105 protein-coding genes and 1 tRNA gene (2 of these 106 cut by a window edge) are annotated in these 114,342 nt (G+C 65.1%); 72 read left to right on the top strand and 34 right to left on the bottom strand.

What is annotated here, in order from left to right; translation table 11 throughout:
- From WHZ77_RS01100 to WHZ77_RS01065, 8 genes are all read left to right on the top strand, one after another.
- Positions 1-406 carry the 3' end of a substrate-binding domain-containing protein gene (locus tag WHZ77_RS01100; RefSeq protein WP_015689347.1) on the top strand. 779 nt of this gene lie to the left of the window's left edge, so only the last 406 of its 1,185 coding nucleotides appear in the window; the start codon falls outside the window, past its left edge; it ends in the stop codon at positions 404-406.
- 218 nt (positions 407-624) lie between these two features.
- Positions 625-1,401: an ABC transporter ATP-binding protein gene (locus WHZ77_RS01095; RefSeq protein WP_375312007.1), complete on the top strand. Its 777-nt coding sequence runs from the start codon at positions 625-627 to the stop codon at positions 1,399-1,401.
- Positions 1,398-2,120, top strand: a complete 723-nt coding sequence (locus tag WHZ77_RS01090; protein WP_375312006.1) for an ABC transporter ATP-binding protein — start codon at positions 1,398-1,400, stop codon at positions 2,118-2,120. The genes WHZ77_RS01095 and WHZ77_RS01090 overlap by 4 nt, the downstream gene beginning before the upstream one ends.
- On the top strand, positions 2,117-3,127 hold the full coding sequence (locus WHZ77_RS01085; RefSeq protein ID WP_375312005.1) for a branched-chain amino acid ABC transporter permease: 1,011 nt from the start codon (positions 2,117-2,119) through the stop codon (positions 3,125-3,127). Before WHZ77_RS01090 ends, WHZ77_RS01085 begins: the two co-directional genes overlap by 4 nt.
- Complete coding sequence (locus WHZ77_RS01080) at positions 3,124-4,209, top strand: branched-chain amino acid ABC transporter permease (protein WP_375312004.1); 1,086 nt, start codon at positions 3,124-3,126, stop codon at positions 4,207-4,209. The genes WHZ77_RS01085 and WHZ77_RS01080 overlap by 4 nt, the downstream gene beginning before the upstream one ends.
- 207 nt (positions 4,210-4,416) lie before the next feature.
- Positions 4,417-7,494, top strand: a complete 3,078-nt coding sequence (locus WHZ77_RS01075) for an EAL domain-containing protein (RefSeq protein WP_375312003.1) — start codon at positions 4,417-4,419, stop codon at positions 7,492-7,494.
- A 1-nt stretch (position 7,495) separates the two neighbouring features.
- Positions 7,496-8,563: a diguanylate cyclase gene (locus WHZ77_RS01070; protein WP_375312002.1), complete on the top strand. Its 1,068-nt coding sequence runs from the start codon at positions 7,496-7,498 to the stop codon at positions 8,561-8,563.
- A gap of 59 nt (positions 8,564-8,622) precedes the next feature.
- Positions 8,623-8,699 (top strand) — tRNA-Arg (locus tag WHZ77_RS01065).
- A 109-nt stretch (positions 8,700-8,808) separates the two neighbouring features.
- On the opposite strand, the gene WHZ77_RS01060 is transcribed toward WHZ77_RS01065, so the two are convergent.
- Positions 8,809-9,018, bottom strand: coding sequence for a hypothetical protein (locus tag WHZ77_RS01060; RefSeq protein ID WP_375312001.1), 210 nt, complete (start codon positions 9,016-9,018; stop codon positions 8,809-8,811).
- A gap of 140 nt (positions 9,019-9,158) precedes the next feature.
- On the opposite strand from WHZ77_RS01060, the gene dinB reads away from it, so the two are divergent.
- The gene (dinB, locus tag WHZ77_RS01055) at positions 9,159-10,259 is read left to right on the top strand and encodes a DNA polymerase IV (RefSeq protein ID WP_375312000.1); all 1,101 of its coding nucleotides are present in this window, start codon (positions 9,159-9,161) and stop codon (positions 10,257-10,259) included.
- Between the two features lie 73 nt (positions 10,260-10,332).
- Here the strand turns inward: dinB and WHZ77_RS01050 are convergent, their stop codons facing one another.
- The 3 genes from WHZ77_RS01050 to WHZ77_RS01040 all read right to left on the bottom strand — a co-directional run bounded on the left by WHZ77_RS01050 (position 10,333) and on the right by WHZ77_RS01040 (position 11,837).
- A complete protein-coding gene (locus tag WHZ77_RS01050) occupies positions 10,333-10,626 on the bottom strand; it encodes a hypothetical protein (RefSeq protein ID WP_375311999.1) in 294 nt (97 codons plus the stop codon).
- 202 nt (positions 10,627-10,828) lie between these two features.
- Complete coding sequence (locus tag WHZ77_RS01045; RefSeq protein WP_375311998.1) at positions 10,829-11,122, bottom strand: DUF1330 domain-containing protein; 294 nt, start codon at positions 11,120-11,122, stop codon at positions 10,829-10,831.
- Between the two features lie 28 nt (positions 11,123-11,150).
- On the bottom strand, positions 11,151-11,837 hold the full coding sequence (locus tag WHZ77_RS01040; protein WP_375311997.1) for a DNA-3-methyladenine glycosylase I: 687 nt from the start codon (positions 11,835-11,837) through the stop codon (positions 11,151-11,153).
- A 209-nt stretch (positions 11,838-12,046) separates the two neighbouring features.
- On the opposite strand from WHZ77_RS01040, the gene WHZ77_RS01035 reads away from it, so the two are divergent.
- Complete coding sequence (locus WHZ77_RS01035) at positions 12,047-12,874, top strand: metallophosphoesterase (protein ID WP_375311996.1); 828 nt, start codon at positions 12,047-12,049, stop codon at positions 12,872-12,874.
- Here WHZ77_RS01035 and WHZ77_RS01030 read toward each other — a convergent pair.
- The 5 genes from WHZ77_RS01030 to WHZ77_RS01010 all read right to left on the bottom strand — a co-directional run bounded on the left by WHZ77_RS01030 (position 12,813) and on the right by WHZ77_RS01010 (position 15,766).
- Positions 12,813-13,298, bottom strand: a complete 486-nt coding sequence (locus WHZ77_RS01030) for a Crp/Fnr family transcriptional regulator (RefSeq protein ID WP_375311995.1) — start codon at positions 13,296-13,298, stop codon at positions 12,813-12,815. The genes WHZ77_RS01035 and WHZ77_RS01030 overlap by 62 nt on opposite strands.
- Positions 13,299-13,354: 56 nt before the next feature.
- Complete coding sequence (locus tag WHZ77_RS01025; RefSeq protein ID WP_375311994.1) at positions 13,355-13,897, bottom strand: GNAT family N-acetyltransferase; 543 nt, start codon at positions 13,895-13,897, stop codon at positions 13,355-13,357.
- A 121-nt stretch (positions 13,898-14,018) separates the two neighbouring features.
- The gene (locus WHZ77_RS01020; RefSeq protein WP_375311993.1) at positions 14,019-14,759 is read right to left on the bottom strand and encodes a di-trans,poly-cis-decaprenylcistransferase; all 741 of its coding nucleotides are present in this window, start codon (positions 14,757-14,759) and stop codon (positions 14,019-14,021) included.
- Between the two features lie 28 nt (positions 14,760-14,787).
- Positions 14,788-15,162, bottom strand: a complete 375-nt coding sequence (locus WHZ77_RS01015; protein ID WP_375311992.1) for a transcriptional regulator — start codon at positions 15,160-15,162, stop codon at positions 14,788-14,790.
- Positions 15,149-15,766, bottom strand: coding sequence for a hypothetical protein (locus WHZ77_RS01010; protein ID WP_375311991.1), 618 nt, complete (start codon positions 15,764-15,766; stop codon positions 15,149-15,151). The genes WHZ77_RS01015 and WHZ77_RS01010 overlap by 14 nt, the downstream gene beginning before the upstream one ends.
- A 200-nt stretch (positions 15,767-15,966) precedes the next feature.
- Here WHZ77_RS01010 and WHZ77_RS01005 point away from each other — a divergent pair, with 200 nt between their 5' ends.
- Entirely contained in the window at positions 15,967-17,211 is a 1,245-nt protein-coding gene (locus WHZ77_RS01005; RefSeq protein ID WP_375311990.1) for a S1C family serine protease, read from the top strand.
- Positions 17,212-17,349: 138 nt separating this feature from the next.
- On the opposite strand, the gene WHZ77_RS01000 is transcribed toward WHZ77_RS01005, so the two are convergent.
- Together WHZ77_RS01000 and WHZ77_RS00995 are read right to left on the bottom strand one after the other, a co-directional pair.
- Positions 17,350-17,628, bottom strand: coding sequence for a DUF3551 domain-containing protein (locus WHZ77_RS01000; RefSeq protein ID WP_375311989.1), 279 nt, complete (start codon positions 17,626-17,628; stop codon positions 17,350-17,352).
- Positions 17,629-17,766: 138 nt separating this feature from the next.
- Complete coding sequence (locus tag WHZ77_RS00995) at positions 17,767-18,741, bottom strand: Bug family tripartite tricarboxylate transporter substrate binding protein (RefSeq protein WP_375311988.1); 975 nt, start codon at positions 18,739-18,741, stop codon at positions 17,767-17,769.
- 125 nt (positions 18,742-18,866) lie between these two features.
- On the opposite strand from WHZ77_RS00995, the gene WHZ77_RS00990 reads away from it, so the two are divergent.
- The gene (locus tag WHZ77_RS00990) at positions 18,867-19,277 is read left to right on the top strand and encodes a VOC family protein (protein WP_375311987.1); all 411 of its coding nucleotides are present in this window, start codon (positions 18,867-18,869) and stop codon (positions 19,275-19,277) included.
- Positions 19,278-19,420: 143 nt separating this feature from the next.
- Positions 19,421-21,001, top strand: coding sequence for an ATP-dependent acyl-CoA ligase (locus WHZ77_RS00985; protein ID WP_375311986.1), 1,581 nt, complete (start codon positions 19,421-19,423; stop codon positions 20,999-21,001).
- Here WHZ77_RS00985 and WHZ77_RS00980 read toward each other — a convergent pair whose 3' ends face one another.
- The 3 genes from WHZ77_RS00980 to WHZ77_RS00970 form a co-directional block, all read right to left on the bottom strand.
- Complete coding sequence (locus tag WHZ77_RS00980) at positions 21,002-22,096, bottom strand: HD-GYP domain-containing protein (protein ID WP_375311985.1); 1,095 nt, start codon at positions 22,094-22,096, stop codon at positions 21,002-21,004.
- A gap of 260 nt (positions 22,097-22,356) precedes the next feature.
- A complete protein-coding gene (locus WHZ77_RS00975; RefSeq protein ID WP_375311984.1) occupies positions 22,357-24,639 on the bottom strand; it encodes a molybdopterin cofactor-binding domain-containing protein in 2,283 nt (760 codons plus the stop codon).
- The gene (locus tag WHZ77_RS00970; RefSeq protein WP_375311983.1) at positions 24,636-25,127 is read right to left on the bottom strand and encodes a (2Fe-2S)-binding protein; all 492 of its coding nucleotides are present in this window, start codon (positions 25,125-25,127) and stop codon (positions 24,636-24,638) included. The genes WHZ77_RS00975 and WHZ77_RS00970 overlap by 4 nt, the downstream gene beginning before the upstream one ends.
- A 309-nt stretch (positions 25,128-25,436) precedes the next feature.
- Here WHZ77_RS00970 and WHZ77_RS00965 point away from each other — a divergent pair, with 309 nt between their 5' ends.
- From WHZ77_RS00965 to WHZ77_RS00955, 3 genes are all read left to right on the top strand, one after another.
- Positions 25,437-26,201, top strand: a complete 765-nt coding sequence (locus tag WHZ77_RS00965; RefSeq protein WP_375311982.1) for an alpha/beta fold hydrolase — start codon at positions 25,437-25,439, stop codon at positions 26,199-26,201.
- A 23-nt stretch (positions 26,202-26,224) separates the two neighbouring features.
- Complete coding sequence (locus WHZ77_RS00960; RefSeq protein WP_375311981.1) at positions 26,225-26,566, top strand: hypothetical protein; 342 nt, start codon at positions 26,225-26,227, stop codon at positions 26,564-26,566.
- 167 nt (positions 26,567-26,733) lie between these two features.
- Positions 26,734-27,405, top strand: coding sequence for a dienelactone hydrolase family protein (locus WHZ77_RS00955; protein WP_375311980.1), 672 nt, complete (start codon positions 26,734-26,736; stop codon positions 27,403-27,405).
- A 171-nt stretch (positions 27,406-27,576) separates the two neighbouring features.
- Here WHZ77_RS00955 and WHZ77_RS00950 read toward each other — a convergent pair whose 3' ends face one another.
- The 3 genes from WHZ77_RS00950 to WHZ77_RS00940 all read right to left on the bottom strand — a co-directional run bounded on the left by WHZ77_RS00950 (position 27,577) and on the right by WHZ77_RS00940 (position 29,733).
- Positions 27,577-28,326 (bottom strand): polysaccharide biosynthesis/export family protein, encoded by a 750-nt coding sequence (locus WHZ77_RS00950; protein WP_375311979.1) that lies wholly within the window; start codon positions 28,324-28,326, stop codon positions 27,577-27,579.
- Positions 28,327-28,590: 264 nt separating this feature from the next.
- Positions 28,591-29,253 (bottom strand): peptide-methionine (S)-S-oxide reductase MsrA, encoded by a 663-nt coding sequence (msrA, locus tag WHZ77_RS00945; RefSeq protein WP_375311978.1) that lies wholly within the window; start codon positions 29,251-29,253, stop codon positions 28,591-28,593.
- A 162-nt stretch (positions 29,254-29,415) separates the two neighbouring features.
- The gene (locus WHZ77_RS00940; protein ID WP_375311977.1) at positions 29,416-29,733 is read right to left on the bottom strand and encodes a hypothetical protein; all 318 of its coding nucleotides are present in this window, start codon (positions 29,731-29,733) and stop codon (positions 29,416-29,418) included.
- A gap of 403 nt (positions 29,734-30,136) precedes the next feature.
- On the opposite strand from WHZ77_RS00940, the gene rpsT reads away from it, so the two are divergent.
- The 12 genes from rpsT to WHZ77_RS00880 all read left to right on the top strand — a co-directional run bounded on the left by rpsT (position 30,137) and on the right by WHZ77_RS00880 (position 46,030).
- On the top strand, positions 30,137-30,403 hold the full coding sequence (gene rpsT / locus WHZ77_RS00935) for a 30S ribosomal protein S20 (protein ID WP_151645560.1): 267 nt from the start codon (positions 30,137-30,139) through the stop codon (positions 30,401-30,403).
- Between the two features lie 1,254 nt (positions 30,404-31,657).
- A complete protein-coding gene (gene dnaA, locus WHZ77_RS00930; protein WP_375311976.1) occupies positions 31,658-33,070 on the top strand; it encodes a chromosomal replication initiator protein DnaA in 1,413 nt (470 codons plus the stop codon).
- A 280-nt stretch (positions 33,071-33,350) separates the two neighbouring features.
- A complete protein-coding gene (dnaN, locus tag WHZ77_RS00925) occupies positions 33,351-34,469 on the top strand; it encodes a DNA polymerase III subunit beta (RefSeq protein WP_375311975.1) in 1,119 nt (372 codons plus the stop codon).
- A 57-nt stretch (positions 34,470-34,526) separates the two neighbouring features.
- A complete protein-coding gene (locus tag WHZ77_RS00920; protein ID WP_375311974.1) occupies positions 34,527-34,814 on the top strand; it encodes a GIY-YIG nuclease family protein in 288 nt (95 codons plus the stop codon).
- 46 nt (positions 34,815-34,860) lie between these two features.
- Positions 34,861-36,000 (top strand): DNA replication/repair protein RecF, encoded by a 1,140-nt coding sequence (gene recF, locus WHZ77_RS00915; RefSeq protein ID WP_375311973.1) that lies wholly within the window; start codon positions 34,861-34,863, stop codon positions 35,998-36,000.
- A 103-nt stretch (positions 36,001-36,103) separates the two neighbouring features.
- Complete coding sequence (locus WHZ77_RS00910) at positions 36,104-36,847, top strand: hypothetical protein (protein WP_375311972.1); 744 nt, start codon at positions 36,104-36,106, stop codon at positions 36,845-36,847.
- A 108-nt stretch (positions 36,848-36,955) separates the two neighbouring features.
- Positions 36,956-39,127 (top strand): hypothetical protein, encoded by a 2,172-nt coding sequence (locus WHZ77_RS00905; RefSeq protein ID WP_375311971.1) that lies wholly within the window; start codon positions 36,956-36,958, stop codon positions 39,125-39,127.
- Between the two features lie 281 nt (positions 39,128-39,408).
- Positions 39,409-41,844 carry a DNA topoisomerase (ATP-hydrolyzing) subunit B gene (gene gyrB, locus WHZ77_RS00900; RefSeq protein ID WP_375311970.1) on the top strand — a complete coding sequence of 812 codons (2,436 nt, stop codon included), beginning with the start codon at positions 39,409-39,411 and terminating at the stop codon, positions 41,842-41,844.
- Positions 41,845-42,117: 273 nt separating this feature from the next.
- Positions 42,118-43,413, top strand: coding sequence for a UDP-N-acetylglucosamine 1-carboxyvinyltransferase (gene murA, locus WHZ77_RS00895; protein WP_375311969.1), 1,296 nt, complete (start codon positions 42,118-42,120; stop codon positions 43,411-43,413).
- A gap of 90 nt (positions 43,414-43,503) precedes the next feature.
- Positions 43,504-44,898 carry an MATE family efflux transporter gene (locus WHZ77_RS00890; RefSeq protein ID WP_375311968.1) on the top strand — a complete coding sequence of 465 codons (1,395 nt, stop codon included), beginning with the start codon at positions 43,504-43,506 and terminating at the stop codon, positions 44,896-44,898.
- Positions 44,895-45,383, top strand: coding sequence for a DUF2867 domain-containing protein (locus WHZ77_RS00885; RefSeq protein WP_375311967.1), 489 nt, complete (start codon positions 44,895-44,897; stop codon positions 45,381-45,383). The genes WHZ77_RS00890 and WHZ77_RS00885 overlap by 4 nt, the downstream gene beginning before the upstream one ends.
- Positions 45,380-46,030 (top strand): 2-hydroxychromene-2-carboxylate isomerase, encoded by a 651-nt coding sequence (locus WHZ77_RS00880; protein ID WP_375311966.1) that lies wholly within the window; start codon positions 45,380-45,382, stop codon positions 46,028-46,030. The genes WHZ77_RS00885 and WHZ77_RS00880 overlap by 4 nt, the downstream gene beginning before the upstream one ends.
- Before the next feature lies 1 nt (position 46,031).
- Here WHZ77_RS00880 and WHZ77_RS00875 read toward each other — a convergent pair whose 3' ends face one another.
- Positions 46,032-47,147: an aromatic acid exporter family protein gene (locus WHZ77_RS00875; RefSeq protein WP_375311965.1), complete on the bottom strand. Its 1,116-nt coding sequence runs from the start codon at positions 47,145-47,147 to the stop codon at positions 46,032-46,034.
- A gap of 117 nt (positions 47,148-47,264) precedes the next feature.
- Between WHZ77_RS00875 and WHZ77_RS00870 the strand changes: the two genes are divergently transcribed.
- The gene (locus WHZ77_RS00870) at positions 47,265-48,635 is read left to right on the top strand and encodes an MmgE/PrpD family protein (protein ID WP_375311964.1); all 1,371 of its coding nucleotides are present in this window, start codon (positions 47,265-47,267) and stop codon (positions 48,633-48,635) included.
- Between the two features lie 60 nt (positions 48,636-48,695).
- Here the strand turns inward: WHZ77_RS00870 and WHZ77_RS00865 are convergent, their stop codons facing one another.
- Positions 48,696-50,126, bottom strand: a complete 1,431-nt coding sequence (locus tag WHZ77_RS00865) for a serine hydrolase domain-containing protein (protein WP_375311963.1) — start codon at positions 50,124-50,126, stop codon at positions 48,696-48,698.
- A gap of 145 nt (positions 50,127-50,271) precedes the next feature.
- Positions 50,272-51,333, bottom strand: coding sequence for a helix-turn-helix domain-containing protein (locus WHZ77_RS00860; RefSeq protein WP_375311962.1), 1,062 nt, complete (start codon positions 51,331-51,333; stop codon positions 50,272-50,274).
- A 224-nt stretch (positions 51,334-51,557) separates the two neighbouring features.
- On the opposite strand from WHZ77_RS00860, the gene WHZ77_RS00855 reads away from it, so the two are divergent.
- From WHZ77_RS00855 to WHZ77_RS00845, 3 genes are all read left to right on the top strand, one after another.
- Positions 51,558-52,475 carry a pirin family protein gene (locus WHZ77_RS00855; protein ID WP_375311961.1) on the top strand — a complete coding sequence of 306 codons (918 nt, stop codon included), beginning with the start codon at positions 51,558-51,560 and terminating at the stop codon, positions 52,473-52,475.
- 78 nt (positions 52,476-52,553) lie between these two features.
- Positions 52,554-53,468 carry a phosphoribosylaminoimidazolesuccinocarboxamide synthase gene (locus tag WHZ77_RS00850; protein ID WP_375311960.1) on the top strand — a complete coding sequence of 305 codons (915 nt, stop codon included), beginning with the start codon at positions 52,554-52,556 and terminating at the stop codon, positions 53,466-53,468.
- A 202-nt stretch (positions 53,469-53,670) separates the two neighbouring features.
- A complete protein-coding gene (locus WHZ77_RS00845) occupies positions 53,671-55,923 on the top strand; it encodes an SLC26A/SulP transporter family protein (RefSeq protein ID WP_375311959.1) in 2,253 nt (750 codons plus the stop codon).
- 21 nt (positions 55,924-55,944) lie between these two features.
- Here the strand turns inward: WHZ77_RS00845 and WHZ77_RS00840 are convergent, their stop codons facing one another.
- Together WHZ77_RS00840 and WHZ77_RS00835 are read right to left on the bottom strand one after the other, a co-directional pair.
- Positions 55,945-57,438, bottom strand: coding sequence for an NAD-dependent succinate-semialdehyde dehydrogenase (locus tag WHZ77_RS00840; RefSeq protein WP_375311958.1), 1,494 nt, complete (start codon positions 57,436-57,438; stop codon positions 55,945-55,947).
- Between the two features lie 110 nt (positions 57,439-57,548).
- Positions 57,549-57,869 (bottom strand): hypothetical protein, encoded by a 321-nt coding sequence (locus tag WHZ77_RS00835; RefSeq protein ID WP_014438668.1) that lies wholly within the window; start codon positions 57,867-57,869, stop codon positions 57,549-57,551.
- A gap of 338 nt (positions 57,870-58,207) precedes the next feature.
- On the opposite strand from WHZ77_RS00835, the gene WHZ77_RS00830 reads away from it, so the two are divergent.
- Positions 58,208-59,401: a serine hydrolase domain-containing protein gene (locus tag WHZ77_RS00830; RefSeq protein ID WP_375311957.1), complete on the top strand. Its 1,194-nt coding sequence runs from the start codon at positions 58,208-58,210 to the stop codon at positions 59,399-59,401.
- 149 nt (positions 59,402-59,550) lie between these two features.
- Here WHZ77_RS00830 and WHZ77_RS00825 read toward each other — a convergent pair whose 3' ends face one another.
- Positions 59,551-60,552: an adenosine kinase gene (locus tag WHZ77_RS00825; RefSeq protein WP_375311956.1), complete on the bottom strand. Its 1,002-nt coding sequence runs from the start codon at positions 60,550-60,552 to the stop codon at positions 59,551-59,553.
- A gap of 125 nt (positions 60,553-60,677) precedes the next feature.
- On the opposite strand from WHZ77_RS00825, the gene murJ reads away from it, so the two are divergent.
- The 16 genes from murJ to trmB all read left to right on the top strand — a co-directional run bounded on the left by murJ (position 60,678) and on the right by trmB (position 75,855).
- Positions 60,678-62,228: a murein biosynthesis integral membrane protein MurJ gene (gene murJ, locus WHZ77_RS00820; protein ID WP_375311955.1), complete on the top strand. Its 1,551-nt coding sequence runs from the start codon at positions 60,678-60,680 to the stop codon at positions 62,226-62,228.
- Positions 62,229-62,302: 74 nt separating this feature from the next.
- The gene (gene trpS, locus WHZ77_RS00815) at positions 62,303-63,355 is read left to right on the top strand and encodes a tryptophan--tRNA ligase (RefSeq protein ID WP_375311954.1); all 1,053 of its coding nucleotides are present in this window, start codon (positions 62,303-62,305) and stop codon (positions 63,353-63,355) included.
- A 107-nt stretch (positions 63,356-63,462) separates the two neighbouring features.
- Complete coding sequence (locus WHZ77_RS00810) at positions 63,463-63,957, top strand: universal stress protein (RefSeq protein ID WP_375311953.1); 495 nt, start codon at positions 63,463-63,465, stop codon at positions 63,955-63,957.
- A 170-nt stretch (positions 63,958-64,127) separates the two neighbouring features.
- On the top strand, positions 64,128-64,697 hold the full coding sequence (locus tag WHZ77_RS00805) for a NifU family protein (RefSeq protein ID WP_375311952.1): 570 nt from the start codon (positions 64,128-64,130) through the stop codon (positions 64,695-64,697).
- Positions 64,698-64,969: 272 nt separating this feature from the next.
- A complete protein-coding gene (gene tsaB, locus WHZ77_RS00800; protein ID WP_375311951.1) occupies positions 64,970-65,662 on the top strand; it encodes a tRNA (adenosine(37)-N6)-threonylcarbamoyltransferase complex dimerization subunit type 1 TsaB in 693 nt (230 codons plus the stop codon).
- The gene (gene rimI / locus WHZ77_RS00795) at positions 65,659-66,144 is read left to right on the top strand and encodes a ribosomal protein S18-alanine N-acetyltransferase (RefSeq protein WP_375311950.1); all 486 of its coding nucleotides are present in this window, start codon (positions 65,659-65,661) and stop codon (positions 66,142-66,144) included. The genes tsaB and rimI overlap by 4 nt, the downstream gene beginning before the upstream one ends.
- A 38-nt stretch (positions 66,145-66,182) precedes the next feature.
- Complete coding sequence (locus WHZ77_RS00790) at positions 66,183-66,638, top strand: Fur family transcriptional regulator (protein ID WP_375311949.1); 456 nt, start codon at positions 66,183-66,185, stop codon at positions 66,636-66,638.
- Positions 66,639-67,319, top strand: coding sequence for an HAD family hydrolase (locus WHZ77_RS00785; RefSeq protein ID WP_375311948.1), 681 nt, complete (start codon positions 66,639-66,641; stop codon positions 67,317-67,319).
- Positions 67,320-67,499: 180 nt separating this feature from the next.
- Positions 67,500-68,897: a tRNA (N6-isopentenyl adenosine(37)-C2)-methylthiotransferase MiaB gene (miaB, locus tag WHZ77_RS00780; RefSeq protein ID WP_375311947.1), complete on the top strand. Its 1,398-nt coding sequence runs from the start codon at positions 67,500-67,502 to the stop codon at positions 68,895-68,897.
- A 64-nt stretch (positions 68,898-68,961) separates the two neighbouring features.
- Positions 68,962-69,957 (top strand): PhoH family protein, encoded by a 996-nt coding sequence (locus tag WHZ77_RS00775; RefSeq protein WP_014438680.1) that lies wholly within the window; start codon positions 68,962-68,964, stop codon positions 69,955-69,957.
- An 80-nt stretch (positions 69,958-70,037) separates the two neighbouring features.
- Positions 70,038-70,526 carry an rRNA maturation RNase YbeY gene (gene ybeY, locus WHZ77_RS00770; RefSeq protein WP_375311946.1) on the top strand — a complete coding sequence of 163 codons (489 nt, stop codon included), beginning with the start codon at positions 70,038-70,040 and terminating at the stop codon, positions 70,524-70,526.
- 1 nt (position 70,527) lies between these two features.
- On the top strand, positions 70,528-71,646 hold the full coding sequence (locus WHZ77_RS00765; RefSeq protein ID WP_375311945.1) for a hemolysin family protein: 1,119 nt from the start codon (positions 70,528-70,530) through the stop codon (positions 71,644-71,646).
- Positions 71,643-73,256: an apolipoprotein N-acyltransferase gene (lnt, locus tag WHZ77_RS00760; protein WP_375311944.1), complete on the top strand. Its 1,614-nt coding sequence runs from the start codon at positions 71,643-71,645 to the stop codon at positions 73,254-73,256. The genes WHZ77_RS00765 and lnt overlap by 4 nt, the downstream gene beginning before the upstream one ends.
- A 232-nt stretch (positions 73,257-73,488) precedes the next feature.
- Positions 73,489-73,902: a helix-turn-helix domain-containing protein gene (locus tag WHZ77_RS00755; RefSeq protein WP_014438684.1), complete on the top strand. Its 414-nt coding sequence runs from the start codon at positions 73,489-73,491 to the stop codon at positions 73,900-73,902.
- Positions 73,903-73,987: 85 nt separating this feature from the next.
- A complete protein-coding gene (locus tag WHZ77_RS00750; RefSeq protein ID WP_375311943.1) occupies positions 73,988-75,145 on the top strand; it encodes a M20 family metallopeptidase in 1,158 nt (385 codons plus the stop codon).
- Positions 75,142-75,855 carry a tRNA (guanosine(46)-N7)-methyltransferase TrmB gene (gene trmB, locus WHZ77_RS00745; protein ID WP_375311942.1) on the top strand — a complete coding sequence of 238 codons (714 nt, stop codon included), beginning with the start codon at positions 75,142-75,144 and terminating at the stop codon, positions 75,853-75,855. Before WHZ77_RS00750 ends, trmB begins: the two co-directional genes overlap by 4 nt.
- 68 nt (positions 75,856-75,923) lie before the next feature.
- Here the strand turns inward: trmB and WHZ77_RS00740 are convergent, their stop codons facing one another.
- Positions 75,924-77,006: a DUF2336 domain-containing protein gene (locus WHZ77_RS00740; protein ID WP_375311941.1), complete on the bottom strand. Its 1,083-nt coding sequence runs from the start codon at positions 77,004-77,006 to the stop codon at positions 75,924-75,926.
- A 358-nt stretch (positions 77,007-77,364) separates the two neighbouring features.
- On the opposite strand from WHZ77_RS00740, the gene rimP reads away from it, so the two are divergent.
- The 8 genes from rimP (at position 77,365) to pnp (ending at position 87,764) form a co-directional block, all read left to right on the top strand.
- Entirely contained in the window at positions 77,365-78,141 is a 777-nt protein-coding gene (gene rimP / locus WHZ77_RS00735) for a ribosome maturation factor RimP (RefSeq protein WP_375311940.1), read from the top strand.
- Between the two features lie 2 nt (positions 78,142-78,143).
- Complete coding sequence (gene nusA, locus WHZ77_RS00730) at positions 78,144-79,754, top strand: transcription termination factor NusA (RefSeq protein ID WP_375311939.1); 1,611 nt, start codon at positions 78,144-78,146, stop codon at positions 79,752-79,754.
- Positions 79,755-79,777: 23 nt separating this feature from the next.
- The gene (locus WHZ77_RS00725; RefSeq protein ID WP_375311938.1) at positions 79,778-80,461 is read left to right on the top strand and encodes an RNA-binding protein; all 684 of its coding nucleotides are present in this window, start codon (positions 79,778-79,780) and stop codon (positions 80,459-80,461) included.
- 70 nt (positions 80,462-80,531) lie between these two features.
- Positions 80,532-83,255 carry a translation initiation factor IF-2 gene (infB, locus tag WHZ77_RS00720; RefSeq protein ID WP_375311937.1) on the top strand — a complete coding sequence of 908 codons (2,724 nt, stop codon included), beginning with the start codon at positions 80,532-80,534 and terminating at the stop codon, positions 83,253-83,255.
- A 154-nt stretch (positions 83,256-83,409) separates the two neighbouring features.
- Positions 83,410-83,844, top strand: a complete 435-nt coding sequence (rbfA, locus tag WHZ77_RS00715) for a 30S ribosome-binding factor RbfA (RefSeq protein ID WP_041747943.1) — start codon at positions 83,410-83,412, stop codon at positions 83,842-83,844.
- Positions 83,841-84,959: a tRNA pseudouridine(55) synthase TruB gene (gene truB / locus WHZ77_RS00710; RefSeq protein ID WP_375311936.1), complete on the top strand. Its 1,119-nt coding sequence runs from the start codon at positions 83,841-83,843 to the stop codon at positions 84,957-84,959. The genes rbfA and truB overlap by 4 nt, the downstream gene beginning before the upstream one ends.
- 2 nt (positions 84,960-84,961) lie before the next feature.
- On the top strand, positions 84,962-85,231 hold the full coding sequence (gene rpsO / locus WHZ77_RS00705; RefSeq protein ID WP_008131787.1) for a 30S ribosomal protein S15: 270 nt from the start codon (positions 84,962-84,964) through the stop codon (positions 85,229-85,231).
- A 376-nt stretch (positions 85,232-85,607) separates the two neighbouring features.
- Complete coding sequence (pnp, locus tag WHZ77_RS00700) at positions 85,608-87,764, top strand: polyribonucleotide nucleotidyltransferase (protein WP_375311935.1); 2,157 nt, start codon at positions 85,608-85,610, stop codon at positions 87,762-87,764.
- Positions 87,765-87,871: 107 nt separating this feature from the next.
- Here pnp and katG read toward each other — a convergent pair whose 3' ends face one another.
- The gene (gene katG / locus WHZ77_RS00695; protein WP_375311934.1) at positions 87,872-90,040 is read right to left on the bottom strand and encodes a catalase/peroxidase HPI; all 2,169 of its coding nucleotides are present in this window, start codon (positions 90,038-90,040) and stop codon (positions 87,872-87,874) included.
- Positions 90,041-90,154: 114 nt separating this feature from the next.
- On the opposite strand from katG, the gene WHZ77_RS00690 reads away from it, so the two are divergent.
- The 4 genes from WHZ77_RS00690 to WHZ77_RS00675 all read left to right on the top strand — a co-directional run bounded on the left by WHZ77_RS00690 (position 90,155) and on the right by WHZ77_RS00675 (position 93,184).
- Positions 90,155-91,081, top strand: a complete 927-nt coding sequence (locus WHZ77_RS00690; RefSeq protein WP_375311933.1) for a LysR substrate-binding domain-containing protein — start codon at positions 90,155-90,157, stop codon at positions 91,079-91,081.
- 7 nt (positions 91,082-91,088) lie between these two features.
- Complete coding sequence (locus WHZ77_RS00685; RefSeq protein ID WP_375311932.1) at positions 91,089-91,544, top strand: GNAT family N-acetyltransferase; 456 nt, start codon at positions 91,089-91,091, stop codon at positions 91,542-91,544.
- Positions 91,526-92,455, top strand: coding sequence for a hypothetical protein (locus WHZ77_RS00680; protein ID WP_375311931.1), 930 nt, complete (start codon positions 91,526-91,528; stop codon positions 92,453-92,455). Before WHZ77_RS00685 ends, WHZ77_RS00680 begins: the two co-directional genes overlap by 19 nt.
- Before the next feature lie 132 nt (positions 92,456-92,587).
- Entirely contained in the window at positions 92,588-93,184 is a 597-nt protein-coding gene (locus tag WHZ77_RS00675) for a glutathione S-transferase family protein (protein ID WP_375311930.1), read from the top strand.
- Between the two features lie 53 nt (positions 93,185-93,237).
- Here the strand turns inward: WHZ77_RS00675 and fabI are convergent, their stop codons facing one another.
- The 3 genes from fabI to fabA all read right to left on the bottom strand — a co-directional run bounded on the left by fabI (position 93,238) and on the right by fabA (position 95,978).
- Positions 93,238-94,038, bottom strand: a complete 801-nt coding sequence (gene fabI, locus WHZ77_RS00670; RefSeq protein WP_375311929.1) for an enoyl-ACP reductase FabI — start codon at positions 94,036-94,038, stop codon at positions 93,238-93,240.
- Between the two features lie 154 nt (positions 94,039-94,192).
- On the bottom strand, positions 94,193-95,416 hold the full coding sequence (gene fabB / locus WHZ77_RS00665; protein ID WP_375311928.1) for a beta-ketoacyl-ACP synthase I: 1,224 nt from the start codon (positions 95,414-95,416) through the stop codon (positions 94,193-94,195).
- Between the two features lie 40 nt (positions 95,417-95,456).
- Entirely contained in the window at positions 95,457-95,978 is a 522-nt protein-coding gene (gene fabA / locus WHZ77_RS00660; RefSeq protein ID WP_375311927.1) for a bifunctional 3-hydroxydecanoyl-ACP dehydratase/trans-2-decenoyl-ACP isomerase, read from the bottom strand.
- Between the two features lie 352 nt (positions 95,979-96,330).
- Here fabA and irrA point away from each other — a divergent pair, with 352 nt between their 5' ends.
- Positions 96,331-96,822: an iron response transcriptional regulator IrrA gene (gene irrA / locus WHZ77_RS00655; RefSeq protein WP_375311926.1), complete on the top strand. Its 492-nt coding sequence runs from the start codon at positions 96,331-96,333 to the stop codon at positions 96,820-96,822.
- A 67-nt stretch (positions 96,823-96,889) separates the two neighbouring features.
- On the opposite strand, the gene WHZ77_RS00650 is transcribed toward irrA, so the two are convergent.
- Positions 96,890-97,420 (bottom strand): SH3 domain-containing protein, encoded by a 531-nt coding sequence (locus WHZ77_RS00650; RefSeq protein WP_375311925.1) that lies wholly within the window; start codon positions 97,418-97,420, stop codon positions 96,890-96,892.
- A 323-nt stretch (positions 97,421-97,743) separates the two neighbouring features.
- On the opposite strand from WHZ77_RS00650, the gene WHZ77_RS00645 reads away from it, so the two are divergent.
- Positions 97,744-98,745: a 2-hydroxyacid dehydrogenase gene (locus tag WHZ77_RS00645; protein WP_375311924.1), complete on the top strand. Its 1,002-nt coding sequence runs from the start codon at positions 97,744-97,746 to the stop codon at positions 98,743-98,745.
- A 140-nt stretch (positions 98,746-98,885) separates the two neighbouring features.
- On the opposite strand, the gene WHZ77_RS00640 is transcribed toward WHZ77_RS00645, so the two are convergent.
- Positions 98,886-99,797, bottom strand: a complete 912-nt coding sequence (locus WHZ77_RS00640) for a LysR family transcriptional regulator (protein WP_375311923.1) — start codon at positions 99,795-99,797, stop codon at positions 98,886-98,888.
- Between the two features lie 115 nt (positions 99,798-99,912).
- On the opposite strand from WHZ77_RS00640, the gene WHZ77_RS00635 reads away from it, so the two are divergent.
- Positions 99,913-100,920, top strand: a complete 1,008-nt coding sequence (locus WHZ77_RS00635; RefSeq protein ID WP_375311922.1) for an aldo/keto reductase — start codon at positions 99,913-99,915, stop codon at positions 100,918-100,920.
- Between the two features lie 9 nt (positions 100,921-100,929).
- Here the strand turns inward: WHZ77_RS00635 and WHZ77_RS00630 are convergent, their stop codons facing one another.
- Positions 100,930-101,733 carry a ThiF family adenylyltransferase gene (locus WHZ77_RS00630; protein ID WP_375311921.1) on the bottom strand — a complete coding sequence of 268 codons (804 nt, stop codon included), beginning with the start codon at positions 101,731-101,733 and terminating at the stop codon, positions 100,930-100,932.
- A gap of 217 nt (positions 101,734-101,950) precedes the next feature.
- Here WHZ77_RS00630 and WHZ77_RS00625 point away from each other — a divergent pair, with 217 nt between their 5' ends.
- Together WHZ77_RS00625 and WHZ77_RS00620 are read left to right on the top strand one after the other, a co-directional pair.
- Positions 101,951-103,312 (top strand): serine protease, encoded by a 1,362-nt coding sequence (locus WHZ77_RS00625; RefSeq protein ID WP_375311920.1) that lies wholly within the window; start codon positions 101,951-101,953, stop codon positions 103,310-103,312.
- Between the two features lies 1 nt (position 103,313).
- Entirely contained in the window at positions 103,314-103,826 is a 513-nt protein-coding gene (locus tag WHZ77_RS00620) for a hypothetical protein (RefSeq protein ID WP_375311919.1), read from the top strand.
- Positions 103,827-103,829: 3 nt separating this feature from the next.
- Here WHZ77_RS00620 and ggt read toward each other — a convergent pair whose 3' ends face one another.
- Positions 103,830-105,509 (bottom strand): gamma-glutamyltransferase, encoded by a 1,680-nt coding sequence (ggt, locus tag WHZ77_RS00615; RefSeq protein ID WP_375311918.1) that lies wholly within the window; start codon positions 105,507-105,509, stop codon positions 103,830-103,832.
- Positions 105,510-105,751: 242 nt separating this feature from the next.
- Between ggt and WHZ77_RS00610 the strand changes: the two genes are divergently transcribed.
- A complete protein-coding gene (locus tag WHZ77_RS00610) occupies positions 105,752-106,489 on the top strand; it encodes an AAA family ATPase (protein ID WP_375311917.1) in 738 nt (245 codons plus the stop codon).
- A 13-nt stretch (positions 106,490-106,502) separates the two neighbouring features.
- Here WHZ77_RS00610 and WHZ77_RS00605 read toward each other — a convergent pair whose 3' ends face one another.
- Together WHZ77_RS00605 and mutM are read right to left on the bottom strand one after the other, a co-directional pair.
- Entirely contained in the window at positions 106,503-106,628 is a 126-nt protein-coding gene (locus WHZ77_RS00605; RefSeq protein ID WP_375311916.1) for a hypothetical protein, read from the bottom strand.
- 120 nt (positions 106,629-106,748) lie between these two features.
- Positions 106,749-107,630: a bifunctional DNA-formamidopyrimidine glycosylase/DNA-(apurinic or apyrimidinic site) lyase gene (gene mutM / locus WHZ77_RS00600; RefSeq protein WP_375311915.1), complete on the bottom strand. Its 882-nt coding sequence runs from the start codon at positions 107,628-107,630 to the stop codon at positions 106,749-106,751.
- Between the two features lie 81 nt (positions 107,631-107,711).
- On the opposite strand from mutM, the gene ubiE reads away from it, so the two are divergent.
- The 5 genes from ubiE to WHZ77_RS00575 form a co-directional block, all read left to right on the top strand.
- Positions 107,712-108,473 carry a bifunctional demethylmenaquinone methyltransferase/2-methoxy-6-polyprenyl-1,4-benzoquinol methylase UbiE gene (ubiE, locus tag WHZ77_RS00595; protein ID WP_375311914.1) on the top strand — a complete coding sequence of 254 codons (762 nt, stop codon included), beginning with the start codon at positions 107,712-107,714 and terminating at the stop codon, positions 108,471-108,473.
- Positions 108,470-110,044 (top strand): 2-polyprenylphenol 6-hydroxylase, encoded by a 1,575-nt coding sequence (gene ubiB, locus WHZ77_RS00590; protein WP_375311913.1) that lies wholly within the window; start codon positions 108,470-108,472, stop codon positions 110,042-110,044. The genes ubiE and ubiB overlap by 4 nt, the downstream gene beginning before the upstream one ends.
- 56 nt (positions 110,045-110,100) lie before the next feature.
- Positions 110,101-111,540 carry a bifunctional phosphopantothenoylcysteine decarboxylase/phosphopantothenate--cysteine ligase CoaBC gene (gene coaBC / locus WHZ77_RS00585; protein WP_375311912.1) on the top strand — a complete coding sequence of 480 codons (1,440 nt, stop codon included), beginning with the start codon at positions 110,101-110,103 and terminating at the stop codon, positions 111,538-111,540.
- Entirely contained in the window at positions 111,537-111,995 is a 459-nt protein-coding gene (gene dut / locus WHZ77_RS00580) for a dUTP diphosphatase (RefSeq protein ID WP_375311911.1), read from the top strand. Before coaBC ends, dut begins: the two co-directional genes overlap by 4 nt.
- A 191-nt stretch (positions 111,996-112,186) precedes the next feature.
- Positions 112,187-114,342, top strand: the 5' portion of a protein-coding gene (locus tag WHZ77_RS00575) for an ATP-binding protein (RefSeq protein ID WP_375311910.1). It continues 349 nt past the right edge of the window; only the first 2,156 of its 2,505 coding nucleotides appear in the window; it begins with the start codon at positions 112,187-112,189; the stop codon falls past the right edge of the window.

Raw genomic sequence — 114,342 nt, 5'->3', positions numbered from 1 at the left:
GCTGGCGGCCTACAAGGGCCTGCCGGGCATGGAAGGCGCGACCTATTATTACTACGACATCCCGAAGAACCCGGTGAACGACTGGTTCGTCGCCGAGCACCAGAAGCGCTTCAACGCGCCGCCGGACTTCTTCACCGCCGGCGGCTTCGCCGCCGCGATGTCCGTCGTCGCCGCCGTCACTAAGGCGAAGTCGACCGACACCGAGAAGCTGATCACGGCGATGGAAGGTCTGGAGTTCGACACGCCGAAGGGCAAGATGGTGTTCCGCAAGGAGGACCATCAGGCGCTGCAGAGCATGTATCACTTCAAGGTCAAGGTCGATCCGAACGTCGCCTGGGCCGTGCTCGAGCCGGTCCGCGAGTTGAAGATCGAGGACATGGACGTTCCGGTCAAGAACAAGCGCTGAGTTGTTCTTCACCTCTCCCGCTTGCGGGAGAGGCCGGGAGAGGGTTCTCACCTCTTGGGGAGCCTTCGTCGTAGAAACACCCTTTCCCAGGCCGACCCTCAGCATCGGCGTTTCTTAAGAACAGCGGCCGAAGGCCGCCTATGCCTCCCCCGCAAGCGGGGGAGGGAGCGCAGCGTGATCGCGGATACATTTTCATCTCATCATTCACTAGATCGCCAATGACGCTGACTCTCGAAACCCGCGACCTCACCATCCGCTTCGGCGGGCATGTCGCGGTCAACAACGTCACCTGTACGTTCCGCCCCGGCGAGCTCACCGCCATCGTCGGGCCGAACGGCGCCGGCAAGACCACTTATTTCAACCTGATCTCGGGCCAGCTTCGCGCGAGCAGCGGCAGCATCCTGTTCGACGGCACCGACATCACCCAGCAGTCCGCGCCGATGCGCACGCGTGCCGGCCTTGGCCGCGCATTCCAGCTGACAAACCTCTTCCCGAACCTGACGGTAGGAGAGAACGTCCGCCTCGCGGTGCAGGCCGCCGACGGCACCCATTACGACATGCTGCGGCCCTGGATGGTCCGCCGCGATTTGATCGCCCGCGCCGACGCCATCCTCGACCAGGTCGCGCTCGGTGGCCGCCGCGGCGTCGCCGCGACCGCGCTGTCGCATGGCGACCAGCGCAAGCTCGAAGTCGCGCTGATGATCGCGCTGGAGCCGAAAGTGTTCATGTTCGACGAGCCGACCGCCGGCATGAGCATCGACGAGGTGCCGGTCGTGCTGAACCTGATCGCGCAGCTCAAGCAGGACCAGAGCAAGATCATCCTCCTCGTCGAGCACAAGATGGACGTGGTGCGCTCGCTCGCCGACCGCATCATCGTGCTGCACAACGGGCAGCTCGTTGCCGACGGCCCGCCGGCCGAGGTGATCGCCTCGCCGATCGTGCAGGAAGCCTATCTCGGCGTCGCACCCAAGAACGCTGCAGAGAGCGCCGCATGAGCGACCTTTTGAAACTCTCCGGCGTGCACACGCATATCGGCCGCTATCACATCCTCCAGGGCATCGACCTCACGGTGCCGCAGGGGCAGACCACGATGCTGCTCGGCCGCAACGGCGCCGGCAAGACCACGACGCTGCGCACCATCATGGGCCTGTGGCAGGCATCGAGCGGCGAGATCAGCCTCGCCGGCGAGCGCATCGAGAGCCGCGCCACGCCCGACATCGCCCGTCTCGGCGTCGGCTATGTGCCGGAGAGCATGGCGGTATTCTCCGACCTCACGGTGAAGGAAAACCTCGTGCTGGCGGCGCGCGACGGGCCGCTCGATGACAAGCAGCTGGAATGGATTTTCGGCTTCTTCCCGGCGCTGCGCCGGTTCTGGCTGTCGCGCGCGGGGAGCCTCTCGGGCGGGCAGAAGCAGATGCTGTCGATCGCACGCGCCATCATCGAGCCGCGCAAGCTGCTCTTGATCGACGAGCCGACCAAGGGATTGGCGCCGGCGATCATCGTGGCGCTGATCGAGTGCCTGAAGGAGATCAAGCGCAAGGGCGCGACGATCCTGCTGGTCGAACAGAATTTCTTTGCCGCCCGCGAGCTCGGCGACAACGTGCTGGTGATGGACAACGGCACCATCGTCCATCGCGGCGAGATGGCGGCGCTGGCGGCCGACGTGCCGCTGCAGGAGCGGCTGCTCGGCCTGAGCCTGGAGGCGCATCAGTGAGTGAACTTGCTGCAACCGATCCGCTGCCGAAGCCGAAGCGCGATCTCGCACCGGTCCTGCTGCCGATCGCGCTGGCGCTCGCGATGATTCCGCTGATCGGCTCGCCGAGCACATGGCTGACACTGACCGCGGCGAGCCTCGCGATGGGCATGATGATCTTCATCATGGCCTCCGGACTGACGCTGGTGTTCGGCCTGATGGACGTGCTCAATTTCGGCCACGGCGCCTTCATCGCGGTCGGCGCCTATGTCGCGACGCTGGTGCTGGCGCCGTTCGCGGCCTCCATTCAGGCCGACTCGCTCTGGATCAACCTCGCGGTGCTGGCGCCCGCGGCCCTGCTGTCGATGGCGGTGTCCGGCGCACTCGGCCTCGTCGTGGAGCGTGTGCTGATCCTTCCCGTCTATGGCCAGCATCTGAAGCAGATCCTGATGACGACCGGCGGGCTGATCGTCGCCGAGCAGACGCTCTATGCGCTGTGGGGGCCGCAGATCATCCCGATGCCGCTGCCCACCTCGCTGCGCGGCTCGTTCATCCTCGGCGACGTCGCGATCGCCAAATATCGCGTGCTGGCGACGCTGATCGGGCTCGCCGTCTTCATCGCGATCCAGCTCGTGCTCAACCGCACCAAGCTCGGCCTTCTGATCCGCGCCGGCGTCGAGAACCGCGAGATGGTCGAGGCCCTCGGCTACCGCATCCGCCGGCTGTTCCTCGGCGTGTTCATGACCGGATCGGCGCTCGCCGGCCTCGGCGGGGTGATGTGGGCGCTCTATCGCGAGCAGGTCCATGCCTCCATGAGCGACGAGCTCACCGTCCTGATTTTCGTCGTCGTCATCATCGGCGGCCTCGGGTCGATCGGCGGCTGCTTCATCGGCGCGATTCTGGTCGCGATGGTCGCCAATTACGGTGGCTTCCTGGTGCCGAAACTCGCCCTCGTCTCCAACATCCTGCTGATGGTCGCCATTCTGATGTGGCGGCCGCGCGGCCTCTATGCGGTGACCAGCCGATGATGATCCTGTCAGGCGATCCGCCCCGCAGCCGTGTTCTCACGCTCGTTCTCGTCGTCATCATTCTGGCACTGGCGCTAACGCCGTTCCTGTTCCCGGGCGCGAAAGCGCTGAACGTCGCCGCCAAGATCTGCGTCTTCGCCGCGCTGGTCGCGTCCTACGATTTGCTGCTCGGCTATACCGGCTCGGTGTCGTTCGCCCACACCATGTTCTACGGCATCGGCAGCTACGCCATCGCGATCGCGCTGTACGGGATGGGTCCGAACTGGGCCGCGGTCGCTACCGGCATCGTCGTCGGCCTGCCGCTGGCGGCCTTGCTCGCGCTCGCGATCGGCCTGTTCTCGCTGCGCGTCGCCGCGATCTTCTTTGCCATGATCACGCTCGCGGTCGCCTCCGCCTTCCAGGTGTTGGCCTCGCAGCTGTCCTGGCTGACCGGCGGCGAGGACGGGCGCAGCTTTCAGCTGCCCGAATTGCTCCGCCCCGGCACGGTGCTGATCTCCAGGAACCTGTTCGGCTTCGAGATCAACGGCCGCATCCTGACCTTCTACCTGGTGTTCGCGATCTCCGCCCTGATGATCCTCGCCCTGTTGCGCGTCGTGAACTCGCCGTTCGGGCGCGTGCTGCAGGCGATCCGCGAGAATCGCTTTCGCGCCGAGGCGCTCGGCTTTCGCACCGTGTTCCATCTCACCTACGCCAACTGCCTGGCCGCGCTGGTCGCCGCCGGCGCCGGCATCCTGAATGCGCTGTGGCTGCGCTATGCAGGCCCCGACACATCGCTCAGCTTCTCGATCATGCTCGACATCCTGCTGATGGTCGTGATCGGCGGCATGGGCACGATCTACGGCGCCATCATCGGCGCCACGATCTTCATCCTCGCCCAGAACTATCTGCAGTCGCTGATGGGCGTCGCATCCAAGGCGGCGTCGGAGGCCGGGCTGCCGCTGCTGCCTGGGCTTCTCCACCCCGACCGCTGGCTGCTGTGGCTCGGACTGCTGTTCATCGCCAGCGTCTACTTCTTCCCCACCGGCGTGGTTGGACGGCTGCGCAGCGGCGGTGGCGACAAGGGCGCGGGCGCCTCGCATTAAGCGGCAGTTAATGATGCAGCGCAGCGGTTGTTTCTGGCATCGCACAACCGTGAGGTGATTCCCGCTTTGCGGCATACGGGCCTGACCACGCAACCGGATTAATCCTTAGGTAACTGGCTTTGCTAAGGTTTGGGCCATTTGTGCGGTGTATTCGTGTTCCCTCAGGGAGGGGGAATGCGCCAGGTCTCTGCAAGGATCGCAGCCGGAATGTCTCTAGCCGCAAAGAGCGGCTGGGAGGCGGCGACGCGGCGCGGCCCGGTGCTCTGGCTCACCCTGTGCGGCGTGTTGCTGGTCGCGGGCATCTTCGCTGTGACCGCCATGGCCATCGGCGATTTTTGCGAGCGCACGCTGACCAACCGCGAGCGCGAGCTGGCAAACACCGTGCAGCTGATCGCGCGGCATTTCGATCAGCAGTTTGAGGATTCCGACGTCGTCGCCGCCGACCTGATCGAGCAGATGAACCTGCGGGAGATCACCTCGCCCACGATGTTCCGCGAACGAATGTCCGGACCTGCCACCAACCAGATGCTGCGCGGCAAGATCAGCGCGGTATCCTACCTCGGCGACATCGTGATCTACGACGCGGACGGCGACATCATCAACTGGTCGCGCGCCCAGCCGCTGCCCGCGATCAACGTCTCGTCGCGCACCTATTTCCAGACCTTCAAGTCAAATCCGGCATCGGAGCCGGTGCTGCTGGAATCCGTGCGAAGCTTCATCATCGGAAAATGGACGACCATCGTCGCACGCCGGCTCAACATGCCGGACGGCACCTTCCTCGGCGTCCTGGTGCGCCGGATCGATCCCGAGAGCTATCAACGCTATTTCGCCTCGGTCGCATTGGCCGAGGGCGCCGCCATCTCGCTGTTCGATCGCGAAGGCAAGATGCTGGCGCGTTACCCGCATGTCGAAGAGTTGATCGGCAGGAATTTCAAGGACGCGCCGCTGATGCGCAAGGTGCTGGCCGAAGGCGGCCGGCATACGCTGCGCGTCAAGGGCCCGATCGACGGCGAGGACCGCCTCGGCTCGGCGGCGTCGCTGTCGCATTTTCCGCTGGTCATCGTCGCGACCAACACCACGAGCGCCGCGCTTGCCGACTGGCGCCACCAGACCGGCTTCATGGTCACCGCGGCAACGGTTTCAGCCGCCGTGATCGCGCTGATCCTCTTCCTGATCATTCGCCAGATCAACCGGCAGAACCGGGGGGCTCAGGAGCGGATCGAAGCGGAGCGGCAGCGACTCGACACCGCCCTGAACAACATGTCGCAAGGGCTGATCCTGTACGACGCCGCCGGCTATATCGTCACCTGCAACCGCCGCTACGCCGACATGTTCGGCCTGTCCACGGACGTAATCAAGCCCGGCTGCCACATTCACGAAGCCATGTATCATCGCAAGGAGCGCGGCGCATTCCGTGGCGACGTCGAGGCGTTCTGCGCCGATGTCATGCGGGTGGTCGCCGAAGGCAAGGTCTCCACCAGGACCCATGAGCTGCCCAACGGCCGCGCTTTCCAGGTCATCAACACGCCGCTGGCTCAGGGCGGCTGGGTCGCCACGATCGAGGACATCACCGAGCGCCGCAATCTCGAGCAGGAGCGCGACCGCAACGACACGTTCCTGCGCGAGATCATCGATCACATCCCCTCCCAGATCACGGTGAAGGACGCCCGGACGCGGCAATACCTGCTGCTCAATTGCGTCGCCGAGCAGCTATTCGGCCAGTCTCGTCAGGACGTCGTGGGCAAGACCGCTTTCGACATCTTTCCCAAGGGGCCCGCCGACCGCATCACCGAAGACGACAGCAGTGCACTGAAATCGGCCGAGGGATTGTTCAAGGACGAACACGCCTGGCAGATGCCTGGCATGGGGCTACGCTACATCACCTCGACCCGGATCGGCCTTCGTGATGAAGCCGGCGAACCGCGATACCTCATCCATGTCATCGATGACGTCACCGAGCGGCGGCGCGCCGACGAGAAGATCGCGCACATGGCGCATTACGACGCGCTGACCGACCTGCCGAACCGCACGCTGTTCCGCGAGCAGATCGAGCGCGAGCTGGAGAAGGTCGCCGGCGGCGAGCAGTTCGCGCTGCTCTATATCGACGTCGACGAATTCAAGGGCATCAACGATTCGCTCGGCCATCACGTCGGCGACGATCTGCTGAAGGCGATCGCGACCCGGCTGCGCGGCTGCCTCAAGAAGAGCGACCTGATCGCGCGGCTCGGCGGCGACGAGTTCGCGGTGATCCAGACCGGAATCCAATCCTCTGCGGACGTGCTGTCGTTCGTGACGCGGATCTACGAGGCGATCCGCCAGCCCTATCATTGCCTCGGCCACCAGCTCTCCACCGACGCCAGCATCGGCATCGCGCTGGCGCCGCAGGACGGCGCCGACCTCGACCAGCTCATCAAGAACGCCGACCTCGCCATGTACGGCGCCAAGGGTTCGGGCCGCCGCACTCATCGCTTCTTCGAGCCGGCGATGGACGCGAGCGCCAAGGCACGCCTGACCATGGAGCAGGATCTGCGCCAGGCCCTGGTGAATGGCGGCTTCGAGATTCACTATCAGCCGCTGGTTGATCTGCGCACCAACGAGGTCTCGGGCTGTGAGGCGCTGCTGCGCTGGCGTCATCCCGAACGCGGCTGGGTCTCGCCGGCCGAGTTCATCCCGATCGCCGAGGACACCGGCCTGATCAACGAGCTCGGCGACTGGGTGCTGCGCATGGCCTGCAACGAGGCCGCGACCTGGCCGGCGCATGTGCGGATCGCGGTCAACGTCTCGCCTGTGCAGCTCAAATGCGACACGCTGGCGCTGCGGATCGCCGGCGCTCTCGCCGCCTCCGGGCTCGACCCGCGCCGGCTCGAGCTCGAGATCACCGAGGCCGTGCTGATCCGCGACGACGAGGCCGCGCTCTCGATCCTGCATCAGCTCCGCTCGATCGGCGTGCGCATCGCGCTCGACGATTTCGGGACCGGCTATTCCTCGCTGAGTTATCTGAAGCGCTTCCCGTTCGACAAGATCAAGATCGACCGCTGCTTCGTCGCCGACATCGCGGAAGCGAGCGGCGCGCCCGTGATCGTCCAGGCGGTGGTGAACATCGCCGCCGCCAGCAACATGACCACGGTGGCCGAAGGCGTCGAGACCGAGGCGCAGCGCGAGATGCTGCGCTCGCTCGGTTGCACCGAGATGCAGGGCTATCTGTTCAGCAAGCCGAAGCCGGCGGCCGACGTGCGCAAGCTGTTCAGCCCGGGCGATGCCCGGCCCATCGCGGCGGTGGCCTGAGATGGCGAAGCCGCGCAAGACCGCGAGCAGGACTCCCGCCAGCCCTGTCGACGTCGCCGATTCCTATGCCGTGCGGCTGATGCAGCACCTGGTGGTGCCGACCTTCGTGATCGATCCCAGGCGCCGCGTCGTGATCTGGAACAGGGCCTGCGAGCGGCTGACCGGCGTCGCCGCCTCCGAGGTGATCGGCACCACGAAACACTGGCAGGCCTTCTACGAGACCAAGCGTCCCTGCCTCGCCGACCTCGTGGCGCTCGACCGGCCCGAGCAGCTGCCGGAGTTCTATTCGGAATATGCCGCGCGCGGCCATAACGGCCTCGGCTTCAGCGCCGAGAACTGGTGCGTGATGCCGAAGCTCGGCAGCCAGCTCTATCTCGCCATCGACGCCGGCCCGATCCACGACGAGGCCGGCCATCTGATCGCGGTGGTGGAGACGCTGCGCGACCTCACCGACCAGAAGCGCGCCGAAAGCGCGCTGAAGGAGCTCGCCACCAAGGACGGCCTGACCGGCCTGTCGAACCGCCGCTCCTTCGACCAGATGCTGCAGGCGGAATGGGCCCGCGCCCAGCGGACGCAGAAGCCGATGGCGCTGCTGTTCGTCGACGTCGATCATTTCAAGCAGTTCAACGACCGCCACGGCCACCAGAGCGGCGACGAATGCCTGCGCGCGGTCGCCGCCGTCGTCAGCCGCCATGCCGTGCGCCCGCTCGACCTCGCCAGCCGCTATGGCGGCGAGGAGTTCGCGCTGATCCTGCCGGACATGGATTGCGATGCCGCCTGCGCGATCGCCGACGAGATCCGCCGCGCTGTGATGGCCCTGGCGATCGTCCATGGTGCCGAGGGCGCCGGCGACCACGTCACCCTCAGCGTCGGCGTCGCCAGCCGGCTTCCCGGCGAGGCCGACGCCAGCCCCGACCGGCTGCTGGGCTTAGCCGACGAGGCGCTCTATGCGGCCAAACGGCTCGGCCGCAACCGCGTCATCTGCGCCGAGCGGCTGCTCGCCGAGTTTGCCGGCCTCGGCCGGGACAGCGAGCCGGTTCCTGGCCGTCTGGGGCGCAAATCAGCCTGATCGATGCGGCGGGAAGCGGTTGCCCGCCCCTCGCCAATCGGCTAAATGAGGCTCGACTAGCACCCGTAGCTCAGCTGGATAGAGCGTTGCCCTCCGAAGGCAAAGGTCACACGTTCGAATCGTGTCGGGTGCGCCATCTCGTGGCGCGGTCTTCCCAATCAAACCCCCGCCCGTCGCGCGACCGCTAGCGGTCTATGCCTCGCGCCGCTCGGATTCCTGCCGTCTGCTCAACCCAAAGGAAGCGCTTACGTCAGCACCGAGATGATTTGCTGGATCTGGCCCAAGGCGGACGTCACCAGTCCGTCATACGATGTCTGGCCGTGTGCGGCAGCCCTCAGGATGCATTCGGCTACGGCGGCTTTCAGACCGAACACCGATTGATCGGCTGGCACACTCGCCATCACGGTCTCAAGTGCCTGGCGCACGGTCTGAATGAGCTCGGAGCTGTATTGCATCGGCTGTCCTCCGCACCGCCATATAGGATCGCGCGGCCGGGCCTGCCACTCACAAGCCTGAGATTGCCGACCGCGGCGAAGGGTCCAATTGAAGCATCCGTCACCTCGCGCTTCGCGTTGCGCGATTGTATCATCTTCCCATGAGCGAATCCGGCACGGTGACTGGCGCGGCCTCGCCCGTCCGCAAGATCATCCATATCGACATGGATGCGTTCTATGCGTCCGTGGAACAGCGCGACAATCCGGAGCTGCGCGGCAAGCCGGTCGCGGTGGGAGGCTCCGCCGAACGCGGCGTCGTTGCGGCCGCCAGCTACGAGGCCCGCAAGTTCGGCGTTCGCTCTGCGATGCCATCCGTGACCGCGAAGCGACAATGTCCCGATCTGATCTTCGTCAAGCCGCGCTTCGAGATCTACAAGGCGATCAGCAGGCAGATCCGCGACATCTTCGCCGAGCACACGCCGGTCATCGAACCGCTATCGCTCGACGAAGCCTATCTCGACGTGACGGAGAATTTGCAGGGCATCCCGCTGGCGCGCGACGTCGCGCTGCGGATCCGCGAGAAGATCAAAGCCGAGACGGACCTCAATGCTTCAGCGGGCATCTCCTACAACAAGTTCCTCGCAAAACTCGCCTCCGATCATCGCAAGCCGAACGGTCAGTTCGTGATCTCGCCGGAGATGGGGCCCGCCTTCGTCGAGACGCTGCCCGTCGGCAAATTCCATGGGATAGGCCCGGCGACGAGCGCCAAGATGAACGCGCTCGGCCTGTTCACCGGCCTCGACATCCGCAACCAGTCGCTGGAATTCATGAATGCGAATTTCGGCAAGTCAGGCGCTTATTACTATTGGATCTCGCGCGGCGTCGACGAACGGCCGGTCCGGGCCAACCGGGTCCGCAAGTCCATCGGCGCGGAGACCACGTTCCAGGCCGACCTCGACGCATTCGGCGCGCTGGTCATCGAACTCAAGCCTCTCGTCGACAAGGTCTGGCGCCATTGCGAGGCGACCGGCAACCGCGGCCGAACCGTCACCCTGAAGATCAAATTCGCCGACTTCGAGATCATCACGCGCAGCAGGTCACTTCCGGCGCCCGTTTCAGGCCGCGACGATCTGGAGCGGCTGGCCTGCGGCCTGCTCGAGATCGAGATGCCGCTGCCCAAGCGCGTCCGGCTGCTGGGGGTCTCGCTGTCTTCCCTCCAGGACGGGGATGATGCGGAGCCGCAGCTGACGTTCGGAATCTGAACCGAACCGGCAACGTCAGTGACGAGATTTTTCCAACCCGCCACCGACCCCAATGTCGACCCGCTCGGCCCAATCAATGCCGCACATGCTCGAACACCACGATCACGCCCGTCGGCTCCGGCTCGTGCGCCATCAGGCGCGTCAGCTCGGCATCGCTCCAGTCGGCGAGGCTGACGACCTCGCCGGTCTGGCGCTCCGCACCCAATGACTGCGTGGGCTCAAGAACCTTGAGACCCGTCTCGTCGACGAAGAAGGTGTGCTCGCCAAACATGTTGTTGAGCTGCGGCATGGCGGGATGCTCGTCGGGCAGCACCTGTGCGCCGAGCTGGTTGACGGTCTGCTTCACTTGTTCGGTCGTGAGCTTCATGCGCTGCTCCGTTCTGTTATCGGTTTCATCGAGCCGGGCGAGACACGGGCGCTCCCTGCGCCTGTGCCGCCTGGCTCAAACTCCCGAACGGGTGCTGCGCATGAATGTTCCGGAAAAATGTTTTTCGTGATCGCGCGTTCCCCCTGCCGCGCCCGCGGCAAGACATCGCCACACGATGTCCACGATCCCGTGGCCGGCGGCGCTAATCGACGGCTTCGACGATCCGGATGTCGCGATCCGCGCCGTCGCCGAGCAGATCGTGCGCGGCCTTGTAGGCCGGGCTTTCATACGCCGCCCTGGCGCTCGCGACGCTGTCGAACTCGATGAGGACGACGCGTTCCATCTGCCCGTGCTCGAATGCCGCGGCCGGCATCCCGCGCGCGAGCACGCGACCGCCGGCGGCCTCGATCGCAGGGCGCGACAGCTTGGCGTAGGCCGCCATGGCGTCGGGGTTCTTGATCGCGCGGTAGGTGGCAACCCAATAGGCCCTTGCCATTTCGTTTCTCCTTGTTTCTCGTGACCCGCTACTCGCCGCGGTTCTCGCCAATCGAGAGCGCGCAGATGCGTGACAGATATGTGTAAGGCAGGCCGGTCTCCTCGGCCCAGGCATTGAATTGCGCCTGCACTTTTGCGAGATCGCCCTTGGACTTGACCTCTTCGGCGATATCGAGGCCGGCATCGCGCAAGGACGCGACAACGTCCTTCGAGGTGACAAAGCCGTCCCAGCCAACGAAACGCAGCAGCATCTGCCCGGTGTTGCCCCCTAACCGGCTGCCGCGCTTGGCGAGGAGATCGAGCAGGCCGATCTCGTTGGACGGCGGCCATTTCGCCAGAAACTTGCCGAAGCTGCCGTGCTCCCTCGCAATCTCCTGCACGAAGGCGGCGTTGTCGCGCACCGACATGATCTTGGCGCCGTTGCGCACGATGCGCGTATCGCGCAACAGGCCCTCCCAATACTCCTCGGGCTGGAAGCTGAGCTTGGCCGGCTGGAAGTGCAGGAAAGCCTCTTCAAAGCCGTCCCATTTCGAATCGATCACGCTCCAGGCAAAACCGGCGCAGAACACCCGTCTGGTCATCTCGGCAAGGATGCGGTCGTCGCCGAGCTTCGCCAGACGCTTGAGGTCGGGTTTCTCGGGCATCAGCTTCTCGAGCGCCTTGGGCCCGCCCTTGCGTTTCTCGGCGCGGGCGCGAATGGTCTTGAACGAGGTCATGCGGACACCCGCGTTGGAATGCAGGCAAGACACCAGAAATCGACGGCCCGGTCCAGCCCTGCGACGCACCAGCACTTGCGCCCGCGGCGCTGCCGCAGCATGCTTGCCACATTGGACGACCCCGAGCAGAGCGCCATGCTGGTCTGCTTCTTGCTTTATGCCGTTTTGGAATTCCCAGACATTTTCAATCTCTTGCGGACGGATTTTCAATGCGTTGCCTGGTCGTGGCCGACCTGCACTACTCGCTGCCGCAGCTCGACTGGCTCGTGAGCGCGGCGCCGCAATTCGACCTCCTGATCTTCGCCGGCGATGCGCTCGACATCGGCTCGATGGTGGATTTTCGCGCGCAGATCGTGGTGGTGAAGAAGTACCTCGCGCTGCTTGCCGAAAGAACGCGCGTGATCGTCTGCTCCGGCAATCACGACCTCGACGAACGCAATACCGAGGGCGAGAAGATCTCGCGCTGGATTTCGGAGGTGCGCGAACTGGGGATTGCCTGTGACGGCGACAGCCTCACCATCGGCGACACCCTGTTCACCGTATGCCCGTGGTGGGACGGGCCACTGGTCAAGCAGCGCATCGTCGAGCAGCTCCGCGATGCCGCAGTCAATCGGCCGCAGCGGTGGATCTGGGCGCACCATGCACCGCCGGCGAATTCACCGACGAGCTGGGGCGGCAAGCGCTTCTTCGGCGATGTCGAGCTGGTGCAATGGATCATGCAGTATCAGCCGTCGATGGTGATCTCGGGTCATGTGCATCAGTCACCCTTCATCACGGACGGATCGTGGTTCGACCGGCTGGGCCAGACCTGGGTGTTCAATGCCGGCCTGCAATCGGGCCGGCCGCCGACGCATATCGTGCTGGATCTCGATGCGAACAAGGCGTTCTGGCTGGCGGCAGGCGAAGCGCAATGGATCGATCTCGACGCGCCGCTGATGCGGCCGGGCAAGTACATCGAGGAGCCGCCGGACTGGCTTACATCCTTGGGTCGGATTGCCGATCCGAGCCTGGCGAGACCTCAAGCGGCGGCAGGTTGATCATGCTCTGGAGCACTTCGCCGACCATGGCCAGATGCGTGCCGTGGCCGGCATATTGCCGCTTGAGATCGGCAAGGTAGGTGTTGGCGACGTTCAGCCGCTGCGCCAGCATTTGCGCAATCAGCAGCGCCACCCCCGGCTCCTGCTTGAGGAACGACGCCGCATCCTCGAACTCGTAGACGACCGCGTCCGAGCAGGCCCGCACGGTCGCGGTGTGCGGCTGTCCCAGCAGCACCGACATCTCACCGAGCACCGCGCCGGGCTCGGTGACGGTGGCGACGATCATCTCGCCCTTGAGCACTTCGAGCTTGCCCTGCATCAGCACGTAGAGATGACCGGTGGTGCTGCCCTCGGTGACGACGACCGTGCCGGCCGTAATCCGCCGTTCCGTCCCGCCGGTGCAATAGTTCAACACTGCGCGCATCGCCGAAAGCTCCCGTGACGGGAGATAATAGAGCATGATCCGTGCCACCCGGCAAATTAGCGAGATGACGACTGACGCGACAGACTCTTCGCGAGATGGACCGACTGCCAGTCGCCGAGCCCGGTATCCGCAAACCCCGCCTTCTTCGCAAGACCGCGCATCTCCGCATTCACCCGGGCCGTCTCGGCGGCAATTATCCTGTGACCGAGATCGCTCGCGCGCATCTCCATCGCTGTCATCATCTGCAAGCCGAGGCCCCTGCGCTGAAAAACGTCGGCGACGGAGATGGCGAATTCGCCTTGCCGTGCGACCGCGTCGTAGACGTAGAGCGTCTCACCGATGATCGTGCCCTGCCCCTCCTGCCTGAGCTCGGCGAGCAAGGTGAAATGATCGGGATGGCCGGCCCTGGCGACGCATTCGGCCGCGACAACGGCGACGTCCGCCCTCGCGCCCATGAAGCGCTTGTTGCGCGTCGTCGTGGAAAGGCCCGTGAAATAGATCGAGAGACTCTCGACGTCGGAGGCATCGGCGGCCCTGATGCAGATCGTGCCCTTCGCCTGGTCCGACTCGATAACCGCATCCGGAAACAACTGTGACATGCGCGACGCCCTCGACAGGTTGCGTTGAACGCACACCTAGCCGAGGCCGCGCGGAAGCCGCTTGGACATTGCCGCCAATCACGCGGCTGAAAACGAACAGCCGATCGCTCCGTGCTCTGCGTCACACACGGGAGAGTGAAGGCACCTCCTCCGGCATGATCGCCTGAAGGCCGCCGAAGCGGCGCTCGCGGCCGTGGAAGGAGGCCAAAGCGGCGGCAAGATCGGCCGCGTCGAATTCGGGCCACATCCGCTCGGTGAAATGCAACTCGGCATAAGCGCCTTCCCAGAGCAGGAAGTCCGACAGCCGCTTCTCGCCCGAGGTGCGGATGATGAGATCGACGTCGCGAAGGCCGGCCTCGCCGGTGACAAGTTGCGAGAAAGCTTCTCGCGTGAGGCTCGTCAGTGCCGCCGCCTTTGCGGCCGCGTTGAGGATGGCGTCACGCGCGGAGTAGTCGACGGCAATACGCAGATGAAGCGTGCTGCCGCCGGCTGTGGCATCTTCGGCGCGCGCGATCGCATTGGCGATGCCGTCGGGCAGGCGGTCGCGGCGGCCGATCACGGTGAGGCGCACGCCGTTCTTGACCAGACTCTGCACCTCGTTGGCGAGATAGAAGCGCAGAAGCGTCATCAGCGCGGCGACCTCGGCTTTCGGCCGGCGCCAATTGTCGGTGGAGAAGGCATAAAGCGTCAGCGTGCCGATGCCCTGCCTGGGCGCGGCCTCGACGATGCGCCTGATCGCCTCGACACCGGCCTCGTGGCCGCGCAGGCGGGACAGGCCGCGCCGCGTCGCCCAGCGTCCGTTGCCGTCCATGATGATGCCGACGTGAAGCTTGTCGTCGCGAGGCGCAAGGTCGCTTTGCATTGCAAAGTCTCCGGTCAAAAAAGGGGGATCAGGTCGAGACGATGCCGAGACGGCCGAGCGGCGGCGCCTCACGGCCGGCCGCCCTGGCGGCGTCGCGCACCAGGCGCTCCAGCACGGTGAGATAGTCGAGGAAGCGGCGGCGGCCGGCCTTGGTCAGGCGGCAGGTGGTGTGCGGGCGATTGCCCTCATAGCCCTTGGTCACCTCGACGAGCCCGGCTTCCTGGAGCACGGCGAGATGCCGGCTGAGATTGCCATCGGTGAGGCCGCAGAGCTGCTTGAGATCGGCGAACGCCAGACCCTTGGGATGCGCCATCAGCGAGGTCAGAAGCCCGAGCCTCGCCTTCTCGTGGATCACGCGGTCGAGCCCTTCATAGGAGAACGGCGCGCTGTCAGTCTTCGGCATCATGGTCTCCGGACGCGAAATACAGAATGCCCGCCATGACCGACTGCCCGATCACGAAGGGCAGTCCCATGGTCCAGGGCGAGAGCGTGTGGGTCCGGCTCGCGAGCAGAACGACCGCGAAGCCGGACATGAAATACCAGGCTCCCGCGAGCGCGACGCTGCGCGGCAGCGAGCGGACGGAGGCGAAGATGCCGAGCGACACCAGGATCTGCCACAGGCCGGGCAAGAGCCACAGCGTCTCGCTGGCGAACTTCCACATCACCACCGCGAGCAGCACGCCGGCGACGCCGGCGGGAAGGAATTGCTCGACCGCCTGGTGGATCATGGCGTCGGCGAGACCGGAATGATGGCGGCGCGACCGCGCACGCATCTCGATGCCGATCATCAGGCCGGAGAGCGCGGCCGCCATGAACCAACCCAGGAAGAAGCCGAGCGGCTCGCCGGTGGGATCACCGAGCAGCCAGAATTGCAGGATCGCGGTGAGAAGCGCGACGGCGCCGGTCGCAGCTATCGTCGCCGGGCCGTAGCCGCGGAACGCCGTACCCGCCGCAATCTGGCTGCGGATCGCCACGATATCGGCCAGCGCCTTGTCGAGATCGCGCATCGGCAATGCCAAAACCTCGCCCCACCCTAGAAGTCCGGGACAAGCCCGTTACTTACTTTGTATTACAAAGTATATAGCAATGCAAAGTAAAGGGCAAGCCGGAAAGTCATCGCGAGGCGCCCCCGACGGGATGAACAACTGGTGGTTGCGCCGCCACTCTCCCCGCGGATAAGATAGTCCAAAAGCGTTGGGGGGAAGCTATGTGGTTGAAGTCATGTGTCGTTGCGTTGCTATTGCAGACGAGTGTCGTCGGAGCGGCGTATGCGAAGGGCCCGTTCGGCAGCGTCAATGTCGGCAACTGGATCGGCGGCGCCTTCAGCAATGACGAGACGGGCGCCTTCTCGCATTGCGCGGCGACGACGCCTTATGCGAACGGCGTCATCCTCGTCGTGAGCCAAAATGCCGCCGGCATATGGTCGCTCGCCTTTGCGAGTCCCGGCTACCGCTTCAACAAGGGCGAGAACGCCGCAATCGACGTGACCTTTGACGGGCAGGAGCGAGCCAGGCTGTACGCTACGGCGTATCAATCGAACATGCTCACGGCCGTCATGCCGCTCAATGTCGTGCGTACGTTTCAGAAGGCGAGCCTGATGGTGGCGACAGCCGGCCGCGCCGTCCTGAATTTCGATCTGACCTCGACCGGGCCGGTGATCGCCGCATTGGCCAATTGCGTGACCAAGGTGAAAGCCGACGGGCTCGACAAAGCCGGCGACTTCACCAAGATCGCCGCCAAGCCGCAGCCCGCGCCGGACAAGCAGACGCCACCGGCCGGCAGCAAAGCTGCCCGGGCCAGGACCGGCACCGGCTTCGTGGTCAGCGCCACCGGGCACGTCGTCACCAACAATCATGTGATCGACGGCTGTGTCGGCGACATCAAGGGTAACCTCACCGGCGAGGCCGCGATGGTGCTGCGCGTCGTGTCGAGCGACGCGAACAACGATCTCGCTCTGTTGCAGGCGCCATCGACGACGACATTCAAGGACTTTGCGCGGATTCGCGACCGCTCGATCCGCTCCGGCGATTCCGTCATCGTAATCGGCTTTCCCTTCCATGGCTTGCTCACGTCGGACTTCACCGTGACGACCGGTATCGCGAGCTCGCTCAGCGGCATGCGCAACGACACGCGTTTCCTGCAAATCAGCGCGCCGGTGCAACCCGGCAATAGCGGCGGCCCGCTGTTCGACACCACCGGGCAGATCGTGGGCGTGGTCACCGCAAAGATCCCCGCACTGCGCATCGCCGCTGCGACCGGCACCATTCCGGAGAACATCAACTTTGCCATCAAGACCGGCATGCTGCGCGACTTCCTCGACAATTCCGTGGTGCCCTACCAGACCGCGGAACCGAAGGGCGAGCTCAAGACCACCGACATCGCCGGCAACGCGCGGCCTTATACGATGCTGATCTCGTGCAACGGCACGGAGCAGGTCGACGCGAAGCGGTAGCTGCAGCGTCAATCTCCGCCGTCATTCCCCGCGAAGCCGGGCAATCCAGTACACCCGCGGCATCTCAGTCAATCACATACGTCTCAGAGTATTGGATCGCCCGGTCGAGCCGGGCGATGGCGGCTGTGTATGCCGCAACTAATACGGAGCGACCGGCCGCGTGCGGCGCTGCATGCGCGGTTGCGGCCTGGGCGCCTGCCCGTAGGCAAATAGCGGATTGGGCCCGCAGAACAGCAGCCGCCCGGACACACTGGCCTGGCATTGCTCGTAGGTGCTGTAGGCGCATTCGCCGGGATAATCATACTCACCGCCCTGGGCGCACCAGGGATAGTCGCGCGCCGCGGCGGGCGTCGCGGTGACGAAACCGGCAAGGACCGTCGCGCCCAGGGTCAGCAACGCCAAATGCGTCTTGCGCATGATCCCAACTCCTCTGTTCACGGCGCCATCTATCATCAGGTTTCGCGGCGCCGTTTTATTCCGGATCGACGCCCCAGACCACCCAAGAAAAAAGCCCTGCCGGACGGCAGGGCTCCATTCCTCACGATCACAAGACCGCTACTCGACCTTCAGGCCGGCGAACTCGACGACCTTCTTCCACTTCGCGGTCTCGGCTTCGACTTCCTTGCCGAACGCCTCCGGCGTCAGCACCAGCGGATCGCCGCCGAGCTCCACAAGGCGCTTGGTCATGTCGGGCTCCTTCATGAGCGTGTTGATCTCAGTGTTGAGCTTGGCGATCATGTCCTTTGGCATGTTCTTCGGCCCGCCGATGCCGAACAGCGCGCTTGCCTCGTAGTCCTTCACGGTCTCGCTGATCGCGGGCACGTCGGGCAGCTGCGGCGAGCGTTGCGCCGTGGTGACGCCGAGCGCGCGCAAGCTGCCGGAGCGGATGTGCTGGATGATCGAGGGCATGTTGTCGAAGATCACCTGCACCTGGCCGCCGAGCATGTCGGTGATGGCGGGCGCGGCACCGCGATAGGGCACGTGCTGCATCTTGCAGCCGGTCATCGCCATGAACATCTCGCCGGACAGATGCACCGAGGTGCCGTTACCGGACGAGGCCATGTTCACCTTGCCCGGATTGGCCTTCACGTACTCGATGAACTCGGCAACGGTCTTGGCCGGCACGTCCTTGTTGACGGTCATCACGTTCGGCACGCGTTGGAGCCCGGCGACCGGCGCGATGTCGCGCACGAAGTTGAACTTGAGGTTCGCGTACAGCGTGGCGTTGATGTAGTTGGCCGGATTGACCAGCAGGATGGTGTAGCCGTCGGGCTCGGCATTGATGACGGATTCAGTGGCGATATTGTTGCCGGCGCCCGGCTTGTTCTCGACCACGAATTGCTGACCGAGCCGTTCCGACAGCCGCTGGCCGATCAGGCGCGCGAGAATGTCGGTGGCGCCGCCCGGCGGGTAGCCGACCACGAACTTCACCGGCCGGGACGGATAATCGGCAGCGAAGGCTTTCGACAGCGGGCTGGCTGCAAGAGGCGAGGCGGCAAGCAGGCCCAGCGCGGAACGGCGAGTGATCATATGGAGGGTTCTCCCAACGTGTTGTTCTTGAAGCCGGATAACTTGAAAGTGTCGTCGGCGCGGTTGTAACAAAGCTTGCCGCAGGCGGAAAGTGCGCGAGGCGCATCACGACGAAAGGATAAGGCATGCCGGTCAAGGTCGAAGCCCTCGATCATCTCGTGATTAACGTCGCCGACGTCGCGGTGTCTGCCGAGTGGTATCGCGAGATTCTCGGCATGGAAGTCAAGGTGTTCGACCCCGGTGGCGGCAAAGCGCCGCGGACTTCTCTCCAATTCGGTAACCAGAAGATCAACATCCGGCCGCGCGATGCCGATAAGGTGGAATGGTTCACAGCCGATCACCAGACCGCCGGCAGCGAGGACCTGTGCTTCCTCACGTCCGCCACGCCCGACGAGGTGGTGGCGCATTTACAGGCACATGGCGTCGCGATCGAGGAAGGCCCGGTTCCCAAGCAGGGCGCGCGCGGCACGCTGCGCTCGGTCTATTGCCGGGACCCGGATGGGAGCTTGATCGAGATTTCGTCGTACGAGGATTGAGGCCGGCTGCCTTAACCACTCGCAATGACGGGGAGCGGGCGTTACCGCTGTCCCCCGATTTGCTCCCCGCGTCATCCGGTGGCAGGAAGACGCAATAATCAAAAGGCGGCCGCCCACAAGATACAGGCTGCACGGGAGGAAACATGCCACTTCAACAGAGTTCAGCCGGAATCGTGGGCCCGTTCGACGGGCTCGACGTGCCCTGGCTGCTGAAGATGCGCGCCGAGGTGCGCAGCTCGCATCCGTTCCTGATCTGGGCGCCGTTCGACGCCCCGGCGCGGCGCTGGAGCTATGGCGAGTTTCACGAGCGGGTCGGCGCGCTCGCGGCGGGGCTCGCCAAGCGCGGCGTGAAGCCCGGCGAGTATGTGCTGATCCATCTCGACAATTGCATCGAGGCGCTGCTGGCCTGGTTTGCCTGCGTCGAGTGCGGGGCCATCGCGGTCACCACCAACACCCGCTCGGCGCCGGCCGAGATCGAATATTTCGCCGATCATTGCGGCGCCGTCGCGGCGATCACGCAGCCGGCCTATGCGGAGATCGTCGCGCAGAACTGCCGCAGCATTCGCTGGATGGCGGTGACGTCGCACGATGCCGGCGCTGCGCCTGCACAATCCGTCCCACGCGGCGACAGCTTTGAATCGCTGTTCGCCGACAGCCCGGACCGGCCGCAGCGGGCGACCGATCCGCTCGCGCCGTGCAGCGTGCAGTACACGTCAGGCACGACGTCGCGCCCGAAGGCGGTGCTCTGGACCCATGCCAACGCGCTGTGGGGCGCCAAGATCAACGCCGCGCATGAGGATTTGCACGCCGGCGACGTGCACCAGACCTATCTGCCGCTGTTCCACACCAATGCGCTGGCCTATTCCATGCTGGCGACGCTGTGGGTCGGCGCCACCTGCGTGATCCAGCCGCGCTTCTCGGCGAGCCGGTTTTGGGGTGTCGCGCGCGAGCACGGCTCGACCTGGACCTCGACCATTCCGTTCTGCATGAAGGCGCTGCTCGAGCAGGAGATTCCGAGGGATCACAAATTCCGCCTGTGGGGCACCGCCATCAACGAGCCGCCGGCCTTCGCCGCGTTCGGCGTCAAGATGATCGGCTGGTGGGGCATGACCGAGACCATCACCCACGGCATCATCGGCGAGGTCGACCAGCCCAACATCCCGATGTCGATCGGCCGCGCCGCGGGCGAATATCAAATCCGCATCACCGACGACGACGGGCGGCCGACCGAGGTCGGCGACACCGGCAATCTCTCGATCAAGGGCATCCCCGGCCTGTCGCTGTTCGCCGAATATCTCCACAACGAGAAGGCGACGCGCGAGAGTTTCGACGAGCACGGCTTCTTCCTCACCGGCGACCGCGTCGAGCGTCTGACGAATGGCTTCATCAGGTTCGGGGATCGCGCCAAGGACATGCTGAAGGTCGGCGGCGAGAACGTCGCGGCCTCCGAGATCGAGCAGGTGATCGCGGTTGTGCCCGGCGTGCGCGAGGCCGCGGTGGTGGCGAAGAAGCATCCGATGCTGGACGAGGTGCCGGTCGTCTTCATCATCCCGCATGGCGGCGTCGCGGGCGCTGCGCCCGATCTTCATGACAGCGTGATGGCCGCCTGCCGCAAGGGCCTTGCCGACTTCAAGGTGCCGCGCGAGGTGAGATTCGTCGACGACATGCCGCGTTCGACGCTGGAGAAGGTGGCGAAGGCGGAGCTGAGGAAGATGGTGGGGTGATCAGAACGATCCCAGCGCCACGGGCCTGAATGCCTGCAACAGCTGCTGGTCCAGCTTGCCGCCCATGCCTTCCATCATCGTGAAGGCGCGGGAGTGGGTGAAGGGCATGCGGTAGGCGCGCTTCTCCACCAAAGCGGCGTAGATGTCGACGATCGTCGTCACCCGCACGATGTCGCTGATCTGGTTCGACGACAGATTGTTCGGATAGCCCGAGCCGTCGAGGAATTCGTGGTGATGCAGGATGACATCCAGCATCTCCGGCGGGAAGCCGCCTTGCTCGGCGAGCGCGTCGTAGCCGCGGCGCGGATGCTGACGCACCTCGTCCATCTCCTCGTCGGTGAGCTTGCCGGGCTTGTCGAGCAGCGCCGCGGGAATGAACGCCTTGCCGACGTCGTGCAGCAGGGCAGCGCGGGTCAGCCGACGCTGGTCGTCCTCGCGCATGCCGAGATGCTGCGCGAAGGCGACCGCGAAGCCGGTGACGAACAGGCAATGCCGATAGCTGCCGACATGATGGCAGCCGACGGTGGTGAGCCATTCGCGCAGCGAGGAATGCTTGATCGCCTTCAGGATCTTGCTCTCGGCGGCGATGACGTCGTCGAAGCTCAGCGGCACGCCGAGCGGCAGCTTCTCGAACATCTTCGCCAGCACCGCGTGCGCCGCTTCGACGCCGCGGTTGAGCGTCTTGCCGCGGTCGGTCGCGTCGTAGGTGGCGGTGTCGGGGAACGCGGCGCGGATGCGCTGCAGGATCGCATCGGGCTGCAGCGGCCGCGAGATCGTGTCGGTGGCCCCTAACGCCCAGGCCTGCATGGTGCCGTGATGCAGGGCATCGGCAAGCACGAACAGCCGCGGCATCGAATGATAGGCATCGCCGCGCAGCTTGTTGCGCACCCGTTGCACGCTGTCGGGCGAGCGCAGGTTGATATCGACGACGAGACCGGACAGATCGCGCGAGGGCCGGTCGGGAATCTGCTGCGTGGTCACCGTCGAGACCTCGCCGACCGCCTTCAGGATGCTGGCAAGCTCGCTGCTCGCATCGCTCCGGTCGGAGGCGAGCAGAAGCCGGCGTTTGGCGGCGGATTTGGCTGGCGCGTTCATGACTTCCCCAACAGCACGGGAGTGTATTTGGCGAAAGCCTAAGCCGGATCAGGTTCTCCGGGCCTTAAGAGGCGTGCTCAAGGGAGCCTTGCGGAATTGGGGGTAATTTTAGGTATCGGCTCCCGCGCGTCCGGTCAGAACGGCAAAAACAACCCCATGCACAGTAGACCGGCCATTGTAAATATTGAGTTTTCCGGGACGAAAAATCCGCCGGAGGCTGCCCTCCGGCGGACCGTCTGAAGTCACGATCGCAACCAGTTCTACGCCTTCATCGCGCCCTTCACGGCTTCGGCCGTAATCGGCAGCGCCCGGATGCGGGCGCCGCTGGCGTTGAAGATGGCATTGCCGATGGCGGGGGCGACCACCGTGACGGCGGGCTCGCCGACGCCGGTGGCCTTTTCGCCGTTGGCGATCACGGCGACCGCGACCTCTGGCATCTGGCTCATGCGCAAGGGCGTGTAGCTGTCGAAATTGGTCTGTTCGATGCCGCCGTCCTTGAGCGTTGCCTTCTCGTACATCGCCAGCGACAGACCCCACAGCGCCGCACCCTCGACCTGGGCGCGGATGTTGTCGGGATGCACCTGGGTGCCGACGTCGGTTGCGACAGTGAGCTTCTTCACCGTCACCTCGCCCGACGGCGCCACCGCGACGTGGGCGACGCAAGCCGTCCAGCTCGCGGTCGCGCGCTCCTGCGACGACACGCAGGCGACGCCCATGCCCTCGCCTTTCGGCAATTGCCTGGTGCCGTAGCCGGAGAGCCCCATCGCGGCGAGCAGCGTGTTGCGCAGCCGCTGTGCGCCGCCGTCGTTCTTGCCCTTGCCGTCGAGCAGCGCGATGCGGAACTGCGCCGGATCCTGGTTGGTCGCAGCCGCGATCTCGTCGATCATGCTTTCGACTGCCCAGAAGGTCCAACCCGGCGCCACCGAGCGGAGCTGACCCGACGGGGTGGCGTTGTGCGCGAGCTCGTTCTTGATCGCGCGCACATAGTGATTGGGCACGGTGTAGAAGAAGTCGGCGCCGTTCACCGTGAAGGAATCGAGTGGACCTTTCTTGTCGACCGAGGGCGTGAGGAAATCGGGGATCCCCCAGCGCGCGGTGGGCCAGGCCGACACCACGTCGTGGCTGAGCGCGACGAGCTTGCCGTCACCATCCACGCCGGCCTTGACCTTTTGGTAGGTGAGCGGACGCGAGAAATCCATCGTCATGTCGTTCTCGCGCGTATAGATCACCTTCACCGGCTTGCCGACCGCCTTCGCCGCCTGCACGGCGGGGATCATCATGTCGGCATCGAGCCTGCGGCCGAAGCCGCCGCCAAGCCACATCTGGTGCATGACCACGAACTTCGGATCGATCCCGGCAGCGCCCGCCGCGATCGCACCTGAGCGCGTCGCGAACTGGTTGCCGGAATAGACGTGCAGGATGTCGCCCTTGAACTCCGCGGTGGCGTTCATCGGCTCCATCGGCGCGTGGATGTTGATGCTGGTGGTGTACTCCGCCTCCACCACCTTGGCCGCCGAGCCGAATGCGGCTGCGGGATCGCCGTCCTTGACGAAGAACTGGCCGGAATCCTCCAGCTTCTGAAGCCGCTTGGCCTCATCGAGCAGCGACTGGCTCGACACCTTCGCATTCGGACCGGCGTCATAGGCGATCTTCAGCGCCTGCGCCGCTTTCTTGGCATTGGCGTAGGTGCTGGCCACCGCGACCACCCAGCCCGACGTCGTCTGGGTCTTGTCGTCGAGGGTGACGGCCTTGATGAAGCCCGGCACCTTCTTCGCAGCCGAGTCGTCGACCGATTTCACTGTGGCGCCGAAGCGCACCGGCGGCGTAACCACCGCGCCATAGGCCATGCCCGGCAGCATCACGTCGATGCCGTATTTGGCCGTGCCGTTGGTCTTGGAGGGAATGTCGAGCTGCGGCACCGATACGCCGATCATGGTGTATTGATCGGGGGTCTTCAGCTTGATCGCCTTCAGCTCGTCCGGCGTGAAGGTCTTCGTCGCCTTGCCGCTCTTGACGACATCGGCGAACGACATCTGCTTCTTCGACTTCGCGTGCACGATCATGGAATCGCGCACTGCGAGTTCCGAGGCCGGCACGCCCATCGCGGCGGCAGCGCCCTCGGTCAGCGCCATGCGTCCGGCCGCACCCGCCCGGCTCATCGCGTCGAAGTTCATCATGGTCGACCAGCTGCCGCCGGTGATCTGGGCACCCAGCACGGGGTCGTTGAACTTCGGATCGTTGGAGGCGAGATTGACCCGCATGTCGCTCCACTTTGCACCGAGCTCCTCGGCCACGATCTGTGCCATGGTGGAGGCGATGTGCTGGCCCATGTCGGCCTTGCCGCACGTGACGGTGACGAGACCGTCGGGCGCAATCGCATACCAGACGCTCGGCTCGAAGTTCGAAGGCGCGGCGAGCGCTTCACCGATGCCGGGCACGCCGGCATAGCCGAGGACGAGGCCGGTTGCGGCGGTGCCAACAAGGAAGGAGCGACGGCTGAGGTCGGCCGCCTCGGGGGTGACGTTCTTCACGTGCTTGTTCATGTGGGCCTCCGCTCGTTGCCGGAAGCGGATGCGGTGCGCATCTCGGTGGCGGCGCGCATGATTGCCTTCTGGATCCGCGAATAGGTCATGCAACGGCAGAGATTGCCGTCCATATGCGCCACGACCTCGTCCTTGGTCGGATTGGGATTCTTGGCGAGCAGCGATGCCGCCTGCATGATCTGCCCGGACTGGCAGTAGCCGCATTGCGGCACCTGCTCGGCGATCCATGCCTTCTGCAGGGGATGATCGCCCTTGGCGGCGAGGCCTTCGATGGTGGTGATCTTCTTGCCGGCGACATCGCCGACCAGGGTCTGGCACGAACGCACGGCTTCGCCGTTGACGTGCACGGTGCAGGCACCGCACAGCCCGGCACCGCAGCCGAACTTGGTGCCGGTCATCTGCAATTGTTCGCGGATAGCCCAAAGGAGCGGCGTGTCGTTTGCCGCATCCACGGACAGACTCCGCCCGTTGATGGTGAGCGTTGGCATAGGCGTCTTCCCCCGCCGGTGCATGAAGCCGCTTACGGCGGCAACTTGTCTTGGCGGACACCCACCGGGCCGGCGCTCGCCTTGATCGCAAGAATGATAGCGTTCAGGCGTTGAGGCAAATGCAATCTGGAATCGATCGAGACAATCTCGACAGCTCAGTGTTGTGCGCTGCGAGAACGACGAGTGCGCAGCGGCTGGACGCAACAGACATCACGCCAGTCATGCGTGCCGTCGCGACCGCGGCGGTTTCCTCCGAGTAACTGCGCGGGCTAGGATGAGCGACGAACCAGAACAATAAGGGTGGGCGAAATGCCGAAGATCGATCGGGACGGCGTCGGGATCTACTACGAGGTTCACGGCGAGGGTCCGCCGCTGCTGCTGACCCACGGCTATTCCTCGACCTCGGCGATGTGGCATGGGCAGGTCGATGCGCTGGCCAGGGACCACAGGCTGATCTTGTGGGACATGCGCGGCCACGGCCAGTCCGACTATCCCGACAACCCCAAGGCCTACAGCGAAGCGCTGACCGTTGGTGACATGGCGGCAATCCTCGATACGATCGGCGCGGAGCGCGCCATCATCGGCGGCCTTTCGCTCGGGGGCTACATGTCGCTCGCCTTCTATCGCGCGCATCCGCAAGCCGCCCGCGCGCTGCTGATCATCGACACCGGCCCCGGCTTCAAGAAGGACGACGCGCGCGAGGCCTGGAACGCGCGGGCGCTGGGCACCGCCGACAGGCTGGATCGCGAAGGCCTCGACATGCTGAAATCGGCGACGCGCGAGCGCGCCTCCGCGAGTCATCGCAACGCCAGCGGATTGGCGCTCGCCGCGCGCGGCATGCTGACCCAGCGCGACACCCGCGTGATCGAGCTATTGCCCGACATCAAGGTGCCCAGTCTGATCGTGGTCGGCGCCGACGACACACCATTCCTCGCCGCGTCCGATTACATGGCCGCGAAAATCCCCGGCGCGCAAAAGGTCGTGATCCCCGCGGCCGGACACGCCGTCAACATCGATCAGCCCAAGGCTTTTGTTGACGCGGTGCTGCCTTTCCTGAAGAACTTGCCGGGATAGAAGGTCGGACGGGAACACAGGCAATGAAGCGGGCGATGTTGGCTGCGGGCGCGATGTGGCTAGCGATGTCTGCGTCCGCGCAGGCCGAGGCCTTCGGCACGATTCCGTCGCGCCGGCCCTTCGCCGAGACCTTGTCGAACAACACGCCGCTCGCCTTCGGCATGGATGCCGGGCAGGCCGCGCGCGTGCTCGGGCAGAAGCTGCAATATGTGCGGGGCCGGCCCGGCAACGAGATCTACCTCGCCCTGCGCAACATCGGTGGCAGCGGCCTGATCCCCTATCGCCACCGTCTGTTCCTGCAATTCCGTCATGGACGCCTGGCGGGATGGAAAGAGGACTATGGCGAGAACTGGATGTGGGAGTAGGCCTGTCCCCTCATGGTGAGGAGCGCGGAACGCGCGTCTCGAACCATGCAGGCCCCCGCTGCCACCTCTCGGCCTGCATCCTTCGAGACGCTTGCTGCGCAAGCTCCTCAGGATGAGGGGCGAGAGCGGAGTTCGTGATCGACGACCAACCAAGAAGGACAACCCGCGTGGGACAAGACATCAAGCTCACCGCCTCCGACAATTTCCAGCTCGGCGCCTATCGCGCTGATCCCGCAGGCAGCCCGAAGGGCGCCGTGGTGGTGATCCAGGAAATTTTTGGGGTCAATCGTCACATCCGTTCGGTCTGCGATCGCCTAGCTGGGGAAGGCTATGTCGCGATCGCGCCGTCGATCTTCGACCGCACCTCGCCGAACTTCCAGTCGGGCTATACTCCCGACGAGATCGCCGAAGCGCGCAAGTTCGTCGCCAGTCCCGACTGGGAGGCGATGCTGCGCGACACGCAGGCCGCGATCGATGCGGTGAAGAGCGTCGGCCCGGTCGGCATCATCGGCTTTTGCCTCGGCGGCAGCGTCGCCTTTGTCGCGGCGACGCGATTGAGCGGCCTGAAGGCCGCGATCGGCTATTACGGCGGCGCCGTCGTGCGCTTCGCCGACGAGACGCCGAAGGTGCCGACGCAGCTGCATTTCGGCGAGAAGGATTCCGGCATTCCCCTGACCGATGTCGAGACCGTCAAGGCGAAGCGGCCGGACGTCGAGGTCTTCATCTATCCCGGCGCCCAGCACGGCTTCCATTGCGACGAGCGACCGAGCTACGACAAGGCGAGTGCCGACATCGCGTGGCCACGCAGCATGGAATTTTTCGCGAAGCATCTGGTGTAGCCAGCTCTCACCGCCGTCATTCCGGGATGCGCCGCGAAGCGGTGCAGGCCCGGAATCCATCGGGCATCAACGACGGTGGATCAATGGATTCTCAGGTGCGCAATTGCGCACCATAGCTCGCGCTTCGCGCGCCCCGGAATGACGAGAAGAGAGAGTCGGGCTGAAGCCAGCCTAGAACCAGCGCTCGCCGACGAACACGGTGTCGCCCGGGCTCAGGGGCGTGCCGAGCGGCACCACGGCGCGCATGGAGCCGCCGGCTTCGGTGTGGGTGACGGTGACCACGTCGCGCTTGGCGCGGGGCGAGAAGCCGCCGGCGATGGCGACGGCGCTTTCGACCGTCATGTTCGGCACGTAGGGATATTGGCCGGGCGCGGAGACTTCACCGAGAATGAAGAACGGCCGATAGGACTCGACCTCGACGGCGACCGAGGGCTCACGGATGTAGCCGTTGCGCAGTCGCGCGGCGATTTCACCGGCGAGTCCTGCCGGGGTGCGGCCACGTGCCGGCACTCCGCCGATCAGCGGCATCGTGATCGAACCACCGGCGTCGATGGCGTAGCTGTTGGTGAGGCCTTCCTGGCCGTAGACCACGACGCGCAGCTTGTCGCCGGCGTCGAGATGGTAGGAGGCATCATAGCGCACCGGCGCCCCCATCGGCGCGGCGTAGCCGACCGGCATGGGCGCGGGCGAAGAGGCAAAGGAATTGGTCAGCGCGCTGATCGCGCCGCCGCCGTTGTTGGCAACGACGACCGGCTGCGGCGCGCCGTAGGGCTGACCGTAGACCATGGTGTCGAGATCGGCGCGCGGCTGCACCATCGCGACGGGGCCAGCGGTCTGCATGCAGCCGCCAAGGGTCAGCGCGGCGGACGCTGCCAGGAACGCTGCCGAGATCGACCATCGAAACGCGCGTGCAACCGGCACCGGACCTATTCCTCGGAACGAGACAGCCTCAGTGATGCACCGGTTATGGTTAATAAAGCGTTGAGGGGAGTGCGGTGATGCTGCTCTTACCCTCCCCTGGAAAGAGAGGGTCGATCGCGCGAGCAGGGTGGGGTGATCTCTCCGCTCGGGCAGTGTTCGATGTGGAGAGACCGTCACCCCACCCCGCTACGCATTTCGCTTCGCTGCATGCGTAGCGACCCTCCCCCTCCAGGGGAGGGTCAGCAAGAAGCACGACCCGGTGCTTTATACTGACGCGCTCACGCCCGCGCCGATCGGACAGGACACGCCGGTGCCGCCGAGCCCGCAATAGCCGGCGGGATTCTTCGCCAGATATTGCTGGTGGTAATCCTCGGCGAAATAGAATTCACCGGCGGGCGCGATCTCGGTGGTGATGGCGGCGAGACCCTTGGCGGCAAGCGCCTTCTGATAAAGCGCCCTGGATTCGTCGGCCGCCTTCTTCTGCGCATCGGAATGCGTGTAGATCGCGCTTCGGTATTGCGTGCCGACGTCGTTGCCCTGGCGCATGCCCTGCGTCGGGTTGTGGCTCTCCCAGAACGTCTTCAGCAATCTCTCGTAGGAGATCTTCTTCGGATCGAACACGACCAGCACCACTTCGGTGTGGCCGGTGCGCCCCGAGCAGGTCTCTTCATAGGTCGGGTTCGGCGTATGGCCGCCGGCATAGCCAACGGCGGTCGTGTAGATGCCATCGCCGAGTTCCCAGAACTTGCGCTCGGCGCCCCAGAAGCAGCCGAGCCCGAACACGGCCTGCTCGAGGCCGGCGGGATAAGGCGGCTGCAACTTGCTGCCGTTGACGAAATGGGTGGTCGCGGTCGGAATGGCTTGTGCACGGCCGGGCAGCGCCTCAGTTGCGCTCGGCAATGCGGTGGTCTTGCGCATGAACAGCATGATTGGGCCTCCGCAACGAGCTGTTCGTCGCTTGAGCCAATTCAAGAAGAAGGACTCAGACGGCGTGCTCGCGATCAAGTGGGAATATAGGTCTTTACGCGCGAAGGGGCAGCCCTGTTACGCCGCCGCCAGCGCGAAAGCTCAGTCGCGGGAATTGAAAGATCAATCCCGGGAATAGCCGATCAGCGGCTTGCGCGGACGGAACAGGATCATCAGGAGGATGCCCAGAATGCCAAGGACGGCGAAGACCGGCTGATCCAGCACCAGGCGGATCACCGAGGTCCAGAGCCAGGGCGCCTTGGCCTCGACCCAGGTGCGGAACGCCGTCTGGCTGGCCTGATTGATGTCGTTCCAGAACTGGCCAAACCGGGTGAACCGCAGGGTCTGGTCGGCCACCCAGCGGGCGCCGTCATAGACCATGAAGATGAAACCGCCGGCGAGCAGCAGCAGCCCAACCAGTCGGAAAAAGCCGCGGATCATGCCTCACCCCACATGGTCGTCCGATCGGACGACCCGTCAAACTCCGCCAGCCAATAGCGGGGAGACGGCAGAAATTCAACCTCTTCAGGGCGTTACGGCACGCCTCTCGGCGCTCAAGGCCCGTTTCCAGGCCGGGAAGGCGTTGACGGTGCCGCAGACCCTCTCTATAAGGGCGCCAACTGGCGGCGGGCGCAATCCTGCCGCCGCTGTTCTTTGAGCAGTTGCAGGCGCCTTGAGCTTTTAATGGCTCTTTGGAGCCTCAGAGACGGCCCGCAAGGCTGTCGCTCATGCTCCGGGAACAGCCCAGCAATCGAACACCCTAAATCCGAGCGTCGATCAAGCGGTCAAGCAGCCGGCGCTACCCGAACAAGACGCGACCGGTACCGCAAAGGATATAGAGACCATGGCCAATACCACCTCCGCCAAGAAAGCGACGCGCAAGATCGCCCGCCGCACTGCCGTCAACAAGTCGCGCCGCACCCAGATGCGCGGCGTCGTGCGCACTGTCGAAGAAGCCATCAAGACCGGCGATCGCGCCGCCGCGACGCAGGCGCTGGCGAATGCCGAGCCTGCCCTGATGCGCGCCGCGCAACGCAACATCATTCACAAGAACAACGCCAGCCGCAAGGTCTCGCGCCTCACCGCGCAGATCGCCAAGCTCGCGAAGTAACGTCGAGCAAGCTGGTCGGGTCATCCGATCGGTTGAGCCCATCGAGCATCGCGCTCGTCAATCAGCCCGGCTTCACGCCGGGCTTTTTGTTGTCTGCCGCAATTCGCGCTCGCAGTCGTCGGGCGACCCATCTTTCGTTGGAAGACTCTCGTCGTCCTCGCTATGCGGCGCCCGTAATTTTACCTGTCGATGTTTTTGCCACAGCGGAAACTCTCACTGCATTGCGAAAAGCCCTGCGGGACGGGCACAAATGCAATTGCTGCGCAAGCTAGTTCTTCACACCGTAGATTCACCGTAGCGCGTTTCGCGGTGGAGTTACCCTTCGGAACGAGACTCAAAAAACGATGCTCAGATAATCACTTATCCACATAGTGACGCCAAGCATTTGGAAAATGAGGTCCCGCGGCACTCGCGTGACGCTTTTGTAAAATATTTTTGGTCGCCGCCCGGGAATTGTCACACGACGCGTCGCTCTCTCGATTCTCTACGCTGATTCAAAACCTTGGTCTCAACCCTGTGAACAACTCGCGCGCCGCGTTAACGCAGATCAAGTTTTTTAACGCCTCTACTGTGAATCAATTTCGTTGCGAGTCTTTCCGCTTGGTGTATTCCTTAAGTCGTCCGCAGCGCCCACGATCTTGAGACCAGCGCGGTTTTAGAAACGGGGCGAGCGTGCAAATCGGCGGCGGTGTGCACGTAGGCGGCGCTTCAACAAGCGATTGTCGGTTCAAAACCTACAGCAATGTGGGAATGGTAGTTCTTTGTCTGAATGTCTCCAAGCGAGATTTCTCGATCTCGCTCGCGCCAGCGCAAATGAGAGATGTCACGAAGCTACCCCGACACGACTGATGGCGTAGCCGGGCGGGCGAACAGGACAGACGGGCAGGACATAAGCGACTTTGGTCGTGGTTGTCTTCAGGACACGCAGGACCTTGCCGTGAGCAATCACGGCAGGACGGGGAGGTATCATGTCTTACGGACTCAACGCGGTATTGAAACAAGTCTCAAATTCCAACGATGCCGTTCTAAATCCGTCGGACACCCAGCCTCCCGCCTGTGACGGAGCGCCGAGTACGCGCTGACCTCGCGACCCTCCATCTCTGACATCGCTGATCGGACGCGGCGTTTTCGCCGAACGGTCGAGCCATGCCTGACGATGGACTCGCTTTGAGGTCGCGCCGTTTCGGGGATCCCGGCAGGGACCCTGCATGGCGCTCACAACGCAACTTTATCTCTCAATAGAAGTTTCAAACGATGAACACATCGGAACAGGATCGCTGGTCACGCGTGAAGAGCCGGCTGCGCTCGAACGTTGGCGAAGACGTCTATACGAGCTGGTTTGCCCGCATGGATCTGGAAGGCGTGCAGGAGGAGAGCGTGCGGCTCTCGGTTCCCACGCGCTTCCTGAAGAGCTGGATTCAGGCTCATTATGCCGAGCGCGTGCTGTCGTGCTGGCAGGCCGAGATGCCCGAGGTGCATCGCATCGATCTCACCGTTCGCACGGCCGTGCGCCCGGTCGCACAGCCGAAGGAAGCGCCCCCGCCGGTCGAGACGCGCCGCGCACCCGCCGCCGAGCTGCGCTCAACCGCGACCGCACCGGTCTCCGCCAATCATGACGCGCTCGGCGGCTCGCCGCTCGATCCGCGCCTGACCTTTGCGAGCTTCGTCGTCGGCCGCTCCAACACGCTGGCACATGCGGCGGCACGCCAGGTCGCCGAGGGCCGTCGCGGCGACCCGGTCATGTTCAACCCGCTCTACATCCATGCCGGCGTCGGCCTCGGCAAGACGCATCTGCTTCAGGCGGTGACCTGGGCCGGCAATTCCGGCAACGAACGCAAGGTGCTGTACCTGACCGCGGAAAAATTCATGTACGGCTTCGTCGCCGCGCTGAAGACGCAGACGGCGCTCGCCTTCAAGGAGGCGCTGCGCGGCATCGACGTGCTCGTCATCGACGATCTGCAGTTCCTGCAGGGCAAGTCGACGCAGGCCGAGTTCTGTCACACGCTGAACGCGCTGATCGACGCCGGCCGCCAGGTCGTGATCGCGGCCGACCGTCCGCCGTCCGATCTCGAAAGCCTCGACGATCGCGTGCGCTCGCGACTGGCCGGCGGTCTCGTGGTCGAGATGGGCTCCCTCGGCGAAGAGCTGCGGCACGGCATTCTCAAGTCGCGCGTCGCGGCGGCTCGCGCCCATCATGCGACGTTCGAGGTGCCCGAGGAGGTGCTGACCTATCTGGCCCGCGCCATCACCCATAACGGCAGGGATCTGGAAGGCGCTATCAACCGCCTGCTGGCGCATTCGAAACTCAACAACCGGCCGGTGACGCTGGAGATGGCCGAGCACGAGGTGCGCGACCTGATCCGCCCGCAGGAGCCGAAGCGGATCAAGATCGAGGACATCCAGCGCGTGGTGGCGCGGCAGTATAATGTCAGCCGCTCCGACCTGTTGTCCTCGCGCCGCACCGCCAACGTGGTCCGTCCGCGCCAGGTGGCGATGTACCTCGCCAAGACGCTGACCCTGCGTTCGCTCCCCGAGATCGGCCGCCGCTTCGGCGGGCGCGACCACACCACGGTTCTGCACGCCGTGCGCAAGATCGAGGCACTGGTCTCCAAGGACACCGCGCTGTCAGACGAAGTCGAGGCGCTGAAGCGCCAGCTTCAGGAATAAACGCCTGGTGCTGCTGCCATTCTCCCGCCGCCCCGGCCATGCCTGGGCGGCGGTCTTCATTTCTGCCGGTAAATCGTGGGGAACTGCCCCGCAATCCCTTGAAACGGATGGCTTTCCGCGCCACCTTGCGCGACCCTGACGGCTTTGGTCATATCGACTGGATGACCCGGTCTGTCGGGGTCTTTCGGTGCCGTGGCGCGCGTCCCGCCGCCCGGCTTTTCCAACACTGGGTTTTCACCAGGTTTTCACTGGTTTTCTTGGGGATCGGGCGAGTAGTGCAATGAAAGTTACGGTCGAGCGCGCGCAACTCCTGAAGTCGCTGGGTCATGTCCACCGCGTGGTCGAGCGCCGGAACACGATCCCGATCCTCGGCAACGTGCTGGTCCGCGCCGAGAACACGAAACTGTCGCTGAAGGCGACCGACCTCGACCTCGAGGTGACGGAGACGCTGCCTGCGGAGACCGCGACCGCAGGTTCCACCACCGTGCCGGCGCACATGTTCTATGACATCGTGCGCAAGCTGCCTGATGGATCGCAGATCGTGCTGGAGGCCGACGGCGACCGCGCCGTGCTGGCGATCCGCGCCGGCCGCTCGCGCTTCACGCTGCAGACCCTGCCGGAGAATGACTTCCCGGATCTTGCCGCCGGCGACATGTCGCATTCGTTCAACCTCGCCGCCAAGGACGTCAAGCGGCTGATCGACCGCACCCAGTTCGCCATCTCGACGGAAGAGACGCGCTATTATCTCAACGGCATCTATCTGCACGCCGCCGGCACGCCGACCGCCGCCACCCTACGCGGCGTCGCCACCGACGGTCATCGCCTCGCCCAGCTCGACCTGGTCCAGCCCAAGGGCGCCGACGGCATGCCGGGTGTGATCGTGCCACGCAAGACCGTCGGCGAGGTGCAGCGCCTGATCGAGGATGCCGAGGCCGAGGTCACGATCGAGCTGTCGCAGGCCAAGATCCGCTTCACCATCGGCAATGTGGTGCTGACCTCGAAGCTGATCGACGGCACCTTCCCCGATTATGGCCGCGTCATCCCGCAGGGCAACGACAAGGAGCTCGTCGTCGACAAGAAGGACTTCGAGAACGCGGTCGACCGCGTTTCCACGATCTCCAGCGAGCGCGGGCGGGCGGTGAAGCTGTCGCTGTCGCCAGGCAAGCTGGTGCTGTCGGTGACCAACCCGGATTCCGGCAGCGCCACCGAAGAGCTCGAGGTCGAATACGCCTCCGACGCCCTCGATATCGGCTTCAACTCCCGCTACCTGCTCGACATCGCCGCCCAGATCGAAGGCGACGTCGCAACGCTGAGGCTCGCCGACCCCGGCTCGCCCACGCTGGTGCAGGACCGCGACGACAAGAGCGCGCTGTACGTGCTGATGCCGATGCGGGTGTGAGGGCTATTTCTCTCCTCTCGTCATGGCCGGGCTTGACCCGGCCATCCATCAAACAAGATGACCTATTGGGTGTACATCCTCGCCAGTAAGCCCGGAGGAACGCTGTATATCGGCGTGACCAACAATCTGATCAGACGCGTCTACGAACATCGCGAGGGTCTGGTAGATGGCTTTACCAAACGCGACGGGGTGAAGACGCTGGTCTATTTCGAGGCGCACGACACGATCGCCGCTGCCCTCCAGCGCGAAAAGAACATGAAACACTGGTCGCGCGAGTGGAAGATCGATCTGATCGTGAAGAGCAATCCCGCTTGGCAAGACCTATATGATGAAATTGCCCGCTGAGGCGGGCGATGGATTGCCGGGTCAAGCCCGGCAATGACAGAGTGATATGACCCCCTCCCGCATTCATCGCCTGACGCTGACGCATTTTCGCAATTATCGGGCGGCGGGGCTCGAGACGGCGGCTGACATGGTAGCGCTGGTCGGGCCGAACGGGGCGGGCAAGACCAATTGCATCGAGGCGATCTCGTTCCTGTCGCCGGGCCGCGGCCTGCGGCGCGCCACGCTGGAAGACGTCGCCGACAACCAGGGCGACGGCTCCTGGGCGCTCTCCGCGCAGATCGAAGGCGCATTGGGCCTGGCCACGCTCGGCACCGGTATCGATCCGCCGCGGGCAGATAGCGCGGTCAGCCGGCGCTGCCGCATCGACCGCGAGCCGGTCAATTCGGCCACCGCCTTCGGCGACCACATCCGCATGGTGTGGCTGACGCCGGCGATGGACGGGCTGTTCATGGGCGCCGGCTCCGAACGGCGGCGTTTCTTCGATCGCCTGGTGCTCGCCATCGACAGCGAGCATTCCAGCCGGATCTCTGCGCTCGACCGCTCCCTGCGCTCGCGCAACCGCCTGCTCGAGACGCGCAATTACGACGACCATTGGTGTGACGCGATCGAGCGCGAGACCGCCGAGCTCGCGGTCGCCGTCGCCGCGACGCGTGGCCAGACCGCGGCGCGGCTGACCGGCATGCTCAATGCGCGCGCGCAAGCTTCCGCGTTTCCGTCGGCGCAGATCGCGCTCGACGGCTGGATGGAGAACGCGCTGCTTCAGGAGACCGCGACGTCGGTCGAGGACCGCTACCGCCAGATCCTGCGCGACAACCGTCCGCGCGACGCGATCGCCGGCCGCACCACCGACGGCCCGCACCTCACCGACCTCCAGGTGATCTACGCACCCAAGAGCATGCCGGCGCGCGACGCCTCGACCGGCGAGCAGAAAGCGCTGCTGATCGGCCTGGTGCTGGCGCATGCGACACTGGTCGCGGAGATGACCGGCATCGTGCCGCTGCTGCTGCTCGACGAGGTCGTTGCCCATCTCGATCCGAACCGGCGCGCCGCGCTGTTCGACGAGCTGCGCAAGCTCGGCGCACAGGTGTGGCTGACCGGCGCGGATCCGGCCGCCTTCGCCGATATCGGCGCCGGAGGCGAGATCTTTGACGTCGAGAGCGGACGGGTCTCCAACCGCCGCCCTTGAACCTGCCCCATTCTCCTCACGACTAGTTGCCAGAGGCCGCGCCGACGGTGTCGCAGCCGCTGCAGTCGCGATGACATCACGCGCGATATCCCTGGAGAGTGAGATGCGGACGGTAACGCCCGGGGCGCAAGTCCCGGCACGATGGCTGGCGTTTGCGTGCGGCCTTGTCCTGCTCGCGAGCTGCATGCTCGCCGCAAGTGCCAGCGCCTGGGTGCCGCATCTGTCGGCGCTGTTTTCGGCCGGGCTCACGCCGGATCCCGACGCCAGGCTGCCCGCACCGACCCGTTACAGCTACCGAGGAATCCACACCACGGTGGCGAGCGGCTTCGAGGCGCCGCTGCGCACCAGGCTCGACGCCACCGTGCCCGCCAGGCTTGGCGACGTGCTCGCCTTCTACCGCACCGAACTCGGCAAGCTCGGTTGGCAGGAAAAGACCGATGGCGCAGTGATCACCGCCGATCACGCGCAGCTCGCCTTCGCCTCCCCGCTGGGACAGGCGACGCTGGAGCTGCACCGCAACGACAACAGCACATTGGTCAATCTCGTGCAGAAGAATACGGAGACGGCGACCAGGGCGAACGTCATGCCCGAGCCGGGCCAGGCCAAAGTGGTGTTCAGCAATATCGGCGAGACCGAAGCGGTGCTCACGATCCACGAGCGAACCATCCGGCGCGCGGGCGGCGCCAACGCGGTGGCGCTGGATCTGCCGCCCGGCAGATATTCCTATGAACTGAGCGTCCCGGGCCATGCAGTCACCACGAACATCCTCACCTTCGCCGCCGGCGACACCTGGGAGCTCACGGTCGGGCGCGGCGGCGAGGCATGGTCGCCGCTCCAGCTGTATTGAACCTCACGGGTTTCTGCCGCGACTTCTCGTTCGAGGCCGCGCCGACGGTGTCGCGGCCCGCAATTGCGCGAGGAATGATGACCCGCGCGAAATCCAGGAGCTTTGACGATGCCGATGATCCCGCGCGGGACGCAAGTCCCGGCACGCTGGCGGCTGCTTGTGTGCGGCCTCTTCCTGACGGCGAGCTGCTCGATCGCGGCGGCTGCCGACGGGGGCATCGTCGACGTCCACGCGCTGCCGCAGCTGGAAGGCGCGGTGGAAGACACCTCGCGTCCCGATCCTTACCGGGTCGAATATCGTGTGCCGACGCCGGCCGCAGTGACATTGCCCGCGGTCCGGAAACTCCTGAGCGCCAACGGATGGGTGCCCTATGTGATGCCGCTGGAGGAGACGAGCACTACGTTGAAATTGAAGAAGGGACGGCAGGGCCTCTCGGTTCATTTCACGCAGGCGCCCGGCCGGCCCGACCAGTCTGTCGTCAACTACACGACCGACCGCATCTATTCGAATGTGCCGTTTCCCGAAGGCGCCAGCGACATCGTGTTCGACGGCACCCGGCCCTATCTCGGCTGCATCGCCCCTGCGGCGCTCAATGCGACATCGGATTTCTACGCCAGCCAGATGAATGCGATCGGCTGGCGGAAACTCACGCCCGAGGCGGCCGCACGCTGGACCAATGCCGGCCTTGACGAGACTATTCCGAACGGCGTGCGCGCGTTCTACGACCATGCCGACGACGAGGTGACGGGCTTCTACAAGCAGAAGCCCGTCATGCTGACGCTGACGCGCCGCGACGACGGCCGGACCAATGTCGACATCCGGGTCGCGCCCTTCGCGCTTCCCGTCGATCTCAAGGCCGACAGCGATATCGCCGGCCTGCCCCGGCCGAGCTTCACCAGGCGGGCGGCGGGCGTGGGCAGCGCCAGCTCCAACAAGCACGAGATGACGGCCGCCGCGACGGCCGAGCTGCCCGCCGTACTCGCCTTTTATCATCGCGAACTCGCCGCGCGCGGCTGGCAGGAGGATGGAAACGCGCCGCTCGCGCCTGGCGACGAGGTGGCGATCAGGATCTCCACGGCAGAGGAAACCGGCTTGCTGCGGGTCGGCCGCAAATATGATTTCACCATGATCAGCCTGACCGCGCAGGTGAAGGAATCGGCGCTTGCGGCCCGCGCCAGGGCGAAGAAGGAAGCCGACGACAGATTCTTCAGCGACGCAACATCCGTCGCCAAGCAGATGATCGCCGCCGACGAAGCGAGGCGCAAGGTGCAGGCGGCCGCGCTGTCCGATACGCCGCTCAATCCGCTCGCCGACAGCAAGACGCCGCTGCCGCTGCCCGAAAACGCCGAGGGCGTGAAGTTCGAAGGCGACAACGGCCAGCTGGAATTCTCATCCACCTCGAGTGTGAAGGCGCTCACCGCGTTCTATCGCGCGGCGCTGGAGCCCGCAGGCTGGAAAGAGCAGCCCTCCGTCATCAACCAGCCCAACATGGCGATGATGGAGTTTTCCAGGAGCGGCAAGTCGATCTCGATGACCGTGATGCAGATGGGCCCGAAGGTGAATGTCCGCGCCAACGGTTCCGGCCTTATGGTGGCTGCCGCCAAGCCGGAGGCCACTCCGGAGGTGCAGGCCAGATCTTCCGAGGCGAAGTCCTCCGAGCCGCTCAAGCCCGACAGCGAATCCCAACTCCCCGTGCCGACACAGCGCTCGTCGACCTCGCTTGCCACCACGAAACTGCCAGGCAGCGAGATTCCGTTCCGCCGCGAGCTGGCAGCCAGCATCCCGGCCCCGCTCGGCGACGTCCTGGCGTTCTACCGCGCGGAGCTTTCCAGGCTCGGCTGGCAGGAAAAGGCCGACGGTGCGACCGTGTCCGCGGAGCGCGCGCAGATCGACTTCACCTCGCCGCAAGGCCCGGCCACGCTCAAGCTCGGCCGCGCCAAGGGCGAGACCACGGTCAGCCTGGTGCAGAAGAATCCGGATGCCGCGACCCAGGCGGACATCATGCCGAGGCCCGGCCAGGCCAGGCTGATGCTTGGCAATATCGGGCCAAAGGAAGCTGCGCTGACGATCAACAAGCAGACCATCAAGATCGCGGCCGGCGCCGGCGGTCCGCAATCGCCGAAGGGTCCGATGCTCGACCTGCCGCCCGGCACGTACCAATACGCGCTGCGAATGCCCGGACGCCCGGCCCGTACCGAGACCCTCACGGTCGCCGCCGGCGATGCCTGGGGCCTCATGGTGGGTCCGAGCGGAGACGTGCTGCCGCTTCAGATGTACTGAACCCGTCCGTCCTCCGAGGCGCTCCAGGCGCCTCGGAACCATCCGGCCGCCCCGCAAAATCCACGCCTTCGAGCGACCCGGAACAGCCCTGCGAATCGCGCTTTTCGCAGCGCCCAAAAACGGCCTCCAACCGCCTTGAAAACCGGCAAAAAACCCCTATTTGATCAAAGGGTTGCTGGAGGATACTTTGCGCTAGGCGCAAGCTGTCTTTCATGGCACAAATAGCCTGCAAATCAGCGCCTTTTGCGCGGCTGATTCGGGCGACATCTCGAAGGCCTCTCATGACAGAACCTGCTCGGCAGACGCCTGCCGAAAACGAGCCCTCAAATCCAAGCGATTACGGGGCGGAATCGATCCGCGTGCTCAAGGGTCTCGATGCTGTCCGCAAGCGCCCGGGCATGTATATCGGCGACACCGACGACGGCTCCGGCCTGCACCACATGGTCTACGAGGTCGTCGACAACGCGATCGACGAAGCGCTCGCGGGCCACGCCACGCGCGTCGACGTGATCCTCAATGCCGACAATTCCGTCACCGTGCGCGACGACGGCCGCGGCATTCCTGTCGACATCCACAAGGGCGAAGGCATCTCGGCCGCCGAGGTCATCATGACCCAGCTCCATGCCGGCGGAAAGTTCGACCAGAATTCCTACAAGGTCTCCGGCGGTCTGCACGGCGTCGGCGTCTCCGTCGTCAACGCGCTGTCGAGCAAGCTCGGCTTGCGCATCTGGCGCGACAACAAGGAGCACTACATCGAATTCGCCCATGGCGATGCGGTCGCACCGCTGGTGGTGGTCGGAGATGCGCCGGGCCGACGCGGCACCGAGGTGACGTTCCAGGCTTCGACCGAGACTTTCAAGAACATCGAATATGATTTCGCGACGCTGGAGCACCGGCTGCGCGAGCTCGCCTTCCTCAACTCCGGCGTCAACATCGCCCTCTCCGACATGCGTCACGCGGTCGAGAAGCGCGAGGAGATGCACTATTCGGGCGGCGTCGAGGAATTCGTCAAATATCTCGACCGCAACAAGAAGGCGATCGTGCCGGCACCGATCATGGTGCGCGCGGAAGCCAACGGCATCGGCGTCGAGGCCGCGTTGTGGTGGAACGACAGCTACCACGAAAACGTGCTGTGCTTCACCAACAACATCCCGCAACGCGACGGCGGCACTCATCTCGCCGGCTTCCGCGGCGCGCTGACGCGCCAGGTCAACGGCTATGCCGAGGCCCACGCCAAGAAGGAAAAGATCGCGCTGACCGGCGACGACTGCCGCGAAGGCCTCACCGCCGTGTTGTCGGTGAAGGTGCCCGATCCGAAATTCTCGTCGCAGACCAAGGACAAGCTGGTGTCCTCGGAAGTGCGTCCCGTGGTCGAGAACGTCCTCAACGAAGCGCTCCAGGCCTGGTTCGAGGAGCACCCGTCCGAGGCCAAGATGATCGTCGGCAAGGTGATCCAGGCCGCCGCTGCCCGCGAAGCCGCGCGCAAAGCGCGCGAGCTGACGCGCAAGAGCCCGCTCTCGGTCTCGTCGCTGCCCGGCAAGCTCGCCGACTGCCAGGAAAAAGATCCGGCCAAGTCTGAACTCTTCATCGTCGAGGGCGACTCGGCAGGCGGCAGTGCCAAGCAGGGCCGCAACCGTGAATTCCAGGCCGTGCTGCCGCTGCGCGGCAAGATCCTCAACGTGGAACGCGTGCGTCCCGACAAGATGCTGCACAGCGAGCAGATCGGCACGCTGATCACCGCGCTCGGCACCGGCATCAGCGACGAGTTCTCGATCGAGAAGCTGCGCTATCACAAGATCATCGTGATGACGGACGCCGACGTCGACGGCGCCCACATCCGCACGCTGCTGCTCACCTTCTTCTACCGCCAGATGCGCGAGATCATCGACGGCGGCTATCTCTATATCGCCCAGCCGCCGCTGTATAAGGTCAACCGCGGCAAGTCCGAGCAGTACCTCAAGGACGAGCGGGCGCTCGAGGATTATCTGATCGACACCGGACTCGACGACTGCGTCTATATTCCGGGCACCGGCGGCGATCGCACCGGCCGCGACCTGCGTTCGCTGATCGACGACGCCCGCGCCGTCCGCGGCATCCTGCGCAGCCTGCACACCCGCTACAATCGCAAGGTGATCGAGCAGGCCGCCATCACCGGCGTGCTCAACAAGGCAATCTACGGCGACCCGGAGAAGGCCGCAGCGGCCGCGCAATACATCGCCGCCCGGCTCGACACGCTCGCCGACGAGGTCGAGCGCGGCTGGGTCGGCCAATACGTTGAAGGCCAGGGCTTCCAGTTCGAGCGCACGGTGCGCGGCGTCAAGGAAGCCGCCCTCATCGACGACGCCTTCCTGGGTTCGGTCGAAGCCCGCAAGCTCGACGAGTACACGGTGAAGCTCCAGGACGTTTATGCCCGCCCGGGCAAGCTGCGCCGCAAGGACACCGAGCACATGGTCTACGGCCCGGTCGACCTGTTCGAAGCCGTCACCGACGCCGGCCGCAAGGGCGTCACCCTGCAGCGCTACAAAGGACTGGGCGAGATGAACCCGGAGCAGCTCTGGGAAACGACGCTGGACACCAATGCGCGCTCGCTGCTGCAGGTGAAGGTCAAGGAGGTCGACGAGGCCGACGACATCTTCACCAAGCTGATGGGCGACGTGGTCGAGCCGCGCCGCGATTTCATCCAGGAACATTCGCTGAGCGCGACGATCGATATCTAGGGCTTGCTGCGCCTCTCCCCGCTTGCGGGAGGGGCCGACCCGCCCCGGACGATGCGAAGCGTCGTCCCGCGCGCGCCGGATGAGGGTTTTCTCTTCGCCGGGATGCTCTGCGTAAATCTCGACAATCCCACCGCGGAAACACCCTCTCCCCGGCCCTCCCCCGCGAGCACCACCTTCCTGGTAGTCATCAAGCCCGAATTGCTACCCTGCTCGTTTCTCTGTATTTTCAGCTTCAAAGCAGCCCCGCCCACTCAACAGGACAGCGAGAACCCCGTGGCGCCCATCCAGTACATCGTCGAGGGCGGTCACCGGCTCTCGGGCTCGATCGAGCCGTCCGGCAACAAGAATTCGGCGCTGCCGATCATCGCCGCTGCCCTGCTCACCGAGCATCCGGTGACGCTGGAGAATGTGCCGCGGATCCGCGACACCGAGACGCTGGTCGAGCTGATCCGCTCGGTCGGCGCGGCGGCGGAATGGACCGCGCGCAATACGCTTCGGATTCACGCCAAGAGCATCCGCGCAGCCGACCTCGATCCCGAGCTGTGCGTGCGCATCCGTGCCTCGATCCTGCTGGCCGGCCCGCTGCTCGCCCGCTGCGGCGAGGTGATGCTGCCGCCGCCCGGCGGCGACGTCATCGGCCGCCGTCGCCTCGACACGCACGTGCTGGCGCTCGAACAGCTGGGGGCCAAGGTCACGGCGACCGACCGGCTCGAATTCCGCGCGGCAAGGCTCGCCGGCGCCGACGTGTTCCTGGACGAGCCGAGCGTCACCGCGACCGAGAATGCACTGGTCGCGGCGGTGGCCGCCGACGGCGTCACCTATTTGCGCAACGCCGCCTCCGAGCCGCATGTGCAGGATCTCGCCAATTTCCTGGTCGCGCTCGGCGCCAGGATCGAGGGCATCGGCACCAACACCATGATCGTGCACGGACCGGCGACGCTGGGCGGCACCACCTACCGGATCCAGCCCGACCATATCGAGGTCGGCTCGCTGATCGGGCTTGCCGCCGTGACGCGCTCGCCGCTTCGCATCACACGCGCCGGCGTCGAGCATCTGCGCTCGATCCGCATGGGCTTCGAGCGGCTCGGCATCGTCTGCCGCGTCGAGGGCGACGATCTCATCGTGCCCTCGAACCAGACGCTGAAGATCCAGGACGATTTCGGCGGCCACGTGCCGAAGCTGGAAGACCAGCCCTGGCCCGCCTTCCCGGCCGACCTCATGTCGATCGCGATCGTCACCGCCACGCAATGTGAGGGCGTGATCCTGATGTTCGAGAAGATGTTCGAATCGCGGATGTTCTTCGTCGACAAGCTGATCGCGATGGGCGCGCGAATCGTGCTGTGCGATCCGCACCGCGCCATCATCGCAGGCCCCAGCCGCCTGCGCGGCGCGCCGATGACCTCGCCCGACATCCGCGCCGGCATGGCGATGCTGCTCGCGGCGGTCTGCGCCGAGGGCACCTCCACGATCAACAACGCCGACCAGATCGAGCGCGGCTACGAGCGCATCGAGGAACGGCTGAATGCGCTGGGTGCCAAGATCAAGCGCGTGCCGGAACGAAAGAGCTGAGGCTTCTTTCTTCGCCTCTCCCGCAAGCGGGGCGAGGGAGAAGAAGCACGGGCCATGTTTTCGTCGCTCGGCCGTGCTAATGAGCCCGCCATGCTCGATACCGTCCAACATCAATCGCAGCCGCAAGCCGGCGCGCCGCCGAATCATCTCGCCGAAGAGTTCGTCGAGACGTTGCGGCTGGCCGTGCCGATGATGCTGACGCAGCTCGGGCAGATCGCGATGATCACGACCGACCTCGCGATGATCGGCAGGCTCGGTGAGGACGCGGTCGCCGCGGCCGCGCTGGCGCATACGGTCTATTTCGTCAGCTTCACCTTCGGGCTCGGGCTGGTGACCGCGGTATCGCCGCTGGCCGCACAGGCGTTCGGCGCGGGCGACGTCAAACGGCTTCGACACGCCTTGCGCGTCGGCCTGTGGGTCTCGTTCCTGATCTCGCTGCCGATGATGGCTTCGCCGCTCTACGGCGAAAAGATCCTGCTTGCGCTCGGCCAGGCGCCGCAGTCCGCCGCGCTCGCCCAGCGCTATCTGAACGGGCTGGCCTGGGGCATCGCGCCGGCGCTCGGCTTCATCGCGCTGCGCAGCATGATGAGCGCGGTGAACCGGCCGCAGGCGCCGCTGTGGATCACGCTCGCGGCGATCCCCGTCAATGCCGCGCTGGTCTATGCCCTGATCCATGGCCTGTTCGGCCTGCCGCAGCTCGGCCTGTTCGGCGCGGGGCTTGCGACCGCGCTGGTCAATCTCGGCACCTTTCTCGCTGCGCTGGCCATCGCCGCATGGCGAAAGCCGTTTGCCGATTACCAGCCGCTTGCGCGCCTGTGGCGGATCGACTGGCCCCTGATGCGGCGGCTCATTGCGATCGGTGCGCCGATCTCGTTTTCCCTGCTGCTGGAATACGGCCTGTTCTCATCGGCCGCACTGCTGATGGGATTGATCTCGACAGCGGCGCTCGCCGCGCACCAGATCGCGCTCCAGGTCACGGCTGTGCTGTTCATGGTCCCGCTCGGCATCGGCATGGCCGCGACGGTGCGGGTCGGCCACGCGTTCGGCCGCAACGACCCGGCCGCGGTGCGCCGCGCTGGCCTGGTTGCTTCCGTGCTCGGGATCGCGTTCGTCTCCGCGCTGACCGTCGCCATCATCCTCGGCCGCTACGAGCTCGGGCGGCTGTTTTTCGGCCACGGCGAGACCGGGGCGGCAACGGTCGAGCTGACCGCGACGCTGCTGCTGGTCGGCGCGACCTTCTTCATCGCCGATGCGCTCCAGACCATCATGGGCGGCGCCCTGCGCGGCATCAATGACACCAGGATGACGCTGGTGTTCGCGGCGATCGGCTATTGGTGCGTCGGCTTTCCCATCGCCTGGTGGCTTGCCTTCCACGCCCATCTCGGCGCGGTCGGCGTCTGGATCGGGCTGTCGATCGGATCGTTCGTCTATGCTGGCCTTCTGATCTTGCGCTTCCGGTTGCTGACGCGCAGATTGGCGGCATGAACGGGACAGTCCGCGAAATCACGCCTGAGGTCGATGCCGGTGCCGTGCTGGCGGGCGCGCAGTTCATCGACGCGTTTCGCGTCGAGATCGGCGCAGCGGCAGTGAATGCCCGCGAGGCCTGCACACGGATGGTGCTGCACGGACCGCGCTGGATCGATGCGCTGATACGCCTGCGCAACATCCTGGTGAGCCCGTTCGGATTGAAGACATCGGGCGAAGGCGCGCCGGCGCCGGGCGGGCTGATCGGCCTGTTTCCGGTGCTGAGCGAGACGCCGGAGCGGCTGGTCGCCGGCTTCGACGATTCCCACCTCGATTTCCGCATCGTGGTCGATGTCGCGGGCACGGCGGCGGACCGCAGGGTGACCTCGACCACGCTGGTGCGGACGCATAATCTGCTCGGACGCACCTATCTCACGCTCATCATGCCCTTCCACAAGCTCGTGGTCCGCGGCATGATGGGACGCATCGCGGAGCCGGCCCGATGACACTCTCTGTCGACCTCTTCTTCTCCTTCCGCAGCCCGTTCAGCTATCTGGCACTGCCGAAGACGCTGAAGCTCGTCGAAGATTATGACCTCGCGGTGAATCTGCGGCCGGTCTATCCGCTCGCGGTCCGCGTGCCCGGCTTCTTCAAGAAGGCCAGCCCGAACTTCATTCGCTATGTGGTACTCGACAGCACGCGCGTGGCGCAGCACGAGGGCATTCCGTTCCGCTTTCCGAGGCCCGATCCGATCGTCCAGGACAAGGTGACATTCGATGTCGCGGCCGAGCAGCCGTACATCCACCGCCTGACCCGGCTCGGCGCCATGGCGCAGCTCGAGGGCCGCTCGCTCGATTTCACAGCCGCGATCGCGCGCGTGCTCTGGGACGGCTCGGTGGCGGGATGGAACGAGGGCGATCATCTCGCGCGCGCCGCCGGAAAGGCCGGCTTCGACCTCGCCGCGATGGATGATGCGATCAAAGCTGACGCCGATCGCTACGAGCAGGTGATCGCGGAGAACGAAAAGGACCACGCGGCATCAGGCCATTGGGGCGTGCCGACTTTCGTATTCGAGAACGAGCCGTTCTTCGGCCAGGACCGCATCGACCTCCTGGTCTGGCGCATTCAGGGCAAGGGCCTGACGAAGCGGTAGTTCACACACCCTTGCGCACCGGCCGATCAACCGCCGCCTCCGACCATTCGCCGACGACGCGGTCGAGATCGCAGAGATTCTGGTGCATCTGCTCCAGCGAGAAACCGATCGCGAAGAAGCGTTCGGCGGTGTCGCCGGGCTGACCGCGGATCAGTCCGTCCTGACGCACGGCGGCGACCGCCTCGGCATAATGCTGGAGCGCGACGTGGACGGGATGGATCGGCGGCGCGCCAGTGCCCTCGCGCAAGGCCGCGGCGGCCGAACGCAGGAAGCGCGCGATCACGGTCGAGACTTCCGTCAAGGGAGCTGCGAGCCGCATCTGCACGTCGACAGGCAGCGGCACCACGGTGGCACGGCCGATCATCACGACGTCGTGGCGCAGGCGCAGGACCGTGCGCAACAGCGGGCCGGTATCGGGCCCGCCCGACAGACGCGCGGCGCGCTCGCGCTCGGCTTCGGCGCCGATCGCATTGAGCCCGACCATCGCCGTGCCGATGCCGTCCTGGATCCGGTGCAGCGCGTCGTTGTCGCGGCCGCGCGTGAGGCCGGCGAGCAGTTCGGCGAACGCATCGGCAATCAGTTCGAGCAGCTTTGCCGCGGCGGCGCGGATCTGCCGCACCGCGCGGGAGGGCAGCACCAGGAACGAAACCAGCAGCCCGGTGATGGCGCCGACCCCGACCTCGCTGACCCGGTCGATCGCCGAGGTCATGGGATCGGAGTGATGCATGGTCGGAACCAGCAGCACGATCACCGCCGTCACCGTGGCCGCGCTGAGGCTCGGATTGATCGCGGCGATGAAGGCCAGCGGGGCGACCGAGAGCACCAGCAGGCCGAGCAGGCCCGCTTCGCTCGAATAAGGGATCAGGATCGCGATGGCGCCGCCATAGATGGCGCCACCGATGGTGCCGAGCATGTAGTCGCGCGTCGCCTTCAGCGAGCGGCCGACGCTCATCTGGGTCACGATCAGCGAGGTCAGGACCGCCCAGAGCGGCAACAGCAGATGCAGCGCGGTGGCGATGGCATAGGCCGCGGTGGCCGCCACGGTGACCCGGATCGCCAGTCCCAATTGCGTCCGCCGCGACCGGATCCGGTCGAACAGCTTTCCCGCCAATGCCATGGTCAAACGTTCCGATCTCTCGAGCCAGGCAAAAGCATGGCTGATGCCCGCGGCCCCAAGGCCGCTTGAAAGGCCAAATCAGCCCGCCTAACTTGCGCGCCAAAACGAGGAAACACGATGGCCAACGAAACCGCAACGCTCGCCGCCTACGTCTTCAATCTGAAATTTGACGATATTCCAGCGGAGGTGCTGGATCGCGCCAAGGTGCTGACGCTGGACTTCCTCGGCAGCGCCATCCGGGCCCGCAGCGAGGCGGAATCGACCCCGTCGATCCTGAAGATGCTGGAGGCGCTCGCGCTCGACACCAAGGGCGAATCCACCGTGTTCGGCGACACCAAGACCTGGACCCCGGCGGTTGCGGCGCTGCTCAACGGCGCGCTCGGCCATTCGCTCGATTTCGACGACACTCACGCCGATTCCTCGCTGCATCCGAGCGCGCCGGTGGTCCCGGCCGCCTTCGCCGTCGGCGAGATGGTCGGCGCTTCCGGCCGCGACGTGCTGACCGCGATCGTGGCGGGCTATGAAGTCTGCTGCCGGCTCGGCAACGCGCTCGATCCGACCTCGCATTATGCGCGCGGCTTCCACCCGACCGCCACCGCCGGCACCTATGGCGCGGCCGCGGCGGCCGGCAAGCTGTTCGGCCTCTCCGAGCAACAGATCATCGCCGCCTTCGGCGTCTCCGGCAGCCAGGCCTCGGGCTCGTTGCAATTCCTGGTCAACGGCGCCTGGAACAAGCGCTACCAGGTCGGCGCCGCCGCGATGAACGGCGTGATCGCCGCGACACTGGCGCGCAACGATTTCGTCGGCTCGGCCGAATCGGTCGAAGGCAAGCACGGCCTGCTCGCCGGCTATACCGACGATCCGCATCCGGACAAGGCGGTCGCCGGGCTCGGCAACACCTACGAGACGATGAAGATCGGCGTGAAGCCGTATCCGAGCTGCCGCTACACCCACGCCGCGATCGACGCGCTGATCGCGATGCGGCGCGAGCACAATCTGACACCCGACCAGGTCAAGCGCGTCGAGATCGGCCTGCACCGCAACGGCATCACGCTGACCGGCGACGCCGCGACCAAGCGGCATCCCACCTCGATCGTCGGCGGCCAGTTCTCGATGTTCTTCACCGGCGCGCTCGCGCTCGACCAGGGCTCGTTCGGCTGGGACGATTACAACCGCCTCGGCGATGCCGCGATCGACGCGCTCGCCGACAAGTTCGACGTGGTGCAGGACGACCGGCTCGAGGTCGGCCGCACCCACCCCTTTGGTGCGCGCGTCAGCATCACGACCGATGACGGTGTGCACGAGCGCCTCTACGCCGATCCCTCCGGCGAGCCGACCTCGTTTCCAGACGCACAGGCGATGCAGCAGAAATTTCTGACACTGGCGCGCCCGGTGCTGAACGCGCGGGCGGAGAAGTTTGCCGATGCGATCATGACGCTGGAGCGGTTCGATCGCGTGGCGAAGGCGACCGAGCTGGGAAGGTCGTAGATTCGAATTCCCGCAGCGGCGCTCCCTCTGACCCTTCCTCAAGGGAGGGTAAGAGAGACCTCAATTCACCCCCGCAATCTTCCCCTTCTCGCGTGTTGCCGCAATCACGTCGCGCACGAGATCGAACACGCCATCCGCTTCCGGCGGCGGACCGTTCGGCGAGCGACCCAACCGCACGATCACCAGCCGCTCCGAGGGAATGATGATCGTGTACTGCCCGATCGTGCCCTTGGCGAAGAAGGCATCGCGTGGCCAACCGTGCTTGATGCGGAGGGTCGCGCCAAAACTGTCGCCCTGGTTGGTCCAGAAGCCGGCGCCGATGCCGACCCAGGCATTCGGCGTCGCTGAGGCCGAGTAGTTCACCCAGCCCTCGGGCAGGATGCGCCTGCCACCGGCAACGCCGTCATTGAGATAGAGCTGGCCGAAACGCGCCCAGTCGCGCGCGGGGGCCAGCATCCCGCTTGAGCCTTCGATCGTGCCGGCGCCGTCGAGCTGGAGCGTGACGCGGCGCATGCCGAGCGGGGCAAACAATTCGCGGCGTGCGAAGCGGAGCGCATCTGCGGGATTGCCGCCGGCAGCGTTGCGGATCAGATGCGCGAGCATGATGGTGTTGCCGTCGTGATAATTCCACACGGTGCCCGGCGCGGTCGCGAGCGGGATGCTCGCGGCATAGGCGGCCATGTCGTCTTCGGTGAATTTCATGCGATTGACCGGCTCGAAGGCGGAGCCGAGCGAGGCTTGCAACGAGCTTCCAAGCGCAAGGCCTGCGGTGTGGCGCAGCAGCTGATCGACGGTGATGGCGTGGCGCGGATCATTCTGGTCCTGCCAGGCCGCGACCGGCGCCGGCCCGTCGAGCTTCAACTTGCCCTGGCGCACCAGCACGCCGATCAAAGCCGAGATCACCGATTTCGTCATGGAGAAGCCGAGCAGCGGCGTCTCCGGTCCGACGCCATCCGCATAGCGCTCGGCGATGATGCGGCCTGACTTCATGACCACGATCGCGCGGGTCCGGCGATGGGGCGGTTGCGCAGGTTCAGTGAAAGCGCGGTCGAGCGCGGCTGACAGCTCCGGGCTCTGCGGCGGCACGATCGAAGGTCCGGCGATCTCGGGGAGCAACGCCGGCTGTTTGTCGTCTGGCGGCAACACGACGTCGGCGATATCAGCGCCATGATCGAGCGTGCAGCCGAGCCCCTCACGATAGACGGCATGGCTGCGGCCGATGCCGAACAGCGTCACCGTGACGTCCTTGCGGACGCGGTCGACCTGAAAGTCCATCGCCCAGGTGAGCAGACCGGTGCCCGGCATCGCATCGGTAGTCTCGGCGAGGTTACGCCTGACATCGAAGCCCGAGACGAAGGTTTCCGAGCAGAGGATATCGGCGATGAAGCCGGTGGCGACCTTGGGTACGTCGCGGGCCCGCGCCGCGCCGAGCGCGAGGCCTGCACAGGCAATGGTGGTGGCGAGGAGGATGATCTTGCTGCGGCGGGTCACGGGCTTTCTCCGGCTTCGGGGCGAGTGCCGGACAGGAAGCCGGAGCGCCGCGATGCGCGCTCGCCGGATTTGAAAAACGACCCTACTGAAACTGACCGGGGCTAGCCGATTCTGGAATTATTGCGTGATTTCAAATGGATAAATATCAGGCCGCTTCCGCCTTGAGCCGCCGGTACTCCGTTGGCGTCAGGCCCGTGATCGCCTTGAAGGCGCGGTTGAACGGCCCGAGCGATTGGAAGCCGGCGTCCATGGCGATGGTGATGACGGGAACCTCGGCCTGGGTGGGATCGGCGAGCGCGGCCTTGGCCTCCTCGATCCGGTGGTTGTTCAGAAACACATTAAAGTTGCGATAGCCGAGCCGCTGGTTGATCAACCGGCGCAACCGGTATTCGGGGATCTTGAGCCGGCCCGCCAGCACGCCGATGGTGATGTTCTCCTGGCGATAGATCCGCTCGTCCGCCATCAGCCGCATCAAGGTTTCGACGAGTTTTTGGTCGGCGGCGTCATCGGCCGCAGACTGACTGAAAACAATCGGCGGTGCGGGCTCCGCCGCGGCCGGAAACAGATCCGCCCCGTCAACGCGCATCATGGCATAGACGATCGCTGCGACGGTGCAGGCGAGCACGCCGGCGTTGATGGTTTCGGCGACATCGCCGACGTGGTAGCCGGCGACAGCGATCTGGAGCACCGCGCTCAGTCCGCCATAGAGCGCGGTTGCGCAGACGATGAAGACACGAACACGGCGGCGGCGCTCGACCAGGTCGGCCGGCCACGAGGCAATCATCTGCCCAACCGCGAGCGCGATGAAACCGAGCACGATCAGATTGACCAGCGTCACCGAGAACCGCACATGGCCGCTAGGTGCAATCCAGACGCAGCCTGCAAAGCTGAAGGCGGTCACCAGCGCCCAGACCCATCCGTGCCACCAGCGCAGGCGAAATTCGTCGTCGAACAAGGACCGTGTGAACAGCCAGAACACCACGATATCGCCGGTCGACAACGCGATCAGCGGTGCATGCAGGAGCGGGATCCGTGACGTTACGTCCACCGAATAGCTCGCCGCATGCGCGGCCGAGCCGAGCGCGAAGGCAGCGCCGAGCCGCGCTGCAAGCACATTGCGGAAATCCGACAGCAGGGACGCCGCCAGCACCAGCAACAGCGCCACGGACGCAGCGCGAAAGGCAAGCTCTGTTGCGGCAAGGGTCATCGGGTGATGCGATCGGTCGCGGTTGAGATCAGCCGAACATCCTTCGTCAGGCCGCGCTTTTCAAGATGAAACACATCAGAGAAACCATCGCCCGCCCCTGTTTCCGGATTAGGTATCGCCGATATCGCACGATGACGGCAAATAGACCGTCGCGGCGATGCGGAGGCGTCGCGACGGGGGCGTCAAATCCTGTTAAGATCGCCGCAAGAAAGAAGGAGTCCACCATGAGCTGGCAGCCCTCCAACGATCCCGTGCTCGGCGATCCCTTGTCCTGCGACGCGCTCGATCTCGTCATCGTGCCGCGCACGCGCGACCTCGGCGACGGATTTGCCGTGCGCCGCGCACTGCCGCATGGCAAGCGGCAGATGGTCGGGCCTTTCATCTTCTTCGATCATTTCGGACCGGTGCAGTTCGTCTCCGGCAAGGGCATGGACGTGCGGCCGCATCCGCATATCGGGCTTGCCACCGTCACCTATCTGTTCGACGGCGCGATCATGCATCGCGACAGCGAAGGCAACATTCAGGAGATCCAGCCCGGCGCGATGAACCTGATGACCGCCGGGCGCGGCATCGCGCATTCCGAGCGCACGCCCGACGTGCAGCGCGCCTCGGGTCAGAAGATGCTGGGCCTGCAAAGCTGGATCGCGCTGCCGGCCGGATCGGAAGAGATCGCGCCGTCGTTTCAGCATTATGGGGCCGCTGACCTGCCTGTTATCTCCGAACGCGACTTCACCGCGAAGGTGATCGCAGGCTCGGCCTTCGGCATTACCTCGCCGGTGTCCATGGTCTCGCCCTGGTTCTATACCGAGGTCACGGCGGCCGCGGGCGCGACCGTGCCGCTCGATCCTGACCACGAGGAGCGCGCGATCTACGTGGTCGACGGCGAGGTCGAGATCGCGAACGAGCGTTACGAGGGGCCGCGGCTGCTGATCTTCCGGCCCGGCGATCGCATCACCGTGAAGGCCGTGAGGCCGACGCGGATGATGTTTCTCGGCGGCGATGCGCTGGAGGGCCCCCGCCACATCTGGTGGAATTTCGTCTCCTCCAGCAAGGAGCGGATCGAGCAGGCCAAGCAGGACTGGAAAACCGGCCGCTTCGCCGCGGTTCCGCAGGAACATGAGTTCATTCCGCTGCCGGAATAGGCTAATCCCGGTTCCGGCCGCGCTGTCCGGTGCGGCCGGATTTTTTGCCCGAAGGCCCTGCCTGCGAAAGCTTTGCCGATGACCACCATGCTCTCCAGCGACCTGCCCCTGCCCAAGATCGGCCGCGGCAAGGTCCGCGACATTTACGCCGTCGACGACGACCGGCTGCTGCTCGTCACCACCGACCGCATCAGCGCCTTCGACGTCGTGATGGGCGAGACTATTCCGATGAAGGGCGCCGTGCTGACGCAAGTGAGCGCGTTCTGGTTCAACGAGCTCGAAGGCGTGGTGCCGCACCACATGATCAGCGCCGACACCGACGAGATCATCGCGGCCGTGCCGGCCTTGAAGCCGCACCGCGCCGAAATCCTCGGCCGTGCCATGCTCTGCCGCCGCACCACCGTGTTCCCGATCGAATGCGTGATCCGCGGCTATCTCTCGGGCTCGGCGTGGAAGGAATATGCCGCCAGCGGCACGCTCGCCGGCGAGAAGCTGAAGGCAGGTCTGGTCGAAAGCGAGAAGCTCGATCCTTCAATCTTCAGCCCGGCCACCAAGGCCGAGACCGGTCATGACGAGAACATCACCATCGCAAAGATGCGTGAGGTCGTCGGCGACGAGGTTGCCTACACGCTCGAGAGCATGACGCGCGCGATCTACACGCTCGGCGAGGAGCTCGCCCGCGAGCAGGGCATCATCATCGCCGACACCAAATTCGAGTTCGGCCGCGACAAGGACGGCCGCATCATCCTGATCGACGAGGTGATGACGCCGGATTCGTCGCGCTTCTGGGCGGTCGACGCCTACAAGCCCGGCCAGCCGCAGGCGAGCTTCGACAAGCAGCCGCTGCGCGATTATCTCGACGTCGAGCGCCGCGCCGGCCGCTGGAACGGCGACGCCCCGCCGCCGCCGCTGCCCGCGAGCGTGGTGGAGGCAACCAGCAAGCGGTATCTCGAAGCGTACCGGCGCGTGACCGGGACTGAGCTGAAGATTTAAGCACCGCTACCGCCCTACACTCCGTCGTGGAGGGACCGGTGCATCTGTTCCTTCCTCAACCATATGGTTGAGCATCACACGTCGTGAATGCGGGTCTTCGCCGCAGAACTGTCGGATATTTCATAATTCCTAGAATCCTGTTGCGCTAAGCCTGTAGTCGTCTACGTCTCGGAGAGGAATTTTCAGGAGCGAGCGCAACGGCGTGACCGATCCAGCAATTGTTCTCAGTCCGGCTCCGCGATTCAATCCGGCCCTCAAGCGTGCGCTGAATGACATATTGGGCGGAGGCGCCGCCAGTGTCCTGACGGTCACCTTCGGGCTGTCCTATTCGCTGCTGATCTTTGCCGGGCCGCTCTCACCCTATTTGTCGTATGGCATCACGGCGACTTTCGTCAGCTCCGCGGTGCTTGCGGTCGTCATCGGGCTGGGCAGCTCCCTGCCCTTCGCGGTGGCGGCCCCGGACAGCTCGACCGCCGCGGTGACCGGCATCCTGGCGGCCTCGGTGGTCGAGCGCATCGAGGCAGCGAACCTGCAGACGTCGCTGCTCTCGCCGGTCCTGATCACGCTCGGCCTGTCGACGGTGCTGACAGGATTGGTGCTGTGCGGGCTGGGCCTGACGCGGCTCGGCCGCGCCATCCGCTACGTGCCCTATCCCGTTGTCGGCGGCTTCCTCGGCGCCACCGGACTTCTCATCGCCCTCGGCGCGATCCGGGTGATCACCAACCACCCGTTGCAGTTCGCGACGCTGTCGCAATTCGCTGACCATACCATTTTGCTGGAGCTGGGAGCTGCCTGCGCGATGGCGCTGGTGCTGTATCTCACCTGGCATCGCTCACGCAGCCCGTTCGGACTGCCGATCATCCTGGTCGGCGGCGTGCTCACGGCGCATCTGGCGTTCTGGATCACCGGTGTTTCGTTCGATGACGCACGCGCCCTGGGCTGGACCTTTCAGCCTCCGCCGCAAGCGGTCTTCATGCTGCCCTGGCACACGGGCGATCTCGCCCGCTATCCCTGGTTTGCCATACCGGACCTGCTCGGCAACGTCGTCGCCGTCATCTTCGTCACGGCTTCCAGCACGCTGTTCAACACCACCGGCATCGAGGTGGCCACGCATCGCGAGGCCAATCTGGAGCGCGAGCTGAACGTCACCGGCGCCGCCAATATCCTGACCGGCCTGCTGGGCGGCTACCCCGGCTGCAGCTCGATCAGCCGGTCTCTCCTCAACTACAGCAGCGGCGGGCGCGGGCGCCTGTCCGGCCTCACGGTCGCGGCGCTGTCGCTGCTGATGCTCGCGGTCGCGCCCGAGCTGCTCGGGTTCATCCCGAAATTCGTCCTTGGCGGCCTGTTGCTCTATCTCGGCGCCGACCAGCTCCACAAATGGATCATCGAATCGCGCAAGCGGCTCTCGAAGCTCGAATATCTCTCGCTGATCGCCATCATCGTGATCATCGTGGCCTGGGGCTTCGTGCCGGGCATCCTGATCGGCGTGATCATCGGCTGCGCGACGTTTGCGTTCAGCGCCGCAAGGGTCGAATCGATCAAGTACAGTTTCGACGGCTCGGAATACCGTTCCTCGCTCGACCGCTCGCGCGACGACCAGGACGTGCTGCTCGCTCACGGCGGCAAGATTCAGGGCCTGAATCTCCAGAGCTATCTGTTCTTCGGGTCCGCCAACCGGCTTTACCAGCACGTCAAGCGGCTGCTGCAGGAACACCCTGAGTGCCGCTATCTGCTGTTCGACTTCAAGCTCGTCACCGGCGTCGACTCGTCAGCGGCCTACAGCTTTGCGCAGATCAAGCGCAGCGCGCATGACCTTGGTGTCGAGCTGATCCTGGTGCATCTGTCTTCCGCGGCCGAGAAGGTACTGCGCTCCAGCGACTTCGTCGGCGAGGGCGTCACCATTGTTCCCGAGCTCGATCATGCGCTGGAGTGGTGCGAGAACGAGCTTATCGCGCAGCATCAGGAACTGGCTCAGGAGGAGGCGAGCCTGCGCGACTGGTTCACGGGGATACTCGACAGCGAGGACGACGCCGACGAACTGATCCGCCGCTGCCAGCGCCTCGAGGTCGAAGCCGGCGACGTCATCGTGCAGGCCGGTGCCCCCGCAGATTCCATGCATTTCATCCTCGAGGGACGCGTGGGCGTCATGGTCCCCGCCGACGACGATCGCACCACGCGCGTGCGCAGCCTCGGTCGCTACACCACGATCGGCGAGATGGGCCTGGTGTCGAACACACCGCGCAGCGCGACGATCCAGGCCGAGGTCGACAGCGTGCTCTACGTGCTCAACACGCACCAGTTCGATGCGATCAAGACCGAGGACCCCGCGCTCAGCCACAAGCTGCTGACCTACTTCGTGTCGGTCATGGCCGAGCGCCTGACATTCGCGAACCGCACGATCGCGGTGCTGCGCGGCGGTGATGGGCGTGGATGGCCGGGTCAAGCCCGGCCATGACGAGGAAGCAGCAGCAGCGGCCTACACCCCCGCCATCATCACGTATTTGATCTCGACATATTCTTCCATGCCGTGACGCGAGCCTTCGCGGCCGAGGCCGCTTTCCTTGACGCCGCCGAAGGGTGCGACTTCCGTGGTGATCAGGCCGGTGTTGACGCCGACCATGCCGGATTCCAGTGCCTCGGCAACGCGCCAGACGCGGCCGAGATCGCGGGAGTAGAAGTAGGAGGCCAGACCAAATGGCGAGGCGTTGCACATCGCGACGACATCGGCTTCGTCCTTGAAGCGGATGACGGGCGCGAGCGGGCCAAAGGTTTCTTCCTGCGCCACCAGCGAGTCCGGCTTGACGTCGGCGAGCACGGTCGGCTCGAAGAACGAGCGTCCGAGCTCGCTGCGCTTGCCGCCGGTGACGATCTTGGCGCCGCGCTTCACGGCGTCCGCGATGTGGCGCTCGACCTTGTCGACCGCCTTCAGGTTGATCAGCGGCCCCTGCGTGACGCCGCTCTCGGTACCATCGCCGATCTTCATCGCCGCGACCTTGGCCGAGAGCTTCTTCACGAACTCGTCGTAGATCTTGTCCTGCGCGTAGATGCGATTGGCGCAGACGCAGGTCTGGCCCATGTTGCGATATTTCGAGACCATCGCGCCCTCGACCGCGGCATCTATATCCGCATCGTCGAACACCACGAACGGCGCGTTGCCGCCGAGCTCGAGCCCGAGCCGCTTCACGCCGACGGAGGCCTGCTGGTAGAGGATCTTGCCAACCGCGGTCGAGCCGGTGAAGCCGACGAAGCGCACCGCCGGATGCTCGCACAGCACCTTGCCGATCGGCGGCGCGTCGCCCGTGACGATGTTGAGCACGCCCTTGGGGATGCCGGCCTTCTCGGCCAGCACGGCGAGTGCCAGCGCCGACAGCGGCGTCTCGTTGGCGGGCTTCAGCACCACGGTGCAACCGGCGGCAAGGGCCGGCGACACCTTCCGCGTGATCATCGAGTTCGGGAAATTCCACGGCGTGATCGCGCCGCAGACGCCGATCGGCTGCTTGATCGCGAGCAGCCGCGCATCGGGCCGCTGCGTCGGGATGGTCTCGCCATAGACGCGGCGGGCTTCCTCGGCGAAGAACTCGATATAGGCGGCGCCGATGTCGACTTCGCCGAGAGCTTCCGAGAGAGGCTTGCCCTGCTCGGAGGTGAGGATCAGCGCGAGGTCCTCGCGATTGGCGACGATCAGCTCGAACCATTTGCGCAGGATGTTGGAGCGCTGCTTGGCGGTGTGCTTGGCCCAGGCCGGGAAGGCGCGCTGGGCGGCTTCAACCGCTCTGGTCGTTTCGTCCGCGCCGAGCTGCGGGACTTTTGCGAGCTCGACGCCGGTCGCGGGATTGTTGACGGCAAAGACCGGCGTGCCGACCCAGGTGCCGTCGATGTAGCAGGCCTCCTTCAGCAACGAAGGATCCTTCAGCCGGTCGCGCAGGGTGGCGGTGGCTTGCGGGGCGCGTGCGGCGGCGGTCGGTGTCATGGCGTTACTCCCTAGGGCGATCGGATCGGCCCGGAATATAGGGGCAGACGGCGCGCAATGCACCGTCCCGCGACGCACATCTGATGGGAGTTAAAGCGAGAGCGGAAGAGTTACGCCGCGCCGCTCATATAGGTCTCGCGCCGGCCGATCATGCGCTCGGCGGCCGCCTTGGCGCCGGCCTTCGAGGAGGTCGCGCACGTCCGGTATTCGAGATCGGGCGCGTCGGAGGCGTCGCGGCGGCCGAACCAGGATTTGGAGCCGACCGGCAGCAGCGCCAGCGCCTGCGCCAGATTGTCGACCGCGCCGAACGAATAGAGCGCGCCGGTACCGGCGATCCGAACTTCGTAAATGCCGGGTGAGATCGGCGCCTCGAGGTTCTCGCCCCGTCCGGGACGGGGATAGCGCTTCCATTCGCTCCAGGTCGAAATCATCTGAGCCCCCTCGCGGCCGATCGGAGGCCGCCAAATTTGTATCAAGTCCTAGCGTCAGCGGCCCAGTGGGCCAAAGGCCAAACGCGGCAACGCACAAAATGTTTCAAGTGCTTCAGACACGCGAAACATATCGCCCAGGCCCATCCGAGGTCACGGCGAAGCGCGTCCATCCACCGCACCTTGCGATGGCATGTTGCATCTGTGTCGTCCTGCCTGAAGCGCGGACCGTCAAGTCACGACATCGCGACCGAAGCGCGCATATGACCGCCCTTGCCGCGCAGCGGATGCGGGAGGACAATCGGTTGCTTCCAACAATAATCAAACCGGAGGAAACGCGTATGCAAAGCCAAGCCGAGATCGACGAGATTCTGCGCCAGAAGAGCGACGCCAAGGAGATTCCCGGCGTCGTCGCCATAGCCGCCAGCGGTAACGACGTGCTCTATCAGGGCGCCTTCGGCAAGCGGGATCTGTCCAAGCCCGATGCGATGACGGCGGATAGCGTGTTCTGGATCGCCTCGATGACGAAAGCGGTGACATCGGCGGGCGCGATGCAACTTGTCGAGCAGGGCAAGTTGTCGCTGGATGCGCCGATCGGCGAGGTGCTGCCCGATCTCGCCAAGCCGCAGGTGCTCGAAGGCTTCGATTCCAGCGGTGAGCCGAGGCTGCGGCCGGCGAAGGGACCGATCACGCTGCGCCAGCTCATGACCCACACCGCCGGCTTCGCCTACAATATGTGGAACGGCGATCTTGCGATCCATCTGGAAAAGACGGGCACCCCCGCCATCACGACCTGCCAGAACGCTGCGCTGAAGACGCCTGCCATGACCGATCCCGGCACACGCTGGGAATACGGCACCAACATCGATTTCGTCGGCAAGGCCGTGGAAGCCGTCAGCGGCAAGCGGCTGGATGCCTATTTGCGCGACAACCTTTTTGCTCCACTCGGAATGTCCGACACCGGCTTCAAGATCACCGACACTATGCGCAAGCGGCTGGTCGGCATGCATGCGCGCGGCGAGGACGGCCAGCTCGCCGCGATACCGTTCGAGCTTGAGCAGGAGCCGGAATTCCACATGGGTGGCGGCGGCCTCTATGCGACCGCGGCCGACTACATCAGGTTCACGCAGATGATCCTGAACAAAGGCCGCGGCAACGGCAACCAGGTGCTCAAGGCCGAGACCGTCGCGACGATGGGACAGAACCACATCGGCGATCTCAACATGACCAGGCTGACGACGGCGGCGCCGATGTACACCAACGACGTCGACCTCTATCCGGAGCAGGTGAAGAAGTGGGGCCTCAGCTTCATGATCAACACCGCCAAGACCGCGGAGGGGCGCAGCGCAGGCAGCCTCGCCTGGGCGGGCCTCGCCAACACCTATTTCTGGATCGACCCGTCACGCGATGTCACCGGCGTGATCCTGATGCAGTTGCTGCCGTTCGCCGATGCCAAGTGCCTGGAGACGTTCGCAGGCTTCGAGCGCGGGGTTTATGCCGGGCTCGATGCGGGGAGCGGGCAGAGGGCGGCGTGAGCTAGCACTCAGCTTTCGCAACACCGTCATGGCCGGGCTTGTCCCGGCCATCCACGCCTCACCGCACAGCACGTAGAACGTGGATGCCCGGGACAAGCCCGGGCATGACGACCGCGATTGGGCAGAAATATGTGTCCCGTCGCCGAGCGTTACGCCGTCAGCCCGCGCTGCTGGGCGAGCTCCTTGAGCGACACTTGCGGTCTTGCCCCGATGTGCTGGATCACTTCGGCCGCCGCCAGCGCGCCGAGCTCGCCGCACTGCTTGTAGGCAAGGTTGCGCGCCAGGCCGAACAGGAAGCCGGCGGCGAAGAGGTCGCCTGCACCGGTGGTGTCGACCAGCTTGGCGATCGGAGCCGCAGGCGCGGCGACGGCGTCTTCGGACGACACCACCATGCAGCCCTTCTCGCTGCGGGTGACCACGCCGAGATTGACGTCGTTGCGCAGCTGCTTCAGCGCGGTGTCGAAGTCCGAGGTCATGTAGAGCGAATGCAGCTCGGACTCGTTGGCGAAGACGATGTCGACGGTGCCGTTGCGCATCAGCGACCGGAATTCGTCGCGATAGCGATCGACGCAGAAGGAATCCGACAGCGTCAGCGCCACCTTGCGCTTGGCATCATGCGCGATCTTGGCCGCCTTGAGGAAGGCGTCCTTGGCGTTCTTGGGATCCCAGAGATAACCCTCGAGATAGACGATCCCCGCGCTTGCGATCTCGGCGGGGTCGATGTCGGCGGGCGACAGATCCTGCGCGGCGCCGAGATAGGTATTCATGGTGCGCTCGCCGTCGGGCGTGACCAGGATGTAGGAGCAGCCGGTGGCGGCGCCGTCCTTCGCGGCGGGCGTATTGAAGGCGACGCCGGCGGCGCGGATGTCGTGGACATAGAGACCGCCGATCTGGTCGTCCTTGACCTTGCCGACATAGGCGGCCCGCGCCCCCAGGCTGCCGATGCCGACGATGGTGTTGGCGGCCGAACCGCCCGAGACTTCCGTCGCCGGGCCCATGTCATTGTAGATGGCCGCGGCCCGCGCCTCGTCGATCAGCGACATGCTGCCCTTGGTCATGCCGTGCTTGGCCAGAAAAGCCTCGTCGGTCGTGACCAGCACGTCGAACAGCGCGTTGCCGATCCCGAGAACGTCATATTTCACGTCAGCCATTCACCTTGATCCTGTTGCCGGATTGCGATCCCTGAGGAAATCCGCTTCCTGTCGGCCTGAAATCTGGCTCGCGGCCTATCACGACCGGCCCCGGGCGGGCAAGCAACGGTATTATAACAAGCCCGATGATCCGCTCCTTCCTGACCGTCTCGACGGGAACACTGGCCTCGCGGCTGCTGGGCTTTGCGCGCGATTCCCTGATCGCGGCGCTGCTCGGCACCGGCGCGGTGGCAGATGCGTTTCTGGCCGCATTCCAGCTCGTCAATGTCGTCCGCCGCCTGCTCAGCGAAGGGGCCCTGAATGCGGCGCTGATCCCGGCCTGGCTGCGCGTCCGTGACCGCGACGGCGAGCAGGCCGCCGCCGCCTTTGCGGGACGCGTGCTCGGCACGGTCAGCGCGGCCCTGATCGCGATCTCGATCGTCATTGCGCTTCTGATGCCGCTGATCATCACGATCATTGCGCCGGGATTCATTGGCAGCAGCACGCTCGATCTCGCCGCCGCGAACGCGCGGCTGATGCTGCCCTATCTTGCTTTCGCCGGTCCCGTCACCGTGCTGATGGGATTGCTCAACGCGCAAGGGCGATTTGCCCTCACCGCCTTCTCGCCGCTGCTGTTCAACATCGCGCTGATTGCCGCGATCGTGGTTCTACTCGTCTGGCACGCCGATGCACCCTTTGCCGCGTGGATGCTGGCGGCAACCGTCGGCCTCGCCGGCCTGCTGCAGCTCGCGATGCTGTTGTCGCAGCGAAGCGGACGCCTCGCGACGCCGCTGCGTATGAGCTTCGACAAGGAGATGCGCGACTTCTTCGCCAAGGCCATTCCCGGCATGATCGCGAGCTCCGGTCCGCAATGGCTGATGGTGGCCGGCGCGATCATCGCCTCCGCCACGCCGTCCGCTGTCTCCTGGCTCTACTTCGCCAATCGGCTGATCGAGCTGCCGCTCGGCATCGTCGGCGTCGCCATGGGCACGGTGCTGGTGCCGGAGCTGACGCGCGCAGTGAGCCTCGGAGACCGCGACGCGGCGGCGCATGCGGAATCGCGCGCGCTGGAACTCGCGGCCGGGCTGGCGCTGCCCGCCACGCTCGGACTGATCGTGCTGGCCGAACCGATCGTGCGGATATTGTTCGAGCATGGCGCCTTTGGCGCGGCGGACAGTACCGCGACCGCACATGCGCTGATGTGGCTGGCGTTGGGGCTGCCGGCCCATGTGCTGATCAAGGCGCTATCGCCTGCCTTCTATGCCCGCAGCGACACGATGACGCCGCTGCTGGCAACGACGAAAGGATTCGCGGTCACGGTCGCGCTCGCGATCGTGCTTGGTCACTATTTCGGCGCGAGCGGGATCGCCGCCAGCATCGCGGCCGGCGCCTGGAGCAGCGCGCTTTCGCTGCTCCGCAAGGGGGCGCGTGAATTCGGCTTCTCGGTCGATGCGGCTGCGCGACAACGGCTGCCGCGGATCGTGCTTGCCGCCGCGGCGATGGGCGCCCTGCTCTGGCTGACGATGGGCCTGGTGCCCGCCGAGGCGCATGGCTTGATCAGGTTCGTTGCGCTGGGCTTCCAGATCGCGGCCGGCATCGGCGTCTATGGCCTGCTCCTGCAAATCCTCGGGGTCGCCTCCCTGCGCGAGGCGGCGGTCGCCCTGAAGCGACCTGCCACACGCGATCCGCGCGCCTGAGCCCCGCGAATTACCCTTGACGGGGCAGCGCCGCTGTTGGAAACGACGCCGGCTACCCCTTAGGAAATCTTGCCATGCCATTCGTTGAACGGGTTTTTTCGGGCGTCCAGCCGACGGGCAATCTGCACCTCGGCAATTATCTCGGCGCGATCGTCAACTTCGTGAAGATGCAGGACACTCACAACTGCATCTATTGCGTCGTCGATATGCACGCGATCACGCAAGGGGTGGACGTCTGGGGCGGACCGGTCGAGCTGGCGCGCAACACCCGCGAGGTGACCGCGGCGTTCATCGCTGCCGGCATCGATCCGAAGAAGCACATCGTGTTCAACCAGAGCCAGGTCTCGGGCCATGCCGAGCTCGCCTGGATCTTCAACTGCGTCGCGCGCATGGGCTGGCTCGGCCGCATGACCCAGTTCAAGGAGAAGGCCGGCAAGGACCGCGAGAACGCGTCCGTCGGCCTGTTCGACTATCCCGTGCTGATGGCGGCCGACATCCTGCTGTACCGCGCCACCCACGTGCCGGTCGGCGAGGACCAGAAGCAGCATCTGGAGCTCTCGCGCGACATCGCGCAGAAGTTCAACAACGATTTCGGCGACTCGATCCGCAACCTTGGCGCCAATGACGGCCTGTTCTTCCCGCTGCCGGAGCCGCTGATTCAGGGACCTGCGACGCGGGTGATGTCCTTGCGCGACGGCACCAAGAAGATGTCGAAGTCGGATCCGTCGGACAATTCGCGCATCAATCTGACTGACGACGCCGACACCATCGCGCAGAAGGTGCGCAAGGCGAAGACCGATCCGGAGCCGTTGCCGACCGAAGAGAAGGGCCTGGAGCCGCGCCCCGAGGCCGACAATCTGGTCGGCATCTTTGCCGCGCTCTCCGGCCGCACCAAGGCCGACGTGCTGCGCGAATTCGGCGGCGGCCAGTTCTCCAGCTTCAAGAATTCGCTGGTCGAGCTGTGCGTGACGAAGCTCTCGCCGATCGCCGGCGAGATGAAGCGTCTCGTCGCCGACCCCGGCCATATCGACGCCATCCTCAACGACGGCGCCGACCGTGCCCGCGCGATCGCCGACGAGACCATGAAGCTCTCCAAGGACATCGTCGGCTTCATCCGCAGGCGCTGATTGCTGCGATCGCAACCCCGGCCGACGCCACTGCGCCAGCCGCTCCTCCTCTCCCCAACGTTGCGGGAGTGTGGCAGCATGCAGGCCGTGCACATTCCGGGACATGCATGACCAGCAAGCGACTTTGCTTCGAGCCGGGTCACAAGCCCAAATGCCTCGTCGTCGTCGATGACACCGCCGAATGGGATCGCGCGGTCTATTACGCCAGCCGCTGGGCGATCCGCGCCGGCGGCGGCGTGGTGATGCTGCGCATCATCGAGCCCGACGAGCAGAGCCAGGAATGGCTGGGGGTCGCCGACATCATGCGCGCCGAGGCGCATGATGCGGCGGAAGCCGCGCTCGACCGCGCCGCCGGCCGCGCCAACGGCATCGCCGCGATCACGCCGGAACGGGTAATCCGCGAAGGCGCCGCGATGGAACAGCTGCTGGCGGTGATCGACGAAGACCCTGACATCGCCATGCTGGTGCTCGCCGCCAGCCCCGGGGCGGAGGGTCCGGGCCCGCTGGTTTCACTGCTGGCACACGCGCTGGGCACGTTCCCGGTGCCCGTGACCGTCATCTCCGGCGCACTCAGCGACCAAAGCGTGGATTCGCTGTCGTAGCCCGTTCTTCACCTCGCCCTGCTTGCGGGGAGAGGGAGAATAAAAGCACCGTAACCCGCTGATGTAACAAAGAAATCTTCGCCACACCCCTTGATCGTGCGTTCGTCGTCGCCATCTGCTAATTGATAGCTCACGCGCCGGCCTTGAACCGGCGACGTCTGGAGAAAGCCATGTTCATTCAAACCGAAGCTACCCCCAATCCCGCCACGCTGAAATTCATTCCCGGCCGCGTCGTGATCGACGGCGGGCCGATGGAATTTGCCAGCCGCGAATCGGCGACGCGCTCGCCGCTGGCCGAAAAGCTGTTCGAGGTGCCCGGGGTCACCGGCGTGTTCTACGGATCTGACTTCATCACCGTGACCAAGGCAAACGGTGAATGGCAGCAGCTCAAGCCCGCGATCCTCGGTGCCATCATGGAGCACTACATGTCCGGCGCTCCGCTGCTCGCCGACGGCACGGCCGCTGGCGATGCCGATTTCGACGACGAGGACGAGTTCTTCGACGAGGCCGACGCCGAGACGGTCGACATGATCAAAGATCTGATCGAGACGCGGGTGCGGCCGGCGGTCGCCAATGACGGCGGCGACATCACCTTCCGCGGTTTCAAGGATGGGATCGTCTATCTCAACATGAAGGGCTCGTGCGCCGGCTGCCCGTCATCGACCGCGACGCTCCAGCACGGCATCCAGAATTTGCTGAAGCATTTTGTGCCCGACGTGGTCGAAGTCCGGCCGATGTAGGCAAAGCGCCGCGGGCGGGCGACCGCGCGCTCGCGCCGGACCCGCCTCAGGCATGGCGATGAAGAAGCTTCGGGGCAAGCTACGATTTGCGCCTGCGGAGGCGTGCGGCTTTGCGACCTGCTCGGCCGCCTCTTGCGCGATAATTCAAATACTTAGGTTCATTTCGGGCCGCGCATTGACGCCCACGTAGAACTACGGGGGTCGATCATGCGCCTGTCGAGAAATCAAACTTGGGCTGGTTCGACCGCGGCGGAACCGACTAAGCTGATTGGATGCTGATCCTTGCCATCGATACCGCGCTGGAGGCGTGCGCGGCCGCCGTTCTCGACACCGACGCCGGCGAGCTCCTTGCGCGGGAGGAGCTCCTCATGAAGCGCGGCCACGCCGAAGCGCTGATGCCGATGATCGCGCGCGTCATGAAGTCCGCCGATCTCGCCTTTACCTCGCTCGACCGCATCGCCGTCACCGTCGGTCCCGGAAGCTTCACCGGATTGCGCGTCGGGATCTCCGCCGCGCGCGGACTTGCGCTGGCGGCGAAGCGCCCGGCCGTCGGGCTGACGACGTTGTCGGCCTATGCCGCCACCATCGTCGGTCAGAACGGAACGGCGCCGGTGATCTCCGCCATCGATGCGCGGCACGATCACGTCTATTTCCAGATCGTCGCCGGCGACGGCAGCCAGCTGGTGCGGCCGGGCGTGGCTCGCATCGACGAGGCGATCGCGGCCTCGCAATTCGGCGCGCCGCATCTGGTCGGCGATGGCGCAAGACTCCTCGCCGATCGCTGGCCGAAGGATGCACCGCAACCTGTCACGGTCGACGCGCAGCCCGCGCCCGACATCAGCTGGGTCGCATGGCTCGGCGCGGCCGCAGATCCCGAGACAAATCCGGCGCGGCCGTTCTATCTGAAGGCGCCCGACGCAAAGCCGACTGCAGGGCCGCCGCTCGCACAAGCCGCAAGCTCATGATGAGATGGTTTTCGGAATGGTGGCGCGGCGGCACGCCCGCCGTCGAACCCGCCTCCGCGCGCGACGCGCTGCGGCTCGCGCAGCTTCACGGCCAGTCCTTCGCGCATGGCTGGGGTGAAGGCGAGTTCGAGGCCATGCTCAGTGAGCGTAACACGCTCGTCCATCGCCTGCGCCTCGGCCGCAAGGTCATCGGCTTCGCGGTGTCACGGATCGGCGCGGACGAAGCGGAGATTCTCTCAATCGCGGTCGACCAGGCCTATCGCGGCCGCGGCCTCTCCCGCATGCTGCTGATGACCCATCTCGGTCACCTCGCCGGGCGCGGCGTGCGCACGATATTTCTGGAGGTCGAGGAGAACAACCAGCCGGCACGGCGGCTCTACGACAGGACCGGATTCATGGTGGTCGGACGCCGCGAACGCTACTATAAGCAGCCCAACGGGGAACAATTGAACGCACTTCTGATGCGCCGTGACTTGTCGTAATATTGATAGCAGAAAGCGCCCCGTCAGGTAGACAACACATGACTGGACTTAAACCTTCCACCGCATCCAAGGCGTCCGGCATCGAGGCGCGCTGTGCCGCGACCGGCATGCGCATGACCGAGCAGCGCCGCGTCATCGCCCGCGTGCTCGCGGAGGCGATCGACCATCCCGATGTCGAGGAACTGTATCGGCGCTGCGTCGCCGTCGACGACAAGATCTCGATCTCGACGGTGTACCGCACCGTAAAACTGTTCGAGGATGCCGGCATCATCGAGCGCCACGATTTCCGCGAGGGCCGCGCGCGCTACGAGACGATGCGCGACAGCCACCACGACCACCTCATCAACCTGCGGGACGGCACGGTGATCGAGTTCACCTCCGAAGAGATCGAGAAGTTGCAAGCGGAGATCGCCCGCAAGCTCGGCTACAAGCTGGTCGACCACCGGCTCGAACTCTATTGCGTCCCGCTCGACGACGACAAGCCCACCAGCTAAGTGTCCTTCGATCTCGTCATCTTCGATTGCGACGGCGTGCTCGTGGACAGCGAGGTCATTTCCTGTCGCGCGCATGCCGACGTGCTGACGAAACACGGCTATCCGATCACGTCGGAGCAGGTGTTCGAGCGCTTCCTCGGCCGCTCGACGCGGCAGGCCAATCTGGAGATCGAAACCGAGCTCGGCCACAAGCTGCCAGAGGCCTATCACGGCGATCTGCAGGACGAGCTGTTTCGCGCATTCGAAGCCGACCTTGAAGCGATCCGCGGCATCCATGACGTGCTCGATGTCGTGACACAGCGCGTCTGCGTCGCCTCGAGCGGCTCGCATCAGCGCATGCAGGTGAGCTTGGGGAGCACCGGCCTCTTTGAGCGTCTCGCGCCAAACATCTTTTCGGCCTCGCAGGTCAAGAGCGGCAAGCCGGCACCGGATCTGTTCCTGTTCGCGGCCAGGGAGATGGGTGTGCCGGCCGAACGCTGTGTCGTCATCGAGGACAGCCTTGCCGGCATCGCCGGCGCCCGGGCGGCCGGCATGACCGTGTTCGGCTTTTGCGGCGGCAGCCATTGCGGGGAAGGCCATGCCGAGACCCTGAGCCAGGCCGGCGCCGACCTGACTTTTTCCGATATGCATCAGCTTCCGGAGCTGGTCCGGCGGGTCGGGGCAGACGCTCTGGCGGGCTAGCCATTGCTGTCATTCCGAGGCGATGCGTAGCATCGAACCCGGAATCTCGCCCCAAAACCTCAGGATTCCGGGTTCGCCCGCTATGCGGGCGCCCCGGAATGACCGTTTGGACCCATTCGCTGGATTTTCGCTGCTCCAGCCTATATCTGAGGGCGGTCCTCCACCTCCATTCCGGGTTCCATGACGCCGCCGCGCAAGCTGCACATCAAATCATATGGCTGCCAGATGAACGTCTACGATGCCCAGCGCATGGTGGACACGCTGGCTCCGGAAGGATTCGTGGAGACGGCCAGCGCCGAGGACGCCGACCTCGTCATCCTCAACACCTGCCATATCCGCGAGAAGGCCTCCGAAAAGGTCTATTCCGAGCTCGGCCGGCTGCGCGTCGCCAAGGACGAGGCCGCGCGCGGGGGCCGGGCGATGCAGATCGCGGTCGCCGGCTGCGTGGCACAGGCAGAGGGTGGAGAGATCACGCGCCGCGCGCCCGTCGTCGACGTCGTGGTCGGCCCGCAGAGCTATCATCACCTTCCGGAGCTTCTGAAGCGAGCACGCGATGAGGGCCGCGCGATCGAGACCGAATTTCCCGCAGCCGACAAATTCGGCTTCCTGGCCCAGCCCAAGCCCGCCGCGATCCGCGCGCGCGGCATTTCCGCTTTCGTCACGGTTCAGGAAGGCTGCGACAAGTTCTGCACCTTCTGCGTCGTGCCCTATACGCGCGGCGCCGAAGTCTCGCGTCCGGTGGCGAAGATCGTCGACGACGTGAAGCGGCTGGCCGACAACGGGGTGCGCGAGCTCACCCTGATCGGGCAGAACGTCAACGCCTATCACGGCGAGGGGCCTGACGGAAAAAGCTGGCCGCTCGGCCGGCTGCTCGAGCATCTGGCAACGGTTCCCGGCATCGCCCGGCTGCGTTATTCGACCAGCCATCCCCGCGACGTCGACGACAGTTTGATTGCAGCCCATCGCGATCTCGGCCAGCTGATGCCGTTCGTGCACCTGCCGGTGCAGTCGGGTTCTGACCGGGTTTTAGCCGCCATGAACCGGAAACATACCGCCGATGATTACCGGCGTGTCGTCGACCGTTTCCGGGCCGCGCGCCAAGACATTGCTTTTTCATCAGATTTTATCGTGGGCTTCCCCGGCGAAAGCGAGCAAGATTTTCTCGCCACACTCGCGCTTGTCACGCAAATCGGCTACGCTTCGGCATATTCGTTCAAATACTCCGCCCGGCCGGGAACGCCGGCCGCGGACATGCAGGAGACGGTGTCCCCCGCCGAGATGGACCAGCGATTGGAGCGGCTCCAGGAACTGATCGACAGCCAGCAATCGGCCTTCAACAAGGCTGCGATTGGCTCAACGGTCGATGTGCTGTTCGAACGCCCGGCCCGCAGGGACGGCCAGATCGTCGGCCGCACCGCTTTCCTTCAGCCCGCCCATGTGATGGCCTCGCCCGACATCATCGGACAAATCCTGCCGGTCCGGATCGACAGCCTCGAACGCTACAGCTTCCTTGGTGAGCTCGCCACACCGCGCGTTGCGCGCGAGCCCGCTTTATCGCCCATAGCCACTGGAGCCTGAACCCTTGCCAAAAAGTGCATCGGATTCGTCTTCTATCGCTCCCAGCCGCAAATTCGACCGCGACATGCAAGTACCGCCCGAGACCCAGGTCGTCATCGACTTCGACGACAATCGCGCGGCGTCCGCGCTGGTCGGCCCCTACGGCCAGCACCTGGCGCAGATCGAGCGGCGGCTCGGCGTCGTCGTCGATTCCAAGGGCAACCACATCACCATCGGCGGTTCGCGCGACGGCTGCGATGCCGCCCGCCGCGTGCTGGAGACGCTCTACGCCCAGGCCGTGAAGGGACAGGATCTCGACCAGGGCGAGGTCGAGGGCGCGATCCGCGCCGTGATCGCCCAGGGCTCGCTGTTCGAGTTTGACGCCAAGTCGGCCAAGTCGACATTCGACAGCATCAATTTGCGCAAGCGCCCGGTGCGCGCGCGCACGGCGGCGCAGGATTCCTACATCCGGGCGCTGAAGCGCCACGAGCTGGTGTTCGGCATCGGTCCCGCCGGCACCGGAAAGACCTGGCTCGCGGTGGCGCATGCCGCGCAGCTGTTCGAGCGCAAGGAGGTCGACAAGATCATCCTGTCGCGCCCGGCGGTGGAAGCCGGCGAGCGGCTCGGCTTCCTGCCCGGCGATCTCCGCGAGAAGGTCGATCCTTATCTGCGCCCGATCTACGACGCGCTCTACGATCTCATGGATGCACGCATCGTCGAGCGCGCGCTGCAGACCGGCGAGATCGAGATCGCGCCACTCGCCTTCATGCGCGGCCGCACGCTGACCAATGCCGCCATCATCCTGGACGAGGCGCAGAACACCACGTCGATGCAGATGAAGATGTTTCTGACCCGTCTTGGCGAGAACAGCCGCATGATCGTGACCGGCGATCCCTCGCAGATCGACCTGCCGAACGGCCAGACCTCGGGCCTCGCCGAGGCGACCCGGCTGCTGAGCGGCGTCGAAGGCATTGCGCAAGTTCATTTCAAGGCCGAGGACGTGATCCGCCACGAACTCGTGGCGCGGATCGTCTCCGCCTATGAAGGGCAGCCGCAGCGGCCGGCCGCCGGTAAATCCTGAAGACAACAACCGGATCATACGGGCGTGGACGCAGGCGCCTTTCGTTCCGAACAAAGAGAATGTCACACCCCAACCTTCCCATGACCGAGGTCCTTGTCGTTGCCGATTGCTGGCAGCGCGAACCCGATTCCGAAGCCGTGATCCAGCGCGCCGTTGCGGCCGCCGCCGAAACTGTCGACGAGGACGTCGCGGGCGCGGAAGTGGCCGTGATGCTGACCGATGATGCCGGCATCCGCACCCTCAACAGCAACTGGCGCGGCATCGACAAGCCGACCAACGTGCTGTCATTTTCCGCGCTGCAGCCGGAGGGCGAGTGGAAGCCGGGCGATGCGCCGCGCATGCTCGGCGACATCGCGATCGCCTACGAGACCATGCGGCGCGAGGCGGACGAGGAACACAAGCCGTTCGATCATCATTTGAGCCATCTCGCCGTGCACGGTTTCCTGCATCTGATCGGCTTCGACCACGAGAACGACGACGAGGCGGAGGAGATGGAAGCGCTGGAGACGCAGATCCTGGCTCATCTCGGCATCCCCGACCCCTATGCAGACCGCGCAGGGACGCACTGAGATGCCGGATTCCGAACCGATCCACGACAATCCGCGCGATACGCCCAATCTGCCGGCCGTAGTGACGTCGGGCGAGGTGCTGCGCCCGACCGCGGACGGCTGGCTGCTCCGCGCCATCCGGACGCTGTTCGGCTGGAAGGCCGGATCGGTGCGCGACGACCTCCAGGTCGTGCTCGACGCCACGACGCCCGACGACACCGGCTTTTCGACCGTCGAGCGCACCATGCTGCGCAACATCCTCGGCCTGCACGAGCGGCGGATCGCCGACGTCATGGTGCATCGCGCCGACATCATCGCTGTGAAGCGCGACATCCCGCTCGGCGAATTGATGGATCGCTTCGAAAGCGCCGGCCATTCGCGCCTGGTCGTTTACAACGAGACGCTCGACGATCCCGTCGGCATCGTCCACATCCGCGACCTGCTTGCATTCATGACCGCGCGGGCGCGCGTGTCGGACGCCACCAAGACGAAGCGCAAGAAACCGCTGCCGGCCGGACTCGACCTGCGCACGGTCGACCTGGCACTGCCGCTACAGGATGCGCGCATCATCCGCAAGCTGCTCTACGTGCCGCCGTCGATGCGGGCGATCGACCTGCTGGCGCAGATGCAGGCCACGCGCATTCATCTGGCGCTGGTCGTAGACGAATATGGCGGCAGCGACGGGCTGGTTTCGCTCGAGGACATCGTCGAGCAGATCGTCGGCGAGATCGACGACGAGCACGACAGCGACGAGCCGCCCTCGATCGTGCGCCTGCCCGACAACGCCTTCATCGCCGATGCCCGCGCCAGCCTCGACGACGTCCGCACGGTGATCGGCGCGGACTTCGTCACCGGCGAGGCCGGCGAGGAAGTCGAGACGCTCGGCGGCTATCTCGTCAGCTTCGTCGGCCGCCTGCCGGTGCGCGGCGAGGTGATCTCGGGCCCCGGCAATTACGAGATCGAGGTGCTCGATGCCGATCCGCGCCGCGTCAAGCGGCTGCGGATCTCGACGCGGAAGGAACGCGCCGCGCCGCGCACCCAGCGCGAAAGCCGCCGCCGCGAGACCACGCCGGAGAGCGGTCAGCCGCCGTCCGGCGACACGCCCACCCCGCCGCCGAGCGACGGGGCCGGCCCGCAGTGAGCCCGTTCCAGCGCCTTCGGCAGATCGCCCTCACCATCATCCTCGCCTGGGGATGGAAGCGCGCGCTCATCGCGACGGGGTGCGGCGCGCTGTCGGTGCTGGCGCTGGCGCCGTTCAACATCTTTCCGGTGCTGTTCGTCACCTTGCCCGTGCTGGTCTGGCTGATCGACGGCGCCGGCGCCGGACGATATGTCGGCGTCCCCGTCGCGGCACTGACCGGCTACTGCTTCGGGCTCGGCTATTTCGTGCCCGGCCTCTACTGGATCGGCTATGCGTTCTTCGTCGATGCCGATGTGTTCGCCTGGCTGACGCCGTTCGCTGTTCTCGGCCTACCGGCCTATCTCTCGATCTTCACGGCGCTCGGATTTGCCTTGGCCCGCCTGCTCTGGACCAAGGATGCCACGCGCATCCTCGCGCTCGCCGCGAGCCTCACCGTCGCCGAATGGCTGCGCGGTCACGCGCTGACCGGCTTTCCCTGGAATGCGTTCGGCTATGCGCTGTCCGAGCCGCTGCCGCTGGCGCAGACGGCGTCGTTGATCGGCCTCTGGGGCATGACGTTCGTCGCGATCGCGATCTTCGCGAGCCCCGCGGCGCTGATCGACCGCACGCCTGATCGCCGCCCGGCGTGGCGCGCGCCGGCTGCCGCGATCGCACTCCTGATCGTGATGAGCATCTTCGGCGCGATCCGCCTGTCGCTGCATCCGACCACGATGGTCGCGGGCGCCAAGCTGCGCCTGATGCAGCCGGACCTCCAGCAGGACGCAAAGTTCAACTACGCCGCCAAGGCGGACGTGATGAAGAAATACCTGGCGCTGTCGGACCGCGCCTCCGGACCGCAATCGACCGGCGTGCGCGATGCCACCATCCTGATCTGGCCGGAATCCGCCTTTCCGTTCTTCCTGACCCGCGAAGCCGATGCAATGGCCGAGATCGCCGAGCTGCTGCCGAAGGGCACGGTGCTGATCACGGGTTCAGTCCGCGCGCCCGACTTGCCGCGCGGCACGCCGATCACGCGCGCGTATAATTCGATTTACGTCATCGATCACGACGGCAGCGTGCTCTCGGTCTACGACAAGCTCCACCTCGTGCCGTTCGGTGAGTTTCTGCCCTACCAGGACCTGATGGAGAAGCTCGGCTTCGAGCAACTGACGCGCATGCGCGGCGGCTTCATTCCCGGCACCGTGCGGCACGCACTGCCGGTGCCCGGCGTGCCGCCCGCGCTGCCGCTGATCTGTTACGAAGCCATCTTTCCCGGTGAGGTTGCCGGGCGCAACGAACGTCCAGGCTGGATCGTGAACCTCACCAATGACGGCTGGTTCGGCATCTCGACCGGTCCCTATCAGCATCTGGAGCAGGCACGGATGCGCGCCATCGAACTCGGACTGCCGCTGGTCCGCTCGGCCAATACCGGCGTCTCGGCGGTGATCGATCCGGTCGGGCGCACCGTTGCAAGCCTCGGCCTCGGAGTCGAAGGCATTTTGGATGCAAGCCTGCCTGCCGCAATCCCACCGACCGTCTATGCGCGTGTGGGCGATGTGCCCGCAGCCATGCTCGTCGCGCTGGCTGTGTTTCTGGCGGTCAGGCGACGTGTTGCCAAACGGCATCCGTAGTCGCACCGTCGCTAGCGGTTTTTGGTCGACGCGACCGGAATCCTTTGACAACCGTAGTCCCACGGTTGACAGACTGCACGCGGCCTCCTCATTCTGCATCCGCTGCAAAAGACAGTGGCCGTTGCTAAATTTCTCCGCAATGTTCCCCAATAACAGGGTTTGATTTTTACACTGCTTGCACCTGAGGCATTCTCTTCGATTGCGCCGACGGTGATGTTTGGAGGCTGAGGAAATGTCGAAAGCGCCCAACCCTGTTGACAAATATGTCGGCAGCCGCGTGCGCATGCGCCGCATCATGTTGGGCATGAGCCAGGAAAAGCTCGGTGAAGCCTTGGGCCTGACTTTCCAGCAGATCCAGAAGTACGAGAAGGGTACGAATCGCGTCGGCGCGAGCCGCATCCAGCAGATCTCCGAGATTTTGCAGGTACCGGTGTCGTTCCTGTTCGAGGGCGGCCCCAGCGGCGTGGCCGGAACGGATGGCTTCGCAGAAGGCGCTTCGCCCTCTTACGTCTCGGACTTCCTCGCGACCTCCGAGGGTCTCGCGTTGACCAAGGCGTTCACGCGAATCACCGATTCGAAGATGCGCCGCTCGATCGTCGACCTCGTCGAGCAGATCGCGGCACGCGAAGGCCCCGACAAGCGCTGACGCACAATCTCGATCTGATTTGAGACCGCGTCAATTCTGGCCTATGTCGTCATCTGTGGCCGCGCTTTGATGCGCTCCCTTTCCGATGATGCGGTTCAAAGGCACAGATGCGCTCATGACCAACTCCAATTGGTACGATTCTCAAACTATTCTCGACGGCATCCGGCGCTGGGTGGAGATCGAGACGCCGACGGAAGCGCCTGAACAAATCAACAAGCTGATCGCTGTGGTCGCGGAGCAATATCGCGATCTGCCGGTCACGCTCGAACGCATCGCCGGCGTCGACGGCTGCGGCGATCATCTCGTTGCGCGCACGATCTGGGGTCAGGACCTGCCAGGCATTCTGGTGCTGAGCCACCTCGACACCGTTCATCCCATGGGATTCATCGAGCGCCTGCCGTTTAAGGTCGAAGGCGACAGCGCGTTCGGCCCCGGCATCTACGACATGAAGGGGGGCGCCTACATCGCCCAGCACGCCTTTCGCGCGCTTTGCGCAACCGCCGAGCGCTCGCCGCTCGGCATCACCCACATTTTCACCTCCGATGAGGAGATCGGTAGCCCCACCTCCCGCGCGCTGATCGAGCAGGAAGGGCGCAGGGCCAAATACGTTCTGGTGACGGAGCCTGCGCGCGACGGCGGCAAGATCGTCACCGGACGCAAGGGCGTCGGGAGATTCGAAGTGTTCATCAAGGGCGTGCCCGCGCATGCCGGCACACGGCCCCAGGACGGCCGCAGCGCGAACCGTGAGCTCGCCAACGTGATCCTGGCGCTGGAGGGAATGAACGATCTGGAGCGCGGTGTCACCGTCAATGTCGGCGTGGTGCGGGGCGGCACGCGGCCCAACGTCACGCCGGAAGAGGCCCACGCCGAGATTGATTTGCGCGTCCCGAGCTTCGCCGATGCGGAAGAATTCGTCGGCAGGATTCTCGGGCTGACGTCCAAGACGGAAGGCGTCACAGTCAGGGTCACGGGCGCGCTCAATCGTCCGCCCTACGAGAAGAACAATGCCGGCGCCGCGCTGTACGAGCACGCAAAGACGCTTGCCGCCGAGATCGGCTTCGAGCTGATCGACGCCCACACCGGCGGCGGCTCGGACGGCAATTTCACCGCCGCGCACACCGCGACGCTCGACGGGCTCGGCGTCGACGGCAAGGGCGCGCACACCCATTATGAGCAGCTCTACGTCTCGTCGCTCGAACCGCGGGCGCGGCTGCTGCATCGCCTGTACCAGACGCTGCGATGAGCGAACGCAAATCAGATCCCGATCGCGATGACAGCGAGCGCGCCTTTTTCGGGCGCCGCAAGGGCCACAAGCTCAGGCAGCACCAGGCCGAGTTGATCGATCATCTGCTGCCGCATCTTGCGCTCGACATTGACGGTGAGGCGCCGGCCAATGCGGGCGAGATCTTCGATCCCGCAGCGGACGAGGTGCGGCTCGAGATCGGCTTCGGTGGCGGCGAGCATCTTGCGGCCGAGGCGCAGGCCTTCCCCGGGACCGGCTTCATCGGCTGCGAGCCCTATGTCAACGGCATGGCGAAGATCCTCGCGCAGATCGAGGCCGCCAACATCGCCAACATCCGCCTGTTCGCGGGCGACGCCGCCGAACTGCTGGCCTGGCTGCCGCAGGCCTCGCTGTCGCGGATCGACCTGATCCATCCCGATCCCTGGCCGAAGCGGCGACACTGGAAGCGGCGCTTCGTCCAGGACCGGACGATCGCCGCGATGGCGCGCGTGCTGAAGGCTGGCGGCGAATTCCGCTTCGTTTGCGACATCGACGATTACTGCGCCTGGACGCTGTCGCATCTGTCGCGCTCGCCGGACTTCCGATGGCTCGCGGAACGCGCCGATGATTTCCGGCTGCCGTGGAACGGCTACACCATGACGCGCTACGGCCGGAAGGCCACGCGCGAAGGGCGCAAGGCGGCGTATCTGCGGTTTCAGAGGGTCGGTTAGCCGTCATTGCAGGTGGTAGCTCGCGACAAAATTGCGAAGCAATTTTGCGCTGGCGACGAGGCTCGGCTCTAGATCGTCTGCCGGTTGCGCCAGAATTTCACGACGCGCTCGGCAGTCGCCGGCATCAGGCGCGTGAAGTTCACGCGCGCCTGCTCGAGATCGGCATCGGCTGGCGCCCGATTCGGGCCGTACCACATCAGGATCAGTGCACGCACCGTGGGCCAGCCGAGATTCAGCATCCGCCCCAAAATCAGAATTGGATCGTAGCGATCGCCCGCGATCAGGCGGTCGAGAATCGAGAGGCGGAGGCCGGCCATCGCCGAGAGCGAGGCGATCGATTCCTCGTATTTGTGCGCCTTGGCAAAGCTGAGCAGCGCGCTCTCGCCGAGATGTCCGCCGCGATGCAAGGCGAGCACGGTGCGCTGTGCCGCCGAGAAATCACGCCGCGGCCCGGGCGGCAGAGCGGCCTCCTCGATCGCGAGCATGGCGCGCTTGATTTCGACCTGGCGCGCGGGATTGACCACACGTGAGAGGCGGCGGCGGATCACGTCGAGCGTGCCGTTGAGAAGCTCCTTCAGGTGCTCGCCCGAAAGATCGTCGCGCTGACCGATCTTGAGTGTCAGCACGCCGTCCTGTGCCGCACGCTTGATCAGCTCGGAATAGCTGCCGGGCGAGAACACCGCGCCGGCATTGCCGGCCGCGCGCCGCAACACATCGCGATCGCCACGCTCGACCAGCACGTCGGTGACGACAGCCGGCAAAGCGGGGCGCTCCGTCATCGCCAGCAAATGACCCTGGCCCTTCAACCGTGCGATCTCGACCAGGGCGGCTTCGTCGAGCACGGGCGAGTGGCGAAGCACGGGGCCCGCCACCATGATCTCGTTTTCGCGCGCGAGCTGGGTCACCAGATGCGGCGGCGCGTTGTCCAGGCGCGAGAAGCGTTCGGCAAGATCGACCCGCGAGGCCAGCTCGGCATGCGGGACGAGATCGATCAGGAGATTGTCGAACAGCTCGATGAGATCGGGACGGAGCCTTGCGGCATCGTGGAAGAACAAATCCGAGATGGCGCGCGCGATTTCGCCGCGACGCCGGGGATCACCGCGTTTGACGATATCGTCCAGTCCGGGAATGAGCGACGTGGCAACGGTCATGAAGCGCAACTCGAGCAGGGCACGCCGCGGGTGCGCCCTCGGTCCAAGCCGCCCCACAATCAGGGAATCTAGGCCTGCTAGATGAAGGAAGCGTTGCGTGAGGCCCGCGGACCGGGCGCAAAAAGCCTCGTCCTGCCTGCGATGGGCCTTGTCCGGGAGGACGGAAAGGGCTATATCAGCGCCAATTCATCTTCTCATACGATCCGCGTAGTGAGAGTGGGCCCGAAAGGACCCGCTCTTTTTTATTACCTGAGCGCGGCTTGGCGGAAGATACGGCCTGACGCGTTGTCGGGAAAGTTCCGAAGCGGGCTTTGCAGTCGTAACCAAGCCTTAACCATCGAGCGCCTTGACCCTGGATATGACCGAACCGACCACTGGTTCCACGGATGCCGAGTTGCTGGCCGAGCCGAGGCTCGTCGTCGAGCCGGGCGTGGCGGCACGGGTATCCGCGGTCGCGGCGCCCGTGCTCGAGGGCATGGGTTATCGCCTGGTGCGGATCCGCATTTCCGGGGAATCCGGCTGCACAGTGCAGATCATGGCCGAGCGGCCGGACGGCACGATGCAGCTCGAGGATTGCGAGGCGATCTCGCGGGCGCTGTCGCCCGTGCTCGATGTCGCCGATCCCATCGATCGCGCCTATCGACTGGAAATTTCCTCGCCGGGGATCGACCGGCCCCTGGTGCGGCGCTCGGACTTCGAGCGCTATGTGGGCCATCTGGTGAAAGTCGAGATGGCCGTCGCCCATGAAGGGCGGAAGCGGTTCCGTGGCAAGATCGGCGCCGTTGAAGGCGACCGCGTGCATTTGCATCGCGACGACGTCAAGTCGGGCGACGAGACCGACGTTCTCCTGACGATGGAGGATATCGGCGAGGCACGGCTGGTACTGACCGACGAGCTGATCGCGGAATCGATGCGCCGCGGCAAGGCCCAGGCGCGCGAGATGCGCCGCAATCTCGGCCTGGAGCCGCCGGCGGCACCGCACGCCAGCATCAGCGAGAAAACGACCAAGAACACCAAGCCGCAAAAGAAGCCGGCTCCGACGCCAAAAAAGCCGGCTCCGACCAATACGAAGAAACATCGCCTTGCCGCCGATCGCGCGCGGCGGGGCGAGATCGAGCCTGACGAAGGAGACTAGCCATGGCAGTCAGCGCCAATCGACTTGAGTTGCTCCAGATCGCCGACGCCGTTGCGCGCGAGAAATCGATCGACCGCGGCATCGTCATCGCGGCGATGGAGGACGCCATCGCCAAGGCCGCGCGGGCCCGATACGGCAGCGAGACCGACGTTCACGCCGAGATCGACCCCAAGAAGGGCGAGTTGCGGCTGTCGCGCCACATGCTGGTCGTCGAGACGGTTGAAAACCATTCCAACCAGATCTCGCTGGTGGACGCACAGCGCGCCAATCCCGGTGCCCAGGTCGGCGACACCATCGCCGACACCCTGCCGCCGCTGGAATACGGCCGCATCGCCGCGCAGTCGGCCAAGCAGGTGATCGTGCAGAAGGTGCGCGAGGCCGAGCGTGACCGGCAGTACCAGGAATTCAAGGACCGCATCGGCGACATCGTCAACGGCGTCGTCAAGCGCGTCGAATATGGCAGCGTGATCGTCGATCTCGGCCGCGGCGAAGCCATCATCCGCCGCGACGAGATGCTGCCGCGCGAAGTGTTCCGCAACGGCGACCGCGTCCGCGCCTACATCTTCGACGTCCGCCGCGAGACCCGCGGCCCGCAGATCTTCCTCTCCCGCACCCATCCGCAGTTCATGGCGAAGCTGTTCGCGCAGGAAGTGCCCGAGATCTATGACGGCATCGTCGAGATCAAGGCGGTGGCCCGCGATCCGGGCTCGCGCGCGAAAATCGGCGTGATTTCCCGCGATTCCTCGGTCGATCCGGTCGGCGCCTGCGTCGGCATGCGCGGCTCGCGCGTGCAGGCCGTGGTGAACGAGTTGCAGGGCGAGAAGATCGACATCATTCCCTGGTCGCCCGACATCGCAACCTTCGTGGTCAACGCGCTGGCGCCCGCCGAAGTCTCCAAGGTCGTCATCGACGAGGACCGCGAGCGCATCGAAGTCGTCGTGCCCGACACCAACAACCAGCTCTCGCTGGCGATCGGCCGCCGCGGCCAGAACGTGCGTCTGGCCTCGCAGCTCACCGGCTGGGACATCGACATCCTGACCGAGCAGGAGGAATCGGAGCGCCGCCAGGCCGACTTCGAGAACTCCACCCGCGTCTTCATGGAATCGCTCAACGTCGACGAAGTGGTCGGCCAGCTGCTGGCGTCCGAAGGCTTCACCTCGGTCGAGGAGCTCGCCATGGTGGACCTCAAGGAACTCGCCGGCATCGAGGGCTTCGACGAGGAGACCGCGCAGGAACTCCAGAACCGCGCCCGCGAATATCTCGAGCAGCAGGAAGCCGAGATCGAGGCCAAGCGCAAGGAGCTCGGTGTCGAGGACGCCGTCAAGGACGTGCCGGGCGTGACCTCGAAGATGCTGGTGAAGTTCGGCGAGAACGACATCAAGACGGTCGAGGACCTCGCCGGCTGCGCCACCGACGATCTGGTCGGCTGGACCGAGCGCAAGGAAGGCGGCGAACAGACCAAGTTCCCCGGCGCGCTCGATGGCCTCGAAATCTCCCGCGACGACGCCGAAGCCATGATCATGCAGGCCCGCGTCAAGGCCGGCTGGATCACCGAAGCCGATCTCGCCAAGCCGGCCGAAGAGGCTGAGGCGGCTGAAGATCAGCCGGCTTAAGGGCCAAGGAGAATGTCGCCCGGATGCTCGCAGATACCGACCACGATCTCGACAATGGCCCGCGGACCGAAAGGTCCGCGACCATGCGGATGTGCGCGGTCAGCCGCGAGGTCCGGCCGATCGACGAGCTGATCCGCTTCGTCGTCTCGCCGGAAGGGCACGTCGTCCCCGATCTCAAGCGCAGGCTGCCCGGACGCGGCATGTGGCTCACCGCCTCGCGCGAGGTGGTTGCGGAAGCCGTTCGTCGTCACCATTTTAGCAAAGCCTTCAAGCGCGAACTGCGCATCCCCCAGACGTTTCCTGCGGACATCGAGGCGCTCCTGGTTCGGAGCGTGACCGAAGCCCTTGGGATTGCTGCCAAGGCGGCCCAAATCGTGGCCGGTTTCGGCAAGGTCGAAAGCGCCCTGCGGGAAGGCACGGTCGAGGTCCTGATCCATGCCAGCGACGGGGCCGCGGACGGAATCCGCAAATTGGACATGCTGGCACGTCAAAATGACGGAAATCGCGGCACCAAGCCGCAGATTCCCGTCGTCACCGCACTGAAATCAGTAGAATTGGATTTGGCACTTACCCGGTCAAATGTGATACATGCTGCCCTGCTCGCGGGCCCGGCGAGCAAGTCATTCCTGTCACGTAGCCAGATGCTGGTCCGATACCGGATGGCGGACGATGACAAGACTGCCGAAAAGCCCGGCCAGGATTTCTGAGAGACAACGACCACCCGATAGGACGGTGCGGCAACGCACAACGCTAACAGATCAGGATTAGGACTGCTGAATGGTTGATACCAAGACCCCTGACGACAAGAAGCTGAGCGTTCCGAGCAAGACGCTATCGCTCAAGCCACGCGTCGAAACGGGCACTGTGCGCCAGAGCTTCAGCCATGGCCGCAGCAAGCAGGTCGTGGTCGAGAAGCGCGGCAAGCGCCGGATCGACGGCAGCCCCGAGCCGCAGGCTCCGACGGTTGTCGCAAAGCCGGCACCGGCCGCTCCCGCGCCGCGTCCCGGCGCGCCCGCTCCCTCGCGCCCGGCGCCGCCGCGTAACTCCGGCTCGGGCGTGGTGCTGCGCACCCTGACCGAGGACGAACGTTCCGCCCGCGCCAGCGCGCTGGCCGATGCCAAGGTGCGCGAAGTCGAAGAGCGCCGCCAGGCCGAGGAGGAGGCCCAGCGCCGCTCCGTTCGCGAGGCCGCCGAACGCGCCGATCGCGAAGCCGCCGAATCCCGCCGCAAGGCCGAGGAAGAGCGCCATCGTCACGAGGACGAAGCCAAGCGCAAGGCCGAGACCGAGGCCAAGAAGCGTTTTGGCGAAGGCGAGCAGCCGCAATCTGCTCCGCGACCCGCAACGGCAGCCCCGGCTGCTCCCGCGCCGCGAACCGGCGCGCCCACGGCGCGGCCCGGCACCACCACCACCACGGCACGTCCCGGAACGACGACCGCGCGCCCCGGAACGACCACGGCGCGGCCGACAGGCGGCCCGCTGGGCCGCGCGCCCGCGGTCGCAGCCGGACCGGACGAGGACGACGGCCCGCGTCAGATCCGCCGCGGACCCGGTGGCGCAGCGCGCCCTGTGGTCCCCCCCAAGCCCACGCAAAAGCCCGGTCCGCAGAAAGAGCGCGGCCGCCTGACCGTCGTCACCGCGCTCAACGCCGACGAAGTGCGCGAGCGCTCGATCGCCTCGTTCCGCCGCCGCACCCAGCGCCTGAAGGGCCATGCCGCGAACGAGCCGAAGGAAAAGCTCATCCGCGAGGTGATCATTCCTGAAGCGATCACCATCCAGGAGCTCGCCAATCGCATGGCTGAGCGTGCGGTGGAAATCATCCGCATGCTGATGAAGCAGGGGGCGATTCACAAGATCACCGACGTGATCGACGCCGACACCGCGCAGCTGATCGCCGAAGAACTTGGGCACACCGTCAAGCGCGTTGCCGCGTCCGACGTTGAAGAAGGCCTGTTCGACGCAACCGACGATTCCACCGACACCGAGACGCGTTCGCCCGTCGTGACCGTGATGGGTCACGTCGACCACGGCAAGACCTCGCTGCTCGACGCGCTCCGTCATGCCAACGTCGTCTCCGGCGAGGCCGGCGGCATCACCCAGCACATCGGTGCCTATCAGGTGCTGTCGCCCGAGAGCGGCAAGAAGATCACCTTCATCGACACGCCCGGCCACGCCGCGTTCACCGCGATGCGCGCCCGCGGCGCCAAGGTCACCGACATCGTCGTGCTGGTGGTCGCGGCCGATGACGGCGTCATGCCGCAGACGATCGAAGCCATCAACCACGCCAAGGCGGCGCGGGTGCCGATCATCGTTGCCATCAACAAGATCGACAAGCCCGATGCCAAGCCCGAGCGCGTGCGCACCGAGCTGCTCCAGCACGAAGTGCAGGTGGAATCCTTCGGCGGCGACGTCGTCGACGTCGAGGTATCCGCCAAGAACAAGACCAATCTCGACAAGCTGCTCGAAATGATCGCGCTGCAGGCCGACATCCTCGACCTGAAGACCAATTCGGATCGTCCGGCCGAAGGCACCGTGATCGAGGCCAAGCTCGACCGCGGCCGTGGTCCGGTCGCGACCGTGCTGGTCCAGCGCGGAACGCTTCGTGTCGGTGACATCATCGTTGCTGGCGCCGAAATGGGCCGCGTCCGTGCGCTGATCTCCGATCAGGGCGAAACGGTGCACGAGGCAGGCCCGTCGGTGCCGGTCGAAGTGCTCGGCTTCAACGGTCCGCCGGAAGCCGGCGATCGCCTCGCCGTCGTCGAGAACGAAGCTCGCGCCCGCCAGGTCACCAGCTACCGCGCGCACCAGAAGCGCGAGAACGCGGCAGCCTCGATCTCCGGCATGCGCGGCTCGCTCGAGCAGATGATGTCGCAATTGAAGACGGCGGGCCGCAAGGAATTCCCGCTGATCATCAAGGCGGACGTGCAGGGCTCGCTGGAAGCGATCCTCGGCTCGCTGGAGAAGCTCGGCACCGACGAAGTCGCCGCCCGCATCCTGCATGCCGGCGTCGGCGGTATTTCGGAATCGGACGTGACGCTCGCGGAAGGCTTCAATGCCGCGATCATCGGCTTCTCGGTTCGAGCCAACAAGGAGGCCGCTGCGGCCGCCAAGCGCAACGGCATCGAGATCCGCTACTACAACATCATCTACGACCTCGTGGACGACGTGAAGAAGGCGATGAGCGGCCTGCTCGCGCCGACCTTGCGCGAAACCATGCTCGGCAATGCTTCGATCCTGGAGATCTTCAACATCTCCAAGGTCGGCAAGGTTGCCGGCTGCCGGGTCACCGACGGCACCGTGGAACGCGGCGCCAATGTGCGCCTGATCCGCGACAACGTCGTCGTGCACGAAGGCAAGCTGTCGACGCTGAAGCGCTTCAAGGACGAAGTGAAGGAAGTCCAGTCCGGTCAGGAATGCGGCATGGCCTTCGAGAACTACCACGACATGCGCGCCGGTGACGTGATCGAGTGTTATCGCGTGGAGACGATCCAGCGCTCCCTGTAAGTCCAAATCTTACCGAAGCGCCCGGATCTTTTTGAACTGAAATTGCGAGAGTGCGGTGGCCGGATTTTTTCCGGCCATCCGCCTCTCATTCGCTTCAACAGGACAAATGACAATGCTCGTGTCCCAAGCACGGGCAATGAGGTGATTTCGAACCATGCCACGCCATCATCAGAAGAAGAGTTCCGCGCCAGGCGGAGGCTCGCAGCGCCAGTTGCGCGTCGGCGAGCAGGTTCGCCACGCGATGGCCGAGATTCTGGCGCAAGGCAATGTGCATGATGCGGACCTCGAAGGTCACATCATCACCGTGCCGGAGGTGCGGATGTCGCCCGACCTGAAGCTCGCGACAGTCTACGTGATGCCGCTCGGTGGCCGCGACACCGGGGTCGTCATCGCTGCGCTCGAGCGCAACAAGAAATTCCTGCGCGGCGAGGTCGCGCATCGCGTTAACCTGAAATTTGCACCTGATCTTCGCTTCCGCGTCGACGAACGATTCGACGAAGCGGAACGGATCGAGAAGCTTTTGCGAACACCTGCGGTGCAGAAGGACCTGGAACAGGATCCGGACTCGGATCGGGAAGAAGAGCAATGACGATGGACCCGGCTCACAGCACGATCGGCGGCGAAGAGACCGATCAGCGCGACGTGCAGAAAAATAATTTTGCGGATCTGGGCGACACTTCCCAGCCGCACCAGGAGCCGCGCCGCGTCAACAACGATCCGCGCACCAACAAGCAGAAGGGCAACCAGCCGCGCCGCGACCGGCGCGACGTCCACGGCTGGGTCGTGCTCGACAAGCCGATCGGCATGACCTCGACGCAGGCCGTTGCCGTGCTCAAGCGCCTGTTCAACGCCAAGCGCGCGGGACACGCCGGCACCCTCGATCCGCTCGCCTCGGGCGGCCTGCCCATTGCGCTGGGAGAAGCCACCAAGACGGTTCCCTTCGTCATGGACGGCCGCAAGCGCTACCAGTTCACCGTATGCTGGGGCGAGGAACGCGACACCGATGACATCGAGGGCCGGGTGACCGCGACCTCCGACCAGCGCCCGACCCGCGAGGCCATCCTGGCCCTGTTGCCCCGCTTCACCGGGGTGATCGAGCAGGTCCCCCCGCGCTATTCCGCGATCAAGGTCCAGGGCGAGCGTGCCTATGACCTCGCCCGCGACGGCGAAGTCGTGGAGCTGGCCCCGCGCCCCGTCGAAATTCACCATTTAACCCTTGTAGATCAACCGGATAGTGACCGGACTGTATTCGAGGCCGAGTGCGGCAAGGGCACCTATGTCCGCGCGCTCGCCCGCGATATGGGCCGGATTCTCGGCACTTATGGCCATATCTGCGCGCTGCGGCGGACCCTGGTCGGCCCATTTGACGAGAACGACATGATTCCACTGGATCGGCTGGAGGCTTTGTGCGATAGAGCCGCGTCCGGCGAGGGCAGCCTCGCCGACGCGCTTATGCCCGTTGAGACCGCGCTGGACGACATCCCGGCACTGGCCGTCACTCGGGCTGATGCGGCAAGGCTCCATCGGGGCCAGGCCGTTTTGTTGCGCGGACGGGATGCGCCCACTAGTAGCGGCACAGTCTATGTCACGGTGGCAGGCCGTCTCTTGGCGCTTGCTGAAGTCGGCAATGGCGAAATCATCCCCAAGCGTGTGTTCAACCTGACCGGACTGACTGCCAGCTCCGGTCGCAACGAGAGAAATTGACGATGTCGATTGCCGCAGAACGCAAAGCGGAAGTCATCAAGACGAATGCCAACAAGGCCGGCGACACCGGCTCGCCAGAGGTTCAGGTCGCGATCCTGTCGGAACGCATCAACAACCTCACGAACCATTTCAAGACCCACGTGAAGGACAACCATTCGCGTCGTGGCCTCTTGAAGCTGGTCTCGACCCGCCGCTCGCTGCTCGACTACCTCAAGAAGAGGGACGAGGCGCGATACAAGGCGCTGCTCGAGAAGCACAACATTCGTCGCTAAGTGTTCTCACGCGCGCCACTGGCGCGCGTTTTCGTGCGCGGTTTCGAACGAAAGCGTTGATTTAGAGGTTTTTGATCGAGGCTGCGTGCGCGTCGGGTGCGAGCCGTTGAAGGCAAACATCCGAGGCACGATGAGCGAGGACCGCAATTGGTCGTCGCCTTCGTGCCGACTGACAGTCCAGCAGCAATCCGGCGGCTGGGCACAACGGGCAAGGCGCCCGTATGACCCGAAAGGATGGACGCCATCCGAAATCCAAAAACCATGGCAGGATCGCAGGACGCTGATCGCCCGCTTCGATCAGCGTCCCGCAATCTTGCGCATGGTTTTTGTTTTTCGGGGCCACCCTTCTTTCGAGAACCCATGAAAGAAGACCTCTATGTTCAATAAGCATTCCGTCGAGATCGACTGGGGTGGACGCCCCCTCAAGCTCGAAACCGGCAAGATCGCCCGCCAGGCCGACGGCGCCGTCGTCGCCACCTACGGCGAGACCGTGGTGCTCGCCACCGTCGTCGCGGCGAAGTCCCCGCGCGAAGGCGTCGACTTCCTGCCGCTGACCGTCGACTACCAGGAGAAGACCTACGCTGCAGGCCGCATCCCCGGCGGCTATTTCAAGCGTGAGGGACGTCCGACCGAGAAGGAGACGCTGGTCTCCCGCCTGATCGACCGTCCGATCCGCCCGCTGTTCGTCGACGGCTGGCGCAACGAGACCCAGGTCATCGTCACCGTGCTCTCCCACGACATGGAGAACGACCCTGACATCGTCGCGCTGGTGGCATCGTCCGCTGCGCTGACCCTGTCGGGCGCTCCCTTCAAGGGCCCGATCGGCGCTGCCCGCGTTGGCTTTGCCAATGACGAGTTCATCCTCAACCCGACGCTCGACGAGATGGTCGACACCCAGCTCGACCTCGTCGTCGCCGGCACCGCCGACGCCGTGCTGATGGTGGAATCGGAAGCCAAGGAACTGAACGAAGACATCATGCTCGGCGCCGTGATGTTCGGTCACCGCCACTTCCAGCCGGTCATCAACGCGATCATCGAGCTCGCCGAGAAGGCCGCCAAGGAGCCGCGCGAAGTCTCCGTGATCGACAATTCGGCGCTCGAGAAGGAAATGCTCGGTCTCGTCGAGCAGGAGCTCCGCTCCGCCTACGCCATTCCGGTCAAGCAGGATCGCTACGCCGCGGTCGGCAAGGTCAAGGAAAAGGTGATCGCCCACTATTTCCCCGAAGGGCAGGAGCCGAAATACGACAAGCTCCGCATCTCCGGCGTGTTCAAGGAACTCGAAGCCAAGATCGTTCGCTGGAACATCCTCGACACCGGCAAGCGCATCGACGGCCGTGACAGCAAGACCGTGCGCAACATCATCGCCGAAGTCGGCGTGCTGCCCCGCGCCCACGGCTCGGCGCTGTTCACCCGCGGCGAAACCCAGGCGCTGGTCGTGACCACGCTCGGCACCGGCGAGGACGAGCAGTACATCGACGCGCTGTCCGGAACGTACAAAGAGACGTTCCTGCTGCACTACAACTTCCCTCCCTACTCGGTCGGTGAGACCGGCCGCCTCGGCGGCACCAAGCGTCGCGAGATCGGCCACGGCAAGCTCGCCTGGCGCGCGATCCACCCGGTGCTGCCGCCGCATCACGAATTCCCCTACACCACGCGCGTGGTGTCGGAGATCACCGAGTCGAACGGCTCGTCCTCGATGGCTTCGGTCTGCGGCGCTTCGCTCGCGCTGATGGATGCCGGCGTGCCGTTGAAGCGGCCCACCGCCGGTATCGCGATGGGCCTGATCCTCGAAGACAAGCGCTTCGCGGTTCTCTCGGACATTCTCGGTGACGAGGATCATCTCGGCGACATGGACTTCAAGGTCGCCGGCACGGAAGCGGGCATCACCTCGCTCCAGATGGACATCAAGATCGAGGGCATCACCGAAGAGATCATGAAGGTCGCGCTCGGTCAGGCCAAGGATGGACGTATCCACATCCTCGGCGAGATGGCCAAGGCGCTCACCAACGCCCGCGCCGAGCTCGGCGAATACGCGCCGCGCATCGAGACCTTCAAGATCGCCACCGACAAGATCCGCGAAGTGATCGGCACCGGCGGCAAGGTGATCCGCGAGATCGTCGAGAAGACCGGCGCCAAGGTCAACATCGATGACGACGGCACCGTGAAGGTCGCATCCTCCGACGGCGAGGCGATGAAGGCCGCGATCAAGTGGATCAAGTCGATCGCGTCCGATCCGGAAGTCGGCCAGATCTATGACGGCACCGTCGTCAAGGTGATGGAGTTCGGCGCCTTCGTGAACTTCTTCGGCTCCAAGGACGGTCTCGTCCACATCAGTCAGCTCGCGTCGTCGCGCGTGCAGAAGACCTCCGACGTCGTCAAGGAAGGCGACAAGGTCAAGGTCAAGCTGCTCGGCTTCGACGACCGCGGCAAGACCCGCCTGTCGATGAAGGTCGTCGACCAGACCACCGGCGAAGACCTCGAGGGCAAGGTCGGGGACGGCGAGAAGGCTCCGCGCGAGGCGGCCGGCGAGTAAGCCTCGCTACCCTGCCAGAAACACGAAGGGCGGCCGAAAGGCCGCCCTTTTTGTTTGTTTATCGCTCGGTCCGCGGGAGTGCTGAGCTCCCTCTCCCGCTTGCAGCCTCACGCCGCGATGTCGTACCGGTCGAGGTTCATCACCTTGGTCCAGGCCTTGGCGAAGTCCTTGACGAACTGTTCCTTGGCATCCGAGGTCGCATAGACCTCGGCGTAGGCACGAAGCTGCGAGTGTGCGCCGAAGATCAGGTCGACGCGCGTGCCGGTCCACTTCACCGCATTGGTCTTGCGGTCGCGGGCTTCGTAGGTACCGTCAGTGCCGGCCGGGGACCACTGCGTGCTCATGTCGAGCAGGTTGACGAAGAAGTCGTTGCTCAGTGTTCCCACCTTCGAGGTGAGGACGCCGTGCTTCGAACCGTTCGCATTGGCACCGAGCACACGCAGGCCACCGAGGAGCACCGTCATCTCCGGGCCGGTGAGCCGCAGCAGTTGTGCGCGATCGACGAGGGCTTCCTCCTGCTGCATGTACTGATGCCGCTTGCCGATGAAGTTGCGGAAACCATCCGCGCGAGGCTCCAGCGGAGCAAAGGACGCAGCGTCGGTCTGCTCCTGCGAGGCATCCATGCGGCCCGGCGTGAAGCCGACCTTCACATCGACGCCGGCATCCTTCGCGGCCTTCTCGACCGCGGCGGTGCCGCCGAGCACGATCAGGTCCGCCAGCGAGACCTTCTTCGCGCCGGCCGATGCGTTGAAGTCCTTCTGGATCGCTTCGAGCTTGCCGAGCACCTTCGCAAGCTGGGCCGGCTCGTTCACCTCCCAATCCTTCTGCGGGGCAAGACGGATGCGCGCGCCGTTGGCGCCGCCGCGCTTGTCCGAACCGCGGAACGTCGAGGCCGACGCCCACGCCGCCGAGACCAGCTCCGGCACCGAGAGACCCGAGGCCAGGATCTTCGTCTTCAGCGCGGCGATGTCCTGGTCGCTGGCCAGCTCGTGATTCACGGCCGGAATCGGATCCTGCCAGATCAGCGTCTCCTTCGGCACCAGCGGGCCGAGATAGCGCTGGATCGGCCCCATGTCGCGATGGGTGAGCTTGAACCAGGCGCGGGCAAACGCGTCCGCGAACTGATCCGGGTTCTCGAGGAAGCGACGCGAGATTTTCTCATAGGCCGGATCGAAGCGCAGCGAGAGGTCGGTGGTCAGCATCGTCGGCCGATGCTTCTTCGACTTGTCGAAGGCGTCGGGAATGATGGCGTCGGCACCCTTGGCCGTCCACTGGTTCGCACCGCCTGGGCTCTTGGTCAGCTCCCATTCGAAGTTGAACAGGTTCTCGAAGAAGTTGTTGCTCCACTTCGTCGGCGTCGTCGTCCACGTCACCTCGAGACCGCTGGTGATGGAATCACCCGCCCGGCCCGAAGCGTACTTGCTCTTCCAGCCGAGGCCCTGATCCTCCAGCGCGCCCGCTTCCGGCTCCGGACCGACCAGCGAGGGATCACCCGCGCCATGGGTCTTGCCGAAGCTGTGGCCACCAGCGATCAGCGCGACTGTCTCCTCGTCGTTCATCGCCATACGTGCGAACGTCTCTCGGATGTCCTTGGCCGCGGCGACCGGATCAGGCTTGCCGTTGGGACCCTCCGGGTTGACGTAGATGAGGCCCATCTGCACCGCGCCGAGAGGCTCGGCGAGTTCGCGCTCACCGCTGTAGCGCTCATCGCCCAGCCAGGAGCCTTCCGGACCCCAATAGAGCTCTTCCGGCTCCCAGACGTCGGCGCGGCCACCGGCGAAGCCGAAGGTCTTGAAGCCCATCGATTCCAGCGCGACGTTGCCGGCGAGAACCATCAGATCGGCCCAGGAAATCTTGCGGCCGTATTTCTGCTTGATCGGCCAGAGCAGGCGGCGTGCCTTGTCGAGGTTGGCATTGTCGGGCCAGCTGTTGAGCGGCGCGAAACGCTGCTGACCTGCACCAGCGCCACCACGACCGTCAGTGGTGCGGTAGGTGCCCGCGCTGTGCCAAGCCATGCGGATCATCAAGCCGCCATAGTGACCGAAGTCGGCGGGCCACCATTCCTGCGAATCCGTCATCAGCGCGGTCAGGTCCTTGATGACCGCGTTCAGGTCGAGCGACTTGAATTCCTTGGCGTAGTCGAAATCCTTGCCCATCGGATCTGACAGGCCGGAATTCTTGTGCAGCATCTCGATGCTGAGCTGGGTTGGCCACCAATCGCGGTTTGCCGGCACGCGTTTTCCACCCGAAAACGGGCACTTTGAAGTGTCGTCCATGAATACCTCCTCTGGTGGCGTCGAACTCGCGCCCTTGACCAGGTAGAACCACTCTAGGCTTCGCATTCGATCAGGGGAAGTTGACTTTAATGATCGCTGCGATAGGATTTTCTGATGGTCAACGTGACGATGCGCCAGCTCCGCTATTTCGATGCGCTGGCGCGCCACGGCCATTTCGGCCGCGCGGCGGAGGCAAGCTCGATCTCGCAGCCGGCCCTGTCGATGCAGATCAAGGAACTGGAGGACGCGCTCGGCGGTCTGCTGCTGGAGCGCAGCGCCCGGCAGGTGGCGCTGACCCGGTTCGGCGAAGAGCTCGCGCCGCGCGTCCGTGACATTCTGCGCTCGGTCGACGAACTCGGCGATTTCGCGCGCGCCTCGCAGGACCGCTTTGTCGGGCGGCTGCGGATCGGCATGATCCCGACGATCGCGCCCTATCTGCTGCCCACGATCACCAAGAATCTCACGCGCATGCATCCGGAGCTCGACATCCGCGTGCGCGAGACGATGACGCCCCGGCTGATCCAGGAACTGGTCGAGGGCCGGCTCGACACCGCCATCGTCGCATTGCCGGTGTCGGAACCCTCGCTCACCGAGGTCGCGCTGTTCGACGAGAAATTCTTGCTGGTCCGGCCGAGTTCCGATGAAGGCACACCGGTGCCATCGCGCGAGATGATGCGCGAGATGCGGCTGTTGCTGCTCGAAGAAGGACACTGCTTCCGCGATCAGGCGCTGTCCTTCTGCAACATGCAGTCGTCGCCACCGCGCGAGATGCTCGACGCGAACTCGCTGTCGACGCTGGTCCAGATGGTCAGCGCGGGCATCGGCGTGACCCTGATTCCGGAGATGGCCGTGCCGGTGGAGACGCGCTCCGCCTCTGTCTCGCTGGCGCGCTTCCGCGACCCCGAACCTTCGCGCACCATCGGCATGGTCTGGCGCAAGACCAGCCCGCTGGCGCGCCAACTCCTGCAGATCTCAGAGGTGGTGTGCCTGTCAGCCGGCAAGGTGCGCGCACGCCAATCCGTACGCACCCCGCGGGCTTGAGATCGCGATGCCGCATCCGATCATTCGCCCCGCACGCACCGACGAATATGACGAGGTCGGCCGCGTCTGGATGGAGAGCTGGGTCTCGACCGGGCTCGGCGAGGCGAGCGACTTCCTGCTGGCGAATCTGCGTGCGCGCGTCAGGCGCGAGATGGAGGAGGGCTGGAGCCTGTTCGTCGCTGACGACAACGGCACGATCGCCGCGATGCTGGCGCTGCATCTGCCAAAGCTCTATCTCGACATGCTGTTCGTCGGGCCCGCCTATCAGGGGCAATCGCTCGGACGAACATTGCTCGCCTTCTCGCGCACGCAAATGCCGGATGAAATGCATCTGCGTTGCGTGCGCGAAAACGAAAAGGCCTGGCGCTGGTACGAGCGCGAAGGTTTTGTATTCGAGAAGGAAGAGCTCGAACCGTCGAACGGGTTTGTGATGAAGTATTATCGATGGAAGAAGATGACGTAGGTTGCGCTTGCGAAGGCGATCTGCACGCACTAGTTTGCAGATCACCCCTCAGCAACTTCCGCTCCCGAGTCATGTTACGCAGTTTTGTCGCCGCCACTGTCTTCGTGTCGTTTTGCACAACGACTGTATGGGCCCAGTCCCCCTCCGCTCCGTCCACCGCCACAACCCCGGCGACGGCCAAGCCCGCTGCGAAGAAGGCGGCGCCGAAGGCCAAGCAGCCGGTAGCGAACAAGCGGCAAGCGGTGGAAGCCGGCCCCTGCAGACTTGGCGTGATCTCTGTGATTGGCGAGCGCTACTCGGTCCAGAAGTTCGGGCTGACCATCTTCGAGAATGAGGCAAGCGAGATTCCGATCGACTGGGGCCTCGATGATCTCGTCTTTGCGCGTGTTCGCGCGGCGACGGGCAACGATCCCGCGGTACGCAGGATTGCCTATCCCAGGGGTGCCTTCGAACCCTTCTACAATCCGAAAACGATCCTCATCCGGGATCCCGGCGAACGCCTGCCGGTGATCGTGCGAGGCTTTACCGCCAACGCCAATTGCGAGCGCTACCTTGTCGCAACCACGTTTAAGGCGGAATTGCCGAACACCCATATGACGCTGAACGGCATCGGCACCTACAACCAGGGCCTGGGCAGCCTGCTCCGGCACTCGCACCTTTTCGCCAATGTTGCGATCACGCTGATTGATGGCCGGAGCTACGAGGAAATCAAGCGGCCCTTTGTGAATTTTGGCGCGAACTTCGCCGCAAGCATGCGACTGACCGAAGATCCGTTGAACAAGCTCGACAACTCTCTATTCCCTAACCCGCCAGCAGCGGCTTCAGCCAGCACGGCGCTGCGCGAGAGGACGCGAGCACTCATCACCGACAGGCTCGATCGGGGCTTGCCCGGCTATCTCAAGGAAGATTGAGCGGGAGCATTGTCGCCGGACAGGGCCGCCGAAGACGCCCGGGATCATCTGGATGCACAGCGGATTTCGGATACGATGGGGGAAGGTGATGAATCTGCTGCCGTGCCCGGTTCCGTTGAAAGATCCGCTCCCATGATCAAGCTCTATTGGTCGCCGCGCTCGCGCTCATTCTCGACGCTCTGGCTGATGGAAGAGAGCGGCCTGCCCTATGAGCGCGTGCTGACCGACATTTCGTCCGGTGCGCAGAAGGCACCGGATTTCCTCAAGGTCAATCCGATGGGCAAGGTGCCGGCGCTCAGCGACGGCGATGCCGCGCTCGGCGAAGCCGCGGCGATCTGCGCCTACATCGCCGACCGCTATCCCGAGACGAAGCTTGCGCCTGCAGTGAGCGACCCTCGCCGCGCGCGCTATCTGCAATGGCTGTTCTTCTCGCCGGGCTGCATCGAGCCGGCGATCATTCAGATCTTCACCAAAATCGAAGTGCCGAGCTCGACCGCAGCTTGGGGCAGCGCGACGCAGGTGTTCGACGTGCTCGAGGCCGCGCTAGCCAAGGGGCCGTGGATTCTCGGCGAGGAGTTTTCGGCCGCCGACATCACGATCGGCGCAGGCCTGAACTTCGCCGTGCGCCTGTTCAAGATGGTTCCGTCGCGCCCGGCCTTCGATGCTTATCTCGCGCGCTGCATGGCGCGGCCGGCGTTTCAGCGCGCGGAGAAGATCGCGGCGGGTTAGAGCGTGATCCGGAAAAGTGTGCAGCGGTTTTCCGAAGAGATCATGCTCCCACTTTAGTCTTCCGGCTTCAAATCGTCCGGCCTCGGCATCAGGATCGTGTTGTAGCCGGAATCGACATAGTGGATCTCGCCGGTCACGCCGCCGGAGAGATCCGACAACAGATACAGCGCCGAGCCGCCGAGCTCATCGAGCGTGACGCCGCGGCGGAGCGGCGAATGCTTTTGCATGAAGGCGAACATCGCGCGCGCCTCGCCGATGCCGGAGCCGGCGAGCGTGCGGATCGGCCCGGCGGAGATCGCGTTGACGCGGATGCCGCGCGGTCCGAAATCCGAGGCGAGATAGCGCACGGAGGCTTCCAGCGCCGCCTTGGCCACGCCCATCACGTTGTAGTTCGGCATCGCGCGCTCCGAGGCGCCGAAGGTCAGCGTAATCATGCTGCCGCCCTCCGTCATCAGCTCGGCGGCGCGTTTTGCCACCTCCGTGAACGAGAAGCAGGAGATCACCATGGTGCGCGAAAAGTTCTCGCGGCTGGTGTCGGCGTAGCGGCCCTTCAGCTCGTTCTTGTCGGCGAAGCCGATGGCATGGATCACGAAATCCAGCCGGCCCCATTTTTCACGGAGCGCATCGAACGTCGCATCGACACTGGCGATGTCCTCGACGTCGCAGGGCAGCACCAATTCCACGCCAAGCGATTCCGCCAGCGGCTTGACGCGCTTTCCGAGGGCTTCGCCCTGGAAGGTGAAGGCGAGCTCGGCGCCATGGGCATGCAGCGTCTTCGCCATGCCCCAGGCGATCGAATGATCATTGGCGATGCCCATGATCAGACCGCGCTTGCCCTTCATCAAACCTTCCATTGCAGCCTTCGCTCCTATTCTCGACGCCATCGCCCGCGCAGGCGGGCGATCCAGTATTCCGAGACAGTCATGGTAATCGCAAGGCCGCGGCGTACTGGATGCCCCGCCCCAGTGCGCAATTGCGCACTAGGCGCGGCATGACAGCGTACGGGGCTCACACATCCAGCCGGCTGAACACCAGCGTGGCGTTGGTGCCGCCGAAGCCGAAGGAGTTCGACAGCACGGTGCCGATCTTGACGTTGTCGATGCGCTTGCGCACGATCGGCATGTCGGCGAATACCGGATCGAGCTCCTGGATGTGCGCGCTTTCGCAGATGAAACCGTTGTTCATCATTAGCAGCGAGTAGATCGCTTCCTGCACGCCGGTGGCGCCCAGCGAGTGACCGGTCAGCGCCTTGGTCGCCGAGATCGGGGGGCACTTCTCGCCGACGCCGAACACCTTTCGGAGCGCCTCGATTTCCGGGGGATCGCCGGCCGGGGTCGAGGTGGCGTGCGGATTGATGTAGTCGACCTTGGTCTTCACCGTCGACATCGCCATGCGCATGCAGCGCTCGGCGCCTTCGCCCGATGGCGCGACCATGTCGTAACCGTCGGACGTTGCGCCGTAGCCGACGATCTCGCCGTAAATGCGCGCGCCCCGCGCCTTGGCATGCTCGAGCTCTTCCAGCACCAGCACACCGGCGCCGCCGGCAATCACGAAGCCGTCGCGGTTGACGTCATAGGGACGCGAGGCTGTGGCGGGCGTGTCGTTGTATTTCGAGGACATCGCGCCCATGGCGTCGAACAGCACCGACAGCGACCAGTCGAGTTCCTCGCAGCCGCCGGCGAAGATGATGTCCTGCTTGCCGATCTGGATGGTTTCATAGGCGTTGCCGACGCAATGGTTCGACGTCGCGCAAGCCGAGGAGATCGAATAGTTCACGCCCTTGATCTTGAACCAGGTCGCGAGCGTGGCGGAGGCCGTGGACGACATCGCCTTCGGCACTGCAAACGGGCCGACGCGCTTCGGGCCCTTGGTGCGGGTGATGTCAGCGGCTTCGACGATGGTGCGGGCGGACGGGCCGCCGGAGCCCATGATGATGCCGGTGCGGATGTTTGAGACTTCGTCAGGCGACAGACCAGAGTCCTGGATCGCCTGCTCCATCGCGATGTGATTCCAGCCCGCGCCCTGGCCGAGGAAGCGCATCGCACGGCGATCGACAACCGTCGCAGGATCAATCGTCGGCGCACCTTGCACCTGCGAACGGAAGCCGAGCTCGGCATATTTCTCAGCCCGCGAAATGCCAGACTTCGCCTCGTGAAGGCTCGCAAGCACTTCCTGGGTGTTGTTTCCGATGGACGAGACGATGCCCATCCCGGTGACCACAACCCGCCTCATGACAGCCTCGCCTAAATCGTTGTCTTTCTTGGTGATGCGCTCAGCTCAGGCTCGTGCCCTGCTTGAACAGGCCGACCTTCAGATCCTTCGCGCGATAGATAATCTGGTCATCGACCGAAAGCCACCCGTCGGCGATGCCGAGCACGAGCTTTGAACGCATCACGCGTTTGATATCGACGTTGTACACAACCTTGCGGGCCTCGGGCAGCACCTGGCCGCTGAACTTTAATTCGTTCAGACCCAGCGCGCGCCCACGACCTTCGCCCCCGGTCCAGCCCAGGAAGAAGCCGACCATTTGCCACAGCGCATCGAGGCCGAGGCAGCCGGGCATGACAGGATCGTTCTTGAAGTGGCAGCCGAAGAACCAGAGGTCGGGCTTCACGTCGAGCTCGGCGCGCACCACGCCCTTGCCGAACTCGCCGCCATTGTCGCTGATCTCCGTGATGCGGTCGAACATCAGCATCGGCGGCAGCGGCAGCTGGGCATTGCCCGGGCCGAACATCTCGCCGCGGGCACATGCCAGCAGATCTTCGTATTCGTAACCATTGCGCCTGTTCAACATGCGGAAGCCTCTATTCTAACCCCGATTGAGCGGCGTTTCTGGCAAAAATGGGCCCCGTTTAGTTCGGCAAGCAGCGCCAATTGTCGTCATCAGGCGCGAATGCCGAGAACCCGGATGGTCTGCAGACCAGGCCTCAATGCCTGGCAGCGCCAAAATCGGTTTAGCGGAACCGCGCGCTCTCTAACACAGGCCATTTCGCGTAGCAAAGCAGTCTCATGAAGGTAAAATGACGCTATCCTCGCCCGGTTCCAAGACTGATTAGAACCACTCTAGTTGCGAGAAACTTGCATGTGCATCTATCTGTCCATATATTGCATATAGATATAGTGTCCACGCGTGCCCGAAATTGGAAATGAGCGAGAATACAGCGCCCCGTCACGAGGACGACATCCATGCCGCGGCCCTTCTGTCCGGCCGCCAGCCGGCGTTGACCGGCTGCCCGTGGCATGACGTCAACGAAATGCTCCAGTCCGCGGGGCTTCGTCCGACGCGCCAGCGTATGGCGCTCGGCTGGCTCCTGTTCGGCAAGGGCGCGCGCCACCTCACGGCTGAAATGCTGTACGAGGAAGCGACGCTGGCCAAGGTCCCGGTCTCGCTGGCGACCGTCTACAACACGCTGAACCAGCTCACCGATGCCGGCCTGCTCCGCCAGGTCAGCGTCGACGGCACCAAAACCTATTTCGACACCAACGTCACCACCCACCACCACTACTATCTCGAGAACAGCCACGAGCTGGTCGACATCGAGGATCCGCATCTGGCGCTGTCCAAGATGCCGGAGGTGCCGGAGGGCTACGAGATCGCGCGCATCGACATGGTCGTGCGCCTGCGCAAGAAGCGCTGAGATTTCACTGAATTCAATCTGACTTTGTCATGGCCGGGCTTTGTCCCGGCCATTGTCGTTTACGGTGTCAGTTGACCTGCTCGTCCGAGTAGACGCCCCAGAGGCGCTCCTGCTGGATCCAGCCGTCGAAGCCGTTGCCGGTGACGCGGCACCAGTTTGCGCTGCACTTCTTCACCTGCGTGACGACGCCGGCCTGGAGCTTTGCTGCAACGGCGCTTTCGGGGTCGGCCCGGTCGTAGATCGGCGCGAGCTCGTCCTTGTGTTTCATGGTGACGACCGCAGTGCGGCGACCCGACAGCAGCGAATGATAGACCCAGCCCTCGGCGCCTTCGGAATCGCGCACCCGGCGCCAGTTCTCGAACTCCGCGGTGATTTCGACCGGCAGGCCGGACCGGGTGTAGACCCAGGCCACGTCATTGTCCTTGGTCGGGCCGGCGCGAACGTTCACGTGATCCGATTTGAGGCTGACATAGCGCGGCACGGGAAGGCCGCTGGCGGTCTGGGGCGTGTTGTCCTTCGCCGAATGCCCAGGGCTCACCGAGGCACTCAACCAGGTGCAAACGAGCGCCATCACCGAACAAAAACGCCCCAACGCCATCAACCCGTCTCCTGTGGAAAACCTGGCTGAGCCAGGTCCTCACCCCAATTCCAAAACCCTGCCGCGCGAACCCCAACCCGCCCCACGCGGGTGTTCCCAAGCCCTTTGCCCGTGGTTCTTGTCTTGGCCCGGCCTTCTGCTAGAGAGGACGGACATCTGAACAACCAGTTTGCCCCGATTTTCCGGCCGGAAATGTCGGGAGAACTTGAAGGGAACGCCGGGGACGATACGGCAGTCGCAGTGTCGAACAACCGGGTTAATGAGGCCTCAACGGCCGGCCTTTGGCGGCAGAGGCGGCCTGCGGCGCCTCATGAGGTGAGGACATGTCGGTGAAGAAAAAGCCCCTCGTCGTGGTGACGCGCAAGCTGCCGGACTCGATCGAGACCCGGATGCGCGAGCTGTTCGACGCGCGGATCAATCTCGAGGACACACCGATGTCGGCCGAGCAGATCGCGGAGGCCGCGCGCACCGCCGATGTGCTGGTTCCCACGGTCACCGATCACATCAGCGCCGACATCGTCAACCAGCCCGACTGCAAGCTCCGCCTGATCGCGAATTTCGGCAACGGCGTCGACAATATCGACGTCGAGGCCGCGCATGCCCGCGGCATCACCGTTACCAACACCCCAAAGGTTCTGACCGAAGACACCGCCGACATGACCATGGCGCTGATCCTGGCCGTGCCGCGCCGGATGATCGAGGGCGCCTCGATCCTGACGGAAGGAAAGCCCTGGGCGGGCTGGTCGCCGACCTGGATGCTCGGCCACCGCATCGGCGGCAAGCGTCTCGGCATCATCGGCATGGGCCGCATCGGCCAAGCGGTCGCACGCCGCGCCCGCGCCTTCGGCCTGCAGATCCACTATCACAATCGCCGTCCCGTCGCGCCCAGGATCGCCGAAGAGTTAGGGGCGACCTATTGGGAAAGCCTCGACCAGATGCTGGCGCGGATGGACATCATCTCGGTGAACTGTCCGCATACGCCGGCGACCTATCATCTGCTCTCGGCGCGGCGGCTGAAGCTGATTCGGAAAGACGCCTACATCGTCAACACGGCGCGCGGCGAAGTGACCGACGAAGACACGCTGATCAAGCTGATCGAAGGCGGCGAGATCGCCGGCGCCGGCCTCGACGTCTATGAGCACGAGCCCGCGGTCAGTCCGAAGCTGGTGCGGCTCGCCAGGGCCGGCAAGGTGACGCTGCTGCCGCATATGGGTTCGGCCACGATCGAAGGCCGCGTCGAGATGGGCGAGAAGGTGATCATCAACATCCGCACCTTCCTCGACGCGCACAAGCCGCCGGATCGCGTGCTGCCAAGCATGCTGTGATTTCTCGATCTAACTCGGTGACAAGCTCTCCGTCCTCATCCTGAGGAAACCGCGCAGCGGTCGTCTCGAAGGATGGCTGCGGGCGAGAGTCGGGCCTGCATGGTTCGAGACGGCGCTTCGAGCCTCCTCTCCATGAGGGTCTAAGATCGCAGCGCGTTGCGCTTGCGCCAATCAGCGACGAAATCGATGAACGCGCGCAGCGCGGGCGGCGTCTGGCGGCGGCTCGGATAGTACAGGAACGGTCCGGGAAACGGCTCGCACCAGTCCTCCATCAAGCTGACCAGTGCGCCGGATGTCACGGCGTCATGGACATAGCCATCGAGCGTTGCCCAGATGCCGACGCCGTCGAGCACGGCGCGCATGGCAAGGCCCATATTGGTCGAGATCAGCTTCGCCGGCGGGTCGACTTTCACGAGCTGGCCGGCTTTCTCGAACTCCAGATCATGCATGACGCCGCTCGAGTAGCGGGCGCGGATGCAATCATGGTCGAGCAGGTCCTTTGGATGCTTCGGCCGGCCGCGGCGCGCGATATAATCGGGCGAAGCGACCACGACATAGCTCTGCGGACCACTCAGCGGGATTGCCACCATGTCCTGCGCGAGATGCTCGCCATAGCGCACGCCGGCGTCGTAGCCCCCACTGACGATGTCGACGAAGCCGCTTTCGCTGACGATATCCAGATCGATCTGCGGATGCGCGCCAAGAAACGGCCCGACCATCGGCGCCAGCACGAGGTCGACCGCTGGCGGCGGTGCGTTGATGCGCAGGCGGCCCGAGGCGACCTCGCGCAACCCCCGGACCTGATCCAGGGCGTCACCGACATCGCGCAGTGCCGGGGCCACTTTTGAGAGCAGCAGCTCGCCCGCCTCGGTCAGCGCGACGCTGCGGGTGGTGCGATTCATCAGGCGGACGCCGAGGCGCTCCTCCAGATCCCGGAGCCGCTGGCTAAGGCTCGACACGGACACACGAATTTCGACCGCGGCACGCCTGAAATTGCGAGTGCGGGCCACCGCCACGAAGGCGTCGAGATCGCGCAGGTCAGGATCGGCCATTGTTCGATAATGTGAACAAGCTATTCCGTATTGTCCAGCTTATCGGCGCAATCAGGCAGGCGCATATCTCGCCTCGTCACGCGGCGCCATCAGCCGCCTTTCGAGGAGAGCCATCATGGAACAGCGTCAACTCGGTTCAACGGGCCCGACCGTCTCCGCCCTCAGTCTCGGCTGCATGGGCATGTCGGAGGTCTATGGCCCCGCCGATCGCGACGAGAGCATCGCCACCGTCCACGCCGCGCTCGATGCCGGCATCACGCTGCTCGACACCGGCGATTTCTACGCCATGGGCCACAACGAGCTCTTGGTGCGGGAGGCGCTGAAAGGTGTGCCGCGAGAAAAGGTGCAGATCAGCGTCAAGTTCGGCGCGCTGCGTGGCCCTGCCGGGGAGTTCGCCGGAATGGACACACGGCCGGCGGCCACCAAAAACTTTCTCGCTTACTCGCTGCAGCGGCTCGGCACCAATTACATCGACATCTACCGTCCGGCCCGCCTCGATCCCAGCGTTCCCATCGAGGAGACCATCGGCGGCCTCGCCGATCTCGTGAAGGCAGGTTACATCAGGCATATCGGCTTGTCGGAGGTGGGCTCAGACACCATCCGCCGCGCGCATGCCGTACATCCGATCGCCGATCTGCAGATCGAATATTCGCTGATCGAGCGGGGCATCGAACGCGACATTCTGAAGACGTGCCGCGAGCTTGGCATCGCCATCACCGCCTACGGCGTGCTGGCGCGTGGCCTGATCAGCGGCCATTGGTCGAAGGATTCCGGCAAGACCGGCAAGGACTACCGGCTGATGACGCCGCGCTTCCAGGGCGCGAACCTCGACGCCAATCTCGCGCTGGTGGAGCAGCTGCGCGCGATCGCCGCCGCGATCGGCGCGACGCCCGCGCAGGTCGCCATCGCCTGGGTCGCGGCGCAGGGCCAGGAGATCGTACCGCTGGTCGGCGCCCGCACCCGCAGCCGTCTCGCCGAAGCGCTCGGTGCCACAAAGGTGACGCTGACGCCGGCTCACCTCGCGGCACTGGCCAAGGCCTTTCCGCCCGATATCGCCTCCGGCACACGATACGCCGCTGAGCAGATGGCGCATCTCGACAGCGAGAAGCCAGCCACCAGGTAACGACGGCGGTCAGGTGCGATGGGCGCTGAGGTCCGCGACCACAGGCCCATCGCCATTGAGCGGATTGGCGGGATCGCGCGCGTAGCGCAACGTCTCGAAGCGCATCGCGCGTGCATCGACCATCAGGAGGCGGCCGACCAGGCCGTCGCCAAACCCGACAATCTCGCGGATCGCCTCCAGCGCCATCATCGAGCCCATCACGCCCGCAAGCGCGCCCATGACGCCGGCCTCCGCGCAGGCCGGCACCGTGCCGGGCGGCGGTGCCTCCGGAAACAGGCAGCGATAGGTCGGATTGAATATTCCGTCGGCGTTCATCTCATGCGCGCGGATGGTGGTGAGCGAGCCGTCGAAGGTGCCGAGCGCCGCCGTGATCAGCGGCTTCTTCGCGAAGAAGCAGGCGTCCGAGACCAGATAGCGCGTCGAGAAATTGTCGGAGCCGTCGAGCACGAGATCGTAGTCGCCGATCAGGCTCAGCGCGTTGTCGGCGTTGAGCCAGGTGGCGTGGCCGACGAAGCGGACATGCGGATTCAGCGCCGCGATCCGTTCGGCCGCGCTCTCGACCTTGTGCCGGCCGATGTCGGGCGTCGCGTGGATCACCTGGCGCTGGAGGTTTGACAGCGACACAACGTCGTCATCGACCACGCCGAGCGTGCCGATGCCGGCGGCAGCCAGATACATCAAAGCGGGCGCACCGAGCCCGCCGGCGCCAATCACCAGCACAGAGGCCCGTTGCAGCGCGGCCTGGCCCGGCCCGCCGACATCGCGCAGCACGATATGGCGGGCATAGCGTTCGAGTTCGTCCGGGCTGAGCATCGTCGTCCTTCCAGATCCCTCCCCTCATGGTGAGGAGGCGCGAAGCGCCGTCTCGAACCATGAAGGCCCCGCTGCGGCAGCTCGGCCTGCATCCTTCGAGACGCCGCTTACGCGGCTCCTCAGGATGAGGGGCACCACCTGAACCAGCCCAACATTGTTCGCGACCAACGAGATGTGCTTGAATGGCAGCACGTTCAATGGGCTGGCTGGATTTGTCATGAGATCGATGCTTGCGGCAACACTGATGTTGACTTCTGCCACAGGCGCGAGCGCCCAGATGACGACGCCGCAGGTCCTCGGCACCAAGCCAAAGGTGGTCCAGACCGTCCCGATCAAGCCGCCTGCCCTGCAGACGCCGTCGGAGACGGCGGACGGCATGACGCAGGCGGAACGGCTGTCGCTACAATCCGACCTCGCCTGGGTCGGCCAGTACAACGGCGCCATCACCGGCGACGTCAGCGCGCGCATGGTCGAGGCGATCAAGGAATACCAGAAGCTCAAGGGCGGCAAGCCGACCGGCGTGCTCAATCCGCAGGAGCGTGCCGCACTCGCCGAGACCGCGCGGCGGAAGCAGGAGGGCGTCGGCTGGAAGCTCGTAACGGAAATGACCAGCGGCGCGCGACTCGGCATTCCCTCAAAATTGGTGCCGCAGCAGGCCACCGACGCCAACGGCTCGAAATGGACCTCGCCGACCGGAACGGTGCAGGTGCTGCTCAGCCGCCGCAAGGAGCCAAACCCCACCACCGCCAAGCTCGCCGAGCTCGAGAAGAAGGAGCCGGCCGGACGCAAGGTCGACTACACAGTGGTGAAGCCGGACTTCTTCGTGCTGTCGGGATTGCAGGGCCTGAAGAAATTCTACGTGCGCGGGACCTTCAAGGGCGACGAGGTCCGCATCATGACAATCCTCTACGACCAGGCGACCGAGAACACCGTCGAGCCGGTCGTGATCGCGATGTCGAGCGCCTTCAACGCGTTTCCATCAGGGCCGCAAGCCGGGCCGCCGCCGCGCAAGACTGTCGAATACGGCACCGGCATCGTCGTCAGCGACGACGGCGCGATTCTGGCCGACCGCCTCGTCACCGATAGCTGTCTTGCGATCACCATCGCCGGCTACGGCAGCGCCGACCGCCTCGCCGAGGACAAGGAGCACGATCTCGCGCTGCTGCACATCTATGGCGCGCGCGGCCTGAAGCCGCTCAGCCTTGCCGGCGGCGCGGCAAAGACGAGTGTCGATGTCGTCGGCATCGCCGATCCGCAGGGACAGGGCGGCGCGGCCGGCGTGTCGAGCCACAAGGGCGCGCTGGTGCCGGTCACATCAAGCGATTCCGCGCTGTCGCCGCCGCCGGCCGTCGGCTTTTCCGGCAGCCCCGCCATCGACGGCGACGGCAAGTTCGCCGGCGTTGCACTGCTGAAGCCCGCGATGATCGCGGGGCCCCCGACGTCAATGCCGGCATCACAGGCGGTGATGGTCTCGGCGGAGACAGTGCGTGATTTCCTGAAGGCGAACGATGTCGTTGCGAATGGCACCTCCACGGACGCGAAAGCCGCCGTCGTTCGCGTCATTTGCGTACGGAAGTAACATGATGCGTCGTCCCATCTCCCTCTCCATCGCAGTGACAGTCGCGCTGATGGGCTTCGCGGCCCGGGCACAATCGCCAGCGCTGCCGACGCCGAAGGTGGAGGAGGTGATGGTGAAGGTGGCGCTGCTGACGCTCAATGACGCCAATCTCACCGGCAACTACGATGTCCTCTATGCGAAAATGGCGAGACCGTTTCGCGAACGCTATTCATCCGGCACGCTGAAGCAGGCCTTCAGGACCTTTGCCGGGCATCACATCGACGCCATCGCCGGCATGCCGATCGTTGCGACTGAAGATCCGGCGATCAACGACAACGGCGCGCTGTTGTTGCGCGGCTATTTCGACACAACACCCTCGCGGCTGAGTTACGAGCTGGATTACGCCGTGTCGGAAGGCGAATGGAAGCTGATCACGATCGACGTCAAGGTGCGATCGATTCAGACCGAAGCAAGTGCAACCGACCTGATCGCGCGCGCTGCCGCAGACGTCGCGGGCGGCAGCGCGAAAAAATGACGCTCAGGCGAGCCTGAACCTGATCCCGGCCTTCGCAAGGCCACCGGAGATTCCCACCGGCGTGCCGTCCGCGCGCCAGCAGGCGGCGCCGGTCATGGTGCCGTCGTCGTGGAAGGCGATGCCGTTCATGCCGCCGGCAACCGTCGCAACCGGCTGCACCTGGTGGCCGAGCCCCGCGAGCTTCTTGCGCACGCTCTCCGGCACGGTCTGCTCGACCTCGAGCGCGTTGCCCTCGGTCCAGACCCGCGGGGCCTCGACCGCCTCCTGCAGACTCATGCCGTGGTCGATCAGATTGACCAGCGCCTGCATCGCGCTCGGAAAGATACGCTTGCCGCCGGGCAAGCCGAGCGCATAGCGCAGCTTGCCCTCGCGTACCGCCATCATCGGCGACATCGAGGTCGTCACGCGCTTGCCCGGCGCCAGCGACAGCGCGTGACCCGGACGCGGATCGAACAGGTTCATGTAGTTGTTGGCGATGGCGCCGAGCCCCGGGATCATGATCTTGGCGCCGAACAGATTGTTGATGGTCTGCGTGGTCGCGACCACGTTGCCGAAGCTGTCTGCCGCCGTCATATGCGTGGTGTGCGCGCCTTCGAGCGGCGACACGCCGGCGCTCCAGGCCTGCGCCCGCGACGGATCGATGGCGCGACGGCGCTCCTCGGCATAGGCTTTCGAGGTCAGCCGCTCGACGGGCACGCCGACATAGTCAGGGTCGCCGCTGGCCGCGGCACGATCGGCGAAGGCGATCTTCAGGACCTCGGCGAGGTAATGAATCGTCTCCGATGTGCCGAAACCGAGGCCGCCGATGTCGTAGCCCTCCAGGATGTTGAGCATCTGCGCGATGTGCACGCCTGAGGCCGCGGGCGGCGGCGGGCCAAGGATGGTCCAGCCGCGATAGTCGGCACGGATCGGCCGCCGCTCGACGGTCTTGTAGCTGATGAGATCGTTGCGGCGGATGAAGCCGCCGGTCTTCTCCATGTAGTCGGCGAGGATGTCGCCGAGCGGCCCCTCGTAGAGCGCGGTCTCACCGTGATCGGCAATATAACGCAGCGTCTCGGCATATTCAGCTTGTACGACGCGCTCGCCGACCTTCAGTGGTGCACCGTCGGGCAGATAGATCGCTGAGATCGGCTTGTCCTTGCGCATCTCGGCGGCGCTCTCGCTGATGCATTCGTGCAAATAGGGTGTCGCTGCATAGCCGCGCGCGGCGTGCTTGATCGCGGGCTGCATCACGTCGGCGAGGCTCATGGTGCCGAACCTGCGCAGCGTCTCGCACCAGGCCTTCAGCGAGCCCGGCGTGGCGACCGCCTTCGGGCCGCTGAGATTTTCGTTGCCAACGGTGTCGAACACGTCATGCGCCGAGCCCGGCTTGGAGGTGTAGGTGGTATCGCGCACCGCCGCGGGCACGGTGCTCTGGCCGTCGATGAAGCGATGGCTGCCGTCGGCGAGCCTGATATGCGCCATGCCGCCGCCGATGATGCCGACCATCATCGGCTCGACCACGGTCAGCGTGAACAGGGTGGCGATCGCGGCATCGACGGCATTGCCGCCCGCGGCCAGCATCTCGGCGCCGGCGCTGGAGGCCAGCGGGTGATTGCTGACCACCATGCCGCGGCTCGAGACCGCCGGCATCTTCTGACAGTCAAAGGTCGTCGCCGTCCGGTCGCGCCAGTTTCCGCTCATGCCGCTCGTCCTTCCTATTCACGGCGGCGAGCACACCACACGCACGATTACGGGTCCAGTAATGGTACGGATTAGCTGGCATTCCCGATTCTGCCATCATTGTTAGTGTTGATTCGGACATCCGCGGTCCCCTTTGGATCGGGCAGGGCACGTCCTGAGCGAGAAGAGCTCAGCATCGAGAAGCGATGCACGTTCGCGTGGCGTTTCCCCTGACCCTGGCACTCCAAAGGATTCATCTTCCAATGCACACGATCGTACTCGCCACCCAAAAGGGCGGCAGCGGCAAGAGCACCCTCGCCATCGGCCTCGCGCTGGCAGCCAGGCAGGCCGGCTTCACTGTTCGCCTGATCGAAACCGACCCGCAGGGCACCCTGTCCAACTGGCTGCGCCGCCGCAACAATGACGACGTCGTCGTCGAGCCGATCTATCATTCCGCCGATATCGAGCCGCGTCTCAAGATGCTCGCCGGCAGCGGCCTGCAGCTTGCGATCGTCGACACCGCGGCCGGCCTCAGCGCCGCGACCACGGCTGCGATCCGCTACTCCGACCTCTGCCTGATCCCGGCCCGCCCGAGCGTCGCCGACATCGAGGCGACTGTCTCCACCCTGAGCGTCGCGCGCGCCTGGAAGCGTCCCTTCAGCTTCGTGTTGAACCAGACGCCGATCCGCGGCCAGCGGATCGACAACGCCGCCAACACGCTCGCCGAGGAAGGCGCGCTCGATCTCGCCGACGTGCTCGCGCGCCCGCTGATCGTGATGCGCAACGACCATCAGGACTCGCTCGCCAGCGGCCTCGCTGTCAGTGAGTTCGCGCCGAACGGCAAGTCGGCGGACGAGATCCGCGGCCTCTGGCGCTGGATCGAGACCCGGCTCGAGCTCGAAGCCACCACCAATGCGCTGATCGACCAGGTGATCTCGGCGGCGGACGGCATGCTGCACGTCGCCACCGAGCTTGCGGCGGACGAAACACTGACGTCCTGAGCGGGGCAATCGCTCAGACGGCAGTCGGCCCTTCGCCACCAGGAAGGGCCGAGCGACGAAGCAATCCGGCCACCAGCCCGGCCGGATTGCTTCGCTTCGCGTTTTTGGCGATGGCCGGCATGCCATCGAACAAAAACATCGAAAACAACCCCATGCACAGTAGAGCCGCTTGCCGCCGAGGTACCTCGGCGACGGCGCGCAAACATCTGACTTGTCAGATGAAACGGACGCGCGCGAGCATTCGGGCTACGGCGCTACATCACTTCTGACATTTCGGACACCAGAACGTCGACCGCCCGTTCTGCGTGAATCGCTTCACCGTGCCGCCGCAGCCGGGCGTCTTGCAGGTCTCGCCTTCGCGATCGTAGACCTTGAAGGAGTGCTGGAAATAGCCGAGCTCGCCGGAGGTCTGGCGATGATCGCGCAGTGACGATCCGCCGGCCTTGATGGCGTCGTTGAGCACGGTGTGGATTGCACTCACCAATCGCTTGGCGTGATCCGTCGGCACACCCTTCCTGGTCGACAGCGTCGCCGCGATCCGGCGCGGCGACAGATGCGAGCGGTGAAGCGCTTCGCAGACATAGATGTTGCCGAGCCCCGCCACCACGCGCTGGTCGAGCAGCGCGGCCTTCAGGCTGGTGGTCTTGTCCTGACAGGACCGCGCCAGCATCGCCGCATCGAACGCGTTGCCGAGCGGCTCGGGGCCGAGGTCGCGCAGCAGAGGCTCGTCTTCGAGCGCGTTGCGCGCGATCACTTTCATGTAACCGAAGCGGCGCGGGTCGTTGAAGACGATGTCGGCGCCGGAGGACATCCGAAACAGCACGTGGTCGTGCGTGGAGTCTTTCCCCTTCGGATAGTGAAACTCGCCAGGCGATGCATCGTTGTCCGGCTTGATGACGCGGAACGAGCCCGACATGCCCAGATGCATCAGCAGCACGTCGCCGGAGGCGAGATCAGCCATGAGATATTTTGCACGGCGTCCCAGCCCCGTGACGACCTGTCCCTGGAGCCGGGCGACGAAATCCGGCTGGAACGGAAAGCGCAAATCGGGCCTGCGGGCCTCCGCGACGAGGATTTTCGCACCCTCCATGACCGGCTGAAGGCCGCGGCGGACGGTCTCGACTTCGGGCAATTCAGGCATGGTCAGGCATTCACCTTATGAGGGCGGTGTGATAGCGCCATTGCGGCGGGCGCGCTATGGTTCGCCCTGTGGAGTAGAGTAATGGATCGGCCGGGCGAAACCACGCATTTTGGCTTCAGGGACGTTCCCCTGGGGGACAAGCAGACGCTGGTGAACGATGTGTTTCACAGCGTGGCGTCGCGCTATGATTTGATGAACGATTTGATGTCCGGTGGCCTGCACCGGGTCTGGAAGGACATCATGATCAACGCGCTCGACCCGCCCAGGAGCGACCGGCCGTTCGCCCTGCTCGACGTCGCCGGCGGCACTGGCGACATCTCGTTCCGGGCCGCCAAGGCGGCGGGGCCGGGCTTCCATGCCACCGTCTGCGACATCAATTCCGGGATGCTGGATGTCGGTCGCGAGCGCGCCGTGAAGCGGCATCTCGAGACCCAGGTCGATTTCGTCGAGGGCAATGCCGAAGCGCTCGCCTTCGCCGACCGCAGCTTCGATGCATATACGATCGCTTTCGGCATTCGCAACGTACCGCGGATCGATCTGGCGCTGCGCGAGGCCTATCGTGTGCTCAAGCCCGGCGGTCGCTTCCTGTGCCTGGAATTCTCCACCGTCGAGATGCCCGGCCTCGATCGTCTCTACGACCTGTTCTCGTTCAAGGTGATCCCGCCGCTCGGCCGCATGGTCACGGGCGACGCCGAGTCCTACCAGTATTTGGTCGAATCGATCCGCAAGTTCCCGAAGCCCAACGCCTTCGCCGACATGATCCGCGATGCGGGCTTTTCCCGCGTCAACTGGCAGACATTGTCCGGCGGCATCGTCGCACTGCATTCGGGCTGGCGTTTGTGATCTCTGCCATCACCCACATTTCGCGCCTGATTCGCGCCGCGTTCGTGTTTGCGCGCGAAGGCGTGTTCGGCTCGGTCGATCCGAGCCTGGTGCCGCCGCCCGGACAGCTCGCGCTGAAGCTTGCGCGCATCGTCGAGCGGCGCGGCCCCAAGGATGGGCCACGGATGTCGCGCGCGCTGACGCGGATGGGCCCGGCCTATCTCAAGCTCGGGCAGTTCCTCGCCACGCGCCCCGACGTCGTCGGCGTCATCATGGCGCGCGACCTGGAGAGCCTGCAGGATCGCTTGCCGCCGTTTTCGCAAGCCGAAGCGGAGGCCGCTATCGCGACCTCGCTGGAGCGTCCGCTGACCGAATTGTTCGCGAGCCTCGGCCCGCCGGTCGCGGCCGCCTCGATCGCGCAGGTGCATCGCGGCGAGGTGTTGCGCGACGGAGTCCGCAAGTCGGTCGCGGTCAAGGTGCTGCGACCGAACGTGGCCTCGCGCTTCCGCCGCGATCTCTCCGATTTCTTCTACGTCGCGCACAAGGCCGAGGCTTACTCGTCCGAGGCGCGGCGGCTGCGCCTGATCGAAGTCATCAACACCATGTCGCGCTCGGTCGCGATGGAGATGGACCTGCGGCTCGAAGCCGCCGCGCTGTCGGAGATGGCCGAGAACACGCGGGACGATCCCGACTTCCGGGTGCCCGCTGTCGACTGGGACCGCACCACGCACAACGTGCTGACGATGGAGTGGATCGACGGCATCGCGCTGAACGATCACAAGCGCCTCGCGGAGTCGCAGGTCGACTTGCCCGATCTCGGCCGCAAGGTGATCCAGAGCTTTCTGCGCCACGCGCTGCGCGACGGTTTTTTCCACGCCGACATGCATCCGGGCAATCTGTTCCTCGATGACGCCGGCCGCCTGGTCGCGGTCGATTTCGGCATCATGGGCCGGCTCGGCATGAAGGAGCGGCGCTTCCTTGCCGAAATCCTGCTCGGCTTCATCACGCGCGACTATCGCCGCGTCGCCGAGGTGCATTTCGAGGCGGGTTACGTGCCCGCGCATCACTCCGTCGAGAACTTCGCGCAAGCCATCCGCGCCATCGGCGAGCCCATTCACAACCGCACCGCCGAGGAGATCTCGATGGCGCGGCTGCTGACGCTGCTGCTCGAGGTTACCGGCCTGTTCGACATGACGACGCGGCCCGAACTGATCCTGCTGCAGAAGACCATGGTGGTGGTCGAGGGCGTGGCGCGCGGCTTCGATCCCCGGCTCGACATCTGGAAGGTCGCAGATCCCGTGGTGCGCGAATGGATCGAGCGCAATCTCGGACCGATCGGCCGGGTGCAGGGGGCGATTTCCGGCGGCGGCGACCTCGCCCGCGTGCTGATGCGCCTGCCCGACATCGCGCAGCGCTCGGTCGCCGTGCTCGAGCAGCTCGAAGCCATGACCCGGGACGGCATCCGGCTATCACCCGAGAGCATCGCCGCGATGGGCCGCAGCGAGGGCCGCAAGAACCGCTGGCGCACCGTCGCGCTCTGGATCATCGCCGCGACCTTCATCGGCATCCTGATCGCCGTGCGGAATCTATGATTGCACTGCAATCAAGTGGTTGATAGCATCGCTATCATCTGTGCTGGAGAGGCGTCATGGCAAGCCTGACCATCCGCAAGCTCGACGAGGGCGTCAAAACCTATCTGCGCCTGCGCTCGGCCAGGAACCGCAGGTCGGTCGAGGAGGAGGTGCGGGTCATCCTCGGGGAGCTGATCGAAGGTCGCGAGGAGCCGCTGACGCCGTTCGCGCTGCCGCCGGCCCCATCCACGGCCCCCACGCCGCAGCGCATCGGCGCCGTCGCGGAGGCCAGCGTCACCCTGATCATCGGCGGCGGGATCGCGGCCTATAAGTCGCTGGACCTGATCCGCCGGCTCAAGGAGCGCCGCATCGAGGTCCGCTGCGTGCTGACCAAGGCCGCACAGCAATTCGTCACGCCGCTCGCGGTGAGCGCGCTCTCGCATGAGCGCGTCTACACCGATCTGTTCGATCCCCAGAGCGAGTTCGACGCCGGCCATATCAGGCTGGCGCGCGAGTGCGACATGATCGTGGTGGCGCCGGCGACGGCCGACCTGATGGCGAAGATGGCCAATGGCCATGCCGACGATCTCGCCAGCGCCATCCTGCTCGCGACCAGCCGCAAGATCCTGCTGGCGCCGGCGATGAATCCGCTGATGTGGAACAACGCGGCGACGCGCCGCAACGTCGCGCAGCTTCAGCGCGACGGCGTGGTGCTGATCGGGCCGAATTCCGGCGAGATGGCCGAAGCGGGCGAGGCCGGCGTCGGCCGCATGTCCGAGGCGATCGAGATCGCCACCGCCGCCGAGCGCCTGCTGCGGCCACCGCTGCCGCGCCCGCTCGCCGGCAAGCGCGTGCTGATCACCGCAGGGCCCACCCATGAGCCGATCGACCCGGTGCGCTACATCGCCAACCGCTCCTCCGGCAAGCAGGGTTTTGCCATTGCCGCCGCAGCGCAAGCCGCAGGCGCGGAGGTGATTCTGGTGAGCGGTCCGGTCGATCTCGACGATCCCGCCGGCGTCACGGTCAAGCATGTCGAATCCGCGCGGCAGATGCTGGAACAGGTGCAGGCTTCGCTTCCCGCCGACATCGCGATCTTCGCAGCCGCGGTCGCCGACTGGCGCGTCGCGAGCGAGGGCGAGCAGAAGCTGAAGAAGACGTCGGCCGGCATGCCGCCGCTCCAACTGGTCGAGAACCCCGACATCCTCGCCACGGTCTCGAAGCTGACCGACCAGCGCCCGCCGCTGGTGATCGGCTTTGCCGCCGAGACCGAACATCTCATCGACAACGCCAAATCGAAGCTCGCGCGCAAGGGTTGCGACTGGATCGTCGCCAATGACGTCTCGCCCGCGACCGGCGTGATGGGCGGCGACCGCAATACCGTGCATCTGATTAGTCGCAAGGACGGCGAGATTGCAGTTGATTCCTGGCCGGTGATGACCAAGGAACAGGTCGCCATCGAACTGGTCGCGCATGTCGCAAGGAGCGTGACCGACAAATCCCGGGAGCGGGCATCTTGAGCACGACAATCACGGTCGAACTGCAGCAGCTCGCCCACGCCGCGGGCCTGCCGTTGCCGGCCTATCAGACCGCCGAAGCCGCCGGCCTCGACCTGATGGCCGCGGTGCCGGACAGCGAACCGATGACGCTCGCGTCTGGTCACTATGCGCTGGTGCCGACGGGGCTCGCGATCGCGCTGCCGCCCGGGCACGAGGCCCAGGTGCGGCCGCGCTCCGGTCTTGCCGCCAAGCACGGCGTCACCGTGCTGAACTCGCCCGGAACCATCGACGCGGACTATCGCGGCGAGATCAAGGTGATCCTGATCAACCACGGCGCAACCCCCTTCGTGATCAAGCGCGGCGAGCGCATCGCGCAGATGGTGATCGCGCCCGTCTTGCAGGCCGCGCTGGTTCCCGTGGCGACCTTGACCGCGACCGATCGCGGTGCCGGCGGCTTCGGCTCGACCGGCCGCTAACGCACGGTAATTCCAATCGAATCACCCGACGAGCGACGTGCGGCTGGAATATCGCGCTTTGCATTTTTTTGGGGCCGCCTTTGCGTTCACGATCTGGACTCTTACCGCTGGAGTCACGGTGAGGGTATTGTCGTTTGATTCGCGCGCGACGGGGGTCGCCGCGCGTCAATTCGTGCGGTCTTGGGGCAACTATGTCAGGCGTGATCGTGTCGATGCGTCGGACGCTGCTGTCGTGCACATCGCTCGTGCGCAACGGCATGATTGGAAGCGCTCTCGCGGCGCTGCTGCCGGCTGCGCCGGCTGAGGCCGCCGACCTCGTCGACACACTCTCGGTATTGCTGGACTTCAACCGGCAGGAACTCGCGGTGCTGACCACCGCGCTGGCCCTGCTCGGCTTCTCGGTCGTGGCCGCCATCCTGCTGATGCGCACGCGCGTGCGCACGGCGAAGAACGAGGCGCGGCTGCGCGCGCGGATCGGGGAACTGCAGCTGCAGGCCGATCGCTTCGGCGCGCTGCTGTTCGCCGAGCCGCAGGTCCTGATCTCCTGGCCGGCCGGCGACGACCGCGCGCAGATCTCCGGCGACATCTCCATGGTGTTGCCACGCGACTCCTCGCCGCAGCGCGTGCTCGCGTTCGGAACCTGGCTGCCGCCGGAACCGGCGCTCCAGATGGACCATGCGGTCGATGCGCTGCGTGATCGCGGCGACGGATTCCAGATCACGCTGACGACCGCGCATGGGCACACGCTGGAGGCCATCGGCCGCGCCATCGGCGGCCAGGCCATTGTCAGGATTCGCGAACTCTCGGGCCTGCGCCGCGAACTGGCCGAAACCAATCTGCGCTACAAGGCGCTCTCCGACGAGACCGAGATGCTGCGCGGCTTCGCCGCCGCCGCGCCATGGCCGATCTGGGCCAAGGCCGAGAACGGCGCGCTCACTTTCGCCAATCCGGCCTATGTGCGCGCGACCGAGGCGACCAGCGTCGGCGACGCCCAGCAGCGCAAGCTCGAGCTGCTCGACAGTGCCGACCGCACCGCGATGGATCGCGGCCTGAAAGAGGCCGCCAGCTTCACCTCACGGCTGCCGATCGTGATCGGCGGCGAGCGGCGCATCTATGACGTGCGCGCGGTCAATGTCGGCAGCGGCAGGGTCGGCGTCGCGATCGACGCCAGCGAGGCGGATGCGCTGAGCTCGGCCTTGGTGCGGATGGCGGAGGCGCATCGCCGCACGCTCGACCAGCTTTCCTCGGGCGTTGCCGTGTTCGACGGCCAGCGCCGGCTCGCCTTCTACAACGATTCCTACCGGCGGCTGTGGGACCTCGACCGCACCTTCCTGGACGCCAATCCTGACGATTCCAGCGTGCTCGACCAGCTCCGCGCCGCACGAAAACTGCCGGAGCAGCCGGACTTCCGCGCCTGGAAGGCAAAATTGCACGAGGCCTATCGTGCCGTGGAGGCCGCCAAGGATACCTGGTATCTGCCCGACGGCCGCGCGCTCTCCGTCGTCACCACGCCGAATCCGGAAGGCGGCGTCACCTATCTGTTCGACGACGTCACCGAGAGCCTCGAACTCGCCCGCCGCTTCGACGGCATGATCCGTGTCCAGCGCGAGACGCTGGACAGCCTCGCCGAGGGCGTCGCGGTGTTCGGCAGCAACGGCAAGGCCCAGCTGTTCAACCCGGCCTTCGTCCGGATGTGGAAGCTGTCCGCCGACGCCATGCGCGACGAGCCGCATATCCAGACCGTCGAAGGCTGGTGCCACCAGCTGTTCGACGACCCTGCGGTCTGGCGCCAGATCCGTGAGGCCGTCACCTCGATCGAGAGCCGCGCCGACGTTCCCCTGAAACTGGAGCGCAAGGACGGCAGCGTGCTCGACGGCATGATCCGCCCGCTGCATGACGGCGCCACCATGCTGACGTTCCAGGACATCACCGACACCGAGAATGTCGAGCGCGCGCTGCGTGAGCGCAACGAGGCGCTGGAGGCCGCCGACCAGATGAAGGTGGATTTCGTCCACCACGTCTCCTACGAGCTGCGCTCGCCGCTCACCACCATCATCGGCTTCGCGCACTTCCTCAGCGATCCCTCCACCGGGCCGCTGACGCCGAAACAGGCCGAATATCTCGATTACGTCACCAAATCGACCAACGCGCTGCTGGCGCTGACCAACAACATCCTGGATCTCGCCACCATCGACGCCGGCGCCATGAAGCTGGAACTCGGACCGGTCGACGTCAGCAAGACCATCGAGCTGGCCGCCGAGGGCATCCAGGACCGGCTCGCCACCGACCGCATCCGTCTCAAGGTCGAGATCGCGCCGGATATCGGCAGCTTCATCGGCGACGAGAA

The sequence above is a fragment of the Bradyrhizobium sp. A5 genome (genome assembly GCF_042076515.1).
Classification (GTDB): domain Bacteria; phylum Pseudomonadota; class Alphaproteobacteria; order Rhizobiales; family Xanthobacteraceae; genus Bradyrhizobium; species Bradyrhizobium cosmicum.
Note: the sequence above shows the minus strand (reverse complement) of the source record. Positions and strands in the feature narration are given on the sequence as shown.

Coding starts and splice junctions, on each gene's coding strand:
- WHZ77_RS00830 (WP_375311957.1), top strand. CDS start 58,208: ATGCAAAGCCAAGCCGAGATCGACGAGATTCTGCGCCAGAAGAGCGAC.
- WHZ77_RS01090 (WP_375312006.1), top strand. CDS start 1,398: ATGAGCGACCTTTTGAAACTCTCCGGCGTGCACACGCATATCGGCCGC.
- WHZ77_RS01035 (WP_375311996.1), top strand. CDS start 12,047: ATGCGTTGCCTGGTCGTGGCCGACCTGCACTACTCGCTGCCGCAGCTC.
- WHZ77_RS00880 (WP_375311966.1), top strand. CDS start 45,380: ATGACACTCTCTGTCGACCTCTTCTTCTCCTTCCGCAGCCCGTTCAGC.
- WHZ77_RS00995 (WP_375311988.1), bottom strand. CDS start 18,741: ATGATCACTCGCCGTTCCGCGCTGGGCCTGCTTGCCGCCTCGCCTCTT.
- WHZ77_RS00775 (WP_014438680.1), top strand. CDS start 68,962: ATGCAAGTACCGCCCGAGACCCAGGTCGTCATCGACTTCGACGACAAT.
- WHZ77_RS00635 (WP_375311922.1), top strand. CDS start 99,913: ATGGAACAGCGTCAACTCGGTTCAACGGGCCCGACCGTCTCCGCCCTC.
- infB (WP_375311937.1), top strand. CDS start 80,532: ATGGTTGATACCAAGACCCCTGACGACAAGAAGCTGAGCGTTCCGAGC.
- WHZ77_RS00620 (WP_375311919.1), top strand. CDS start 103,314: ATGATGCGTCGTCCCATCTCCCTCTCCATCGCAGTGACAGTCGCGCTG.
- irrA (WP_375311926.1), top strand. CDS start 96,331: ATGAGCGAGAATACAGCGCCCCGTCACGAGGACGACATCCATGCCGCG.
- katG (WP_375311934.1), bottom strand. CDS start 90,040: ATGGACGACACTTCAAAGTGCCCGTTTTCGGGTGGAAAACGCGTGCCG.
- dnaA (WP_375311976.1), top strand. CDS start 31,658: ATGAACACATCGGAACAGGATCGCTGGTCACGCGTGAAGAGCCGGCTG.
- tsaB (WP_375311951.1), top strand. CDS start 64,970: ATGCTGATCCTTGCCATCGATACCGCGCTGGAGGCGTGCGCGGCCGCC.
- fabB (WP_375311928.1), bottom strand. CDS start 95,416: ATGAGGCGGGTTGTGGTCACCGGGATGGGCATCGTCTCGTCCATCGGA.
- pnp (WP_375311935.1), top strand. CDS start 85,608: ATGTTCAATAAGCATTCCGTCGAGATCGACTGGGGTGGACGCCCCCTC.
- WHZ77_RS01080 (WP_375312004.1), top strand. CDS start 3,124: ATGATGATCCTGTCAGGCGATCCGCCCCGCAGCCGTGTTCTCACGCTC.
- WHZ77_RS01050 (WP_375311999.1), bottom strand. CDS start 10,626: ATGAAGCTCACGACCGAACAAGTGAAGCAGACCGTCAACCAGCTCGGC.
- WHZ77_RS00885 (WP_375311967.1), top strand. CDS start 44,895: ATGAACGGGACAGTCCGCGAAATCACGCCTGAGGTCGATGCCGGTGCC.
- WHZ77_RS01025 (WP_375311994.1), bottom strand. CDS start 13,897: ATGTCACAGTTGTTTCCGGATGCGGTTATCGAGTCGGACCAGGCGAAG.
- WHZ77_RS00685 (WP_375311932.1), top strand. CDS start 91,089: ATGCCGCATCCGATCATTCGCCCCGCACGCACCGACGAATATGACGAG.
- WHZ77_RS00875 (WP_375311965.1), bottom strand. CDS start 47,147: ATGGCATTGGCGGGAAAGCTGTTCGACCGGATCCGGTCGCGGCGGACG.
- WHZ77_RS00920 (WP_375311974.1), top strand. CDS start 34,527: ATGACCTATTGGGTGTACATCCTCGCCAGTAAGCCCGGAGGAACGCTG.
- mutM (WP_375311915.1), bottom strand. CDS start 107,630: ATGCCTGAATTGCCCGAAGTCGAGACCGTCCGCCGCGGCCTTCAGCCG.
- rimP (WP_375311940.1), top strand. CDS start 77,365: ATGACCGAACCGACCACTGGTTCCACGGATGCCGAGTTGCTGGCCGAG.
- WHZ77_RS00650 (WP_375311925.1), bottom strand. CDS start 97,420: ATGGCGTTGGGGCGTTTTTGTTCGGTGATGGCGCTCGTTTGCACCTGG.
- trmB (WP_375311942.1), top strand. CDS start 75,142: ATGAGCGAACGCAAATCAGATCCCGATCGCGATGACAGCGAGCGCGCC.
- fabA (WP_375311927.1), bottom strand. CDS start 95,978: ATGTTGAACAGGCGCAATGGTTACGAATACGAAGATCTGCTGGCATGT.
- coaBC (WP_375311912.1), top strand. CDS start 110,101: ATGGCAAGCCTGACCATCCGCAAGCTCGACGAGGGCGTCAAAACCTAT.
- WHZ77_RS00725 (WP_375311938.1), top strand. CDS start 79,778: ATGCTCGCAGATACCGACCACGATCTCGACAATGGCCCGCGGACCGAA.
- ggt (WP_375311918.1), bottom strand. CDS start 105,509: ATGAGCGGAAACTGGCGCGACCGGACGGCGACGACCTTTGACTGTCAG.
- WHZ77_RS01010 (WP_375311991.1), bottom strand. CDS start 15,766: ATGCGCGATCTCGACAAGGCGCTGGCCGATATCGTGGCGATCCGCAGC.
- WHZ77_RS00610 (WP_375311917.1), top strand. CDS start 105,752: ATGCACACGATCGTACTCGCCACCCAAAAGGGCGGCAGCGGCAAGAGC.
- miaB (WP_375311947.1), top strand. CDS start 67,500: ATGACGCCGCCGCGCAAGCTGCACATCAAATCATATGGCTGCCAGATG.
- WHZ77_RS00835 (WP_014438668.1), bottom strand. CDS start 57,869: ATGATTTCGACCTGGAGCGAATGGAAGCGCTATCCCCGTCCCGGACGG.
- WHZ77_RS01075 (WP_375312003.1), top strand. CDS start 4,417: ATGTCTCTAGCCGCAAAGAGCGGCTGGGAGGCGGCGACGCGGCGCGGC.
- WHZ77_RS00640 (WP_375311923.1), bottom strand. CDS start 99,797: ATGGCCGATCCTGACCTGCGCGATCTCGACGCCTTCGTGGCGGTGGCC.
- WHZ77_RS00970 (WP_375311983.1), bottom strand. CDS start 25,127: ATGCCAACGCTCACCATCAACGGGCGGAGTCTGTCCGTGGATGCGGCA.
- WHZ77_RS00645 (WP_375311924.1), top strand. CDS start 97,744: ATGTCGGTGAAGAAAAAGCCCCTCGTCGTGGTGACGCGCAAGCTGCCG.
- WHZ77_RS01015 (WP_375311992.1), bottom strand. CDS start 15,162: ATGCCGAAGACTGACAGCGCGCCGTTCTCCTATGAAGGGCTCGACCGC.
- WHZ77_RS01070 (WP_375312002.1), top strand. CDS start 7,496: ATGGCGAAGCCGCGCAAGACCGCGAGCAGGACTCCCGCCAGCCCTGTC.
- WHZ77_RS00980 (WP_375311985.1), bottom strand. CDS start 22,096: ATGAACGCGCCAGCCAAATCCGCCGCCAAACGCCGGCTTCTGCTCGCC.
- WHZ77_RS00840 (WP_375311958.1), bottom strand. CDS start 57,438: ATGACACCGACCGCCGCCGCACGCGCCCCGCAAGCCACCGCCACCCTG.
- WHZ77_RS00790 (WP_375311949.1), top strand. CDS start 66,183: ATGACTGGACTTAAACCTTCCACCGCATCCAAGGCGTCCGGCATCGAG.
- WHZ77_RS00860 (WP_375311962.1), bottom strand. CDS start 51,333: ATGACCCTTGCCGCAACAGAGCTTGCCTTTCGCGCTGCGTCCGTGGCG.
- WHZ77_RS00975 (WP_375311984.1), bottom strand. CDS start 24,639: ATGAACAAGCACGTGAAGAACGTCACCCCCGAGGCGGCCGACCTCAGC.
- rpsO (WP_008131787.1), top strand. CDS start 84,962: ATGTCGATTGCCGCAGAACGCAAAGCGGAAGTCATCAAGACGAATGCC.
- WHZ77_RS01000 (WP_375311989.1), bottom strand. CDS start 17,628: ATGCGCAAGACGCATTTGGCGTTGCTGACCCTGGGCGCGACGGTCCTT.
- WHZ77_RS00805 (WP_375311952.1), top strand. CDS start 64,128: ATGTTCATTCAAACCGAAGCTACCCCCAATCCCGCCACGCTGAAATTC.
- murJ (WP_375311955.1), top strand. CDS start 60,678: ATGATCCGCTCCTTCCTGACCGTCTCGACGGGAACACTGGCCTCGCGG.
- gyrB (WP_375311970.1), top strand. CDS start 39,409: ATGACAGAACCTGCTCGGCAGACGCCTGCCGAAAACGAGCCCTCAAAT.
- truB (WP_375311936.1), top strand. CDS start 83,841: ATGACGATGGACCCGGCTCACAGCACGATCGGCGGCGAAGAGACCGAT.
- WHZ77_RS00810 (WP_375311953.1), top strand. CDS start 63,463: ATGACCAGCAAGCGACTTTGCTTCGAGCCGGGTCACAAGCCCAAATGC.
- WHZ77_RS00740 (WP_375311941.1), bottom strand. CDS start 77,006: ATGACCGTTGCCACGTCGCTCATTCCCGGACTGGACGATATCGTCAAA.
- WHZ77_RS00940 (WP_375311977.1), bottom strand. CDS start 29,733: ATGATCCGCGGCTTTTTCCGACTGGTTGGGCTGCTGCTGCTCGCCGGC.
- WHZ77_RS01005 (WP_375311990.1), top strand. CDS start 15,967: ATGTGGTTGAAGTCATGTGTCGTTGCGTTGCTATTGCAGACGAGTGTC.
- WHZ77_RS00850 (WP_375311960.1), top strand. CDS start 52,554: ATGACCACCATGCTCTCCAGCGACCTGCCCCTGCCCAAGATCGGCCGC.
- rbfA (WP_041747943.1), top strand. CDS start 83,410: ATGCCACGCCATCATCAGAAGAAGAGTTCCGCGCCAGGCGGAGGCTCG.
- rpsT (WP_151645560.1), top strand. CDS start 30,137: ATGGCCAATACCACCTCCGCCAAGAAAGCGACGCGCAAGATCGCCCGC.
- WHZ77_RS00675 (WP_375311930.1), top strand. CDS start 92,588: ATGATCAAGCTCTATTGGTCGCCGCGCTCGCGCTCATTCTCGACGCTC.
- dinB (WP_375312000.1), top strand. CDS start 9,159: ATGAGCGAATCCGGCACGGTGACTGGCGCGGCCTCGCCCGTCCGCAAG.
- dnaN (WP_375311975.1), top strand. CDS start 33,351: ATGAAAGTTACGGTCGAGCGCGCGCAACTCCTGAAGTCGCTGGGTCAT.
- WHZ77_RS01060 (WP_375312001.1), bottom strand. CDS start 9,018: ATGCAATACAGCTCCGAGCTCATTCAGACCGTGCGCCAGGCACTTGAG.
- WHZ77_RS00990 (WP_375311987.1), top strand. CDS start 18,867: ATGCCGGTCAAGGTCGAAGCCCTCGATCATCTCGTGATTAACGTCGCC.
- WHZ77_RS00755 (WP_014438684.1), top strand. CDS start 73,489: ATGTCGAAAGCGCCCAACCCTGTTGACAAATATGTCGGCAGCCGCGTG.
- WHZ77_RS00690 (WP_375311933.1), top strand. CDS start 90,155: ATGGTCAACGTGACGATGCGCCAGCTCCGCTATTTCGATGCGCTGGCG.
- WHZ77_RS00680 (WP_375311931.1), top strand. CDS start 91,526: ATGGAAGAAGATGACGTAGGTTGCGCTTGCGAAGGCGATCTGCACGCA.
- ybeY (WP_375311946.1), top strand. CDS start 70,038: ATGACCGAGGTCCTTGTCGTTGCCGATTGCTGGCAGCGCGAACCCGAT.
- rimI (WP_375311950.1), top strand. CDS start 65,659: ATGATGAGATGGTTTTCGGAATGGTGGCGCGGCGGCACGCCCGCCGTC.
- WHZ77_RS01095 (WP_375312007.1), top strand. CDS start 625: ATGACGCTGACTCTCGAAACCCGCGACCTCACCATCCGCTTCGGCGGG.
- fabI (WP_375311929.1), bottom strand. CDS start 94,038: ATGGAAGGTTTGATGAAGGGCAAGCGCGGTCTGATCATGGGCATCGCC.
- WHZ77_RS00855 (WP_375311961.1), top strand. CDS start 51,558: ATGAGCTGGCAGCCCTCCAACGATCCCGTGCTCGGCGATCCCTTGTCC.
- ubiE (WP_375311914.1), top strand. CDS start 107,712: ATGGATCGGCCGGGCGAAACCACGCATTTTGGCTTCAGGGACGTTCCC.
- WHZ77_RS01030 (WP_375311995.1), bottom strand. CDS start 13,298: ATGCGCGCAGTGTTGAACTATTGCACCGGCGGGACGGAACGGCGGATT.
- WHZ77_RS00605 (WP_375311916.1), bottom strand. CDS start 106,628: ATGTTTTTGTTCGATGGCATGCCGGCCATCGCCAAAAACGCGAAGCGA.
- WHZ77_RS00625 (WP_375311920.1), top strand. CDS start 101,951: ATGAGATCGATGCTTGCGGCAACACTGATGTTGACTTCTGCCACAGGC.
- WHZ77_RS00870 (WP_375311964.1), top strand. CDS start 47,265: ATGGCCAACGAAACCGCAACGCTCGCCGCCTACGTCTTCAATCTGAAA.
- trpS (WP_375311954.1), top strand. CDS start 62,303: ATGCCATTCGTTGAACGGGTTTTTTCGGGCGTCCAGCCGACGGGCAAT.
- msrA (WP_375311978.1), bottom strand. CDS start 29,253: ATGCTGTTCATGCGCAAGACCACCGCATTGCCGAGCGCAACTGAGGCG.
- WHZ77_RS01045 (WP_375311998.1), bottom strand. CDS start 11,122: ATGGCAAGGGCCTATTGGGTTGCCACCTACCGCGCGATCAAGAACCCC.
- WHZ77_RS00985 (WP_375311986.1), top strand. CDS start 19,421: ATGCCACTTCAACAGAGTTCAGCCGGAATCGTGGGCCCGTTCGACGGG.
- WHZ77_RS00765 (WP_375311945.1), top strand. CDS start 70,528: ATGCCGGATTCCGAACCGATCCACGACAATCCGCGCGATACGCCCAAT.
- WHZ77_RS00905 (WP_375311971.1), top strand. CDS start 36,956: ATGCCGATGATCCCGCGCGGGACGCAAGTCCCGGCACGCTGGCGGCTG.
- WHZ77_RS00825 (WP_375311956.1), bottom strand. CDS start 60,552: ATGGCTGACGTGAAATATGACGTTCTCGGGATCGGCAACGCGCTGTTC.
- WHZ77_RS00630 (WP_375311921.1), bottom strand. CDS start 101,733: ATGCTCAGCCCGGACGAACTCGAACGCTATGCCCGCCATATCGTGCTG.
- recF (WP_375311973.1), top strand. CDS start 34,861: ATGACCCCCTCCCGCATTCATCGCCTGACGCTGACGCATTTTCGCAAT.
- WHZ77_RS00965 (WP_375311982.1), top strand. CDS start 25,437: ATGCCGAAGATCGATCGGGACGGCGTCGGGATCTACTACGAGGTTCAC.
- WHZ77_RS00960 (WP_375311981.1), top strand. CDS start 26,225: ATGAAGCGGGCGATGTTGGCTGCGGGCGCGATGTGGCTAGCGATGTCT.
- WHZ77_RS00890 (WP_375311968.1), top strand. CDS start 43,504: ATGCTCGATACCGTCCAACATCAATCGCAGCCGCAAGCCGGCGCGCCG.
- WHZ77_RS00910 (WP_375311972.1), top strand. CDS start 36,104: ATGCGGACGGTAACGCCCGGGGCGCAAGTCCCGGCACGATGGCTGGCG.
- WHZ77_RS00750 (WP_375311943.1), top strand. CDS start 73,988: ATGATGCGGTTCAAAGGCACAGATGCGCTCATGACCAACTCCAATTGG.
- WHZ77_RS01040 (WP_375311997.1), bottom strand. CDS start 11,837: ATGACCTCGTTCAAGACCATTCGCGCCCGCGCCGAGAAACGCAAGGGC.
- nusA (WP_375311939.1), top strand. CDS start 78,144: ATGGCAGTCAGCGCCAATCGACTTGAGTTGCTCCAGATCGCCGACGCC.
- WHZ77_RS01020 (WP_375311993.1), bottom strand. CDS start 14,759: ATGCAAAGCGACCTTGCGCCTCGCGACGACAAGCTTCACGTCGGCATC.